We start from the raw sequence: 88,442 nt of genomic DNA, 5'->3' as shown, positions 1-88,442 counted from the left end.
CCCGCCGCGAGCACGGCGGGTGCCGCCTCGGCGGTGGTGAAGGTGATCGCGGACAGCGCCGCGATACCGAGGGCGCCGCCGAGTTGCTGGGTGGTGTTGACCAGTCCGGAGGCGAGCCCGGCGGTGCCGTCCCCGCCGAGTTCCGCGGTGGTCACGGTGACGACGCCGACCAGTGTGGTGCCGAGCCCGGCACCGGCGAGCAGAGCGGGTCCGAGCACATGGGCGAGGTAACCGCCGCCGGCCGGGAGCCGGGCGAACCACAGCAGCGCCGCGGCAATCAGGGTGAACCCGGTGATCAACGGTGCCCGGTGGCCGAACCGGTGGATGACCCGGGCGGCGAACCCCGCCACCAGCAGTACGGTCAGCGACATCGGCAGGTAGGCGAGCCCGGCCTGCAGTGGGCGATAGCCGAGAACTCGCTGCAGGTACAACGTGAGGAAGAAGAACAGGGCGAGCATGGCACCGGCGAGCAGCAGTCCGCAGGCGATACCGCCACCGACGGTGCGCAGCCGGAACACGTGCAGTGGTACCAGTGGCGCGCGGTGCCGCGATTCGATGACCAGGAAACCGGCGAGCAGAACGGCCGCACCGGCCAGGCAGCCGAGCGTGCTGCCGGAACCCCAGCCGGCCACGCGGGCCTGCGCGATGGCGAGGATCAGCAGTCCGAGCCCGCCGGTCGCGGTGATCGCCCCGAACGGATCGAGCGTCGCGCCCTTCGCCGATCGCGCGGCCGGCAGGAAGCGCGGACCGAGTACCGCGACGAGCAGGACCACCGGCACATTGAGCAGGAACACCCAGCGCCAGCTCAGCCAGGTGGTGAGTGCGCCGCCGAGGAGCATGCCCAGTGCCCCGGCCACACCGGAAAGTCCGCCCCACACACCGAAAGCGCGATGGCGTGCGGCCCCGGTGAACGTCACGGAGAGGATCGCCAGCGCCGCGGCCGACATGAACGCCGCGCCCGCGCCCTGCGCGATCCGCGCGCCCACCAGCGCACCCGGTGTCTCCGCGAACCCGCACACCAGGGAAGCGGTGCCGAAGACGGCGAGCCCGGTGAGGAATACGGCGCGGCGGGCGAACAGATCGGCGGCCCGCCCGCCGAGCAGCAACAGTCCGCCGAAGCTCACCAGGTAGGCGTTCACCACCCAGGGCAGGTTCGCCGCGGAGAACCCGAGACCGCGCTGGATCGAGGGCAGGGCGACATTGACGATCGTGTCGTCCAGCACGCACAGGAACTGCGCCGCGCACACCAGGACGAGCACCGCACGATGCGGCATCGGCACCTCTCGTCAGGAATAGGAATTCCGGTTCCGTTTTGCTCGCAGGAAGATACGGAACTATGCTTCCGCTTGTCAATCTCCGCTGATCAGGGGGCTCCGATGCCGGACGCCGAACGGCCGCTACGGGCGGATGCGCGCCGTAACCGCGAGCAGATCATGGCCACCGCCGGTGAACTGTTCGCCAGCCGGGGCAGGGCGGCCCAGATGGAGGAGATCGCCGCGCGGGCCGGGCTCGGTATGGGAACCCTGTACCGGCATTTCCCCAACAAGCAGGCGCTGCTGACCGCGATGGTGCGGGAGCGGTTCCAGGGCATGGCCGAACTCGCGCGGTCCGCCGAGGAGATCGCGGATCCGGGGGAGGCCTTCGAGGCGGTGCTGCGGGGTTACCTCGAAGCGGCCGAGGGGGATGCCGCGTTCCAGTTGGCGCTCATGGGGTCCACCGAACTGGAATGGGAGGACATCGAGGAGCAGAAAGCCGAATTCGGCGCGATCGTCACCCGCATCATCGAACGTGCGGTTTCCGAGGGCCGGATTCGCGCGGATCTCACCCTTCCGGATTTCCCGATGCTCGCCTCCGGTGTCATCTCCACGATGTATTTCCGGCCCGGCGGAAACACCGATTGGCGCCGCCATCTCGAGCTGTTGCTCGATGGCGTTCGCCGGACCGGGAATCCGGGCTAAGGCCAGATCGCCTTCACCCATTCCGGATGGTCGATGAACGGGTTTCGATTGTGCTGGTACTGATCGAAGATCACGTCGTTGCGGTGCTGTTCGAACTTGTCCGGCGGATCCTGCTCGCTCCACTGTTTGAGCACCGAAAGGCGCCCGATCGCCGGAGCGCTCCCGTTTCCGACCTTGTCGTTGGGTTCGAGATCGGGGGCGCCGTCACCGCCGTCGTACCGCACGGCCATGTAGAAGATCATGCGGGCCACGTCGCCTTTCACGGCGTCCCTCGGTTCGAATGAATCGTCGTCGGTGAAATTTCCCGGCGCGCCCTCGACCGCGTTTCCGCCCTTGTCGAAGTCCTTGTTCCCGCGCTCGCTGTTGACCTTGATGTCGGACGGGCGAAGGTGGTGGATATCGGTGCCCGGTCCGGGTGCGGTGCCGAAATCGCCGTGCGATTTCGCCCAGACGTGCTCGCGGTTCCATTCGCCGCCCGATGCGCTCACCGAACGACCGGTGTACAGCTCGATCACATCGGCCTGGTTGGCCGGATCCTGATCGGTTTTGGTGAGCGCGTCCTTGGCCTGGTCGTAGCTCAGGGTGTCCTGTTTGCTGATGATCGTGTGCAGCGCGGCCTTCAGTTCCGGGCCGGTTTTTCCCTCTGCGTCCTGGTAGTAGCCGTCCGGGGGAGCGGCGAGCGCGGGCGCGCTCAACCCCAGGATCGCGGCGGCCGACAGGCCCGCGAGGATGCGAAGACGGCGCATGGAAACCCCTCCCGAAACCGAACTTGGTTTGTCCGGTTGCACCCTCGCATCCGAACCGTCCCGTTCGGTACCGACGATCGGACGGGGCGATCAGCTGAACAGGTGCGCGCTGGCGAGTTCGAGTACCTCCGTGCGCGTGCGCTCACCGTGGTCGGCGGCGAGGAAGTGCTTGCCGACCGCGAGGGAGAAGGCGATCATGCTGCGCGCCTCGACCTCGTCCTCGTCCGAGCAGAAGGTGCGGAACTGGGAGCGGGCGTAGTCCATCCGGCGGTTGTCCACCCTGCGGAGGCGTTCGGCGACCGCCGGGTCCCGCCGGGCCCAGTCGCGCACCGCGAGATCGGTCGGCACCAGTTCCTCGGAGAAGGTGAGCATGCCCGCCCGGCGTACCTTGGCCTTCGCGTCCCCGCCCTCGGCCTCGACCTTGGCGAGCACCTCGTCGATGCTGTGCTGCTCCCAGGTGTCCAGCATCGCGTCGAGCAGCGCGCGGCGATCCTTGAAGTGCCAGTAGAAACTGCCCCGGCTGACGCCGAGTGTCTTCGCGAGCGGCTCGATCCGGACGGCGTCCGGGCCACTGCGCGCGAGCACTTCGAGGCCCGCCTTGATCCACGTGCCGGGCGGAGTCCTGCTCGGTGCCGCCATCAACCTGCTCCCGTTCCGCTCGTGCCTTCCTGGGTCGAGTATCGCCGCTCACGTCGATTGACGCGCCGGCCCCAGGGGTCCTATTCTCCCATCCATACAGAACTGTATGGATGGAGCGGCCATGAAACTCCCGCGCAGTGCGCACACCGGAATGCCGTGGCGGATCCACGAACTGACACGGGACTTCCGGCTCGAGGATGTCTGGGCGCTGCCGACCCCGGGAGCCAAGGGCGATCTCCACCTGCTCGCCGAGATGACCGCCTCGGGCGGGGATCGCGGCGCCGATTGGCCGCCGCTGATCCGCGCGCTCTGGGCGCTCCGGTGGAAACTCGGCGGTGCGCTCGGCTGGGACCGGGAACAGACCGGTCTCGGTGCCCGGGTGCCCTCGCTGCGCGAGCGGATGCCCGCGGATCTGCGGGATGCCCCGCGCTGCCCGGGATTCGCCACGTTGCCGTTCCGTTCCCTGTACCTGCTCGAGGACGAGTGGGCCGCGGAATTGGCGAATTCGACGGTGCACGCGGTCATGCACATCGGCTGGGTTCCGGACCGGACCGGCGAGGGTTACCACGCCCGGATGGCGGTGCTCGTCCGGCCGAACGGATTGCTCGGGCGGGCCTACATGGCCGCCATCGCACCGTTGCGGCACCTGCTCGTGTATCCGGCCATGATGTCCCGCATCGGGCGGGAATGGCGAAGGTTCACCAGTACACCGACAATGGAGAGGGGACGGTCATGACCGAATCCACGATCACCGGGCCGGCGCGGGACATCGAGGTACCGGAGCAGGTGCGGGCGCGCAGCGGGCTCGCCCGGTTCGACTACCAGAACGCCGTGTGCCTCGAATCCGCCGCCGCGGCCGACCGGACCGCGCTGCAGTGGATCCGCGCGATCCTCGAGGGCGCCGAGCCGGAGATGCGCGCGGGCCTGCGGAACGGATGGACCGGGCTCGGTGTCCGGCTCGGTCCGATTCCCTCCGACGAACACGTCTTCGGCTGGCGGATTGGGGAACGGAGCGCGGATGTCGTGCTGCTCGGCGCCGATACGGAGACCGGACTGCGACCCGAACTGTTCGTCCAGCGCACCGGAACCGGGGTGGTGTTCGGCTCTTTCATGCAGTTCGACACCGAGCGGGCGCGGGACGACTGGTCCGCGATGGTGGACCGGCACGCCCCGGTGATGCGCCGCCTTCTGGAATACGCCGTCGCCCGGGTGGAGACGACCTGAAGAATCGACCGGCGGACGCCCGGAAAGGAGTAGGTTGATCCGATGTGCTGGCTGCGGTGCTACATGCTCCCGGCCACCCGCTCGCGCTGGAACAGCGGCCCGAGCCGGTAGCGGCCGGAACGCAACGGGTCCTGGACGTCCGTGCCGCCGGGGTATGTCATTCGGACGTGCACATGGTCGATGGCCGGATCGGCGGGCCGTTGCCGAGAGTGCTCGGTCACGAGATCGCCGGGCGGCTGGCGGGAATCGGCGACGTCCTGGTTTATCCCGGCTGGTCCGACGGCACCTGCGAGTACTGCCTGCGCGGGCTCGAACAGTTGTGCACGGCCGTGGCGGAACCAGGCTGGGCGGTGGACGGTGGATTCGCCGAGCGGTTGCTGGTGCCGCACCCGAGGTTCCTGTTTCCGCTCGGTGGCCTCGATCCGGTGCGCGCCGCGCCGCTCGCGGACGCCGGGGTGACCGCGTATCGCGCCGTGCGCAGGCTGCTTCCCTGGCTCGTGGACCGGGCGAGCGTATTGGTGATCGGCGCGGGAGGTGTCGGGCAATTCGTGCTCCAGTATCTGAGGCTGTTCGCGAACCCCAGGATCGCCGTGCTGGAGCCGAGGGAACGGCAACGGCGTCGAGCGCTGGAATCGGGGGCGGATCAGGCCGGTGCCCCGGACGAGCCGGTACCGAAGGCGGATGTGGTGCTGGACCTTGTCGGCACCGATGCGACCTTGAGCAAGGCACTGGACCGGCTGCGCCCGACCGGCGCGCTCGCGATCCTCGGTGAGGGCGGCGGCCGGATCCGTCTCGGTTTCGACTCGATACCGCCCGAGGCGCACATCTTCTCCTCGTTGTGGGGAACCATCGAGGATCTGCGGGCGGTCCTGGACCTCGCGCAGCGCGGGGAGATCGACTGGAATGTCGAGACCGCGCCCCTGAGTGAGGTGAACGAAGCGCTCGATCGGGTCCGGAGCGGAGCCGTGGACGGTCGTATCGTGCTCGTTCCCTGAGCCGCTCAGGTTTCCCGGCCGTCCAACGGGGCGAAGGTCTCGTGGGCATCGGTATCGGTATTGCGCGCCCGCAGGTATTCCTCGACCCACGCGGCCACATCGGGAAAGCTGGACTCGGCGATGATCTCGGCGCAGGCGCGGTCGATGTCGTATTCCGTGCGGCGCAGGCTGATGTTGCCCCGGGAGAGCAGGGCCCAGTGCGCCCCGGTGCGGCCGTAGGGCATGCCGACACTGCCCGGGTTGATGATCTGGCGCCCGCAGGCATAGCGCACGAACGGCATGTGGGTGTGCCCGCACACCACCGTGTCCGGGGCGCCCTCCAGTACCTCGCGCCAGCGTGCCATGCGGGTGTCGGCGAGCACGACCTCCTCGTCGGAGCGCGGGGTTCCGTGGCAGAACAGCACCTCGCCGAACCCCTCGACCTCCAGGGTGACCGGATGGGGGAGCGCGGCGAGCATCGCGGTGTGTTCCGCGGGGAGCTGGGTGGCCGCCCATTCCCCGAGCCGGTCGGCGTTTCCCCGCACCCAGACCGCGCGATCACCCTCGGCGAGCAGGCGCTCCAGTACGGGCACCGGTTGCGGGCCCGCGGCGATGTCCCCGGTGAGCACGATCCGTTCGCAGGCGCGCACCTCGGGGTCGGCGAGCACGGCCTCGAGTGCGGGGAGCACTCCGTGGATGTCGGAGAGCACGGCGAGGTTGCGGATCGGGGCCATGGCACTCACGGTAACCCCGGAGCGCGGGCTATCCGCTGACGCTGGGCCGCCCATTCTCCACGTGGCCGGTCAGCCACACCCCGAACTCCGGATCCTCCGGGCAGCTCAGCCGTACCTCGTACCACCCGTCCTGGACCGGAACCGGGATCCGTCGGCTGGAACCAGCCGGGATCCGTGCGGTCTGCGTGCCCGCCGTGTAGCGGGTGCCGGTCATGCGCACCGTGCGGTCCGTACCGGCGCGCAGTTCGGCGAACGGGGCGGCGTTCTCGATCCGCAGCCCCGCCGCGATGCTGTCCGCGCCTCCCTTGGCGTCGAAGCGGAACCGGTTCGGGCCGAGCACGGTGATCCGGTAACGCTCGCGGGGAATGGGCAGCTCCACGGTCACGGTGCCGAGCACATCCACCGGGATCGGCTGCCCGGCCTCGCCTTCGTAGGCGAACACCAGGCAGGGCGCGGTTCGCTCGCCGGTGTTGCCGAGCTCGATCCGCAGTTTCCCCTCGACAACCTCGGCGCGCGCGGAACACTGGTAGGGCAGCGGCCGGGCGGGGCGCTTTCCTTGTTCCTGCACCGGTTGCGCCTGGTCGTCCGGTGGTTTCGGGGTCCAGCGGTCGATGGGCTCGGGTATCGGCCCGGGTTGCTCGGGACGGCGCGGCCGTGCGTTCGCGGTGAAGTCGAAGGCCGAGGTGAGGTCTCCGCAGACGGTGCGGCGCCATGCGCTGATATTGGGTTCGCGCACCCCGGTCCAGCGTTCGAGCAGGCGCAGCACGGAAGTGTGGTCGAAGACCTCGGAGTCGACGAAACCGCCGACCGTCCACGGCGACACGACGGTCATCGGCAGCCGGAATCCGAGCCCGATGGGTTTGCCGTCGTAGTAGTCCGGCCCGTTGCCCGACCGTGGCCTCGGTGGAACGGGCGGGGGCACGTGGTCGAAGTAGCCGTCGTTCTCGTCGAAGTTGAGCAGGATGGCGGTCCGGTCCCAGGTGTGCTGGTCGGCGGCGAACGCGTCGAGCACCTGGTAGATCAGGTTCGCGCTGCCCACCGGGGTGGAACTGCCCGGGTGTTCGGCGTACACCGCGGGTGCCACGATCCAGGTCACCTTGGGCAGGGTGCGCGCCCGGATGTCCGCGCGGATGCGTTCGACGAGGGTGTCGGGTTCACTGCGGTACATCGCGCGGTCGAACAGGCTCCGCTGCGGTTCGGGCAGTGCGGCGCGCGCCGCCGCGAGCTGACCGAGCAGTTTCTCCCGCTGTGCGGCGGATTTTCCGGGCAGCGATTCGTAGAATTCCTCGGTGGTGCGGTAGTTCCCGTCCACGGCGGAGAGCAGCGTGTCACCGATCTTCTTGAACGGGCGGAAGTATTCCACCGCGTTGTCGGTGAAGTTGTCCCACTCCTGGTAGATCCGCCAGCTGACCCCGGCCGCCTCGAGGCGTTCTGGATAGGTGGTCCAGGTGTAGCCGGGATGGTTCTTGTCGTACGCGTCGTTGTCCACCGCGCGCTTCCGGCTGCCCGGCTCGGTGCCCACCATCCCGCTCCACAGGTAGGTGCGGTTCGGGTTGGTGGAGCCGAAGATCGAGCAGTGGTAGGCATCGCAGACTGTGAAGGTGTCGGCGAGCTCGTACTGCATCCCGATGTCCCGGCGCTCGTAGTAGGTCATGGTGGCCGCGCCCTTGGCCGCGATCCACCCGTCGCACCAGCCCTTCGCGTGGGCCGCGGAACTGCCCGTCCAGCTGTGGTCCAGGGAATCGAGGTACTGGATGTCGGAGTCCGGACGGCCTTCCCGCTCGGCGCCCGCGCGCAGCGCGAAGGGGAGCACCCGCTTGCCCGAGGGGCCCGGCTGGGACCACACCGGTTCGCCGTCGGGCAGCTCGATCGCGGTGGCATCGCCGAATCCGCGCACCCCGCGCAGCCGCCCGAAGTAGTGGTCGAAGGCACGGTTCTCCTGCATGAACACCACGATGTGCCCGATCGCGTCGAGGCCGTCGCGACGGGGTGCCTGTGCGGCGATCGCGCGGTGTACCGAGGGCGGGAGCAGCGAGGCGGCGGCGCCGGATGCGGCGAGTCCGAGCAGGCCGCGGCGGGTGAGTTCGGTCATGAGCGGCGGTCCTTCCCGGGCATCGCAGCGAGCGCCGGCGAGTGAGCAGCGCTGGGAGGGCCGCATCGGGCCAGCACGGTCATAGCCGCCATCTCAGCACGAGCGGATGACCAGTGGGTGAAATCCGGTGGTAAGGCGAGCGGACCCGGCCATTAGCATGAGGCGGGTACCTACCCATTCCGAAGGAGTCACCGTGAGTGTCCAGCCAGCAGCCGCCGTGTCCGCACCCAGCGTGAAGGTGCCGGCGGGCACTACCGCTGGTGCCGCGGTACGGGAAGCGGAATTACCGACCAAGGGCGCCGAGGCGATCGTGGTCGTGCGCGATGCCGAGGGCACGCTGCGCGATCTGGCCTGGGCTCCCGAGCAGGACGCCGAGGTCGAGGCGGTGGCCGCGGACACCGAGGACGGGCGCAGCGTGATCCGGCACTCCTGCGCGCACGTGCTCGCCCAGGCGGTGCAGCAGCTGCGCCCGGACGCGAAGCTCGGCATCGGCCCGCCGGTCAAGGACGGCTTCTACTACGACTTCGACGTCGCCGAGCCGTTCACCCCGGAAGACCTCGAAGCGCTCGAGAAGAGCATGCGCAAGATCATCAAGGGCGCGCAGCGGTTCTCCCGGCGCCGCTACGACTCTCTGGAGGCCGCTCGCGAGGAACTGGCCGGTGAGCCGTACAAGCTCGAGCTCGTCGACCTCAAGGGCGATGTGGACACCGACGAGGTGATGGAGGTCGGTGGCGGCGAGCTGACCGCCTACGACAACCTCGATCCGCGCAGCGGGGAACGGATCTGGGGGGATCTGTGCCGCGGCCCGCATCTGCCGACCACCAAGCACATCCCGGCGTTCAAACTGACCAGGGCGGCGGCCGCGTACTGGCGGGGCAATGAGAACAACCCGCAGCTGCAGCGGATCTACGGCACCGCATGGGAATCGGCCGAGGCCCAGGACGCCTACCTGGAGCGGCTCGCCGAGGCACAGCGGCGCGACCACCGCAGGATCGGCGCCGAGCTGGACCTGTTCTCCTTCCCGGACGAGATCGGTTCCGGTCTCCCGGTGTTCCACCCCAAGGGCGGCATCATCCGCCGGGAACTGGAGAACTACTCGCGCCAGCGGCACGAGCAGGCGGGCTACGAATTCGTGAACAGCCCGCACATCAGCAAGGAGGACCTGTTCCTCACCTCGGGGCACCTGCCCTACTACGCGGACACGATGTTCCCGCCGATTCCCTTCGAGGACAGCAACTACTACCTCAAGGCGATGAACTGCCCGATGCACCACCTGATCTTCCGCTCGCGCGGGAGGTCCTACCGGGAGCTGCCGCTGCGGCTGTTCGAGTTCGGCACGGTGTACCGCTACGAGAAATCCGGCGTGGTGCACGGGCTGACCAGGGTGCGCGGGCTGACCATGGACGACTCGCACATCTACTGCACCAAGGAGCAGATGCCCGGTGAGCTGCGTTCGCTGCTGAGCTTCGTGCTGGACCTGCTCGCCGACTACGGTCTCTCCGATTTCTACCTCGAACTGTCCACACGGGACGATTCGCCGAAGTTCATCGGTGAGGACTCGCAGTGGGAGGAGGCCACCGAGGCGCTGCGTGAGGCCGCGCTCGACTCCGGGCTCGAACTGGTGCCCGATCCCGGTGGCGCCGCCTACTACGGGCCGAAGATCTCGGTGCAGGCCAAGGATGCGATCGGCCGCTCCTGGCAGATGTCCACCATCCAGGTCGACTTCAACCACCCGAAGCGGTTCGAGCTGGAGTACACCGCGGGGGACGGCACCCGGCAGCAGCCGGTGGTCCTGCACCGCGCGCTGTTCGGTTCGATCGAACGGTTCTTCGGCGTACTCACCGAGCACTACGCCGGGGCGTTCCCCGCATGGCTGGCCCCGGTGCAGGTGGTCGGCATCCCGATCGCCGACGAGCACGCCGCGCACCTGCACGAGGTCGCGGATGCGTTGCGCGCCAAGGGAATCCGGGTCGAGGTCGACGAGTCCGACGACCGCATGCAGAAGAAGATCCGCACGCACACCACGCAGAAGGTGCCCTTCCTGCTGCTCGCCGGGGGCAAGGATGTCGAGGCGGGCGCGGTCTCGTTCCGGTTCCGGGACGGCACCCAGATCAACGGAGTCCCCGTCGCCGAGGCGGTGCGGGTGATCGAGGACTGGGTGCGCCGAAGGGAGAACGACTCGCCGAGCGAGGAGAACGTGCGGGCGGCTGGTGGCCTGTGAGTTCGTTCGAGGAGCAGGACGGCGTCGGGATCCCGGACGCGCTGCAACGACTGTGGACCCCGCACCGGATGTCCTACATCGCGGGCGAGACCAAGCCGGACAGCGCCGGGGCGCCCGAATGCCCGTTCTGCCGCCTCGTCGCGCTCTCCGATGAGGACGCGCTGATCGTGGCACGCGGGGACTCGGTGTACGCGGTGCTCAACCTGTACCCGTACAACCCGGGCCACCTGCTGATCCTGCCGTACCGGCACATCGCCGACTACACCGAGCTCACCGCGGCCGAAACGGTCGAGCTCGCCGAGTTCACCCAGCACGCCATGCGGGTCGGCCGCGCGGTCTCGGCGCCGCACGGGTTCAACATCGGGATGAACCAGGGCAGCATCGCGGGCGCGGGCATCGCCGCCCACCTGCATCAGCACATCGTGCCGCGCTGGGGCGGCGATGCGAACTTCATGCCGGTCGTCGGGCACACCAAGGTGCTGCCGCAACTGCTCGGTGAGACCCGGCAACTTCTCGCCGACGCCTGGTGAGTTCGAGAGATCTCGGGCCGGTGCGGGTGGCGGCGCCCATTGCCCGGTGGGGAAAGCAACACCGGCGCCGGGCGCCTGTCACTCACTTGCGCAGCAGGGCCTCGATGTCGAGCTCGATGGTGATCTTGTCGCCGAGCACGCCGGTCGGCACGTTCGCGGCGACCTCGAAGTCCGAGCGCTTGATCTCGGTGCGCGCGGAGATCCCGATGACGGTGCTGCCCTCGGCGAGGCCGTCCCCGATGCCGCCGAACTCCGCGGCCAGGGTGACCGGCTTGGTGACGCCGCGGACGGTGAGCTCGCCGTCGATCGCGTAGTCCTCGCCGTCGGCGCGGATCCCGGTGGAGGTGAAGCTCAGCGACTCGTGCTTCTCGGCGTTCAGGAAGTCCTCGGCCTTGATGTGCGTGTCCCGGTCGGCGTTGCCGGTGTCCACGCTCGCGGTGGCGATGGTCGCGGTGACCGAGGAGTCCTCGACCCGCTCACCGGTGGTGATGCTGCCGCTGACCTCGTCGAACCGGCCGCGGACCTTGGAGACGCCCAGGTGCCGGACGGTGAAGCTGATGTTCGAGTGAGTGGCGTCGATGTCCCAGGTGCCGGTGATGTAACCGGGGATGGTCGGTGCGCTCATGCGGTGTTCCTCCATAAGTCGGATCTCGGTCGGGTTGTTTGAGCCTTCAACAAGATCCTACCCAAGACAAATTGAACGTTCAACTAGTAAGATGGGGCTATGTCCGAGGTACGCTGGCTCAGCGATGAGGAGCAGGCGGTCTGGCGGAGCTATCTGGCCGCCACCACCATGCTCCGCGAGCATATCGAACGGCGCCTGCAGCGGGATGCGCAGATGCCCCAGACCTACTACGAGGTGCTGGTCGCATTGTCCGAGGCGCCGGATATGAAGCTGCGGATGAGCGAGCTCGCGGACGCCAGCCGATCCTCGCGCAGCAAGCTCTCGCACGCGGTGAACCGGATGGAGCGCTCCGGCTGGATCAGCCGGGATGACTGCGATGTGGACCGCAGGGGCAGCTGGGCCCGGCTGACCGAGAAGGGGTTCGCGGTGATCCACGCCGCGGCCCCGGACCATGTGACGACGGTGCGTGAAGCCCTGTTCGATGTGCTGACCCCGGAGCAGGTGCGCCAACTCGGTGAGATCAGCGCGGCGATCGCGGGCAACCTGGCGGGCGAGTGCGCGAAGGTACGTGCGGAAGAGGGCACCCTTTAGCTCACACACGGTGCACGCGCCGGGCGAGATAGGCTGATCTGGTTACCACGAAGCCGGTTACCGTATGGAGTAGTTGGACGCCCCGCTCATGCTCAACGTGCTTGCCCGCGCCCCGATCGCGAAGCTGACCGATCCGGTCGCGCATTGGCTCGTTGACCGCGGTGCCACCCCGAACGTGATCACCGTGGTCGGCTCGGTGTGCTCGTGCGCGGCCGCGCTGTGGTTCTTCCCGCACGGTCAGCTGGTGCTCGGTGCCCTCGTGGTGGCCGTGTTCCTGCTGTTCGATCTGCTCGACGGGGCGATGGCGCGGGTGGCGGGGGCGACCGCCTTCGGCGCGGTGCTCGACGCCAGCTGTGACCGCCTGGTCGATGCTGTGCTGTTCGGATCACTGACCTGGTGGGCCTTCGTGATCGAGGGGGACCACTGGCTCGGGCTCGCCGCGCTCATCGGGGGCTCCTGTGCGCAGGTGATCTCCTACATCAAGGCGCGCGCCGAGGCGAACGGCCTGGAAGCCGATGGTGGCCTCGCCGAGCGCGCGGAGCGGTTCATCCTCGCCCTCGTCGGGGTGGGACTGTACGGGCTCGGGGTGCCCTATGCCGCACATGCCGGTCTCGGCCTGCTCGCCCTGCTCGCCGTGTTCACCATCGGGCAGCGGCTGACCTCGCTGTACCGCTCGGCGAGCAACTGAGGCAGCGGGCGGATGAAGGAGCGACTGGCCGCAGCGGGATACGCCACGGCATGGGCGGGCACTCCACTGCTGCCCGCGCGGATCGGGGACCGCGTCTATCGGCTCGGCGCCGATGCGGCGGTCGCGCGGCAGACCGCCGGGGTGCGGCAGCTGCGCGCGAATCTGGCACGGGTGGCCGGTCCGCGGGCCGATCTGGACGCGCTGGTGCGCGCGGGGATGCGCTCCTACGCGCGCTATTGGCGGGAGCTGTTCGGCCTTGCCGGGATGGATCATCCGCGGTTGGCGCACCTCGTCGAACTCGGCGTGCGCGGGCGCGCCAACCTCGATGCGGCGCTCGCGGGCGGCCGCGGTGTCGTGCTCGCCCTTCCGCACGCCGGAAACTGGGACATCGCCGGGCTGTGGCTGGCCAGCAGGTACGGCCGGTTCACCGCGTTCGCCCATCGGCTGCGCCCGGACTCGCTCTACCGGCGCTTCGTGCGGGCCCGCGCCGCGCTCGGCATCGACATCGCCCCCGGGCCGCGCGCCCTCTACGAACGACTGTGCGCCGGCGGGATCGTCTGCCTCATCGCGGACCGGGACCTGAACGGCGGCGGGCTCGAGGTGGACTTCTTCGGGGCCCGGTCACGGTTCCCGACCGGACCGGCGCGGCTGGCGCGGGCCACCGGTGCCGCGCTGCTGCCCGCGGGCTGCTGGTTCACCCCGTCCGGTTGGGGCGTGCGCATCCATCCGCCGCTGCCGGTCACCGACACCACGGTGGCGACCCAGACGCTGGCCGACCGGCTCGCCGGGGAGATCGCGGCGCACCCGCAGGATTGGCACATGCTCGGCAGACCGTGGCACGGTGCGTCATGAGGATCGGCATGGTGTGCCCATACTCGCTCGCGGTGCCCGGCGGGGTGCAGGCACACGTGCTCGCCCTCGCCACGGCGCTGCGCGGATTCGGTCACACGGTCGAGGTACTGGCTCCCGCCGCGGGGCAGGAGGAATCGGTCACCTCGGCCGGTCGCGCGTTCGCGGTGCCGTACAACGGTTCCATCGCGCGGCTGGCCTTCGGTCCGGGTAGCTACGCGCGGGTGCGATCGTGGCTCGCCGAGCATTCCTTCGATGTGCTGCACGTGCACGAGCCCGCGGCGCCGAGCGTGTCCATGCTCGCGCTGCTGCTGGCCGACTGCCCGGTCGTGGCGACCTTCCACGCCGGACCGCGCCGCTCGCTCGCGCTGCGCGGGGCCGCTCCGGTGCTGCGTCCGCTGCTGGAGAAGGTCACCGCGCGGATCGCCGTCTCCGAATGCGCGCGCCGGGTGCAGGCGGGCAATCTCGGGCTGGACGCGGTGGAGATCGGCAACGGGGTGGATGTGCCGCTGTTCGCCGGACAGCGCGGCGCCGACGGGGTCACGGTCGGTTTCGCCGGGCGGTTCGACGAATCGCGTAAGGGATTCCGGGTGCTGCTCACCGCGCTGCGCGAGCTCGCGGCCGAGACCGACAAGCTGCGCCTGCTCGTGGTCGGGGGCGGGGATCGGCGGGCGGCGCGCCGGTTCGCCGGGCCCGCGCTCGCCGAGCGGATCGAGTTCCTCGGCGTGGTGGACGAACCGGCCAAGGCGCGGGCACTGCGGGCCATGGATGTGTTCTGCGCGCCGCATCTCGGCGGGGAATCCTTCGGCATGGTGCTCGTGGAGGCGATGGCCGCGGGAACCCCGGTCGTGGCGAGCGAACTCGAGGCCTTCCGCGCAGTCGCCGGGGGAGCGGCGGAGTTCGTGCCACCTGGTGAACCGGAAGCGCTCGCCGCGGCGCTGCGCGGGCTGCTCGCCGATGCGCGGCGGCGTGCCGAGCTCGGTGCGGTGGGCACGGAGCGGGCCGCCGTGTTCGACTGGCCGGTGGTGGCCGCGGCCGTCGAACGGGTCTACGACACCGCGATCGCCGCCCATCCCATGCGGGCGGCGGCATGACGCTGGCCATCCTGATCGTCGGCGCGCTGCTGCTGGTGGTGCTCGGCACGGTGCTCGTGATCGGCACCGCGCACCGGCTGGACCGGCTGCACATTCGCACCGACGCCGCTCGCGCCGGGCTCTCCGCCGCACTCGGCCGCCGGGCCGCGGTCGCCAGGGTGAGCGGGCTCGGCGTGCGGACACTCGCCGACGAGGCCGAGCACGCCAGTACGGAAGGCCGCGCGGATGCCGAGGACCGGCTCACCGCGGCACTGGACGAGCTCGACCCGCGCGGACTGCCCGAGGAGGTCGCGGGGGAACTCGCGGATGCCCAGATCCGGGTGGTGTTCGCCTGCCGGGTCTACAACGACGCCGTCCGGGACACCCGCGCGCTGCGGGCCCGCCTGCTGGTGCGGGTGCTGCATCTGGCGGGCACCGCGCCGCTTCCCCGGTACTTCGTGATCACCGAGCCCGCGATCGACACCCCGCAGGCGCGGTTCGACGAGGCGGCGGCCGAGTTCAGCCCGGATCGCCGGACCGGGCGGCGCCGGACTGATCGAGGGCGTTGATCGCGCACTCCACCATGGCCCGCGCGCTCGCCCTGGCCAGTTCGGCGTCCCCGATCCGGATCGCGTCGAACACCGTCTGGTGTGATTCGTACCCGCAGGTCGGCACCGTCGTGTCGGCGTGCACCGTGCGCAGGCTCGCCTCCAGGCGCACCACGAAGTACCGGTAGAGCTCGAGCAGCAGCGGATTTCCCGCCGCCTGCACGATCGCCAGGTGGAACTCGGCATCGGCACTGGCGAATCCCTCGACGTCGGCGCGGTCGTCCTCGGCCCGGTTGCGCGCCTCGAGCAGCCCGCGCAGCCGGTCGAGGTCTGTCTCGGTGCGCCGGTTCGCCGCGAGACCGGCGGCTTGCACGTCATAGGCCAGCTGCACCTCGTAGATCTCCCGCACTTCCGCGGTGTCCAGGCTGGACAGGATCGCTTCCGGGCTCGCCGTGCTGCGCACATAGGTCCCCGAACCGCGGCGTGCCTCCAGCATGCCGAGATTGGTCAGGCCCCGGATCGCCTCGCGCAGCAAGGGCCGGGAGACATCGAGTTCCCCGGCGAGCACCAGCTCACCCGGGATGCGGGTGCCGATCGGCCAGCGCCCGCTGTCCAGCTCGGCGCGCAGCCGTTCGGTCACCTTGGTCAGCGTCGTCGTCTTGTCGATCGGATCGAGGGCCACGGTGGACAGCCTAGCGCAGTTCCGGCAGAATCGGACAGATGTCAGACAAGTTAGGATCGTGGGGCGAACTGTTCGGGCGGCGCTATCTCGGCGTGCTCGTGGTCCTCGCCGGCGGGGTCGCGCTCTACGCGACGAATGTGTACCTGACCACCAGCCTGCTGCCCTCGGCGATCGAGGAGATCGGCGGCGCCCGGTTCTACGCCTGGGCGACCACGATCTTCCTGCTGCCCTCGGTCGCCGCCGCGGTGCTCGTCTCCCGGTTGCTCGCGGCGACCACGCACCGGGGCGCGTATCTGCTCGCGATCGGGTTGTTCACGCTCGGCTGTGCGATCGCCTCGGTCGCACCGGACATGGGGGTGCTGCTGGCCGGGCGCGCCGTGCAGGGCGCGGGCGGCGGGCTGCTCGCCGGGCTGGCCTACGCGCTGCTGCGGGTGACCCTGCCGGAGCGGTTGTGGGCCAGGGGTTCCGCGCTCATCTCCACGATGTGGGCGGTGGGCACCTTCCTCGGCCCGGTGCTCGGCGGGTTGTGGGCCCAGTTCGGCCTCTGGCGCGGCGGGTTCGTCTGTCTCGGGGTGCTCTCGCTGATCGTGCTCGCGTTCACCCCGAAGGCGCTCGGGCAGGGGCGGACCGCGGCCGAGGCGGAGCGGTTCCCGGTGGCCGGGCTGCTGCTGGTGGCCGGATCCGCGCTCGTGGTGAGCGTGGCCGGACTGTTCGGCAGCCCACTGGTCAGCGCCATCGGTGTCGTTCTCGGACTGGTGCTGATCGCGGTGTTCGTCGTGGTGGACCGCCGTGGACCGGTCGGGGTGCTCCCGGGGTCCACCTTCGCGCGCGGTTCCCGGCTGCGCTGGCTCTACGCCACGATCGCGCTGCTGGCCATCGGTTCCACGACCGAGCAGTTCGTGCCGCTGTTCGGTCAGCACCTCGCGGGGCTCGGGGCGCTCGCGGCCGGTTTCCTCGGTGCCGCGCTCGCCTTCGGCTGGACCGCTGGCGAGGTGCCCAGTGCCAACGCCGCGCGGGAGACACGGGTGCGCAGGCTGATCGTGCTCGGGCCCGCGGTGCTCGCGCTCGGGCTCGCCGCCAGTGCGGTGTTCGCCCCGGGAGGTGTGCTCGTGCCGCTGGTGATCGCCCTGCTGCTCGCGGGCGCCGGGATCGGCATCGCCTGGCCGCACGTGACGAGCGTGGCGATGGGCGCGGTCGGGGAAAGCGAGGGCGGCAAGGCGGCGGCCGGGATCAACACCGTGCAGCTGCTCGCCAACGCCTTCGGTGCGGCGCTGACCGGCCTTCTGGTCAACCTCGCCGGTGCGGACATCCCGCTCGCCGCGGGCCTGATGTTCGGCGTGGTCGCGGTGATCGGGGTGCTCGGTGTGGGGACCGCGGTCGCCGGGGTCCGCCGATCCCGGGCTCCCGAACCGGAACCGGTCGCTCCCTAGGCGATCACCGTGGCGCGCGGGCCGGTCGTCATGGGCAGCGAGGCGATCCCGCGCAGCACCCTGGTCGGGCGCCTGCGTGGTTCGGCGACCGCGGCGAGACCGGGGAAGCGGGCGACCAGTTCGCGCAGTGCGATCTCGCCCTCCATCCGGGCGAGCCCCGCGCCAAGGCAGAAGTGCGCGCCACCGGAGAACGACAGATGCTCGCGCGCGTTCTCCCGGGTGATGTCGAACCGGTGCGGATCGGTGAACACCCGCGGATCCCGGTTCGCGGCGCCGAGCAGCACGCCGAGCAGCGCGCCCTTGCGCAGCGGCACCCCGCCCACTTCGGTGTCCGCCGCGGGGGTCCGCGCGGTCTGCTGCACGGGGGAGTCGTAGCGCAGGATCTCCTCCACGGCATTGCCCGCCCGTTCGGGTTCGGCCTGCAGCAGGCGCAGTTGTCCGGGGTGGCGCAGCAGTGCGAGAATGCCGTTGCCGATGAGGTTGCGCGTGGTTTCGAAGCCCGCGCCGAGCAGCAGCCCGGCCGTCGCGGTGAGGTCGCGCTCACTGAACTCCTCGTCGTGCGCGACGAGCCCGCTGACCACGTCCTCGCCCGGATCGGTCCGCCGCTTGCCGAGCAGCTCGGTGAAGTAGGCGGTCATCGCGCGCCCGACCGAGTCCACCTCGCGCAGCTGGCCGAGGGTGCGCACCCCGTCGATGGTGGAGCCGAGTACCTGGCCCCAGTACGCGAAGTCGGCGTGCCGTTCGTCGTCCACGCCGAGCAGATCGCAGATCACCCTGATCGGGACCCGGGTGGCGAAATCGCTGATCAGATCGAACCGTTCGCGGGTGGCCAGCTCGTCGAGGAATTCTCGCACGGTCGCCTCGATGCGCTCGGCCCTGCTGCGCAGAGCCCGCGGGGTGAACCAGGGCGAGACCACCCGGCGCAGCCTGGTGTGCTCGGGCGGGTTCATGGCCAGCAGCGAGTGGTCGACCGGGTGGGCGATCTCCCGCTCGTCCCAGGAGCCCGGATGGAAGACCTCCGGGGGAATAACCCGCCAGTCGCCGTCCCGCAGGATCGAGCTGCACACCGCGTGATCGGCGGTGACCGCCAAACCGACCCGGCTGGTGCACACCGGGCCCCTGGACCGGATCCGCTCGTACTCCGGATACGGATCGGACAGCGGGGGCTCGCGGAACACCCGCGCGCAGGGATCGCCGAAAAATGCCGCGGTGCGCAGGATCGTGGACTGCACGGTGAGTTGGGCGAACGGTTTGAGCTCATCTTTGCGGGGCAACGCTGACCGGTTCGGCATAGGCCGAGAATGCTCTTACATACCGGTGGTACGCAAGGTTTTCTCGCCGAGTACCGCACGCGCCCACGCGGTCACCGCACACACCGTCTCCTCCAGTGGTGCGGTCGTGGTGTCCAGCAACCGGACGGGTGGATCCATCGTGGCCGCCTCCGCGCGGAGCCAGTCGTTGAACGCGCAGGTCTCGGCGATCCGCGGTTCGTCCCACTGCCGCCACGCGGGCCGGTCCCGCAGTCGCCGGGCGAGCACGGTGTTCTCCGCGGTCAGCGCGCAGTAGTGGATCCCGGAGAACAGCGCACGCTCGGGCAGCGGTTCGAACTCCGGGGGAACTACGGTGCCGCACAACAACACCGGGCGGCCGCTCTGGTGCAGCATCGCGGCCATCCGCAGCCAGGTGCGCCGGAACCGGGGATGTCCCGGCTCGTCCTCGGCCAGTTCGGGGTGCCAGAGCACGTCCTGTTCGGCGAGCACGAGCCGCTCGGCCAGGTTCGCCACGAGCGCGGGCCCGACCGTGGACTTGCCCGCCCCGCTCGGCCCGGTCAGGGCGAGCAGTGGCAGCCTGCGGAACGCGCGCCTGCGCCAGCACCGGTCACAGCGCAGCATTCCGCTCTCCTCGGCCAGTGGCCGTTCGGCGCGCTGCCCGCAGTACGGGCAGATCAGCGGATCGAGCACCGAGGGCAGCCCTCAGTCGAACAGCTGCTCGAGGAAGCCGCGCTTGCGTCGCCCGTGGTGACCGTACGGACGCGGGGAATCGCGGTATCCACCGTGATAGGGCCGCGGCGAATCCCGGTAGCCGCCCCGGTAGGGCTGGGGCGAGTCGCGGTAACCGTGCTGGGCGTGCGGCGGCATCCCGGGCGCGGCGTGCGGTGGCTGGTACGGCGGCGGGCTCGCGTAGAAGGAGCGCTCGGCGCTGGCGATCTGCTCGAGCTCACCGCGGTCGAGGAAGATCCCGTGGCAGCCGTCGCACTGCTCGATGTGCACGCCGCTCTTGTCGAGCGTGCGCATTACGTTCTGACATTTCGGACAAATCACTGCACCAGCTTAGCGGTGCCGGCGCACACTCTGCTCGACAAGATCGAGTACCGGCCCGAGATGTTCCGCGGGCAGACCCATGGCCAGGTGCGAGACCAGCCCCTCGAGCACCAGTTCCAGGTACGAGGTCAGCACGTCCACGTCGATGTCGTCGCGCAGCTTGCCCGCGTCGCGCTGGCGGCGCAGGCGCATCCGGGTGGCCTCGGTGAGCGGCTGCGAACGCTGTGCCCACCGTTCCCGGAACTCCGGATCGGTGCGCAACCGCCTGGACACCTCGAGCCGGGTGCCGAGCCAGTCGGCCGGGGTGTCGCTCTGCGCGGAGAGCAGATCGTGCATCACCTGCACGAGGCCCTGGTCGGCGACCACATCGGCCATGCGGGCGGCGTCCTGCTCGGCGAGGGCGAGGAACAGCGATTCCTTGTCCTTGAAGTGATGGAAGATCGCGCCCCGGGACAGGCCGGTCGCCTCCTCGAGCCTGCGCACCGTGGCGCCCTCGTAGCCGAACCGCGCGAAACAACCGCGCGCGCCATCGAGGATTTGCCGCCTGCGCGCGGCGAGGTGATCCTGGCTTACCCGTGGCACCGGACCATCGTCCCAGGATCGCCCGCAGGTTCGCAAACCGTACGTACGGCTCGGCAAGTTCTGTCCCCGGGTTGGTGCGCTTGGCCCATGGAATTGTCGGACCCCCTCGGTAGCTTCCGTAGTGAGGGCCGGATCCCGCCGAGGAGGGGCACCATGATCAGTCCGGACACGCGACCGAGAGCTCTGCGCACCCGCGCCGAGGCCGAAGCATACGTGGCCTCGATCTGTTTCAAACACGGGCCGCCGCGAAGGTACGGCCTCGAACTGGAATGGACGGTGCACCACGCGGAGGATCCGGCCGCGGCACTCGATCCCGCGAGGCTGCGCGCCGCGCTCGGCGAATCCGCCCCGGCCACCCTGTCGCCGGGCGGCCCGGCGCGGCCCCTGCCCTCGGGATGTCAGGTCACCGTGGAACCGGGCGGGCAGGTCGAGCTCTCCTCGCCGGCCGAGGACTCGGTGACCGCGCTGTTCGCCGCGCTCTCCGCGGATTTCGCGGAACTCGGCCGCCGATGTACCGACGCCGGGCTGGTGCTCGGCGAATACGGCCTCGACCCCTACCGCCCGGCGCGCAGGCTGCTGCGCACCCCGCGCTATGCGGCGATGGAAGCGGCCTTCGAGCCGTTCGGCGGCGACGGAAAACGGATGATGTGTTCCACGGCGGGCGTGCAGGTCTGCGTGGACATGGGGGAACGGGACCGGGTGGAACGGCGCTGGGAGTGCGCGCACGCGATGGGCCCGGCGCTGTGCGCGCTGTTCGGCAACACCGCCCCGGGGGCCGATGCGGTGTCCGGGCGCCAGCTGGTGGTGTTCGGCAGCGATCCGGTGCGGATGCGTCCCGCCGAAGTGGGCGCGGATCCCGCGATGGCCTGGGCGCACCGGGTCCTGGAAGCCCCGGTGATGTGCGTGCGCTCGCTCGGTGACCGGTGGATCCCGCCGCGCCCGCTCAGTTTCGCCGCCTGGATCGACGGGGCGCTCGAACCGCTGCCGACCACCGATGATCTCGACTATCACCTCAGCACGATGTTCCCGCCGGTGCGCCCGCACGGATATCTGGAACTGCGCTATATCGACGCCCAGGCGGGCAGCGGCTGGCTCGCCCCAGCCCTGCTGCTGATCGCGCTACTCGGCACGGACACCTACACCGAGCGGGCGCTCGAGGCGGCCCGGCCCGCGGCGGGGATGTGGCTGGACGGGGCGCGCAGCGGGCTCGCCGATCCGGTGATCGCCGAGGCCGCCGCCGGGCTGGTCGCCATCGGCGCCGAAGCGATCGAGCACACCGATATCGAGGAAAACGTTGCGGCACAAGTGATCGAGCAGCTGCGGCAGCGGCTGAACACCTTCGTGGCCGGCTGAGACCGAGTATCCGAACCAGAACCGAGGCAGGGTAAGCCATGAACCTGAGCACCGAACAGTTCCGGGAAGACATCGCCACCCGGCTGCGCCGCGCCCGCGAGCGCAGCACCGTACTCACCGACATCGAGGACGCCGAGCTCACCACGCAGCACTCCACGCTGATGTCGCCGCTGGTCTGGGACCTCGCGCACATCGGAAACCAGGAGGAGCTGTGGCTGCTGCGCGATGTCGGCGGCCGGGAACCCGTGCGTGCGGATATCGACGAGCTCTACAACGCCTTCGAACATCCCCGCGCCGCACGGCCGAGCCTTCCGCTGCTCGGCCCGGACGAGGCGCGCGGCTACGTCCGCGAGGTGCGGGCGAAGGTGCTGGATGTGCTCGAGCACGTGCCGTTCGAGGGCAGCGATCTGCACAGCGGCGGGTTCGCCTTCGGCATGATCATCCAGCACGAACAGCAGCACGACGAGACCATGCTCGCAACCCACCAGCTGCGCTCCGGTGGACCGGTGCTGCGCGCCGAACCCGCGCCGCGGGGTTCGGCTACCCCGGGCGAGGTGCTTGTCGAAGCGGGCCCGTTCGAGATGGGGACCTCGGTGGATCCGTGGTCGCTGGACAACGAACGGCCCGCGCACCGGGTGTGGGTGGACACCTTCGCGATCGACCGGTTTCCGGTCACCTGCGGGGAATACCGGCGGTTCGTCGAGGACGGCGGATACCGGGATCCGCGGTGGTGGAGCGAACGTGGCTGGGCGCACCGGTGCGCGGAGGACCTGACCGCGCCCGCGTTCTGGTTCCGCGATTCCGGCACTTGGCTGCGCAGGCGGTTCGGCGAGGTCGAACCGGTCCCGGCGGAGGAACCCGTGGTGCACGTGTGTTTCTTCGAGGCGCAGGCCTACGCGCGGTGGGCGGGCAAGCGGCTGCCGACCGAGGCCGAATGGGAGAAGGCGGCCCGGTGGGATCCGCGTTCCGGGCGCAGCACCCGGTTCCCGTGGGGGGACGCGGAACCGGGCACCGAGCACGCCAACCTCGGCCAGCGCCACCTTTCCCCGGCCGGGATCGGCGCCTACCCGGACGGCGAATCGCACTATGGGGTCGCGCAGCTGATCGGGGACGTCTGGGAGTGGTGCGACAGCGATTTCGCGCCCTATCCGGAATTCCGAGTCATGCCCTACAAGGAGTACTCCGCCCCGTTCTTCGGCGGGGACTACAAGATGCTGCGCGGCGGCTCCTTCGGCACCGATGTGGCCGCGATGCGATCCACCTTCCGCAACTGGGATCACCCGATCCGCAGGCAGATCTTCTCCGGATTCCGGCTCGCGAGGAGCGTGGCATGACCGAGATCGAGAACCGGCTCCCCGCCGACCACTTCGACCGCGCCCTCGCCGCCGATGTGCGCGCCGGACTGTCCGCGCGGCCGAAAACCCTGCCGCCCAAATGGTTCTACGACGCCGAGGGCAGCAGGCTGTTCGAGCGGATCACCGAACTGGCCGAGTACTACCCGACCCGGGCCGAGGCCGAGATCCTGCGCACGCGTGCCGCCGAGCTCGCCGGACTGACCGGGGCGCGCACCCTGGTCGAGCTCGGTTCCGGATCGAGCGAGAAGACCAGGCTGCTGCTCGACGCGCTCGGCGAACACGGCAGCCTGCGCGAATTCGTGCCGCTGGATGTCTCCGAATCCGCGCTGCGCGAGGCCGCGGAGAAGATCGCGATCGACTATCCCGGTCTCGGCGTGCACGGGGTGGTCGGGGACTTCGCCACCGACCTCGGCGGGCTGCCCGGCGCCGCCCCGCGGATGCTGGTGTTCCTCGGCGGCACCATCGGCAACCTGGAACCGCCCGCACGCGCGGAATTCCTCGCCGGGCTGCGCTCCGTGCTCGAACCGGGGGAGTGGCTGCTACTCGGGACCGATCTGGTCAAGGACCCGGCCGTGCTGGTGCCCGCCTATGCCGATGCCGCCGGGGTGACCGCCGAGTTCAACCGCAATGTGCTGCGGGTGGTGAACCGCGAACTCGGTGCGGACTTCGAGCCGGAATCCTTCGAGCATCACGCGGTGTGGGACCCGGATCGGGAGTGGATCGAGATGCGGCTGCGCGCACGGCGCCCGATGCGGGTGCGGATCGCCGGGCTCGGCCTCGACGTGGAGTTCGCCGAGGGCGAGGAACTGCGCACCGAGGTCTCGGCGAAGTTCCGGCGGGCCGGGATCGAGGCGGAGCTCGGCGCGGCCGGATTCACTCCGGTCCGGTATTGGACGGATCGGGAGCAGCGGTTCGCGGTGACCCTGGCGCGGCGTGCCTGAGTTCGCGGTCGAAGCCGCCGAGCCCGTTCTCCAGAAGGTGGAACGCGTGTTCGGCGGCGCGCACCGCGTCCGGATAGACCTCGTCCGGGGTCTCGCCCTCGGTGATGCGCCGGACGTTCTCGCCGACCACCACCTCCTGGGCGCTCAGGATCTGGGCGGCGACCAGGAAAGCCGAGAACCGTGAGCTGCCTTCCTCCATGAGCGCCTCGGCGAGCAACCGCCGGGTTTCCATCTGCTGCGCGTAGTAGCGCACGGCCAGCTGTGGGGTGTTCCGGACCAGCTGCTGGATCCGCAGTACGACCGGATTGTCGTTGAGCCCGGTGAACGGCTGACGCTCGTCGAGTGCGGTGCGCAGATAGTCCCGCATCGCGGCGTGCACGCTGACCTCGCTTGGGCGCTCCCGCACGACCGCGGCCGGTTCGCGCTGATGGTGCTCGCCCGCGCCGAGGATCAGATCCTCCTTGATCCCGAAGTAGTTGAACACCGTCTTCTTCGACACCTCGGCCGCTTCGGCGATCTCGGCCACCGAGACGTTGTCGAAGCCGTGCTCCTCGAACAGCTCGAGAGCGGTGAGGATCAGGCGGCTTCGTGTCGCGTCCTTCTTGCGCTGGCGCAGTCCCGGCTTACCGTCCATGGCATGACTCTACCCCAGGGAGATTTATACTCTCCGAATAAATTTACACCTGGTGAAGGTTTGTGTTAGGCTCTTCGCATGAACGGTTCCCCAGCGGCGCTGTATCCCTTGCTGCGTAACGGAATGCGCCCGTACACCAGGGAAGTCGCGATGCTGGTCGGCTGCCAGCTCGTGCAGGCGCTCGCCATGCTCTATCTGCCGACGCTCACCGCGGGTCTGGTCGACAACGGGATCCTGCGCGGGGACACCGGCTATCTGCTCGGCCATGGCGGGCTCATGCTCGCGGCGACCCTGGTCCAGGTGGCCGCCACCGCGGCCGCCGTCTACCTCGGCGCGCGGGTGGCCATGCGGATCGGTGCGGACCTGCGCGCGGCGCTTTTCGCGCGGGTCCAGCGGTTCTCGGTGCGCGAGGTGCACGAGTTCGGTGCGCCCTCGCTGCTGACCAGAACCACCAACGATGTGCAGCAGGTGCAGCTGCTGGCGTTCATCCTGCTCACCCTCGCGGTCACCGCGCCGTTCATGGCGATCGGCGGGCTGGTGCTCGCGCTCGGCCAGGATGTGCCGCTCTCGGTGGTGCTGCTGGTGGCGATCCCGGTCGCGATCGGGGTGATCGGGCTGATCATCAACCGGATGATCGGACCGGCCAGGGCGATGCAGGGGCGCATCGACACCGTGAACGGGGTGCTGCGCGAGCAGATCATGGGGATCCGGGTGATCCGGGCCTTCGTGCGGGAGGACCACGAGCGGGAGCGGTTCGGGCGGGTCAGCGCGGACCTGCGCGGGGTCGCTGTCCGCCTCGGGCGCTACCAGGCCTACTTCGGGGCGAGCGCCACGCTGATCGCCACCCTTGCCTCGGTCGCGGTGCTGGCCATCGGCGGTCCGCGGGTCGCGGCGGGCGGACTGCAGGTCGGATCACTGATCGCGTTCCTCAACTACCTGGCGCAGATCCTCGGCGCGGTCCTGGCGGCGATGAGCGTGTTCATGTTCGCGCCGCGGGCGCGGGTGAGCGCGAGCCGGATCCGCGCGGTGCTCGACACCGTGCCCGCCATCGGGGAACCCGAGACACCCGCGGTGCTTTCCGGGACAGGGCGGGTGCGGGTACGCGGGGCGCGGTTCGGGTATCCGGGCGCCGAGGAGCCGGTGTTGCGCGGGGTGGATCTGCGCGCCGAACCGGGTGAGGTCACCGCGGTGGTCGGCTCGACAGGGTCGGGCAAGACCACGCTGGTGAATCTGATCGCCCGGCTGCTCGAACTCGACGAGGGCGAGGTGCTGCTGGACGGAGTGGATGTGCGCGCCCTGGACCGGGCGAGTATCGCCGCCGCGATCGGCCTGGTGCCACAGCGGGCGTACCTGTTCTCCGGGACGGTGGCGCGGAATCTGCGGTTCGGTGCTCCCGGGGCGAGCGAGGACCGGCTGTGGCATGCGCTGGAGATCGCGCAGGCGGCCGAGTTCGTGCGCGCCATGCCGGACGGGCTGGACACCGTGCTCGGGCAGGGCGGCACGACCGTCTCCGGCGGTCAGCGCCAGCGGCTGGCCATCGCCCGTGCCCTGGTGGCGAACCCGAGGATCTACCTGTTCGACGACGCGTTCTCCGCACTGGACGGCGCGACCGATGCCGCGGTGCGCGCCGCGCTCGCCGAGGAGCTGGGGGACGCGACGCAGATCGTCGTGGCGCAGCGGGTTTCCACGATCCGCTCGGCGGACCGGATCATCGTGCTGGACGCGGGTGCGGTGGAGGCGGCGGGCACACACGAGGAACTGCTCGAGACCAGCCCCACCTACACCGAGATCGTCCGTTCCCAGCTCGGTACCGAGGAGGTCATCCGTTGAGCGAGGACAAAACGCAGCCCGCGTTCCGCGCGACGGTCTGGCGGCTGCTGACCGGATTCCGCGAGGACCGCCTGCGCACCCTCGGCATACTCCTGCTGGCGCTCGGCGGGGCGGGCATGACCATGGTGACCCCGCTGCTGCTCGGCAAGGCCACGGATGTGGTGCTCGCCGGGCTGCGTGGTCCGGGTGTGGACTTCGCTGCGCTGGCCCGGTTGCTCGTGCTGGTCGGGCTGCTCGCCCTCGGCGCATGGCTGTGCCTGGTCGTGCAGGGCAGGCTGATCGCCACCGTGGTGCAGGGGCTGGCCTTCCGGCTGCGTGCGCGCACCGAGGACAAGCTGGCGCGGCTTTCCTTGCGCTACCTGGATTCGCGCTCACGCGGCGAGGTGCTGACCCGGGCCACCAACGACATCGACAACCTCGCGCAGACGATCCAGGCCATGGCCTCGCGGTTGTTCGCCGCCGTGTTGTCCTTCCTCGGTTCGCTGGTCATGATGCTGTTCGTCTCGCCGCTGCTCACCCTGCTCGTCGTGCTCACCCTGCCGCTGACCCTGTGGGCGGCCAAGGCCATCGGCGCTCGCGCCCAGCCGCAGTTCGGCAGGCAGTGGGCGGCGACGGGAAAGCTGACCGGGCACGCCGAGGAGCACTACAGCGGCCACGAACTGGTTCTCGCGTTCGGCAGGTCCGCCGAGGCGGAAGCGGAATTCGCGGAGTACAACGAGGAACTGCGGATCTCGAGCACCCGGGCGCAGTTCGTCTCCGGGCTCATCCCGCCGGTGATGACCTTCCTGGGGAACGTGAACTACGTGCTGGTGGCGGTGCTCGGCGGGCTACGGGTCGCCTCCGGGGCGATCTCGATCGGGGACATCCAGGCGTTCATCCAGTACGTCATGCAGTTCAACCAGCCGATCACGGCGATCGCCGCGACCGCGGGACAGGTCCAGTCCGCGATCGCTTCCGCCGGGCGGGTCTACGAGCTGCTCGACGCGCCGGAACAGTCGCCCGAGGCAGCCGAGCCCGCCGATCCGGACACGGTGCGCGGGCGGGTTGTCTTCGACCGGATCTCGTTCCGCTACACCGAGGACCGGCCGCTGATCGAGGACCTCTCACTGACCGTGGAACCCGGGCGGACGATCGCGATCGTCGGCCCGACCGGGGCGGGCAAGACCACACTGGTGAACCTGTTGCTGCGGTTCTACGAACTCGACGGCGGTGCGATCCGGGTGGACGGGGTGGACATCGCGGCGATGACCAGGGCGGCGCTGCGCTCCCGGATCGGGATGGTGCTGCAGGACACCTGGCTGTTCGCCGGGACCGTCGCGGACAACATCGCCTACGGCCGTCCCGATGCCACGCGTGAGCAGGTCGTGGCCGCGGCCCGGGCGGTGCACGCCGACCACCTGATCCGCACCCTGCCCGACGGGTACGACACGGTGCTCGAGGAGGACGGGCTCTCCGCAGGGGAACGGCAGCTGATCACCATCGCCAGGGCGTTTCTGGTCGAACCGGCCATCCTGGTCCTCGACGAGGCGACTAGTTCGGTGGACACGCGCACCGAAATGCTCGTGCAGCGCGCGATGAGCAGGTTGCGGAGCGGGCGGACGAGCTTCGTGATCGCCCACCGGCTGTCCACCATCCGCGATGCGGACACCATCCTGGTGCTGGAGGACGGCCGGATCGTGGAGCAGGGCGGACACGCGGAACTGCTCACCGCGGGCGGGGCCTACGCGCGCCTGCACGCCGCCCAGTTCGCCGGTTCGGCCGCCGGGTGAAATCCCCGGCGCGGGGGAGGCCTCAGCGGGCGGGCAGCACGAAGGAAAGGTAGCGCCGGGCGGTGGCGCGGATCTGCTCCTCGCTGTTCAGCGGGAGCACGGTCTCCGGGGTGAGGGTGAGCGAAACGGCGAGCCGCACGACGATCTCGGCGACCTCGTCCGGATCGATGGGCACCCGCAGCGCGGGCGGTTCGCTCGCCCGGTACTGGGCGGCGAGGAATTCGCGGATCGTGGCCAGCGCGGGACCGGCGTGCAGGGTCACCGCGGGCAGTACGAGCTCGGGTTCGGTGTGCAGCAGCCGGTGCAGCAGGGGCTGCTCGCGGATCCAGCGCAAGCCGATGACCAGCCCTTCCACCAGGCGTTCCCCGACATCGGCGATGCTCTCGGTCGCCCGGCCGATCTCGGCGAAGAAGCGCTGCGCGTCCCTGGCGATCACCGCGACGGTCAGCTTGTCCCGGCCGGCGAACTTGCGGTACACGGTGGCCCGCCCGACACCGGCGCGGCGGGCCACGTCGTCCATGCTGGTGCGCCGGATCCCGTGCTCCATATAGGACTCGGTGGCCGCGTCGAGGATCCGCACGGCAACCGGATCGTGCGTGTGCACCACCTCGTCGAGCAGTGCGTCGGCGAGCACGGTCGCGCCGCTTGTCATTTCCTCTTCGGCCACCGGGCAAGCATAAAGGCCGGTGGGACCCGTTGCTCAGGCAGCGGCAAGCCGTTCCACGCGGGTGTCCGCGGCGCGCCGCCAGTAACCGGTCGCGGCGCGCTGCCGCGGCACGTGCGGCCAGCCCTCACGGCGGAATCCGGCGCGCGCGGGCGCCATGTAGCGGGCCCGCAGTGGTACCCCGCGCCATGCGGTGCGCACCGTGTTCGTGATGAGCTCGAAGCGGCGCTGATCGGCCTTCGACCAGCTCACCCCGAGGGTTTCGCGCGCGGCCGGGTGCAGCATGCCGACCCCGAGCGTCCATGCCGGGTTGGCCACCAGCGGGGCGACGAGCTTCCACAGCGGGGCGGGCAGCCAGGGCTGGGCCATCGAACCCGGATCGCTGGCCATCTCGATGAACGCGGTGACCGCCGGGGTGCGTTCGAGCACCTGGGCGTAGTGGTGCTCGAAGTACTCGCGGTAGGCGGCGGAATCGCGGGGCACCGGGCGGGTGGAGACCCCGTAACGCCGGTAGACCGCGCAGGACTCGTGATAGGCGAGCTCGAGTTCCGGCTCGCTCATCTCGTGGTCGAAATGGCTGACCATGTGCACGACGACCTCGGAGATCGTGGCGTGTGCCCAGTAGTACACCTCGGGATCGAGCGCGTGATAGCGCCTGCCCTCGCTGTCGGTGCCCTTGAACTCGTGGTGCAGATCGCGGATCCGCGTGCCCTTGTCGGTTCCGTAGACCACCCCCGCGATCTGCGGGACCGAGCGGAACAACCGGGCCCAGGGTTCGGTGTAGAAGGCGGAGTGCTGTTCCACACCGGCCCCGAGCCCGGGGTAGGCCAACTGGACGAATCCGACCCATGGCGCGATCAGCATCGAGCGCCAGTCTCCGGAATACGTCCACACCCAGGAACTCGGGCCGAGCGTTAGGTCTTCTGGACCGCTCATGCGACACCTCCTCGCATCGTGAGACAAGAGTCGCATGACTGTCTCGCACACGCAAGTGACAAGGAGGTCAGGACGTGTCGAAGCGTTCCCTGTGGTGTGCCCTGCTCGCCGCCCTCGCGCTGCTGCCGGTGACCGCGCCCGCGGGCCGGGCCGCACCGCGCCGCATCGAATGGGGGAGCTGTCCCGCCGGCGTGCTCGCTCCCGTGCCCGCCGCGGAACGGGCCCGGCTGCGCTGTGGCAGTTTCCGGGTGCCCATCGACCACGACCGGCCGGAGCTGGGTGGCATCGATATCGCGCTGATGAAACGGCTCGCCGATCACCCACGGGACCGGATCGGCACGCTGTTCACGAATCCGGGCGGGCCGGGGAATTCCGGGTTCACCGCGACCACCGAGGCGTACAAGAAGTACCGGAAACCGGTACTGGACCGGTTCGACGTTCTCGGTTTCGATCCGCGCGGGGTCGGCAGGTCGGCGCCACTGCGGTGTTTCCGTACCGCGGAGGACAAAGAGCGGGTACTGCGCGATTTCGTCTCCTCCCCGGTCACCGGGGCGCAGATCCGGGCGGATCTCACCGCGCGCCGCGATTACGCCCGATCCTGCCGCCGCAACGCGGGACCCTTGCTGTACCACATGTCCACCAAGGACACCGTGCGCGATCTGGATCTGCTGCGCGCCGCGGTCGGGGATACGAAACTCGATTTCGTCGGCTATTCCTATGGCACGCTGATCGGGGCGAGTTATGCCGCGATGTACCCGGACCGCACCCGGGCGATCGTGCTCGACGGGAACGTGGATCCCTTGCTGCGCACCGGAAACGGCGTCGAACACGAGCGTGAGCACGGCCTCGGTTTCGAGGATGCGCTGCGCGCGGTGCTCGCCCGGTGTGCGGCGAGCGGGCCGCGCTGCGCCTTCTCCTCGGGGGATCCGGCGGCCAAGTTCGCCGAGATCCGGGATCGGCTGCGGCGGCACGATCTGCCCATGCCCGACGGCAGTGTGGAAACCCTGAGCGGATTCACCGATCGCGTGGCACAGGCGATGTGGGACCAGAAGTCGTTTCCCGGCTTGATGACCGACCTGCGGGCCATCTACTCGGCACTGAACGGCACAGCGGTGCCGCACGGCGGGAAAACCGGCCGTGCCGGGAACACGGTACCGAGGAAACCCTACACCGGGGACGATTCCTATTTCGGGGTCAACTGCAGCGACAAGCCGTTTCCGGCCACGAACGACTATGTGCCGGAGGTGGCGCGCCGCTGGGAACCCGAGCAGCCCACGTTCGCGCGGTGGCAGGCGTTCAACGACGCCGCGCAGTGCCCGGTGTGGCCCGGTGCCCGCACCGCGGACCGCTATTCGGGGCCGTGGCACAACTTCGGCGCCCATCCGGTGCTGACCTTCGGGAACTACTTCGACCCGGCGACTCCCTACGCGTTCGCCCAGCGGACGACGCGGTTACTCGGCAAGGCGCGGCTGGTGAGCGTGAACGCGTACGGGCACACGATCCTCGGCGGGCACTCCCGCTGCGCCGACCGGATCGCGAGCGATTACCTCGTACACCTCAGGGTCCCGCCCCGCGGCACGGTGTGCACTGCGGACCGGCAGCCCTTCGATCCCTAGACGGTCACGGTGTAGTGCTCCGGATCCGGTTCGCGCAGCATCCTGGTCAGGGTCTTGCGGTCGAAGGGCCACAGATCCACCGTGCCGCTGTCGTCGAGGTACCAGCTCTGGCAGCCGGTGTTCCACACGGTCGGGCCGATCGCGGTGCGGACCTGCTCGTTGAACTCCTTGGTCGCGGTCTCGGTGACCTCGGCGGTGGTCAGCTCACCCCGGCGGAACCGGCGCAGGAAGGAGACGATGTAGCGGCCGGTGTGCTCCGCGGTGTACTGCAGGTGCACGCTCCCGATCGGGGAATTGGGGCCCAGCACGGTGAAGAAGTTGGGAAAACCGGGGATCGCGGTCATCCGGTAGGCGAAGGTCCCGTTCTCCCATGCCTCGTCGATCGTGGTGCCGTCTCGTCCGGTCAACCGCATCGGGCGCATGTAGTTGTGCGCCTGGAAACCGGTGGCGAGCGCGATGACGTCGAACTCGTGCACCGTGCCGTCGGCGGTCCGGATCCCCTCGGGGACGATGCGCTCGATCTCCTCGGTGACCACGGAGACGTTTTTCCGTTGCACGGCACGGTGGAACTCGCCGGAGACCACCTGCCGTTTGCAGAACGGTTCGTAATCCGGGGTGAGCTTGGCACGCAGCCGCCGGTCCCGGATCAGGCGCAGGCTCGCGCGCGCGTAAGCCTGGGCGAGGGTGCGCGCGGGCCCCGGGGCGAGGGTGATGTCGGTGAGTACCCGGGAGGCGCGCAGGGATGCGTCGAAAATGGCCTGGTTGAGCCAAGGTGCCTGACGCAGCAGCGCGGTGAGCGCGGCCGGCTGGGGGAGCCGGGTCGGTGCCGGGATCACCCATTGGGCGGTGCGCTGGAACAGCGAGAACTGCTTCGCGATCGGCTGCAGTGCGGTGGTCAGTTGCACCCCGGTCGATCCGGTGCCGATCACCGCGACCCGTTTCCCGCGCGGATCGACCCGGTGATCCCAGCGCGCGGTGTGGAACAGCGGTCCGTCGAAGTCCGCCATGCCGGGGATGTCGGGGACCCGTGGATGGTGCAGGATCCCGGTGGCGGCCACCAGGAAATCCGCCTCGAACCGGTCCCCGCCCGCGGTCTCCACATGCCAGCGCTCGTTCTCGAACCGCGCCCCGGTCACCTCGGTGTTCAGCCGGATGTGCCCGGTCACGTCGTGTTCGCGCGCCACATCCTCGTGATAGCGCTGAATGTCCGGGCCCTTGGCGAAGAAGTGCGACCAGTCGGGTTTTCCCGCAAACGTGTACCGGTAGAGCAGCGAGGGCACATCACAGGTCAGTCCGGGGTAGGTGTTCCAGTGCCACACCCCGCCGACCCGGGATCCCTTCTCCAGCACGGTGAAGTCGTGGAATCCGGCCTTCTTCAGGGTCACCGCGATGGCGATCCCGGACATGCCGGCGCCGATGATCACGACTTTGGGTTCGCGCGCCACATGGACCTCCTCAAAGACATACCGTACTGACGGTATGTCACGTTGATGGTGGTGCACAACCGCGAGCCTGTGCCGCCTCGCGTTCCGACCGCGAAAAACCCCGGTACCCGCCGCGGCGGGTACCGGGGTTTTTCGGACGAGCGGTGCTCAGCCGGCGAGCAGGTTGCGCAGCACGTACTGCAGGATCCCGCCGTTGCGGTAGTAGTCCGCCTCACCGGGGGTGTCGATGCGCACGACCGCGTCGAACTCGGTCTTGCCGCCGTCGGCCTTGGTGGCGGTGACGTGCACCGTGGCCGGGGTGGTGCCCTCGTTCAGCGCGGTGATCCCGGCGATGTCGAAGGTCTCGGTACCGTCCAGGCCGAGCGAGGAGGCCGATTCGCCCTCCGGGAACTGCAGCGGGACCACGCCCATGCCGATCAGGTTGGAGCGGTGGATGCGCTCGAAGGACTCGGCGATCACCGCGCGCACCCCGAGCAGCGAGGTGCCCTTGGCCGCCCAGTCCCGCGAGGAACCGGAGCCGTACTCCTTGCCGCCGAGCACCACGAGCGGGGTGCCCTGCGCGGCGTAGTTCTGCGCGGCGTCGTAGATGAACGCCTGCGGTCCGCCTTCCTGGGTGAAGTCCCGGGTGTAGCCACCCTGCACATCGTCGAGCAGCAGGTTGCGCAGCCGGATGTTGGCGAAGGTGCCCCGGATCATCACCTCGTGGTTACCGCGCCGCGATCCGTAGGAGTTGAAGTCCTTGCGGTCGATGCCGTGCTCGGACAGGTAACGCCCGGCGGGGGAATCCGCCTTGATCGCACCGGCGGGGGAGATGTGGTCGGTGGTGACCGAGTCGCCGAGCAGCGCCAGCACCCGCGCCCCGGACACATCGGTCACCGGGGCCGGTTCGGCGGACATGCCCTCGAAGTACGGGGGCTTGCGCACGTAGGTGGACTTGGTGTCCCACTCGAAGACCTTGCCCTCCGGGGTCGGCAGCGAGCGCCACCGCTCGTCCCCGGCGAACACGTCGGCGTAGTCCTTGGCGAACATCTCCTGGTTGATCGCCGAGTCCACGCATCGCTGGATCTCGGCCGGGCTCGGCCAGATGTCGGCGAGGAAGACCGGCTTGCCCTGCTCATCGGTGCCGAGCGGGTCGGAGTCGAAGTCGAAGTCCATCGTCCCGGCGAGCGCGTACGCGATGACCAGCGGCGGCGAGGCCAGGTAGTTCATCTTCACGTCCGGGTTGATGCGGCCCTCGAAGTTCCGGTTCCCGGAGAGCACCGAGACGACCGAGAGATCCTTCTCGTTGACCGCGGCGGAGATCTCCTCCGGAAGCGGGCCCGAGTTGCCGATGCAGGTGGTGCAGCCGTAGCCGACCAGGTGGTAGCCCAGCTTCTCCAGGTACGGCCAGAGCCCGGCCTTCTCGTAGTAGTCGGTGACGACCTGGGAACCCGGCGCCATGGAGGTCTTGACCCAGGGCTTGACGGACAGCCCCTTCTCCACGGCATTGCGGGCCAGCAGCGCGGCACCGAGCATCACCGAGGGGTTGGAGGTGTTGGTGCAGGAGGTGATCGAGGCGATCACCACCGCGCCGTGGTCGAGCACGAAGTCCCCGCGCTCCTCGCTGTGCACGGTGATCGGGTTCGAGGGCCGGGATCCGCTCGGGTCCGCGGCGCTCGGCAGTACCGGCGCGTCGGCCGCGGTGTCGTGGCTGACCGCGGGCGCGTCACTGGCCGGGAAGGACTCGCGCCCGGATTCGTCGACGGCACCGTTGGCCGCGACGTAGTCCGGCAGCGTGCCACGGAAGGACTGCTTGGCCGCGGTGACCTCGATGCGGTCCTGCGGGCGCTTCGGCCCGGCGATGGAGGGCACCACGGTGGACAGGTCGAGCTCGAGGTATTCGGAGTACTCCGCCTCGTGTCCCGCGTCGTGCCAGAGGCCCTGCTCCTTGGCGTAGGCCTCGACCAGCGCGAGCTGTTCCTCGCTGCGGCCGGTCAGCTTCAGGTAGCGGACGGTCTCCTCGTCGATCGGGAAGATCGCCGCGGTGGAGCCGAATTCCGGGCTCATGTTGCCGATGGTGGCGCGGTTGGCCAGCGGGACCGAGGCAACGCCGTCGCCGTAGAACTCCACGAACTTGCCGACCACGCCCTGCTTGCGCAGCATCTGGGTGATGGTCAGCACCACGTCGGTCGCGGTGGAACCGGCCGGGATCTCGCCGGTGAGCTTGAAGCCGACGACCTTCGGGATGAGCATCGAGACCGGCTGGCCGAGCATGGCCGCCTCCGCCTCGATCCCGCCGACGCCCCAGCCGAGCACGCCGAGACCGTTGACCATGGTGGTGTGCGAGTCGGTGCCGACCAGGGTGTCCGGGTAGGCCTGGCCGTTGCGGGCCATCACGGTGCGCGCCAGGTACTCGATGTTGACCTGGTGCACGATCCCGGTGCCCGGGGGGACGACCTTGAACTCGTCGAAGGCGCCCTGGCCCCAGCGCAGGAACTGGTAACGCTCGCGGTTGCGTTCGTACTCGAACTCCACGTTGCGCTCGAAGGCGTCCGCGCGGCCGAACACGTCGATGATCACCGAGTGGTCGATCACCAGTTCGGCGGGGGCGAGCGGGTTGATCTTGTCCGGGTCACCGCCGAGGTCGCGTACCGCCTCGCGCATGGTGGCCAGGTCCACGACGCAGGGAACGCCGGTGAAGTCCTGCATGACCACCCTGGCGGGGGTGAACTGGATCTCCGTGGACGGTTCGGCCTTGGGGTCCCAGCTGCCGAGTGCGCGGATGTGCTCCGCGGTGATGTTCTTGCCGTCCTCGGTGCGCAACAGGTTCTCGGTGAGGATCTTGAGGCTGTACGGCAGCTTCTCGGCCCCTTCGACGGCCGAGAGGCGGAAGATCTCGTAGTCCTTGCCGCCCGCGGTCAGCGTGCCGCGTGCGCCGAAGCTGTCCTTGCTTGCGGGTGTTGTCACATCCAACTCCATGTCCTGTGGCGAGCGCAGATCGTATTCGGGAACGGTGCCCAAGTCTGGCGCACGCGAATCGCATGCGCAGGCCCGGGGCTGTCGTGCCCCTAACAGTACGCTTGTCCTGTATTGGACTCAAGCCGGGGTGCGGACCTCGTCGAGTTCGGCGAGCCGGTACAGGCGCAGCCGGGTTTCCTCATCGGCCGGGGTGTAGGTGATCAGCCGCGGTCCACCGCGGTCGGTGAGCCACATATTGGTGTAGTCGATGCGCAGCCTGCCCACCTGCGGATTGATGACTTCCTTGGACAGGTTGGTGTTGCCCAGTACCTCATTGGATTCCCACAGCTTGGTGAACTCCGGGGAGGCGGCCTTCAACCGGGCGACGAGTTCCTTCCAGCCCGGTTCGCCGACATGATTGGCCATCGCGGAGCGGAACCGGCCGACGGATTTGCGCGAGGCGGCTTCCCAGTCGGGAACGCCCGCGCGGTAGGCGGGGGAGGTGAACATCAGCCACACCGAATTGCGGTCCTCGAGGGGCAGCTCCGAGATCGGGGTGAGCAACCGGTCATAGGCGCGGTTGAACGCCAGGATGTCGGCGCGCGGATTGAGTACGAAGGCCGGATAGGGCTGCAACTGGTCGAGGATCGTCTGGGTGGCCGCCGGCAGGTTCTGGCAGTTCTTCTCGGTCGCGCCGAACTGGGCGTTGGCCAGGGTGAGCAGGTGGCCGCGCTCGTGCGGGTCCAGCCGCAGGGTGTTCGCGATGGCGTCCAGCACCTGTGCCGAGACGTTGATGTCCCGCCCCTGTTCGAGCCAGGTGTACCAGGTCACGCCCACCCCGGCGAGCATCGCGACCTCCTCGCGGCGCAGTCCCGGGGTGCGGCGCCTGCCCGAGGTGGGCAGCTCCACCTGCTCCGGGGTGATGCGCTCGCGGCGGCTGCGCAGGAAGGCCCCCAGTTCCTTGCGGCGGTGCTCGTCCTTGGTGCCCATGAACACCATGCTGCCCTATTGTCCGATGCTGGTGCCAGGTAGTGCCAGTAACAGGATAACTGGGCTCCTGGTACCAGTTTCCGAACTCCCGCAGAGTGGTTCTATGACCGTGTTGATCCGATCGGGCTTTCGTTGCGCTCCTCGCTCGCCAGGGCTCGCTGCGATGCTCACGAAAGGCCCGCTCTCATGACCGTCACAAGCGAACCCCGGATCGGGACGCGCAGGGCGCCGGCGACACCGGGAACCCTGCCGCTGCTCGGCCTGCTGACCGTGCTCGGTGGCCAGTTCCTCGCCATCGTCGACGTGTTCATCGTCAACGTGGCGCTGCCCTCGATGGGTGCCGAACTGCACATGAGCCGGTCCTCCGAAGAACTGATCGTGGCCGGATACGGCCTCTCCTACGCACTGTTCCTCGTCCTCGGCGGCCGTCTCGGGGACAACATCGGCCGCAAACGGCTGTTCCTGATCGGCATGGCCGCCTTCACGCTGACCTCGCTGGCCTGCGGGCTCGCCCCGACGCCCGCGGTGCTCGTCGCCGCGCGGGTGGCCCAGGGCGCCTCGGCCGCGATGATGGTTCCCCAGGTGCTCGGCACGATCACCGCGGCGACCACGGGTGCGGCGCGCGCCAAGGCGATCGGCGCGTTCGGGGCCACCGGAGGGATCGCCTCGGTGGTCGGTCAGCTCGCCGGCGGGGTACTGGTCGCCGCGGACATCGCGGGTTCCGGATGGCGGCCGATCTTCCTGGTGAACGTGCCGATCGGGATCCTCGCGCTGATCGGTGCGGCGCGCTGGATGCCCGGTACCCGCTCCGAGATCCGGTCCAGGCTGGATCTGCGCGGCACCATGCTGCTCGGGTTGACCGTGCTGTTGCTGATGGTGCCGCTGCTCGAAGGGCAGTCGCTCGGCTGGCCGCTGTGGATCTTCGCGCCGCTGCTCGCGGTCCCGTTCGCGGCGCTGGCGTTCTTCCGCACGCAGCAGCGGATCGAGCACTCCGGTGGTGCGCCGCTGCTGGCCCCCTCGCTGCTCCGGATGCCATCGCTGCGCAGGGGACTCCTGGTCAGCGTGCCGTTCTTCCTCGGCTGGGGCGGGTTCACCTTCGGCTACGTGTTCGCGCTCCAGCAGGGCCTCGGGTTCAGTGCACTGGAGTGCGGGCTGGCCCTGGTCCCGCTCGGGCTGGCCTTCCTGACGGCCTCGTTGTCCGCGCCTCGGCTGGTGAACCGGTTCGGCGGGCGGGTCATGCGGATCGGCATCCTGGTGCAGCTGGCCGGACTGATCGGGATCGGCATCACCGTGTTCCTCGCCTGGCCGGACGTGGGGATCGCGGCGGTGGCGCCGTGGATCGCCGCGATCGGTGGGGGAAACGGACTGGTCATGGGCCCGCTGTTCCGGGTGGTGCTCGCCGATGTGCCCACCGAGCGGGCGGGTACCGGCGGCGGCACGATGACCACGGTGCAACAGATCTCGCTCGCGATCGGGGTGGCCGGGCTCGGCACCGTACTCAACGCCTTCGGCACGAGTGGCATGCACGCCGGGTTCAGCACCCTCGTCGTCGTGGTCGCGGTACTGTCCCTGATCTTCGCGATCGGCTCCCGGGTGCTCCCCGAACCGCGCTGACATCCGGTGCCCCGCCGAGCGGCCCCATCGGGAACCACTCACGGTGGGGCCGCTCGCACGATCGTGGCCCGGTGCGCCGAAGTTGATCTACACTCGGCAACCTTGATCGGTTCAGGTTGCTTCTGTTGAGGTAATTGTGACGTTTGATAAGCATGTTTTTCCTGAGTTACCTGGTCAAACCGGGGGTCAGGTGGCACAGTTGCCTAGCGTGATGCGTGGTGCACTTGGGAGAACTGGGCCACTCAGCCTGGTCGGGAGGTGAAGGACGTGGCGGATCGAGCCACGACGAGGGGGTCGGCGCTGCGTCGCACGGGGGTGCTGGGCGCGTTGACGCTCGCCGCGGTGATGACGTTCAGTGGCGTCGTCGCGGCCGTGCCGCCACCGCCGCCGAACCCGAGCGACAACGAGATCGACTCCGGCCGCGCGGATGTGAACAAGCGTGCCGGTGAGGTCGGTTCCATCACCAATCAGCTCTCCCAGGCGGAGGCACAGCTCAATCAGCTGCAGAGCCAGGTCGAGCTCAAGATGGAGCAGGCCAAGAAGGCGATGGTGGACATGCAGTCCGCCCAGCAGGCCGCGAGTAAGGCCGAGCAGTCGGCACAGGCGGCACGCGGTCAGGTCGACGCCGCGGACGCGCAGGTGCAGAAAGCGCGGGCCGATCTGGACGCGTTCGCCGCGGGCAGCTATGAACAGGGCAGCACGGTCGGTTCGATGTCGGCCTATCTCGGTTCCAAGAACCCGCAGGAATTCCTCGAGCGCGCCTCCCTGCTCAACGCGGTGAGCGGGGCGAAGCTGAACGCGCTCGAGACGATGCAGCGGGCGCGCACCGAGAAGGCGAACAAGGAGTCCACGGCACGGGCAGCGCTCGCCGAGGCCCAGCGCAAGCAGGCGAGCGCGGAACAGGCCAAGAGCACCGCGGACAGCGCCAAGCAGGCCGCGATCACCGCGCAGCAGGGCCAGCAGCAGCAGACGCAGTCGATCACCCAGCGCAAGCAGGAGCTGGAGCAACAGCTCAACGATGCGCAGGCGAAGGTCGGCGGGCTCACCGACGCGCGCAAGAAGTACAACGAATGGCTCGCGGCCAAGCAGGCCGAACAGGAGCAGGCCGCGCAGCAGGCAGCGGCCGAAGCGGCCGCCTCGTCCTCCTCGGGCGGGGGCGGCGGTAGCAGCAGTGGCAGCGGTGGCGGGCATGTCTCGCACGCGACCGGCGGCTCGGCATCGGCGGTGATCGCCAGGGCCAAATCGGCGCTCGGGATCCGGTACTCCTGGGGCGGCGGTAACGCCAGCGGCCCGACCATCGGGATCCACGACGGCGGGGTCGCCGACTCCTACGGCGACTACATGCACTCCGGCTTCGACTGCTCGGGCCTGATGACCTACGCCTTCGCGGCGGCCGGGATCTCGCTCGCCTCGTACTCCGGTTACCAGTACACCGCGGGAACCCATGTGCCGCTTTCCCAGAAGCAGCCCGGCGACATGCTGTTCTGGGGCCGTTCGGGCATCCATCACGTGGCGCTCTACATCGGCAACGGGCAGATGATCGAGGCACCGCAGTCGGGCATGCGCGTGCGCATCACCTCGGTGCGCTACGGCGATATCATGCCGTATGCCACCCGGGTGCTCTGACTCGTACGCGGCGATCGTGCTCGCCGGCGGGGCGGCACGCAGGCTCAGCGGGGTGGACAAGCCGATGCTCCGGGTCGGTGCGCACAGCCTGCTCGAACAGGTGCTCGCCGCGCTGGACGGGGCGGATCAGCGCGTGGTCGTCGGCCCGCGCCGCCCCGAGGTGACCGGGGCGAGCTGGACGAGGGAACAGCCCCCGGGATCGGGTCCGGTCGCCGCGCTCGCCGCGGGTCTCGCGGCCCTGACCGCGCCGGTTCCCCGGAGACTGGTGCTGTGCGCGGCGGATCTGCCCGCGTTCACTGCCTCGACCGTGCGGCGGTTGCTGGCCGCGCTCGATACGGAACCGGGATCCGCCGGGGTCGTGTTGCGGGACGGGGAAGGCCGGGCGCAATGGCTCGCCGGGGCCTGGCGCACCGCGGAACTGCGCGCCGCGATACCGGACGATCCCGCGGATGCCTCGCTGCGCTCCACCATCGGGAAGCTCCCGGTCGCCACGCTTACCGCGCAGGGGGACGAAGCGCGGGATGTGGACACCGCGGAGCAGCTCAGCGCCGCGCGAGCAGCGCGGTCCCGAGCGCACCGAGCACGGTGATCCCGGCTGCCACGATCAGGGCGATGTTCATCCCGCTGGTGAACGCCGTGTGCGCGACATCGGCGGTCACCCCATGGGGCACCATGCCCTGTGCGATGTCGTCCACGCCGGTGGTGCCCGACGGTACGGAACCCGCGACGGTGGAGGAGAGCACCGTGCCGAGCAGCGCGATCCCGAGCAGCCCGCCGAACTGACTGCCCGCCTGCTGTACGGCCGATGCGATGCCGGTGAGCCGTTCCCCGGCGGCCGCGAGCAGGGCGTTGGTCGCGGGCACCACGCACAGCCCGGTGCCGATCCCGACACCCAACGCGGGCAGTACGAGTTCCCAGTAACCGGCCGGCTGTCCGGCACCGGCCACGCCGAAGATGCCGCAGCCGACGAACAGCAGTCCGGCGGTCATCGGCCAGCGCGGGCCGAATCGTTCGCCGAGCGCCCCGCCGATCAGCGCGGAGAACACCACCGTGGCCGTCGGGCCGAGAATCCACAACCCGGCGACGATCGGGGAAAGGCCGAGCACGTTCTGCAGGTAGAGGGTGAGCATGAACAGCAGCCCGAAGATGCCGAACGAGCTCAGCGCGATCACCGCGCTCGTGACGAGCACCGTGCGATGGGTGAGCAGGGTGCGCAGCGAGCTGAGCACCTTGGCATCGCGGGCGTGCGATTCCTGGACCGCGAACAGCGCACTGACCGCGGCGATGATCCCGATCGGCAGGTTGATCAGGAAGATGGCGGGCCAATCGAGATATTCCACGATCACCCCGGCCAGCACCGGGCCGAGCCCGATCGCGAGCGCGTTCACCCCGCTCCACACGCCGAGCGCGAGCGGGAGACGTTTCGCGTCGAAGGCGGTGCGCAGCAGGGCGAGCGCGGCGGGCTGCAGCAGGGCGCCGGCGAGCCCCTGGATCGCCCGGAACACGATCAGCGCGGTCACGCTTCCGGAAAGGGCGATGCCGACCGAGCTGAGCCCGAAGCCGAGCACGCCGATCATGAACGTGGTCCGCCGCCCGATCCGGTCGGCGACCCGTCCGGCCGGGAGCAGCCCGATCGCGAGGGCGATGAGATAGGCGTTCGCGATGAACTCCAGTTCGGGCAGCGTCGCGTGCACATCCCGGGCGACATAGGGTGCCGCGATCGTGACGGCGGTGCCGTCGAGACCCACCATGATCGCACCGACCACGGTGGCGGCGAGCGCGAGCCATGGGCGTTGCCCTACCCGGGGCGCGTATACCTCGGTAGTGTTCACCTGACTCCTCGTGACCGAACCCTCATGACTGGGCGTTATCCTACGGCCCCCGATCGCGTGATGCTCTCGAGAGAGGAAGATTGCCATGGAAGCGATGCGTGCGTTCCGTGATCATGCTCTCGATTCGGGCGTCCGGATCGAGGACGAGTACGGGGACGAACGAGTGCGGCTGTGCTCCTTCGACTCGGCCGCGCTCGGGCGCCGTGCCGAGTGTCTGCTCGTCTTCCCGAAGAACTGGCACGCGGGTTACCCCACGCCGGTGCTCTATCTGCTGCACGGCAGTGATGACGATCCACGTTGCTGGGTGGACAAGACGAACCTGCTCGAGCTGGCCGAGGACACCGATGCGATCCTGGTCGCCCCGGAGGCGGGTGTGGTCGGTTACTACACCGATTGGTCACACCCGGACAGTCGCGGGAGCAGACCGGAATGGGAGCGTTTTCATCTCGAAGAAGTTCCGCGGCGGCTGCTCGGTGGATGCGCGCTCGCACCGGAGTGGTCGGTCGCCGGAATTTCGATGGGCGGATACGGGGCGCTGGCCTATGCCGCGAATCACCCTTCGCTTTTCACCACCGCGGTCTCGCTGAGTGGTTTACCACATATTACGAAACGTTTTGTCTCCGCGTTCGTTTGTTTCACGCTTCGCCGACAGGGGGAGCCTGGTTACGCGCCGTTCGGAAATCCACGGGACAACTCCTCCGCATGGGTGAGTAGGGATCCTTTCCGGCAAGCCGAGCGGTTTCGCGGGACGGCGTTGTATCTTGCCTGGGGCGATGGTCGGAAGGCCAATGGTGACGCAGTGTTCCCGGGAAGTGGACTTGTCGAGCGGCTGGTCTCCTCCTCGAACAGAAGCTTCACACGGCGCCTCGATAAGCTGGGGATTTCCTATACGGCAAGCATCGGGACCGGTACCCATGACTGGCCGTACTGGCAGCGTGAGCTGGGCAAGGCCTGGCCCTTCCTGCGGGACAGACTGTCGGTGAGCTAGCGAAAACAGGTTCATAAGACCCTCGCCGGGCGTGGTGGCCCAGTGCAAAACTCGGTTCACGTTCGTGTGGCGGACCAGTCGATCGGGTGATACTGTCTTGCTCACTCTGCGGGGTGACTGGAGAGTAGGTCCACCTCGCCGGTCGGTGCGTCCCGGCGTGCCGTTCCGCGGAAAGTTGTTTTCCCGAGGAATGAAAAACTGAGGCCACCCCGACACGTCATGAAAAATCCGGTAGTTGAGATCAAGAGACAATAACAACGAGTTCGCTTCCATTCTGGACACTTGGGCAGTTGACCGCGGCGCCGATTCTTACGGCGGCTGCGGAGACCTGATGAAGTCGGTGGTGAAGAAATGTCGGTCAGTAGTGGTGTAGCCGCGACGGCGGAGCCCGCCAAGGGGCGATTGACTCAGGCGGCGCGCCCGATCACCGAGGATCTGGTGCAGCGGGCCGAATCTGATCGGCTCGCCTCGACCTTCGTGGACTACACGAACGACCGCCAGGGGGAACGGCACACGCTCACCTGGCGTCAGCTCGTTGCCCGTGTGCGGGATGTGGCCGCTGCGGTCACCGAACAGACCGCGCCCGGGGACCGGGTCGCGGTGCTCGCTCCGCAGAATCACGACTATGTCACCGGATTTCTCGGAGCGCTGCTCGCCGGCCGGATCGCGGTGCCGCTGTTCGCGCCCGAACTCGGTGCGCACGCGGACCGCCTGGTGGGCGCACTGGCGAACTGCGCGCCGAAACTGTGGCTGACTTCCTCGTCGAGCCTGGACGCGGTCGAGGAACTCGCCACGACGGAAGGGGTACCCGCTCCGGGGCACATCCTCGCCGTGGACGGCATCTCCGAGGGATCCGGGAAGGACTTCAAGGCCCCGGAGATCGGCCTGGACGAACCCGCCTATCTGCAGTACACATCCGGTTCCACCCGGACCCCGGCGGGTGCGGTGATCACCCATCGCGCGGTGGCGACCAACTGCGCGCAGGGCGCGGCCGGTTTCCCCGCGGACGAGACGAGTACCTGCGTCGGCTGGCTGCCGTTGTTCCATGACATGGGGCTCGTGCTGCAGATCTGTTTCCCGGTGCACCTCGGCGCGCACGCGGTGTTCACCACGCCGTTCGCGTTCATTCTCAAACCCGTGCGGTGGCTCGAACTGCTGGCCGAATTCCCGAACGCGGTCACCGGCGGGCCCAATTTCGCCTTCGACATGCTGGTGAAGAAGACCACCGAGGAGGACCGGGCGCGGCTCGACCTCTCCCGGGTGCATTCGATGCGCAACGGGGCGGAGCCGATCCGTGCGGGCACGATCGACCGGTTCGCCGAGGCCTTCGGCCCGTGCGGGCTCGACCGGTCGGCACACCGGCCCTCCTACGGGCTCGCCGAGGCGACCGTCTACGTCACGACCACCGGATCGGAAGGTCCGGTGGTGCGCGGCTTCGACCGGGCAGCGCTCGCCGACAACCGCGCTGTGGAGTCCACCGCCGAGGACGCCCTCCCGCTGGTCGCCGCGGGGACACCGGCCGGTCAGCTGGTGCGCATCGTGGACCGGGGGACCGGCGAGGTGGTTCCGGACGGGACCGTCGGCGAGATCTGGGTCTACGGGGCCAATGTCGCCTCGGCGTACTGGGATTCCCCGGAGGCCACGGAGACGACCTTCCGCGGGGTGCTGCACGAGGAGGGGCTTCCGGAGGGGCCGTGGCTGCGCACCGGGGACCTCGGGATGTTCCACGCGGACCTGCTGTTCATCACCGGGCGGATGAAGGACCTCATCATCATCGACGGCAAGAACCACTACCCGCAGGACATCGAGGCGACCGCGGAGCAGGCACACGAGGTGATCCGGCGCCAGCACCTCGCCGCGTTCAGCGTGGACGACGGGGAGACCGAGGGTGCGGTGGTGCTGATCGAGGCGCGGCCGGGGACCGATCTCGCCGCGGTGGACCAGAAGGAGTTCAGCCGTTCGGTCAAGCGCGCCGTTTCCCAGGTGCACGACGTGAAACTGCGCGATGTGCGGCTGATTCCCACCGGCGGGATCATCCGCACATCCAGCGGGAAGATCGCCCGCGCGGCGAACCGCGAGCAGTATCTCGACATGATTCGAACCGAAAAATAGCGGACGGGCGGGGACATGACCGAAGCGGAACTGCGCGACTGGCTCATCGAACAACTCGCCGAGGTCTGTTTCCTCGATCCGGAGGAGATCGACATGCACCGGCCGATGGCCGAGCACGGACTCTCCTCACGGGACGCGGTCAGTGTCGCGGGGGAACTCGAGCAACTGCTCGGCGCCGAACTTCCCGCCACCCTGCTGTGGGATCACCCGACCGTCGCCGGGCTCGCCGCGGCGCTCACCGGTGCGCCGGGTACCGGACGGGAAACCGCCGAGGTTCCGGAAACCGTTGCCGGGCAACCGGATGACGCGATCGCGGTGATCGGGATCGGCTGCCGCTTCCCCGGTGCGGTGGACGGTCCGGAGGCCTTCTGGGAACTGCTGCGTTCGGGCACCGACGCGGTTTCCACCGTGCCGCGCGGGCGCTGGGCCGACGAGTCCGCGGCGAGCACTGCGGGCGGTTACCTGACCGGGATCGACGAGTTCGACGCCGAGTACTTCGCGATCAGTCCCGCCGAGGCGCGCCGGATGGATCCCCAGCAGCGGATGCTGCTCGAGGTGGCGCGGGAGGCACTGGGGCACGCGGCGGTGTCCCCGGATTCCCTGCGGGGCACCGAAACCGGGGTGTACATCGGAATCAGCGGCAATGAGTACGCGCACCGCGGGCTCGCCGATCCGCGCTCGGCCGATGCCTGGTGCGCCACGGGTGGTTCGCTCGCGGTCGCGGCGAACCGGCTCTCCTACGCCTTCGATCTGCGCGGTCCGAGCATGGCGGTGGACACAGCCTGTTCCTCCTCGCTCGTCGCGGTGCACAACGCGATCCGTGGGCTGCGTGCCGGGGACTGCCGGTACGCGCTCGCCGGTGGCGCGAACCTGCTGCTCGGCCCCGCGGTCACGGCCAGCTTCGACAAACTCGGGGTGAGCTCGCCGAGCGGGCGCTGCCGCCCGTTCTCCGCGGACGCCGACGGTATCGTGCGCGCCGAGGGGGCCGGGGTGCTCGTACTCAAGCGGCTCGCCGATGCGCGTGCGGACGGCGACCGGGTGCTCGCCGTGCTCGCCGGTTCCGCGGTGAACTCCGATGGCCGCACCAACGGACTCACCGCGCCGAACGTCGAGGCACAGCAAGCGGTGCTGCGCGCGGCCTACGCCGATGCCGGGGTCGATCCGGCCCGGGTGGACTTCGTGGAGGCGCACGGGACGGGAACGCTGCTCGGCGATCCGATCGAGGCCCGCGCGCTCGGTGCGGTGCTCGGCGGTGGAGACCGCGAACCGCTCCGGATCGGCTCGGTGAAGGGAAATCTGGGGCATCTCGAGGCCGCTGCCGGGATCGCCGGGGTGATCAAGACCGTGCTCGCACTGGGACACGGCGAACTCCCCGCCTCGCTGAACTACTCGGCGCCGAACCCGCATATCGACTTCGCCGGTCTCGGGCTCGCCGTGGCCGCCGAACCGTTCCCGCTGCGGCGCGCGGAACCCGCGGTCGCCGGTGTCTCCGGTTTCGGATTCGGCGGCACGAACGCGCACATCGTGGTGCGGCAGGCGGAACCGGTTCCGGAACAGGAGCGGCACACCGGCCCGTACCGGGTGCTGCTCGGTGAGGCGGATTCCGGTCGGCTGGCCGAATACGCGGGCGCACTCGCCGACTGGCTCGGTTCCGGGGACCCCGGCGATCTGGCCCACAGCTGTGCGCGGCGGTTCTCCGGCCCGGTGCGCCGGGCCGTGGTCGCCGAGGACGCCGCGGGTCTGACCGAGGGGCTGCGGGCCCTGGCCGCCGGGCGGGAACCGGCGTCCTCGGCCGCGGTCCTCGAGGGCCGCCGCGCCCGGGCGACCGGTCCGGTGTGGGTGTTCTCCGGTCAGGGCTCCCAGTGGGCGGGCATGGGCACCGAGCTGCTGGCCACCGAGCCCGCGTTCGCCGCCGCGATCGACGAACTGGAACCCTTGGTGGCCGCGGAATGCGGCTTCTCGGTCCGCGAACTGATCACCACGGACCAGGAGCCGGTGAGCATGGCACGCGTGCAACCGGTGCTGTTCGCGATGCAGCTCGGCCTCGCCGCGCTGTGGCGCTCGTACGGGCAGACCCCCGCCGCGGTGCTCGGGCACTCGATGGGCGAGGTGGCCGCGGCCGTGGTGTGCGGGGCACTCGAACTTCCCGATGCGGTCAAGGTCATCGCCGCGCGCTCGCGGATCCTGGACTCGGTCACCGAATTCGGCACCATGGCGAGTATCGCGCTGCCCCAGGCCTCGGTCGAGGAACTGCTGGGCGCCGAACCCGAGGCCGGGATCGCCGCGATCAACTCCCGCTCGAGCACGGTGATCTCCGGGGCGACCGAGGCCGTGCACCGGGTTGTCGCGAAGGCGGAATCCCTTGGGGTGTCGGCGAAACTGGTCAAGGTGACCGCTCCGGCGCATTCCCCGGTGCTGGATCCCTTCGTCGGTGAGCTGAGCGCCGGGCTTGCCGGGATCACGGTCGCCGAGCCGGACATCCCGTGCTATCACACGGTCGGTACCGATCCGCGGGCCGCGCGGAGCTTCGACGCGGGCTACTGGGGGCAGAACCTGCGCGAACCGGTGCGGTTCGCCGCGGCGGTCGAGGCGGCCGCGGCCGATGGATTCGACGTGTTCGTGGAGATCTCCCCGCATCCGGTGCTCGCCGGGGCGACCGCGGATGTGCTCGCCGATGCGGGCAATCGCGGTGCGACGGTGCTCGACAGCCTGCGCAGGGACGAGCCGGCGTGCCTGCGGTTCCACACCGAACTGGCCGCCGCGCAGCTGGCCGGGTTCGGCGCGGCCACCCAGTCCGGGCGGATCGTGGACCTGCCGCTTCCGCCGTGGCGGCGGCGCTCGCACTGGGTGCGCGAACCCGACGCGGGCGGCGGTCACCGGCTGCTGGGCACCCACGTCCGGATGCCGGACGGGAAAACCCATGTGTGGCAACGGGAACGGCTGCCCGAAGCCGAACAGCTGCCCTGGCTGGGTACCCACCTCGGCGCGGCCGAATACGTGGAGATGGCCCGCGCGGCCGCGGCACCGCTGTTCGGTGACCGCCCGGTGGCGATCGAGGAACTGCGGCTGCTGCGCGGGCTGCCGCTCGGCGAACAGGCGCGGGTGTGCAGCCTCGCGGAACAGACCGGGAACTCGGCGGTCCTCACGATCACCTCGCGGGTCGGCGGGGCGCCCGCGCGCACCCACGCGCGGCTCGTGCTCCGGCCCGCGGATAGCGAACCGTCCACGGTGGAGGGGCCGGAGCGGCAGCTCGAGCTCGAGGAGCGCGCCAGCGGCTGGCTGTGCGCACCGGATGTGCTCAGCGAAGTGCTCGGCGCGGCGACCGAGGTGGCCTCGGTGCGGCTGTACGGAGACCCCGCCGCGGCGGTGCGGCTGCGCGGGGACGGGACGGACGGCGTGCTGCTCGACGAGGCGGGTTCGGTGCTGTGCGAGCTGCGCGGGGTGCGAAGTGGAGAGCAGGATCTCCCGCTCGCCCTCGCGGACAAGCTCTACCGCCTCGAATGGGAGCGGCGACCGCTCGAACAGCGCCTCCTCGAGGAAGTGCCCGCCGCGGGAACGGTCGCCGTGCTCGACGGTGACCCGGCGCTGCACGAGGCGCTGCGGCAGGCGGGATACACCGTCACCGAGACCGTGGATCCCTTGCCGGACAAAGTGATTCTCTGTGCCCCGCGCGGGATGGAGGTCACCGGAGGGCACGTGTGGTACGAGCGGCTCTACGAGCTGGTGCGCACCCTGGTGACCGCGGGCGCCGCGCACACCGGGCTGGTGCTGCTGACCACCCGGGCCGCCGCGGTGCGCGACGGGGACCCGGTCGATCCGGTGGCCGCCGCGGTGCGCGCGAGCGTGCGGTTGCTCGCCTACGAGCACCCGGAACTGCGCGCGAGCTGGGTGGACATCGAGGACACCGGGGACTGCGCCACGGTAGCCGCGGAACTGGCCGCGGACACGGGCGAGGACGAGGTCGCCTGGCGGTCCGGGAACCGTTATGTGGCGCGGCTTTCCCGCGCCGAGCTGGCGGTGGAGCCGGAGCGGGGGAGCGTGGTCCGTTCCGACGGCGCCTATGTGGTCACCGGTGGCCTCGGCGGGATCGGGCTCGTGCTGGCCGGCTGGCTCGCCGAGGCGGGCGCCGCGCGGATCGTCCTCAATGGACGCTCGGAGCCGAAACCCGAGGCCCGCCAAGTGATCGAGGAACTGGCGGCCAAGGGCACCGAGATCCGGGTGGAGACCGGGGACATCGCCGAGGAAGGGGTCGCCGAACGCCTGGTGGCCGCCGCGGTCGAAGGCTCGGTTCCGCTGCGCGGGGTCCTGCACGGCGCCGCGGTGATCGACGACCGGGTGGCGCTGCGTGCCGATGCGGAACTGCTTGCCAGGGTCTGGCTGCCGAAGGTGGCCGGGGCGTGGCGGCTGCACCTGGCGAGCAGGGCACACGAACTGGACTTCTGGGCCGGGTTCTCCTCGATGATGGGCGTGCTCAGCTTCCCCGGGCACGCCGCCTACTCACCCGCGAACGCCTGCCTGGACGCGATCGTGGCGCACCGCAGGGCGCTCGGGCTGCCCGGGACCACGGTGAACTGGGGCGTGTGGGCCAAGGCGGGAGCGGTCCGGGACGGATCGGTGCTCGGCGATATCGGCACCACCGATCCGGTCGAGAACATCGAAGCCCTCGAAGCCGCGCTGGCCGCCGATGTCACCGCGATCGGGGTGAATCGCCCGCTCGAGGAACATCTCGACAAGCTGCCCGACTACGTGGCCGAGCGGCCCTTCCTGGAACGGCTCGCCGGTCGGCGGACCGGCGAGGGCGACTGGCCGGGTGTGTCGGCGCTGCGTTCGCTCGAACCGGAACGGGCACGGGAACTGCTCGCCGCGCGCCTGCTCGACCGGGTGGCCGACATCCTCGGAGTGCCGGGCGAGGCGCTCGACACCCGGGCCCCGCTGCCGAGTATCGGGGTGGATTCCCTTGTCGCGGTGCGGATCCGGAACAGCGTGCAGCACGACACCGGTGCGCTGCTGCCGCCCTCGCTGCTGCTGCGCGGGGCCAGCATCGAGCAGGTGCGGGACTGGCTGGGCGCGACGGTGTTCGGCGAGGCCGCGGACACGCCCGGCGAGGTGCCGCTGCTGGTGCCACCGCGGGACGCGGCCGAGCGGCTGCTCGAGACGGTCGGCACCGAGGTGCTCGGCACCGAGATCGGCATGACCCAGCGCTGGACCGAGATCGCCGATGAGGCCGCGATGGAGGAGATCGCCGAGCGACTGACCAGGCGAAGCGATCACGTGGTCACCGTGGCCGCGCTGCGCGAGGCGGAGACCGTGGAGCGCGCCGCCGGGCTGGTGCGGGAACCGGAGACCCCGGACCAGCCGGTGCGGGTGCTGCGTGCGGGAACCGGATCCGGTCAGCCGCTTTTCCTGTTCCATCCCGGAGGCGGGGACACGCTCGTGTACCGGCAGCTGGTCGACCAGCTCGATCCGGATCTCGCGGTATACGGCTTCGACCGGCTGGACGGAAACCCGGACATCACCGACCGGGTCACGGTGTATCTGCCGCTGCTGCGTGAGATCCAGCCGCACGGGCCCTACCGGCTCGCCGGCTGGTCCTTCGGCGGCGCGCTGGCCTACGCGGTCGCTGCCCAGCTGGCGGCCGAGGGGGAGCGGGTCGAACTGGTCGCGATGATCGACACGCTGCTTCCGCTCCCGCTGCCGGATGGGCTCGACGAGGTGGGCATGCTCGAGCTGCGGTTCGCCAGATTCCGCGATGTGCTGCGGGCGAACTACGGGATGGAGATCGACATCCCGCACGAGCAGATCGCCCGGCTCGGCGAGGACGAGCAGGTGGACGCGATCATCGAGCACATCGAATCGCACGGGTTCATCAATGCCGAGGTCGCGCCCGCGATCATCCGGCACCAGCGGACCTCGTACGAGGATGTGCAAGCACTGCAACGGTTCCGCCCGCAGCACCTGTCCGCCCCCGTAGTGCTCTACAGCGCCACCGACCGGCAGGAGGACGGGATCCGCGACCCCATTTTCGACCGGCACGATCTGCCGAAGGGGTGGGACGAGGTGCTCGGCGAGGAATTGGAGATCGTGCCCACACCGGGGCATCACCTTTCCGTGCTCGATCCGCCGAATGTCAACAAGGTGGCCGAGCATCTGCGCGAACTCCTCGCCGGTCAGTCTTCTGGGAAAACCGCGGCGGAACGGAAGCCCTCCGGAATCGGGCGCTGAATTCGGCGATTCCGCCACTGTGCGCGGGGCCACCGTGGTCCGCCGCATTACCGGATTGCGCTGCGAAATAGCGGCGAGTTCACTGGTTCGCCCCGCGCTTGCTGGCTGTGAGATGCCCGTTAGGATACGAAACGTATCGAATACGAGCCGTATCGGAAATGGGGAACTCAGTGATCGAGCTGGCCAGCTCCCGCGAGGGGCACGGACGATGAACGAGTCGATTCCGGTGTTGATCGCGGATGCCCTGAGCCTCGGAACCAAGCGGGGCTGGGTGTTCAACGGCGTGGATCTCGTCGTGCCGACCGGATCGCTGACCGCGGTGGCCGGACCCTCGGGCAGCGGACGGACCATGCTGTTGCTGGCGCTCGCTGGACGCGCGAAGCCGAGCTCGGGAACGCTGCGGGTGCTCGACGAGCGGGGCAACGCGGAACTCCGGCGGTCCGCGGTCCGCGAGGCGGTCGCGGTCGCGCGGGTGACCGGCGCCGCCGAGCTGGAGCCGGACCTGCGGGTGATCGACCATCGCTCCGAGGCGGGGATGCTCGCCGGGAAACCCATCGACTACGAGTGGGCGGCCGGGGTGCTCGGGCTCAGCGTGGACGGGGCCGCCTTCGTCGGCGAACTCCCCGCCGATGACGCGACGCTGCTCGCCGTGGCACTCGCCGCCGCGGCCAAGCCGTCCGCGCTCGTCGTGGACGATGTGGACGCGCAGGTGACCCAGGCCCAGCAGGCGCGGATCTGGGCGGCACTCGCCGAACTCAGCGGATACGGCGTATCGGTCATCGCGAGCACACACTCAGCGGACATCGCGCGCCGCTACGGCGCGGCCGTCTGCGAACTCGGCGCAACCGAGGAGGGAATCAATGCGGGCGTTTAAGCTGGCATGGCAGGAGATCCGGCGGTTCCGCAAACCGCTGCAGCGGGCCGCGCTCGTGTTCATCGTGCTCGTCCCGCTGCTCTACGGCGGCCTCTATCTGTGGGCGAACTGGGACCCCTACGGCAAGCTCAACCAGATCCCGGTCGCCGTGGTGAACGAGGACAAGCCGGTGGACGTGCAGGGCCAGCACGTGGACGCGGGCAAGATCTTCACCGACGAGCTGCGCAACGACCGGATCTTCGACTGGCACTTCGTCTCGCGGGCCGAGGCCGACAACGGCGTGCACGACGGCAGCTACTACTTCAAGATCTCGGTACCGGAGGACTTCTCCCGCAAACTGGCCAGTGGGGCGAACGGCACCCCGCAGCGGGCGGGAATGCTGATCACGCTGGACGACGCGAACGGCTACATCGTCGGGAAGATGGCCCAGACGGTGCAGTCCGAGCTGCAGACCAAGATCAGCGCGGCCGCGGTCTCGGCGTATTTCCAGTCCGTGTTCGGGAACATGCAGCGGCTGCACGACGGCATCACCGACGCCTCGAAGGGCGCCGACCAGTTGCGCGACGGGCTCGGCAGCGCGCAAAAGGGCAGCGGGGACCTCGTCACCGGGCTGGACAAACTCAAGGCGGGGGCGGACAAACTGGCCCCGGGAGCCCAGCAGGTCGCCGACGGGGTCGGCACGATCAACGACCGGGTCGGCCCGGTGGCCAACCGGATCGCGGACTCGATCCCCGCGATCACCGGTACCGCGTCGACGGCGGCGAACGACGCGGCCACCCTCGCGGGCAAGGCCTCCGATGTGTCCAACCGGTTCTCCGGGAAACTGGACACCATCCAGGGGCGGATCACCCAGGTCGGGCAGAACCATCCCGAGGTGCAGTCCGATCCCGCCTATCAGCGGCTCGCCGAGATCGCCGGTGACCTCACATCCTCGGTGAACCAGGTCAACGCGACCGCGGGCACCGTGAAGAACCGCACCGCCTCGGTGGCCCAGGGCGCCTCCGCGGTCGCCGCGGACGCCCCGCAGCTGCAGGCACAGGTCAGTGGCGCGGCGGGCAAGCTGCAGCAGCTCTCCAACGGTGCCAAGGACGTGGCCAAGGGCGCGAGCGACCTGGACAACGGGATCGGCCAGGCCACTCCGGGCGCGAAGAGCCTCAATCAGGGGATCGGCACCCTGCACGGCGGGGCGGACAAACTGTCCAAGGGGCTCAAGGACGCGAAGGATCAGCTTCCGGTGCTGTCCTCGCAGCAGCAGCGGGACAACGCCGCCACGCTCGCCTCCCCGGTGGACGTGGCCACCGAGAACCTGCACCCGGCGGACAACTATGGCCGTGGGCTGACGCCGTTCTTCTTCTCCATCGCGCTCGTGGTCTTCGGTATCACCGCGTTCCTCGTGCTGCGCCCGATCTCCAAGCGCGCGCTGGCCAGCAAGGCGAACAGCTTCGTGGTCGCGTTCTCCGGTTATCTCCCCGCGGCCACCTGTTGTGTGCTCGCCGCCGTGCTCCTGGATGTGGTCGTCAGCCTCGGTCTCGGCCTGGATGCGCGATATCCGTGGGCCCTGCTCGGGATCATGGTGCTCGCCGCGGCCGCGTTCACCGCGATCGCACACCTGTGCCGGGTGGCGCTCGGCGGAGTGGGCAGCGCGGTGATCCTGATCCTGCTGTTGCTGCAGCTGACCACCTGCGCGGGCACCTATCCGGCGGAGACCCTGCCCGGGTTCTTCAGAGCGCTGCATCCGGTGCTGCCGATGAGCTATCTCGTCGAGGGACTGCGGGTGACCATCACCGGTGGGGACAACGCGCACCTGGTGCGCTCGGTGCTCGTGCTCGCCGGCTACCTGATCGCCGCGCTGGCCCTGAGCACCTTCCTCGCCAAGCGAAAACGCGAATGGAGCATCGCCAAGCTCAAGCCCGATCTGAGCATCTAGGCGAGCGAGAACCGAACAGTGAGCGCCCGTGCGACCGGAGCACGGGCGCTCACTGCTGTCTGCTGCCGGTTATTCGGTGGCCCGGTTATTCGGTGGCCAGCCGGACGCCGAAACCGATGAGCACGCAGCCGGTCACCGCGTCCAGCCAGCGGCGCACCCTGGCGCGGGTCAGCCAGCCGCGCATCCAGCGCAGCGCGGTGACCACCAGCAGCAGCCACACTAGGCCGAGCACCGCGTGCGAATAGGCGAGCAGCAGCGCGTCGAAGCCGGTCGTGCCGTTGCCGAGGAACTGCGGCAGCACCGAGAGGTAGAGGGTGAGCACCTTGGGATTGGTGATGTTGGACAGGAAACCCTGGCGGTAGGCCGTCCAGACCCGGGCGGTGGTACCGGTCTCGGCCGCGGGGGCGGTGTAGTTCCCGGCGATCGCGCTGCGCAGCGCCTGCACGCCGAGGAAGGCGAGATAGGCGATACCCGCCCAGCGCAGCGCGAGGAACACCGGCTCGCTGGCCACGATCAGTGCCCCGAGCCCGAGTGCCGCCGCGCTGCCCTGGATGAGATTGCTCGTGGTGATCCCGGCGCTCGCCGCTAGGCCCGCCCGCCGGCCACCGTGTAGCGAATGCTTCAGGATCAACGCGAAATCCGGCCCCGGCACGATGATCACCAGTACCGCGAGCGCGGCGAATGCCCCGTAGTTCTGCCATGTCACGCGCGCGATCCTAGTCCGGGTGATGCCGCCGGGCTGGCGGGAATCGGACCTCGCGGCAGCGCCCGAGGGCTCGCACGAGCAGGTCCTCGACCCCGGCGAGGCGCTCCTCGATGGATCGTACGCGCGCGCCGGTGTCGCCGAGGTCGTGCTTGACGCTCGGGACATCGCGCTTGAGCTCGCGAAGCTGGGTGTTCTGCTCCCGTTGGTTCTCGCCGAGCGCATTCACCGCGGTGAGGACCGCACGGTAGTCGGCACGCTCTGCCTCGAGCGCGGCGAGGCGAGCCTCCGACTCGGCGAGGGTTGCCGTCATGGGGCGTTCAGACCTGTCCCGGCTGACAGGCCTGTCCCTCTCGATTCCCTTCTCACCCAAAACCAGCATGCGCGCTTGATTTTATCTTGGCGCGCTGGCAGGCTCCCCGGAGAGCGGATGAGCTGAGGAACGGAGCGGCGATGCGCATCGAGGCGCTTCTCACCGACCTCGGGGCCGAGAGCGCCGAGGTGGATGCCATGGTCACCGGCCTTGATGCGGAGGGCTGGGCCATGCCGACCCCGGCGCCGGGCTGGACGATCAAGCATCAGATCGTGCACCTGGCCTGGACCGATGAGGTCGCGCGGTTCACCGCGACCGACCCTGCCGGGTTCACCGACTGGCTGCGGACGGTGACCGGGGACCTGGTCGACGAGGCGGCCGAACAGCGCGCCAAGGCCCCGTACACCGAGGCGCTCAGTGGCTGGCGGGCCGGGCGGGAGGCGCTGCACACCGCGCTCGCCGAACACGATCCGGACCGGAAACTGCCCTGGTTCGGCCCGCCGATGCGGGTCACCTCGATGGTCACCGCGCGGTTGATGGAGACCTGGGCGCACGGTCAGGACATCGCGGACACCCTGGGGATCGAGCGGGTGCCGACCGCGCGGCTGCGGCACGTCGCGCACATCGGGGTGCGGGCCCGCGACTATGCCTACCTCGTGCACGGGTTGACCGCGCCGGAGGAGCAGTTCCGCGTCGAACTGACCGCCCCGGACGGCGAGCGCTGGACCTGGGGGCCCGAGGACGCCGCCCAGCGGGTCACCGGCGACGCGCTCGGTTTCTGCCTGCTCGCCGCGCAACGCAGGCACCGGGACGACGTGGATGTGCGCGCCCAGGGAGCGGATGCGGCGCGCTGGCTGGAGATCGTCCAGGCCTTCGCGGGACCCGCGGGCCAGGGGCGTGCGGCGGGGCAGTTCGCATGACCCCGCAGCCACGCATGACCGAGGTGCTGCGGATCGGGAACGTGTCCGGCTTCTACGGTGACCGGTTCGACGCGGTCGCCGAGATGCTCGGCGGTGGCGAGATCGACGTGCTCACCGGGGACTACCTCGCCGAGCTGACCATGCTCATCCTCGGCCGGGACCGGATGGCGAACGAGAATCTGGGCTATGCCAAGACATTCCTGCGCCAGATGCGGGAAAGCCTCGGCCCGGCGCTCGCCCGCGGGGTGCGGATCGTGGTGAACGCGGGCGGGCTGAACCCGGCCGGTCTGGCCGCGGCGCTGCGTGAGCTCGCCGCCGAGCTCGGGCTGGAAGCGCGGATCGCGCACGTGGAGGGCGACGATCTGCGCCCGCGCGCCGCGGAGTTCGGCTTCGGTGAGCCGCTGACCGCGAACGCCTACCTCGGTTGCTGGGGGATCGTGGCCTGCCTCGAGGCGGGCGCCGATGTGGTCGTCACCGGCCGGGTCACCGACGCCGCGCTGGTGATGGGCCCGGCGGCGGCGCATTTCGGCTGGGGTACGACCGACTACGACCGGCTCGCGGGCGCGCTCGCCGCCGGACACGTGATCGAGTGCGGTACCCAGGCGACCGGGGGGAACTTCTCCTTCTTCACCGAGCTCGGCGACCTGCGCAGGCCCGGTTTCCCGATCGCGGAACTGCGGGCGGACGGGTCCAGCGTGCTGACCAAGCATCCGGGAACCGGGGGCGCGGTCACCACGGAAACCGTGACCGCGCAACTGTTGTACGAGATCGCCGAACCCGCCTACCGCAATCCGGATGTGACCGCGCGCTTCGACACGGTGCGGCTGCGCGAGCTCGCCCAGGACCGGGTGGAGCTTTCCGGAACGCGGGGCGAGGCACCGCCGAGGACCGTCAAGGTCTGCCTGAACACGCTCGACGGATTCCGCAACGCGATGACCTTCGTGCTGTGCGGGCTGGACATCGAAGCGAAGGCGGAACTGGTCGAACGGCAGCTGCGCGCCGAATTCCCGGATGACGAACTGATCTTCGACCTCGCCCGCACCGACCGGGCGGACGCGGAGACCGAGCAGCTCGCCTCCGCGCTGTACACCGCGACCATCCGCACTCCGGACCCGAAACGCGCCGACCGGTTCTCCAGGGCGGCCGTGGAGCTCGCGCTCGCCTCCTATCCCGGCTTCACCATGACCAGCCCGCCGGGGAAGGGTTCGCCGGTCGGGGTGTACACGCCCGGCTATGTGGACCGCGCGGCGATCCAGCAGTACGCCGTGCTGCCCGACGGTACCCGCGAACCGATCCCGCACCCCGTTGACGATCCCGGGGAAACCGTTGCGGGACAACCGGAAGCGGTGACCGAGCCGGTCGGCGGAGCGACGATCAGCGCCCCGCTCGGCCGGGTGCTCGGTGCCCGCTCCGGAGACAAGGGCGGGGACGCGAACCTCGGGGTGTGGGCGCGCGACGAACTCGGTTACCGCTGGATCTCCGGACACCTGACCGTCGCGCGGTTGCGGGAACTGCTCCCGGAGACCGCGGATCTGGAGATCGAGCGGTTCGAACTGCCCAATCTGCGCGCGCTGAACTTCGTGATCCACGGCCTGCTCGGCAAGGGGGTCGCCGCCTCGACCCGGTTCGATCCGCAGGCCAAATCGCTCGGCGAATGGTTCCGTTCGCGAGTCGCCGACATCCCGGAGGTTTTGCTGTGAACCCCTTCGAGACCGAGGAACGCACCCGGCTGCGGGAAACGGTGCGCACCTTCGCGCAGCGGGAAATCCTGCCGTACCAAGCGGAATGGGAGCGCGCGGGAGAACTGCCGCGGGCGCTGCACCGCGCCGCCGGCGAGGCGGGACTGCTCGGCGCGGCGTTCCCGGAGTCCGCGGGCGGCGGAGGCGGGGACGTCATCGACGGGCTCGTCGTCGCGGAGGAACTGGGCTATTCCGGAGCGGCGGGCGGGGTGCTCGCCTCGCTGTTCACCTGCGGGATCGCGCTGCCGCACATCATCAGCGCGGGGGATCCCGGGCAGCTGCGCGAGTGGTCGGCGCCCACCCTGGCGGGGGAGAAGATCGGCTCGCTGGCGATCACCGAACCGGACGGCGGCTCGGATGTGGCCGGGATCCGCACCACGGCCCGGCGCGAGGGCGAGCACTACATCGTCAACGGCGCCAAGACCTACATCACGTCCGGGACGCGCGCGGACTTCGTCACCACCGCAGTGCGCACCGGAAGTGAAGGGGCGCAGGGGATTTCGCTGCTGGTCGTGGAGAAGGGTACGCCGGGGTTCACGGTCAGCCGGAAACTCGCCAAGATGGGCTGGCATTCCTCGGACACCGCCGAGCTGTCCTATGTGGACGTACGGGTTCCCGCGGCCAATCTGGTCGGGGAACAGGACACCGGTTTCGCCCGGATCGCCGAGCACTTCGTCAGCGAACGGCTCAGCCTCGCGGTACAGGCCTATGCCGCGGCGCAACGGTGCCTCGACCTCACCGTGGAATGGGCCCGGCAGCGGGAAACCTTCGGCAAGCCGCTGATCAAACGCCAGACCGTGCGCCAGACGCTGACCGAGATGGCCCGGCGCACCGATGTCGCGCGCAGCTACACCAGGGATGTGGCGGCCCGGCACCTGGCCGGGGAGAACATGCTCGCCAAGGTCTGCTTCGCGAAGAACACCGCGGTGGAGGCGGGCGAGTGGGTGGCCAACCAGGCGGTGCAGCTGCACGGCGGGATGGGGTACATGGCCGAGTCCGAAGTGGAGCGTCAGTACCGGGACATGCGGATCCTCGGTATCGGCGGCGGCACCACCGAGATCATGACCGGGCTCGCGGCGAAACTGCTCGGCTACTAGAGGGGCGGCGGAAATGACCGTACTGAAATCGGGCGTGGACACCGAATCGGCGGAGTTCCTGGCGAATGCCGATGCGATGCGGGACAAGCTCGCCGAACTCGACACCGAGCACGCCAAGGCGCTCGCCGGGGGCGGGGAGAAATACCTCGAACGGCACCGCAAGCGCGGCAAACTCCTGGCCCGCGAACGGATCGAGCTGCTGCTCGACCGGGACGCGCCGTTCCTCGAGCTGTCCCCGCTCGCGGCCTGGGGCACCGACTACGCCGTCGGTGCGAGCGTGGTCACCGGGATCGGGCTCGTCTCCGGGGTGGAATGCCTGATCGTGGCCAACGATCCGACCGTGAAGGGCGGCGCCTCGAACCCGCACTCGCTGCGCAAAAGCCTGCGCGCGGCCGAGATCGCCAAACGCAACCGGCTGCCGCTGATCAACCTCGTGGAGTCCGGCGGGGCGGATCTGCCGACCCAGAAGGACATCTTCATCCCCGGCGGGGCCACCTTCCGCAATCTCACCCAGCTCTCCGCCGAGGGCATTCCGACGATCTCGCTGGTGTTCGGCAACTCCACCGCGGGCGGCGCTTATCTGCCGGGGATGTCGGACTACGTGGTGATGATCGCCGAACGCTCCAAGGTGTTCCTCGGCGGCCCGCCGCTGGTGAAGATGGCCACCGGGGAGGAGTCCGACGACGAATCCCTCGGCGGCGCGGAGATGCACGCGCGCACCAGCGGCCTCGCCGACTACCTGGCCACCGACGAACAGGACGCGATCCGCATCGGGCGGGACATCGTGTCCCGGTTGAACTGGCGCAAACGCGGCCCGGAGCCGGTCGCCTCGGTCCCGCCGCGGTTCGCCGAGGAGGAACTGCTCGGGATCGTGCCCCCGGATCTCAAGGTTCCCTTCGATCCCCGGGATGTGCTGGCCCGCCTCGTCGACGGCTCGGAGTTCGACGAGTTCAAGCCGCTGTACGGGACGAGCCTGGTCACCGGCTGGGCGCGGCTGCACGGCTATCCGATCGGGGTGCTCGCCAACTCCCGCGGGGTGCTGTTCAGCGAGGAATCGCAGAAGGCCACCCAGTTCATCCAGCTGGCCAACCAGTCGGACACCCCCTTGCTGTTCCTGCACAACACCACCGGCTACATGGTCGGCAAGGAGTACGAGCAGGGCGGGATCATCAAGCACGGTGCGATGATGATCAACGCGGTGTCCAACTCGAAGGTCCCGCATCTGTCCGTGCTGATGGGGTCCTCGTACGGCGCCGGGCACTACGGGATGTGCGGGCGCGCCTATGATCCGCGGTTCCTGTTCGCCTGGCCGAGCGCGAAATCCGCGGTGATGGGGCCCGCGCAGCTGGCCGGGGTGCTCTCCATCGTGGCGCGCGCGGCCGCGCAGGCGCGCGGGGCGGAGTACCGTGAGGAGGACGACGCCGCGATGCGCGCCGCGGTCGAGGCGCAGATCGAGGCGGAATCGCTGCCGATCTTCCTTTCCGGAATGCTCTACGACGACGGGGTGATCGACCCCCGGGACACCCGCACGGTGCTGGGGTTGTGTCTCTCCGCCATCCACAACGCGCCCGTGGCGGGTGCCCGTTTCGACGGCGCCGGGTTCGGCGTCTTCCGGATGTGATGACCATGCTGGGAAAGGTTCTTGTCGCCAACCGCGGGGAGATCGCCCGCCGGGTGTTCGCCAGCTGCGCCAAACTCGGCATCGGCACCGTCGCCGTCTATTCCGATGCCGACGCCGAGGCACCGCACGCCACCGAGGCGGACGTCGCCGTGCGGCTGCCCGGATCCTCGGCCGCGCAGACCTATCTGCGCGCGGACCTGTTGCTGGAGGCGGCCCGCGCGGCCGGGGCGGACGCGGTCCATCCCGGATACGGTTTCCTTTCGGAGAACGCGGAATTCGCGGCCGCGGTCGCCGACGCCGGGCTGTGCTGGATCGGGCCGGACGCCGAGGCGATCGCCGCGATGGGCTCGAAGGTCGAAGCCAAGCGGATCATGGCCGAGGCCGGGGTGCCGGTACTGACCGAGCTCGATCCGGAACAGGCCACCGAGACGGATTTCCCCTTGCTGGTCAAGGCTTCCGCCGGAGGCGGCGGGCGCGGAATGCGCGTGGTGCGGGATCGGGCGGGCCTCGCCGAGGCGATCGCGCTGGCCCGGACCGAGGCCGAATCCGCCTTCGGGGACGGCACCGTGTTCTGCGAGCCGTACCTGGAGAACGGGCGGCACATCGAGGTCCAGGTGCTCGCGGACGGCCACGGCACGGTGCTCGCGCTCGGCGAACGGGAATGCTCCATCCAGCGCAGGCACCAGAAAGTACTCGAGGAAGCGCCCTCCCCGCTGGTGGAGCGGACCGAGGGAATGCGCGAACGACTGTGCGCCGCGGCCCGCGCGGCCGCCGAGGCGATCGGCTACGTGGGCGCGGGCACCGTGGAATTTCTCGCCGACGACCAGGGCCGGTTCTACTTCCTGGAGATGAACACCCGGCTGCAGGTCGAGCACCCGGTCACCGAATGCGTCACCGGTCTCGATCTGGTCGACTGGCAGCTGCGGATCGCCGAGGGCGCGCGGCTGGGCCCCGAACCGCCGCCGATCCGCGGGCACGCCATCGAGGTCCGGCTCTACGCCGAGGACCCGGCCGCGGACTACGCGCCGCAGTCGGGCACCCTGCACGCCTTCACGATCCCCGGGGTGGACAGCGAGTTCGCGGTTCCGCCCAATCAGGGTCTGCGGCTGGACGCCGGGGTACGCGCGGGGTCGGTCGTCGGGGTGCACTACGACCCGATGCTCGCGAAGCTGATCTGCCGGGCGCCGAATCGCACCGAGGCCGCGCGCAGGCTGGCGAACGCCTGCGCGCGGGCGAGTATCCACGGCCTGCGCACCAACCGCGATCAGTTGGTCCGGGTACTCCGCGATCCGGATTTCCTCGCCGGGGAGACCGACACCGCGTTCCTGGGCACACACGAGGTCAACGCCCCGCTGGCCACGCCCGAGACCGTGCGTCACGCGGCTCTGGCCGCCGCGCTCGCCGAGGCCGCGGCGCAGCGCTCGGCCGACCTGGTGCTCGGCGCGCTGCCGAGCGGCTGGCGCAATGTGCCCTCGGTTCCGCAACACCGCGTCTACCGGTACGGCGACACCGAATACGAGGTCGGCTATCAGCTGACCCGGTCCGGCCTGCGCGCCGAAGGGTACGATCAGGTGCGGCTCTGCTCGGCAAGCGAAACCGAAGTGGTGCTGGAGATCTCCGGGCTGCGCACCGTGTTCCGGATCGGCCGATTCCCCGGACAGCACAGCGGTGAACAGGATGATCCCGGACTGCTCGGGGTGGATTCCGCACTCGGCTCGGTCTCGCTCACCCCGGTGCCGCGGTTCACCGAGCCCGGCACCGATCTGCTGCCCGGTTCGCTGCTGGCCGAGACGCCGGGAACCGTGGTGCGCCTCGCGGTGTCCACTTCGGACAAAGTGAAGGCGGGTGATCCCTTGCTGTGGCTCGAGGCGATGAAGATGCAGCACCAGATCCGCGCCCCGCACGACGGGACCGTCGCCGAGCTGCGGGTCAGCGAAGGGGATCAGGTCGACGTGGGAATGACGCTCGCCGTAGTCGTGCCGGAAGGAGAATCGGAATGAATGCCACCGCGAATTTCCAGGAATCGGAGGAACGCCTCGCGCTGCGCAAGGCGGTCGCCGATTTCGTGAAGGGCTACGGCCCGGAGTACTACCTGGAGAAGGCACGGGCCAACCAGAACACCGAGGAACTGTGGTCTGCCGCGGGAAAGCTCGGCTATCTCGGAGTGAACGTCGCCGAGGAATACGGTGGGGGAGGCGGCGGCATCGGTGATCTGGCCGCGGTGCTCGAGGAACTCGCCGCCGGTGGCTGCCCGCAGCTGATGATGGTGGTCTCCCCGGCCATCTGCGCCACGATCATCGGCCGGTTCGGCACCGATGAGCAGAAGAGCGAATGGCTTCCCGGATTCGCCGACGGCACCTTCTCGATGGCGTTCGGGATCACCGAGCCCGACGCCGGATCGAATTCCCACAAACTGCGCACGATCGCCAAGAAGGACGGCGACGATTATCTGCTCACCGGCCAGAAGGTGTTCATCTCCTGTGTGGACGCCGCCGATGCGGTACTGATCGTGGGGCGGATGTCGGACGAGGCGACCGGGAAACTGCGGCCCGCCCTGTTCGCGGTACCGACCGACGCGCCCGGATTCACCGCCACCCGCATCGAGATGGACATGGTGATGGCGGACAGTCAGTTCCAGTTGTTCCTCGACGAGGTGCGGCTGCCCAAGAAGGCACTGATCGGGGAGGGGAGTGCCGCGCTCGCCGCCCTGTTCGCCGGGCTCAACCCGGAGCGGATCATGGCCGCCTCGCTGGCCATCGGCTCCGCGCGGCTCGCGCTGGACAAGGCCGTGGAGTACGCGAACAACCGCAAGGTCTGGGATGTGCCGATCGGGGCGCACCAGGCGCTGGCGCACCCGCTCGCGGAGCGCAAGATCGAGATGGAACTCGCCAAGCTGATGACCCAGAAGGCCGCCGCGCTCTACGACGCGGGCGACGACATGGGTGCGGGCGAGGCGGCGAACATGGCCAAGTACGCCGCCGCCGAGATGAACGTGAAAACCGTGGAATCCGCCGTGCAGACCCTCGGCGGGAACGGACTGACCGTCGAGTACGGGCTCGGGGCGATGCTCGCGAGTTCCCGGCTGGCCAGGATCGCGCCGATCAGCAGGGAGATGGTGCTCAACTTCGTCTCCGAACACACCCTCGGGCTGCCGAAGTCGTACTGATCATGACGGCCCCGCAACAGGAACGGAGCAAGGCGACCCGGCTGCGGTTGCTCGAGGCCGCCGTGGACTGCCTTGCCGAGAAAGGCTGGAGCGGGACCACGGTGGCCATCGTGGCCCGCGCCGCCGGGGTGTCGCGGGGCGCGGCGCAGCATCACTTCCCGACCCGGGAGGATCTCATCGCCGGGGCGCTGGAGTTCGCCACCGAGACCCAGCTCATCGAGAACAGGGCGCGGGCGGCCACGCTGCCCGAGCACGGGCTCACCCGGGTCGAGGCCGTGGTGAACATGCTCGTGGACATCTACGTCGGCCCCTATTTCCGGGCCGCGCTGCAGGTCTGGGTCGCCGCCTCCGCCGATCCCTCGCTGCACGCCAGGGTGCAGCCGCTCGAGGCCCGGCTCGGGCGCGCCATCCACCACGTCGCGGTCGAGCTGCTGCGCGCCGATGAGCGCAAGCCGGGAGTGCGCGAGACCATCCAGGGCACCCTCGACATGGCCCGCGGGTTCGGGCTGGCCACGGTGCTCGGCGACGACAGTGCCCGGCGGCGGCCGATCGTGCGGCAATGGGCCAGGGTGCTGGCCGGAGTACTCGGCGAGCAGTGATCCGGACGAACCTCTTGACGCGCCGGGCGCACGCCCTATACTCAACTTATCGGTTGATAAACCGGAAGGTTGAAAATCAATGCAGGACGATCTGAGTGCGGTGTTCGCGGCACTCGCCGACCCGACCAGAAGGGCGATCCTCGCCCGGCTACGGGATGGCGAGGCGACGGTGAACGAGCTCGCCGAGCCGTTCGCCATGAGCACCCAGGCGATCTCCAAACACCTCAAGATCCTGGAGAACGCGGGCCTGATCACCCGTGGCCGGACCGGACAGGCCCGGCCACGCAGGCTCGCGGCCGGACCGCTGCGCGAGGTCGCGCTGTGGGCCGGGGAGTACCGCCGGTTCTGGGGCGAACGCTACGACGCCCTCGACGACCTCCTGCGCGAGCTGAAAGAAGAAGGCCATGGATGACAAGCTGGTCGTGAGCACCCCATCGGACACGGAGATCCTGCTGGTCCGCGAATTCGACGCCCCGCCCGCGCTGGTGTTCGCCGCGCACAGCAAGGCGGAATACCTCGAACGGTGGTGGGGAAGGGGTAACCCGCTCGATGTGGAAATCGACTTCCGGGTCGGCGGGAAATACCGGTTCGTGGAGCACGCGGACGGCGAGGAGCACCCCTTCCGGGGTGAGTTCCTGGAGATCGTGCCGGACGAGAAGATCGTGCAGACTTTCGAGTACGAGCCGATGGCTCATCTCGGCTCGCCGTGTGTGAACACGCTCGAACTCATCGGCTCCGGCGGCCGGACCACGCTGCGGACCACCGCGAAGTTCGAGACCACCGAGCAACGGGACGGGATGCTGCGGTCCGGCATGGAGGACGGGGCGGGACAGTCGCACCGGGCCCTGGACACGCTGCTCGCGGAGCTCCAGAACGCATGAGTGCACTTATGCGCATATCTGAATGGCTCAGTTAGGGTGGTGGCGTGCAGCCACCACCCCTGACCTTCGCCGGGGCGCTGAGCTCCTGGCAGTTCGACCCGGTGCCGATCGCGCTGATCCTGCTGCTCGGCGGTTGGTACCTGCTGCGGGTGCGCCGCTACCGGCGCGGCGGAGCACGCTGGCCCGGCTCGCGCACCCTGTGGTTTTTCCTCGGACTGCTGGTCTACGCGCTCGTCACGCTCTCCGCGATCGCCGTGTACGACCGGGTGCTGTTCTCCGCGCGGGCACTGCAGATCGTGGGCCTGCTGATGATCGTCCCGCAGCTGTTCGCGCACGGACTGCCGCTGACCCTCGCCCGGGACACCGCGAGCCCGGCGGGGCGGCGGATCGGGAGCACGGTGCTGCACCACCGCCTGACCGAGCTGATCACCCATCCGATCGTCGGGCTGCTCGTGCTGCTCGGCCTGCCGATCGCGCTGTACGCGACCGGGTGGTACGCGGCGAGCCTCACCGACAGCGTGATCGCCGAGCTCACCCGGTTTGCCTTGCTCGCCGGTGGATTCCACTACTTCTGGACCCGGCTGCAGCGCGATCCGGTGCCCAAACCGTACGCGCAGTACATCACCACCTGGTTGACCTTCGCCGACATCATCCTGGACGCGATCGTGCCGCTGGCCATGATCACCATGCCCGGCCTGGTCGCGGAGGAGTACTACACCGCGCTCGGCCGGGACTGGGGCATCAGCCTGCGGATGGACCAGGTCACCGGGGCCGGGCTGTTGTGGTTTCTCGGCGACCTCGCCGGGCTGCCGTTCCTGCTGCTTTCGCTGCAACAGCTGCGCCGCAGGGACCGCGCGGACACCGAGGCGATCGACGCCGAACTGGACGCGCTCGAACCCGAACAGCGCGTCGCCGAAGGGCGGGTGCGCCCGTGGTGGGAGGAGGACGAGTCAGTGGCCGAACACTTCGGCTGGCGCCGCTAGTCCAGGGTGATCAGGGAGCGGGCTCCGGTTCCTTCGCGCATCCGGTCGAAGGCCGCTTCCACGTCCTCGAGCCCGATCCGGTGGGAGACGAGCGGTTCCAGGTCGAGCCGCCCGGCCCGGATCTGTTCCACGAGCAGCGGGATGTCGCGGTCCGGATCGCCGGAGCCGTACACCGAGACCGCCATGGTGCGCGCGAAGTGGTAGATCTCCAGTGCGCTGACGCTGAACGGATCGTCCGCGCGGCCGGCCCCGACCACGGTGACCGTACCGCCCCGGCGCAGCGCTCCCCACGCGGAGCGGATCGTGGCCGCGCGCCCGACGCATTCGAAGGCGTGATCGGCGCCCCGGCCACCGGTCATGGCCCGCACCTCGCGGCCGTATTTGCCGGAGCCGTCCAGGAAGTGTGTCGCGCCCATCCGCATGGCCAGGTCCCGCTTGGCCTCGCCGATGTCCACCGCGATGATCGGCGCCGCGCCCGCGATCCGCGCGCCCGCGATGGTGGACAGCCCGATCCCGCCGAGCCCGACGACCACCACCGACTGGCCCGGGCGCACCTGCGCGGTGTTGCGCACCGCCCCGGTCCCGGTGAGCACCGCACAGCCGAGCAGCGCCGCGACATCCAGGGGAACCTCCTCGGCGAGCGGGACGACCGCCTCCTCGGTGAGCACCACTTCCTCGGCCATGCCCCCGATGCCGAGGGTGCTGGTGACCGCGGTGCCGTCGCGCAGGGTGGCGCGGGACGGCGTGCTGGAGACGCCCTCGTTGCGCACGCACAGCCACGGCTCGGCGTTCACGCAGAACCAGCAGCTCCGGCAGGGTGGTGCCCAGTTCAGCACCACTCGGTCCCCGGAACGCACCCGGGAGACCTCGGAACCGGTCTCGAGCACGGTCCCCGCGGCCTCGTGCCCGAGCACGAGCGGGTATTCGGGTTTGAAGGTGCCGTTGAGCATCGACAGGTCCGAATGGCACACCCCGGCCGCGGCGATGCGCACCCGCACTTCCCGCGGTCCGGTCTCCGGGACCACGATCTCCTCGGTGTGCACCGGCTGGTCCAGACCGGTCGCGATGACTGCTCGTACCACGCGTGCTCCTGTTCGCCGCCCTCGCGATTGGCTTGATGATGATACAGCGCGATTAGTCTTGATCATGACACAGCGAAGGGAGTTCCGGCGTGCTCGAGAAGGACATGTTGGACGGGATTTGCGTTGTGGCGCTTGAACAAGCCGTCGCCGCCCCGTTCGCGAGCAGGCAACTGGCCGACCTCGGCGCGCGGGTGATCAAGGTGGAGCGCCCGGACACCGGGGATTTCGCGCGCGCCTACGACACCACCGTGCACGGGCAGTCCAGCCATTTCGTGTGGCTCAACGGGGGCAAGGAATCGATCTGCCTCGACCTCAAGGACGCGGGGGAGCGCGCGGTACTCGACGCGCTGCTCGACCGGGCCGATGTGTTCCTGGCCAATCTCGCCCCCGGAGCCCTGGACCGGCTCGGCCTCGGTGCGCAGACCCTGCGGGAGCGGTACCCGCGGCTGGTCGGGTGCACCATCTCCGGCTACGGGCAGGACGGGCCCTATCGCGCGAAGAAGGCCTACGACCTGCTCGTCCAGTGCGAGGCCGGGCTGCTCTCGATCACCGGAAGCGAGGACTCGCCCGCGAAGGCCGGGATCGCGGTCGCCGATATCGCCGCCGGGATGTACGCCTATTCCGGGGGGCTCGCCGCCCTGTTCCGCAGGGAGCGCACCGGACGGGGCGAGGTCTTCGAGGTCGCCATGCTCGACGCGCTCGCCGAGTGGATGGGGTTCCCGCACCTGTTCGCCGGATACGGGGGCAGCCCGCCGCCGCGCAACGGCGCCCGGCACGCCTCGATCTCCCCGTACGGGCCCTACCGGGTCGGCGACGGCGGCACCGTGTTCATCGGGGTGCAGAACCAGCGCGAATGGCGGCTGCTCTGCGAGCGAGTGCTCGGTGATCCGGGACTGGCCGAGGATCCGCGGTTCGCCGCCAACACCGACCGGGTGCGCGCCGATGCCGAACTGACCGAGGTGCTCGAGGCCGCGCTCGCCGGACTGGACACCGGGCGGGTGGTCGCCCTGCTCGACGAGGTGGGCATCGCGAACGCCCTGATGCGCGATCTCGCCTCGTTCGCCGCGCATCCCCAGCTGTCCGCTCGCTCGCGCTGGGCGAGCCTGTCCACCCCGCACGGCGCGGTGGACATCGTCCGTCCGCCGGGGACCGGACCGGATTGGCAGCCGGGCGCGGTGCCGGAGCTGGACGCGCACGGTGCCGCGATCCGCGCGGAGCTCGGGCTATCCCGCTGAAAGAGCCGGTAGGTCGAAGACGAGCTCGGGGCGCGGCCAGTCGATCCTGGGCGGGCGCGGCGGGACCGTGCCGATCTGCCGGGCGCCCATCCGCCGGTAGAACGCCGCGGCGGGCGGATGGGAGACGACCCGTACCGCGGTCATGCCGCGCTGTGCGGCCCGGTCGAGCAGGTGGGTCACCAGGCGGGCACCGATCCCGAGGCCCTGCGCGGAGTCGGTGACGAACAACAGGTCGAGTTCCGGTGGCTCCGGGATCAGGCTGGAGAAGCCGAGGATCTCCTGCCCGGACAAGGCGAGGTGGGTGGGGTTCCGGGCGAGGTATTCCGGCGTAAGCTGGTAGCCCTCCAGTATCGCGGCGTACCCGCCTCGATAGGCCGAGGATGCGTGCATCAGCGCGGTCAGCGGCTCGGCATGGTCCGGTTCCGCGGCGACGATGCTGATCGGAGTCACGATGAGCATCGTAGGTGGGCCGGGGCACCGGATCCGTCAAGCGTTAGGGTGACCGCGCACAGCAGCGGATCCGGATGAGGGAGGGCACGTGCGCAGGCGCAGGCTCGTGGTTCTCGCCGCGTCGGCGGGCGTGCTCGCGGTCGTGGCGACGGGATGCAATGACCGGGCGAACCGGGATCTGAACGAGTATTCCACCGCGGAACCGGCGGCTCCTGGCCCGGTGAAGGCGAGCGCGCCGAGTTCGACCCCGGTCAGTCCGGTGAACGAGGTTCGCACGGACGTCACCCTGCGCCCGGCCGATGTGCGCGAGGAAGGTGTGCGCCAGGCGGCAGCCGATCCGGCTCCGCGACTGCCCGACTGCCTCGCCAGGGACGCCGGACGCGCCGAACCGGTGGCGGCGTGGAGTTACCCGACCGGTTCGAAGATCTACCAGTACGTGTTCACCGGCCGGCTCGCCGCGCACGACTGCGGAGGTGGGCTCGCCGTCTCCGCCCAGTCCGGCCTCGACCGGCAGCAGAGCTGGTGCACCGCGAAGGACTGCGGATTCGCCGGAGCACGGGCCGGAACCCTGAGCGTGGTGCTCGTGGAGGCGAAGCAGCGGTCCAAGGCCGCCGAGGCCGTGCAGCGGCTCGCCCCGGCTGTCACGGCGCGGCTTTCCGCAGGCTGAGCCACCGCTCGAGGGCCGCGCGGCCGTCGGTGACGAACGGGGTGGCCGGATCCTCGAGCATCGCGCGCAGTTCCGGGAGGGTGCGCCAGCCGCCGTCCCGGACCTCCTCGGGCTGCCAGGTGAACGGCCCGTCGGTGCGCGCCTCGAAACAGTGACAGTGGCAGCGCGTCGGTTCGAACCGGAAACTGAACAGCGGCTCCAGGGACACCCCGCGCACCCCGAGCTCCTCGGCGAGTTCCCGGCGCGCGCCCTCGGCAACGGATTCGCCCGCCGCGAGCACCCCGCCCGCCCAGCAGTCGAAGAGGCCGGGGAACACGTCCTTGGTGAAGGTGCGCTGGTGTACGTAGATCCGGGTGCCGTCGACCGAGCGCGGGAGCACGAAGGTCGCCGCGTGCCAGAGTCTGCGCGCCCGCATCACCGAACGCGGGGCGGAACCGTCCGGGAGCCCGTCCTCGGTGAACAGCGCCACCTGTTCGTCAGCCATACCCGCAAGGTTCTCAGATTCGCCTGCGCAGCACGGGCCGTTTCGGGGTACGCCGCGCGACCTCGGTGAACCCGGAACCGAGCAGCAGGCTGACCCACCCGTGGTAGGCGTGGTCCGGGTGCACCGGTCCCAGCGTGTCGTCGACCGGGTAGGCCTCGACGCAGGAGCCGCCCTGTTCTCGGGCGTACTCGAGCGCGCCGCGCACCAGTTCCCGGGCCACTCCGGTGCCGCGCGCTTCGCGTGGCACGAACAGACAGGTCAGTGCCCAGACCGGGGTGTCGTCCACGGGCTTGGCCACCGGGGAGCGGTCCAGCCGGGGAAACTGTTCGCGCGGGGCGATGGAAACCCAGCCGACCGCGGTCCGGTCCCGGTAGGCGAGCAGTCCGGGAGCGGCGCCCTGCTCGGCGAGCGAGCACAACGCCGCCCGGTTGCCCCGGTCCCCGTTGTCCCGCAGCTCGCGGGAACTCAGCCGGAAGAACATGCACCAGCAGCCGCGTACCGCACCGGGCCGGTCGAGCAGGAACTCCACATCCGGCCATGTGGCGGCGTCGGCGGGACGGATCGTGATCGCGGTGTCCGTGGTCATCCCGGTTGCCTCCCCAGTAGGCGATGTGGTGGATGGTAACCGTCGCCGAACGCCGTAGGGTGGTGGCATGCGGCGGATCATCGGCACAGAGGTGGAATACGGCATCGCGGTCCCCGGCGACTCGAATGCCAATCCGGTCCTGACGTCGACGCAGGTGGTGCTCGCCTACGCGGCGGCTGCGGACATCCCGAGGGCACGGCGGGCCCGCTGGGACTACGAGGTGGAGTCACCGCTGCGCGATGCGCGCGGATTCGATCTCGGCGCGCCCGGCTCCTCCGGTCAGGACCAGGACAACGACGACCTCGGTGCGGCCAACGTGATCCTCACCAACGGCGCCCGGCTCTACGTCGACCACGCGCACCCGGAGTACTCCGCGCCCGAGGTCACCAATGCCCGCGACGCGGTCATCTGGGACAAGGCGGGCGAGCGGATCATGGAGGAGGCCGCGATCAAGGCGGCCACCGTTCCCGGGCAGCCACAGCTGCAGCTGTACAAGAACAACGTGGACGGCAAGGGGGCCAGTTACGGAACGCACGAGAACTACCTGTGCGGCCGGAAAACCCCGTTCACCGCGATCATCGCCGGGCTGACCCCGTTCTTCGTCTCCCGCCAGGTGGTCACCGGATCGGGCCGGGTCGGCATCGGGGTCGCCGGGGACGGTGAGGGTTTCCAGCTGTCCCAGCGCGCCGACTACATCGAGGTCGAGGTCGGCCTGGAGACCACGCTCAAGCGCGGCATCATCAACACCCGCGACGAGCCGCACGCCGATGCGGACAAGTACCGCAGGCTGCACGTGATCATCGGCGACGCGAACCTCGCCGAGTACTCCACCTACCTCAAGGTCGGCACCACCGCGATCGTGCTCGACCTGATCGAGAGCGGGGTCCGCTTCGACCATCTGCGGCTGGCCGACCCGGTCCGCGCGGTGCGCACGATCAGCCACGACCCGAGCCTCAAGGCCACCGTGGAACTGGCGAACGGGCGCAAGTTCACCGGCCTCGACCTGCAGAACGCCTACTACGAGCTGGCCGAGGAGCACCTGGACCGCTCCGACCACGCCTCGGCCGAGGTGCTGCGGGTGTGGGGCGAGGTGCTGGAGGACCTGGCCAAGGACCCGATGGAGTGCGCGGACCGGCTGGACTGGCCCGCGAAGCTGCGCCTGCTGGAGGGCTACCGCGCCCGGGACGGGCTCGGCTGGGCCTCCGGGCGGCTGCAGATGGTGGACCTGCAGTACTCCGACGTGCGCCTGGGCAAGGGCTTGTACAACCGGCTGGTCACCAGGGGTTCGATGAAGCGCATCGTCAGCGAGCAGGAGGTGCTCGACGCGGTCACCTCGCCGCCCGAGGACACCCGCGCCTATTTCCGCGGCCGCTGCCTCGAGCGCTACGCGAACTCGATCGCCGCCGCATCGTGGGATTCGGTGATCTTCGATATCGGAAGGGAATCTTTGGTGCGCATCCCGACCCTGGAGCCGCTGCGTGGGACGAAATCGCACGTCGGAGGCCTGATCGAGGGTTCGGAGACCGCCGAGGACCTGCTGAAGGCACTGACCGACAACTGAAGACGACGGTTCGAGGGTGTAGGTCCTTGTCGGTCCCCCTCGGTACTGTCTTGGTAGTAACTCGGAACGACCGGGAGGGCGCGATGGCGCAGGAACAGACGACCCGCCAGGGCGGCGGCGACGGTGACGACGAGGTCGAAGGCGGCGGTGCGGCCGGTCAGGAGCGGCGTGAGCAGCTCGGCGACGACACGGACGCGATCCTGGACGAAATCGACGACGTACTCGAGGAGAACGCCGAGGACTTCGTGCGCGCGTACGTGCAAAAGGGCGGCGAGTAGGGCCCGCGAGCGCGGGAGTTTCGGCAAGATCACCGGTAAGCACCAGTCATAAGGGAGCACATGCAGAGCAGTTCGCGGCCGCAGGCGCCGACCGGTCCGCTGTCCGCGGCGTACATGAGCACGGCTACCTCCTCGTTCAGCGAGTTCCTCGCCACGCAGGCACCGGACCTGTTGCCCGGTGCGCGCGGCCTGGCGGAGATGTCCTCGGGGCTCGGCAAGCAGGAGGTCACGCACGGCACCACGATCGTCGCGCTCAAGTTCAACGGCGGGGTGCTGCTCGCCGGGGACCGCAGGGCGACCTCGGGCAACCTGATCGCCCAGCGGGACATCGACAAGGTGTTCGTGACCGACGCGTACTCGGCGGTCGCCATCGCCGGTGTCGCGGGCCTCGGTCTGGACATCGTCCGGCTCTACACGGTCGAGCTCGAGCACTACGAGAAGATCGAGGGCGTCGCACTGTCCCTGGACGGCAAGACGAACAAGCTGGCGACCATGGTCCGGAGCAATCTGGAGATGGCCATGCAGGGGCTCGCGGCCGTGCCCCTGTTCGTCGGCTTCGACACCGAGGCGGCCGATCCGGCCCGCGGCGGGCGGATCGTGTCCTTCGAGGCGATCGGCAGCCGCTACGAGGAACACGGCGGCTACCACGCGATCGGCTCCGGTTCGCTGTTCGCGAAGTCGGCGCTGAAGAAGCTCTACGACGCGGACGCGGATGCCGAGACCGCGGTGCGGCACGCCGTCGAAGCGCTCTACGACGCGGCCGACGACGACTCGGCGACCGGGGGACCGGACCCGGTGCGCGGGATCTACCCCACCATCGCGACCGTGACCGCCGAGGACGGCGCCGTGAAGCTGCCCGAGGAACAGGTCCAGGCGGTCGCCGAAGCGGTCGTCGCCGACCGGCGCGAGCGCGGCGAGTGAGGGCGGGGCGCGTGCCGGAATCTGGAATCTGGGGCGATCGACCACACGACCCGGTCACCGAAGGGGGTAGTAACTCATGAGCGAGCTTGCGAGCGAATCAAGGACACAGCAGTCTTGGCGAATGACCAAGCCGAGCGTTAGCGAGGTGCGGTCATGAGTATGCCGCTGTACGCCTCGCCGGAACAGTTGATGCGGGAGCGCTCCGAGCTCGCGCGCAAGGGAATCGGGCGCGGGCGCAGCGTCGTGGTGCTCTCCTACGCGGGCGGAGTGCTGTTCGTCGCGGAGAACCCCTCGACCACCCTGCACAAGGTCTCGGAGATCTACGACCGCATCGGGTTCGCCGCGGCAGGCCGCTATTCCGAGTACGAGGCGCTGCGCCGGGGCGGGATCAAACAGGTCGACATGTGGGGATTCGCCTACGACCGCAGGGATGTGTCCGCGCGCCAGCTCACCAACGTGTACGCGCAGACCCTCGCGGCGATCTTCACCGAGCAGCTCAAGCCCTACGAGGTCGAGCTGTGCATCGCCCAGGTCGGCACCGAGTACGGCGGTGACGAGCTCTACCGGGTCACCTACGACGGATCGGTCGTGGACGAACCGCGGTTCCTGGTCATGGGCGGCCAGACGGAACCGATCTCGGCGAAGCTGGGCGAGACCTACGCGGAGAACATGGATCTGGCGCACGCCGTGGATGTGGCCGTGCGCGGTCTCGGCGCTGCCGCGAGCGGCAACGGCGGGACGAGTGCGACCGGTAACGGTGGACCCAGCACGGCGAAGCCGAGCGGAACCGGGCTTCCCGAGCTGGACAAGCTGGAGGTCGCGGTGCTCGACCGGCAGCGGAGCAGGCGCACCTTCCGCCGGATCACCGGCGCGGCGCTGACCGGGCTGCTGCCTTCCGCGGACACGAGTGACGCCGAGGAGAAACCGGAGAGCGAGGGCGGCGGCGAGGCATGACCCTCGCCAGCCATTTCGTCGAACGGTTCCTCCGGCTTCCCGCACCGCACACCCGTGAGGTGAACGTGCACCGGGATCAGCGCATCCCGATGCCGGACGGCGTGGTGCTGCTCGCCGATCACTGGACGCCCGCGCACGCCCCGGGGGAGCTGCCGACCGTGCTGGTCCGCTGCCCCTATGGGCGCAGCGGTCCGATGATCGACAACGGCATCGGGCGGGTGTTCGCCGAGCGTGGCTTCCAGGTGCTCGTGGTCAGCACCCGGGGCACCTTCGGTTCCGGTGGAGAGTTCGCACCGCAGGTCAACGAGCGCGAGGACGGGCTCGCGGTGCTGGACTGGCTGGAGCGGCAGCCCTGGTACGACGGCCGGGTCGTGCTGTTCGGGCCGAGCTACCTCGGGTTCACCCAGTGGGCGATCGCCGCGGACGCCCCGCAGGTCAAGGCGATGGTGCCGCAGGTGACCTCGGCGCGGCTGACCATCGGGTTCACCCGGCCCTACTCGCTGGACGGGCTGTTCCGCTGGTCGGTGCAGACCGCGACCCAGGAGCAGTCCTTCGCGTTGCTGCGCAGCCGGTTGCGCGAGCGCGCGGTGGTCCGGGCGATGAACACCGCCCCGCTCGGCGAGGCGGACCTGCGGGTGCTCGGCCGCCGGTGGCCGTTCTTCGCCGAGACCCTCGCGCACGGTCCGGACGATCCGCACTGGGCGAGGGGAGACCTCGGTGCCACGGTCGAGGAGGTCCGCATCCCGGCGAGTTTCGTGGCGGGCTGGTACGACCTGTTCGCCGGGGACCAGCTCGAGGAGTACCGGCGGCTGGTCGGGGCGGGCACCCCGGCACGGCTGACCGTCGGGCCGTGGGTGCACGGCGCCATGGGCGGGATGCGCGCCGCGCTGCGGGAAGGCCTGGACTGGGCGGGTGCGCACGCCAGGGGAGAGCAACCGGCCCAGCGCGCCTCCGTCCGGTTGTTCGTGCTGGGGCAGAACCGCTGGCGCGACTTCGAATCCTGGCCACCGCCCGGGTACTCGCCGACGTCCTACTACCTGCACGGCGACGGGAGCCTCGGCACCGAGCACCCGGCCGACGGCGAGCCGAGCAGGTACCGCTACGACCCGGCGGATCCGACCCCTTCGGTGGGCGGTCCGCTGCTCACCGCCCGCAAGGGCGCCTTCGACCAGCGCAAACTCGAGGCACGCCCGGATGTGCTCACCTTCTCGACCGCGCCGCTGACCGCGGATCTCGAGGTGATCGGCGAGGTCACCGCGAAGGTGTGGCTGCGGTCGAGCAGGCCGGACACCGATGTGTTCGTGCGGCTCTGCGATGTGGACCGGCGCGGGCGCTCGACCAATATCTGCGACGCCCTGGTCAACGTCCGCCCGGACGGCATCACGCCGGTCGAGCTGCGGCTGAGCCCGACCGCGTACCGATTCCGCACCGGGCACCGGGTCCGGGTGCAGGTCTCCAGTGGCGCGCACCCGAGGTTCGCCCGCAATCCCGGCTCCGGCGAACCGCTCGCCACGGCGCTGAGTCTGCATCCGGCCGACCAGGAGCTGTTCCATGACCGAGAGCACCCTTCCACAGTCACCCTGCCGCAGGCCTGAGCTCGCGGCCAGGGGAGCGCTGGCCACCCTGTTCGTCGTGGACGGCGTGGTGTTCGCCAGCTGGACGAGCAGGCTGCCCCAGGTGCAGGAGTCCGTCGGCGCGGGAAACGGCGGTCTCGGGGTGGCCCTGATCGGCACCGCGATCGGCGCGTTCACCGCCATGCCGCTGATCGGCTGGTGGTGCCGCAAACACGCACCCGCCCCGGTCGCCCTGCTTGCCGGCTTCGCGCTCTGTGGGGCCGTGATGCTGCCGGGGCTCGCCGGATCACCGCTGGTCCTGCTCGCCCTGCTGCTGGCCTTCGGCGCCGCCTACGGTGCGGTCGACGTCTCGATGAACGCCTCGGCGGTGCAGCTCGCCGAGCACCGGCGCAGGCCCATCCTGCCCGCGCTGCACGCCGGGTTCAGCGCGGGCAACGTCGCCGGTGCCGGAATGGGGGCGCTGTTGTCCGCGCTCGGGGTGTCCGTGGAGGCGCACCTGCTGGGGGTGGGCGCGCTCGGTGCCCTGGTGCTCGCGGCCTGCGCGCCGGGGCTGTGGCGGCCGGGTTCCCCGGAACCGCACGCCGCGGGGCACCGGCACCTCGGCGGGGTGCTGTGGCTGGTGCTCGCGGCCGCCGCGCTCACCTTCGCCGCCGCGTTCGGTGAGGGCACCATCGCCAACTGGTCCGGCATCCACCTGCGCGAACAGGCCGGGGCCGCGGCGGGAGTGCTGCCGCTCGGGTACGCGGTGTTCGCGCTCGCCCAGGTCATCGGCCGCAGCGCGGGTACGCCGCTGGCGGCCCGCTTCGGTGCCCGCCCCCTCGTGGTGGCCGGGATCCTGCTCGGTGTCGCGGGCCAGCTCGTGGTGCTCGTGCCGAACACCGCGGTGATGCTCGCCGGGTACTTCCTCACCGGGATCGGGCTGTCCTCGCTGTTCCCGCTCGGCATCGCCCGCGCGGGTGCGCTCGGCGGCAGTGCGGGAGTCGCGGTGGCCTCCACCCTCGGCTACGGGGGTGTGCTGCTCGGCCCGCCCATCGTCGGGCTGCTGGCCGGGCAGAGCTCGCTCGCCCTCGCACTGGTGCTTCCGGTGCTGCTGCTGGCGGGTTGCCTGGCGATGACGGCCACCCTGCGGGAGAACTGATCACACCCTGGGCTGGCGCAGGGAACGCACTCCCGAGGTGGTGACCATGGCGAGCACGCAGCCGAGCACCACCAGGGTCATCACCCACAGCGTCGGCCCCAGCCCGATCGCGTGCACCACCGGAGGGGCGGCGATCTGGGCGACCGGGATGGCGATCACCGAACCCAGGATGTCGTAGGAGACCACCCTGGCCAGCTTGTCCTCCGGGATGTGCTGCTGCAGGGAGGTGTCCCAGGCGACCGCGAACACGTCCAGGCCCAGTCCGGCGGCGAACGCGGCGAGCATCAGCGGCACCGTGGACGGCCACACCGCGAGCATCAGCGGCATCAGCGCGATGCTGGCCATGCAGGCGCAGCCGAGCAGCAGCAGCCGCGGCACCCGGATCCGCATCGCCAGCAGTGCACCGAACAGCAGTCCGACCCCCTGCGCGCCGACGATGAAGCCCCAGTCCCTGCGGCCGAAACTGGTGTCGGCGATGTACGGGCCGAGCACTTCCATATAGGCGCCGAAACACGCGTTGAGCACCAGGAAGGTCAGGACCACGATCCACACCCAGTCCCGGGAGCGCACCTCGGTCCAGCCGTCCCGCAGCTGGCGGGTCAGGGATTCGGAGCGTTCGGCGGTGGTGTGCGGCCCCACCCGCACCAGCGCGAAGCACAGTCCGGCGATCGCGAAGCTCAGCGCGTCGATGGCCAGGCCCTGACCGGGGCCGATCGCCGCGACCAGGATCCCGCCGACCGAGACGCCGAGGATGTTGGCCGCGTTCATGCCCAGCCGGATGACCGAGTTCGCCCGCTGCCGCGCACCCTCGGGCACCGTCTGCGGGAGCAGCGCGGCGGAGGCGGGCAGCGCGACCGCGGCGGCGAGCCCGTTCACCGCGGAGAGCACCACCAGCAGGGGCACCGAGGCGATCCCGGTGAGCACCACGGTGGCGACCGCGGCCTGGCTCACCGCGGCAAGGCCGGTGGAGGAGACGAGCAGCAGGCGGCGCGGCATCCGGTCCGCGAGCACCCCGCCGAAGAGCACGAAGACCACGTTCGCCACGGTGCGGGCACCCACGACGAGGCCGAGATAGGTCAGCGAACCGGTCAGATCCAGCACCGCGAAGGCCAGCGCCACGGTGGCGACCGAGTTGCCGAGCATGTCGATGAGCCGACCGGCTGCGAGCGCGCGGAATGCGGGGATGCGCAGCGGAGAGAGCTCCTCACGGTGCGCGGTGGTCGTCATGAAGGCACGGTACGTGATCGGTTCACGGGGCTTGACAGCGCATCGATGTCGATTCGATCCCCGCGGACCCGCGCGCGCGGCGGGTGATTGCCCGTAGGCTGAAAGCATGCAGCGGCGGATCTTCGGCATCGAGACAGAATTCGGCGTCACCTGTACCTTCCACGGGCAGCGCAGGCTCAGCCCGGACGAGGTGGCGCGGTACCTGTTCCGGCGGGTCGTTTCCTGGGGCCGTTCGTCGAACGTGTTCCTGCGCAACGGTTCACGGCTCTACCTCGACGTCGGCTCGCACCCGGAGTACGCCACGGCGGAGTGCGACGACCTCGTCGGGCTGGTCACCCACGACAAGTCGGGGGAGCGGCTGCTCGAGGACCTGCTCGTGGACGCCGAACGCCGGCTCGCTGACGAGGGCATCGGCGGGGACATCTTCCTGTTCAAGAACAACACCGACTCCGCGGGCAACTCCTACGGCTGCCACGAGAACTATCTGGTGGCCCGCGCCGGTGAGTTCTCCAGGATCGCGGACGTGCTGCTGCCGTTCCTGGTCACCCGCCAGCTGGTGTGCGGGGCGGGCAAGGTGCTGCAGACCCCGCGCGGGGCGGTGTACTGCCTCTCCCAGCGCGCCGAGCACATCTGGGAGGGCGTGTCCAGCGCGACCACCCGCTCCCGGCCGATCATCAACACCCGCGACGAGCCGCACGCGGACGCCGAGCGCTACCGGCGGCTGCACGTGATCGTCGGCGACTCGAACATGTCCGAGGTCACCACCCTGCTCAAGGTCGGAAGCGCGCACCTGGTGCTGGAGATGATCGAGGCCGGGGTGCAGTTCCGCGACTTCTCCCTGGACAACCCGATCCGCGCGATCCGGGAGATCAGCCACGACCTGACCGGGCGGCGGCTGATCCGGCTCGCGGGCGGGCGCGAGGCCAGCGCGCTGGACATTCAGCGCGAGTACTACGCGCGCGCGGTCGAGTACGTGGCGGGCCGGGAACCCGACCCGGTGATGGACCGGATCGTGGAGCTGTGGGGCCGCACGCTGGACGCGGTGGAGGCCCAGGACCTGTCCAAGATCGACCGGGAGGTCGACTGGGCCATCAAGCGCCGGCTGCTCGAGCGCTACCAGAGCAAGCACGGCATGGAGCTGTCGAATCCGCGTATCGCCCAGCTCGATCTGGCCTACCACGACATCCGGCGCGGGCGCGGCCTGTTCGACCTGCTGCAGCGCAAGGGCGCGGTGGACCGGGTGACCGACGACGGGGACATCGAGGCCGCCAAGGACACCCCGCCGCAGACCACGCGGGCCAAGCTGCGCGGGGACTTCATCGCCGCGGCACAGTCCGCGGGCCGGGACTTCACCGTGGACTGGGTGCACCTCAAGCTCAACGACCAGGCCCAGCGCACCGTGCTGTGCAAGGACCCGTTCCGCGCGGTGGACGAGCGCGTCGAACGACTCATCGCTTCGTTGTAGCTGGTATGAGTACACCCATGGACTCGAACGAGCCCGATGACGGGCACCGTGGCGGGCAGGGTGCCGGGCAGGGTGGTGGACGTCGCCGTCCGATGATCATCGCGGTCATCGTGGTGGTGGCCCTCGCGGTCGGCGGCATCGTCACGGCGAGCCAGTTGCTTTCCACCGATGCCGAGCCACGAGCGGCTGCGGACGCGAGCGCACCGCCCGCGGAGACGGGGAAGCCCTCGGCGAACACGCCGCCGACGAAGGCCGGACTGCCGCAGGCGATCGGCCGCAAGGTCGCCGTTCCCCCGGACGACACGGATTCCGGCAGCGCGTTCGAGGACTGGGTCAAGCAGATCTCCGGGTGGCTCGACATCCCGGAGCGGGCGATGACCTCCTATGCCAAGGCCACGGTCACGCTGAACAAGCAGCAGCCCGCCTGCCACATGTCCTGGGTGACGCTGGCCGGTGTCGGCAAGCAGACCACCGACCACGGCCGCGCGGGCGGTGGGATCGGCGCCGACGGCACGACCGCCGAGCCGATCGGCAACGTGGAACTGCGCGATTTCTTCGACAAGGTCGTGTCGAAACCCGCGGCGCGCGGGCCCATGCAGCTGACCAGCGCCCAGTGGAAGCGGTACGGCGGCAGCGCGAACGGCACCGGCAAGGGGGACCCGGAGAGCTTCGACGACGCGGTGCTCGCCGCGGGCAGGACACTGTGCGCCGACGGAGCCGATCTCGCCGACGGCGGGGCGTGGTGGCGGGCGGTCTCGCGGATCGATGACGCACCGCTGTTCCTGCACCGGGTGCTGGCCACCGCGACGGTGTACGGCACCGTCTCCCAGGATCCGAATCCGCCGAAACCCCAGCCGCTGCACGCGGTCGAGTTCGCCATCTCCAAGATCGGGCTGCCCTACGTCTGGGGCGGTAACGGCAAGGGCGGCGGAGACCACGGCGGTTTCGACTGCTCCGGGCTGACCACCGAGGCCTACGCCGCGCAGGGCATCCAGTTGCGCCGGATGGCCGACTGGCAGTTCCGGGACACCCCGCCGGTGCCGAAGGGCCAGGATCCGCGGCTCGGTGATCTGGTGTTCTTCGGCAATCCGGCGGGCAAGATCCACCACGTCGGGATCTACATCGGCAACCACCAGATGATCGACGCGCCCACCTTCGGGCAGGCCGTGCAGGTGCATCCGTACACCAAGCCCGGGGACGACTTCGCCGGAGCGGGCCGCGTGGTCGGCTGAAAACGGTTGGCACCGGTGCTGTTCGGGCCGGTAATCTGTGGCCGACCGTGACATCGCCGGGGAGGTGAGACCCATGACCGCTGGATCGACGTGGGTGCTCCCTCGACGCGTCACGGCCGGCGACTGACCACGGGGTCGCCGGGAGCGCCCGGAAACAGGGCACTCCCGAAAGGCGATACCTATGGAAACTTCCCGATTCTCCGCGCTCCCGATGTTCGACGTGATCATCGCCGGGTGCGGGCCGACCGGCGCGCTGCTGGCCGCCGAACTGCGACGGCACGAGGTGCGGGTACTCGTTCTGGAGCGGGAGACCGAACCCGTGTCCTTCGCCCGCCTCGTCGGCCTGCACATCCGCAGCCTCGAGTTGCTGGCGATGCGCGGACTGCTGGAACGCGTGCGCGAACACGGAAGGCAGCGCCCGGCAGGCGGATTCTTCGCCGCCATCCCCAAACCCGCGCCCGAAAGCCTGGATTCGGCGCACGCCTACCTGCTGGGTATCCCGCAGCCGGTACTGGTGCGACTGCTCGAGGAACACGCGGTCGAACTGGGCGCGCGGATCCGGCACGGGTGCGCGGTGGCCGATCTCGCGCAGGACGAAGACGGGGTGACCGTCGAACTGCCCGACGGGGAACGGCTGCGCGCGCGTTATCTCGTCGGTTGCGACGGCGGGCGCAGCACGGTGCGCAGGCGGCTCGGGATCGGTTTCCCCGGCGAGCCCGCGCGCAACCACACGCTGATGGGCGAGATGGAAGTGACCGTGCCGCAGGAGGAAATCGCCGCCACGGTCGCCGCGGTCCACGGAACCCAGCGGCGGTTCTGGTTGCGGCCCTCGGGGGAGAACCGTTACAGCGTCGTGGTTCCCGACGCCGCGGGCGGTGATCGTACGGAACCGCCTGCCCTCGAGGATTTCCGGCGGCGGCTGCGCGCCATCGCCGGAACCGATTTCGGTGTGCACTCCCCGCGCTGGTTGTCCCGCTTCGGGGACGCCACCCGGCTGGCCGAGCGCTACCGGGCCGGGCGGGTCCTGCTGGCCGGCGACGCCGCGCACATTCACCCACCGACCGGCGGGCAGGGCCTCAATCTGGGCGTGCAGGACGCGGTCAACCTCGGCTGGAAACTGGCCGCGCAAATCCGTGGCTGGGCACCGGAAACACTGCTGGACACATACGAAACCGAACGCCGCCCGGTCGCCGAGGCCGTGCTGGACAACACCCGCGCCCAGATGGAACTGCTGGTCGAGGAGCCGGGCCCGCGGGCCGTGCGCAGGCTGCTCACCGAACTGATGGACTTCGAGCAGGTGAACCGCCATCTGATCGAGAAGATCACCGCGCTCGACATCCGCTACGACTGCGGCGACGGACCCGAGCTGCTCGGCCGCCGCCTGCGCGATGTCGAACTGAGCCGGGGCCGGCTCTACGATCGGCTGCATCGCGGCCGCGGCCTGCTGCTGGACCGCACTGCAGGGCTGACCACCGGCGGCTGGGCGGACCGGGTCGACTATCTCGCGGATCCCGCCGTGGCACTGGAAGTTCCGTGCCTGTTGCTGCGCCCGGATGGTCACGTCGCCTGGATCGGCGCGGAGCAAGGCGATCTGGACGAGCACCTGTCCCGCTGGTTCGGCGAACCCGCCGAACCGTGCTCAGCCTCGCGCGAGCCCGTGCTCGGGTCCGAGGACCGAGAGCAGCCGTAGTTTCTCGTGGCTCTCGCTGCCCGGGACAGCGGTGTAGACGAGCAGCATGTGCGACTGATCGGGATCCAGGAGGGTTTGGCAGGTGACCTCCAGCGCGCCGACCTCGGGGTGCACATAGCGTTTGACGCCGTCATAGTGCACGCCGATCTCGTGCTCGTTCCAGAAGCCGCGGAATTCCTCGTTCCGCGCGAGCAGCAGGTCCCGGAGCTGGGCGGCCCGGGACTCGGGGCCGCGAAGGGTGACCAGCTTGCGCAGTCCCGAGACGAACACGCGGGAGTGCAGCACGTGGTCCTCGGGGTGGTACCGGGCGCGGACCGCGGGATCGGTGAACCACCGGTAGCCGATGCTGCGAGCCGGCCCGGTGTATCCGCCCGTGTCCCCGGTGAGCGCGATGCCGAGCGGCGTCTGGCGCAGCGTCTCGCCGAGCTCGGTGACGATCTCGGCGGGAGTGTCGGTGAGCCGGTCGAAGATGCGCAGCAGGCCGGGGCCGACGTGTTCGCTGAGCGTGCCGCGCGCGGGCGGGTTGTGCCCGGCGAGGCGGAACAGGTGATCGCGTTCGTCGAGGGAAAGGTGCAGTCCCTGCGCGAGCGAGGCGATCATCTGCTCGGACGGGTGCGGTCCGCGTTCCCGTTCGAGCCGGCTGTAGTAGTCGGCGGAGATGTGGCACAGCGCCGCGACCTCCTCCCGACGCAGTCCGGTGGTGCGGCGCCGTTGCCCGCGCGGCAGGCCGACATCCTCGGGCTGCAGCGACTCGCGGCGGCGGCGCAGGAATTCGGCGAGTCCCGCTCGATCGAGCACGGCTTTCCCTCCTCGTTCCGGTGCTGCCCAGTGTGCCTGACGATTCCGCGGTTTGCCTGGGATCGACAGGCCGTGGCTGCGCCCGTGGATCCGGCGCAGCCTGAAGGCACACCGTCCAGCGAACCCAGGAGCAGCACATGGCGCCCAGCCGACCGGACATCACCCTCGGAGACCTTTCCGGGAAACTCGCCGTGGTCACCGGCGCCAGCGACGGCGTCGGACTCGGCCTGACCGAGCGGCTGGCCGCCGCCGGTGCCGAGGTCGTCCTGCCCGTCCGCAACGCGGCCAAGGGGGAGGCGGCGGTGGCCAGGATCAGGCAGCGCCATCCGGAAGCGGCGCTGTCCCTGCGCGAGCTCGACCTGTCCTCGCTGGACTCGGTCACCGCGCTGGGCGCCACGTTGCGCGGCGAGAACCGTCCGATCCATATCCTGGTCAACAACGCCGGGGTGATGACCCCGCCGCAACGGCGCAGCACCGCCGAAGGGTTCGAGCTGCAGTTCGGCAGCAACCACCTGGGCCACTTCGCCCTCGTCGCCGGGCTGCTTCCGTTGCTGCGCGCCGGACGGGCGCGGGTGACCTCGCAGATCAGCGTCGCCGCGAACCAGCACGCCATCAACTGGGACGACCTGAACTGGGAGCGGTCCTACCACGGTCAGCGCGCCTACAGTCAGTCGAAGATCGCGTTCGGCCTGTTCGGTCTCGAACTGGATCGGCGAAGCCGGGCCGGAGGCTGGGGGATCACCAGCAACCTCGCCCATCCGGGTGTCGCGGCCACCAATCTGCTCGCCGCGCGCCCCGAACTCGGCCGCGCGCGGCCCACTCCGCTCGCCCGGGTCATCCATGCGCTGTCCCGTCGCGGCATCCTGTTCGGGACGGCCGAGACCGCGCTTCTGCCCGCGCTGCTGGCGGCCACCACACCCGAGACAGGCGCCCGGCTCTACGGTCCCAGCGGGCCGCTGCACTACTCCGGCGCACCAGCCGAACAGGCCCTGTACTCCCGGCTGCGCGGCACCGAGGACGCCGAACGGATGTGGCGGATCTCCGAGGAACTCACCGGCGCCGCCTTCCCGCGATGAAGGATCAGCGCACCGGTTCCCCGTCCCGGAAGAGGCCGCCGGTGGGGCCGTCCGCGCCGAGGGTGGCCGCCCAGACGATGCCCCGTGCGCTCTCCGCGGCCGGGCGGTCGTTGTCGTCGTCGCCCCGTTCGGGATGGGTGGCGGTATCGCCCGGATCGACGGCGTTGACCAGGATCGGGGTGTCCGCGAAGGCCTTGGCGAGCACCGTGGTCAGCACGTCGAGCAGGTACTTGCCCATCGAGTGGGCGGGGGAGCGCAGGCTCGCGCCGAGATCGAGCCCGGTGGCGATCTGCTGGGCGGAAAGGCTGGAGACGTTCACGATCCGGGCCGCGGGCGCGGCTCTCAACAGCGGCAGCATCGACTGGACCAGCGCCCACGGGCCGAGCGCGTCGACCTCGATCGCGGAGCGCACGGCGTCCATATCGGCCTCGAGCGCGGACAGGGTCCGGAAATCCGGCACATCGCTGGCGTTGTTGATCAACACGTCCAGCCGCCCGAAGGTCCCGGTGAGGTATTCGGCTGCCGCGTCCATGCTCGCCCGCTCGGTCAGGTCCAGGCGCAGTGCGGTTGCCGGGTAGCCGTCCTGGCGCAACCGCTCGGCCAGCGATTCGGCGCGGGCGAGTTCACGCGCGGTGAGGACGACGTGGTGGCCGAGCTCGGTGAGTTGGCGGGCCACCGCGTAGCCGAGCCCGGCCGGGCGGCTGGTCCCGGTGATCAGTGCGGTTTTCGCGGTCATGGCCGGTTCGCTGCTCGGCTCGGCTGGTTCCCGGTCAGCGCACGTTCGAGAGCGGCCCGCCCCGCGGGTTCCCAGCTCGGTTTGCCGCCGGGAAGCCCGTGCCTGCCGTTGCGGCCGATGCGGATCAGGAGCAGGGCGCGCAGCACGGCCCAGCCACGGGCCCGCACGCGGGTGGCCTCGCCGGTGTCCGGGTACGCGTCGAAGAACCGCTCCGCCGTGCCCGCGGGCAGCAGAACCCAGGCGGCCGCCAGATCGACGGCGGGATCGCCCGCGCCCACATCGCCGAAGTCGATCACTCCGGCCAGCGTCCTGTCCCGCACGATCACGTTCGCCGGATGCAGATCGTTGTGCAGCCAGACCGGTGCGGCGACGGCCTTCGCCCAGACTGCGCGGGCCGCTTCGCTTTCCGGCTCCCCGGCGATCACCTCCAGGGCATCGTCGAATCCGTCCTGCAGCCCGGCCATCGGCCCGCTGCGCGTGGGATTCACCGGCGCCTCGGCAGGCGCTTCGCGGTGCAGTGCAGCCAGGAACTCCGCCAGGGTTTCCGCCGCACCGGGGCAGGTGATCGGCGTCCGGTCCGCGGGTTCGCCATCGACCCAGCGGGTGATCGTCCAGGTGTGCTCGAACAGGTCCGAGGGTTCACCGACGCGCACCGGGACCGGCGTCGGCAGCGGCAGGCGTTCCGCGAGCCCTGGCAGCCACCGCTGCTCGATGCGCAGCAGGTACGGGGCGCGTTCGGTGCGCGGCAGCCGCACGGCCAGTTCCGGGCCGAGACGCCACTGCTGGTTGCCCCAGCCACCGGGCACCTCGCGGAGTTCGAGCCCGGCGAGATCCGGATGCTGTTCGGCCACCAGCGCCCGCACCAGATCGCGCTCGAAGCCGAACTCCGCCATGGCAAGGCCTCCCGTCACCGGTGTCCACCCGGCAAGCTAGCAGCATCCGGCCTACTGGTCCGCGGCGAACGCGGCGACGAGGCTGTGCGGGGCATCCGGGCCGAACATGAACTCGTAGAGCTGAACTCCCTCAGCGGCTTCCGCGGCGCCGCGCGGGAACATCGCCCGTTCGAACTCACCGAGCGCGGTGTCGAGCTCGCCCGGGTGCGCGGCGGCGATGGCCTCGCCGAGTTCGGCACCGTCCTGCATGGCCAGGTTGGCGCCCTCACCGTTCGGCGGCGCGAGATGGGCGGCGTCGCCGATCAGGGTCACGCCGGGCACGCGGTCCCAGGAATGCCCGGCCGGCAGGGTGTGCAGCGGCCGCAGGATCGGTCCTTCCTCGGCCTCGGTGATCAGGGCGGTGAGCTCGGGTGCCCAGCCGTCGAACTCTTGCGCGAGGCGCGCGGCGGCCGCTCCGGGGTCGGCGGACTCGATTCCGGTGAACCAGTCCCGCGGTTTGCTCAGCGCCACATAACTGTGCAGGGTTCCGCCGGTTTCCCGGTGCGCCTGGATTCCCTTCCCCGGCGCGAGCGACCAGAGTGAACCACCGCCGACCGCCTTGGCGCTCGCCGGATGCCGGGTGTCGCTCTCGAACAGGTAGGTCTCGATGAAGGACATGCCGATGTACTCGGGTGTCGCGGGGGAGAGCAGTGGGCGGACCCGGGACCAGGCTCCGTCCGCGCCGACCAGCAGGCCGGTGACCACGGTGCCGCCCTCGGCGAAGCTCACCTCGTGCCGGCCCGCGCCGAGGGAACGCACGCCCGCCACCTTGTGGCCCCACCGCACGGTGCCCTCCGGGAGCGAGTCGAGCAGCATCCGGCGCAGCGCGCCGCGCGGTACCTCGGGGCGATCTCCGGTGCCGTCGTCGGGGATGTCGAGCAGCACCGTGCCGTCCCGGTCGAGCACCCGGTACTGCTGATGGCCCTCGAGGACGAGCTCGCGGAACTGCTCGGTCAGCCCGGCCGCGTGCAGTGCGGGTGCTCCGTTGTGTTCGTGAATGTCGAGCAGCCCGCCCTGTGCGCGGGCGGTCGGGGAGGACTCGGCCTCGTAGACCGTGACCGGGATTCCGTGTACGTGCAGGACGCGGGCGAGGGTGAGCCCGCCGAGTCCGGCTCCGATGATCGTGACGGGGGTGTGCATGACGGACTCCTTCGGTTCTGGAACATCGTTCCACTCAAGTCTGGAACGATGTTCCAGAGAAGTCAAGCGGACCCGGAACCGGTGCGAATATGAGTTTCGGAACACGGCGGAGTTCGCCTAGTCTCGGGCGGCAGGCCGAACGGGAGGATCCGGACATGCGGTACTCGATCAACATTCCGAACTTCGGGGACTTCGCCGACGTCCGCGCGGTGACCCGGGTGGCGGTGGCGGCCGAGGACGCGGGCTGGGACGCGGTGTTCGTCTGGGATCACGTGCTGTTCGACAAACGCCTCGGCTACCCGGTCGCGGATCCCTGGCTGCTGCTGGGCGCGATAGCGCAGGCCACGAACCGCGTCCGGCTCGGCGCCATGGTCACCCCCGTCGCGCGGCGCCGCCCGCAGCAGCTCGCCAGGCAAGTGTCCACTCTGGACAACATGAGCGAGGGACGCGTGGTCTTCGGCGCGGGGCTCGGGGCGCCGGTCGAGGACGAGTACGGCAGTTTCGGCGAACCGACGGATCCGGTGCTGCTCGCCGAACGGCTGGACGAGGGACTCGGGCTACTCGGCCGGTACTGGACGGGCGAGCCGGTCGATCATGAAGGAAAGCATTACACCGCACGGGATGTCGCGCTGTTGCCGCCGCCGGTGCAACGGCCTCGGGTGCCGGTGTGGATCGCCGGGAACTGGCCCCGCCGCGGCCCGATGCGCCGCGCGCTGCGCTGGGACGGGGTGGTCCCGTTCTTCCCCGGTGCCGACCACGGCACCGCCCCGGCGCCGGAACAGGTTCGCGAACTCGCCGCGTTCGCCGCGGATCGGACCGCTTCCGGGCCGTTCGACATCGTCGTCGGTGGGGTCTCCCCTGCGGATCCGGGGGCCGCGGCCGAACTGGTCGGGCCACTCGCCGAGGCGGGTGCGAACTGGTGGGACGAACGGCGCCCCATCGACGCGGACATCATCCGGCTGGACCCGGTACTGCGGCGGGTGCAGGCCGGTCCGCCGCGGTTCTAGCTGTTGCGGGACATG

Annotated in this window: 78 protein-coding genes; 49 read left to right on the top strand and 29 right to left on the bottom strand. The window is 69.9% G+C overall.

Annotated elements, in window-relative coordinates; translation table 11 throughout:
- Positions 1-1,274 (bottom strand): MFS transporter (locus AD72_RS18495; protein ID WP_031467786.1); only part of this gene is annotated, 1,274 nt, incomplete at its 3' end.
- 102 nt (positions 1,275-1,376) lie between these two features.
- Between AD72_RS18495 and AD72_RS18490 the strand changes: the two genes are divergently transcribed.
- Positions 1,377-1,958, top strand: a complete 582-nt coding sequence (locus tag AD72_RS18490) for a TetR/AcrR family transcriptional regulator (RefSeq protein ID WP_031467785.1) — start codon at positions 1,377-1,379, stop codon at positions 1,956-1,958.
- On the opposite strand, the gene AD72_RS18485 is transcribed toward AD72_RS18490, so the two are convergent.
- Both AD72_RS18485 and AD72_RS18480 read right to left on the bottom strand, forming a co-directional pair.
- On the bottom strand, positions 1,955-2,704 hold the full coding sequence (locus tag AD72_RS18485) for an endonuclease I family protein (RefSeq protein ID WP_031467784.1): 750 nt from the start codon (positions 2,702-2,704) through the stop codon (positions 1,955-1,957). The two genes, AD72_RS18490 and AD72_RS18485, sit on opposite strands and share 4 nt — an antisense overlap.
- Before the next feature lie 90 nt (positions 2,705-2,794).
- Positions 2,795-3,343, bottom strand: coding sequence for a TetR/AcrR family transcriptional regulator (locus AD72_RS18480; protein WP_031467783.1), 549 nt, complete (start codon positions 3,341-3,343; stop codon positions 2,795-2,797).
- A 121-nt stretch (positions 3,344-3,464) separates the two neighbouring features.
- On the opposite strand from AD72_RS18480, the gene AD72_RS18475 reads away from it, so the two are divergent.
- The 3 genes from AD72_RS18475 (at position 3,465) to AD72_RS18465 (ending at position 5,562) form a co-directional block, all read left to right on the top strand.
- Positions 3,465-4,079, top strand: coding sequence for a DUF2867 domain-containing protein (locus AD72_RS18475; protein ID WP_031467782.1), 615 nt, complete (start codon positions 3,465-3,467; stop codon positions 4,077-4,079).
- Positions 4,076-4,567: a hypothetical protein gene (locus AD72_RS18470; protein ID WP_051898757.1), complete on the top strand. Its 492-nt coding sequence runs from the start codon at positions 4,076-4,078 to the stop codon at positions 4,565-4,567. The genes AD72_RS18475 and AD72_RS18470 overlap by 4 nt, the downstream gene beginning before the upstream one ends.
- Positions 4,568-4,740: 173 nt before the next feature.
- On the top strand, positions 4,741-5,562 hold the full coding sequence (locus tag AD72_RS18465) for a zinc-binding dehydrogenase (RefSeq protein ID WP_082469016.1): 822 nt from the start codon (positions 4,741-4,743) through the stop codon (positions 5,560-5,562).
- Between the two features lie 5 nt (positions 5,563-5,567).
- Here AD72_RS18465 and AD72_RS18460 read toward each other — a convergent pair whose 3' ends face one another.
- Together AD72_RS18460 and AD72_RS18455 are read right to left on the bottom strand one after the other, a co-directional pair.
- Complete coding sequence (locus AD72_RS18460) at positions 5,568-6,275, bottom strand: metallophosphoesterase family protein (RefSeq protein WP_031467779.1); 708 nt, start codon at positions 6,273-6,275, stop codon at positions 5,568-5,570.
- Between the two features lie 28 nt (positions 6,276-6,303).
- Complete coding sequence (locus AD72_RS18455; RefSeq protein ID WP_031467778.1) at positions 6,304-8,367, bottom strand: phosphocholine-specific phospholipase C; 2,064 nt, start codon at positions 8,365-8,367, stop codon at positions 6,304-6,306.
- Between the two features lie 193 nt (positions 8,368-8,560).
- Between AD72_RS18455 and thrS the strand changes: the two genes are divergently transcribed.
- Both thrS and AD72_RS18445 read left to right on the top strand, forming a co-directional pair.
- Positions 8,561-10,588: a threonine--tRNA ligase gene (gene thrS / locus AD72_RS18450; protein WP_037346346.1), complete on the top strand. Its 2,028-nt coding sequence runs from the start codon at positions 8,561-8,563 to the stop codon at positions 10,586-10,588.
- Positions 10,585-11,118 carry an HIT family protein gene (locus AD72_RS18445; RefSeq protein WP_031467776.1) on the top strand — a complete coding sequence of 178 codons (534 nt, stop codon included), beginning with the start codon at positions 10,585-10,587 and terminating at the stop codon, positions 11,116-11,118. Before thrS ends, AD72_RS18445 begins: the two co-directional genes overlap by 4 nt.
- A gap of 82 nt (positions 11,119-11,200) precedes the next feature.
- On the opposite strand, the gene AD72_RS18440 is transcribed toward AD72_RS18445, so the two are convergent.
- Complete coding sequence (locus AD72_RS18440) at positions 11,201-11,743, bottom strand: YceI family protein (protein ID WP_031467775.1); 543 nt, start codon at positions 11,741-11,743, stop codon at positions 11,201-11,203.
- A 99-nt stretch (positions 11,744-11,842) separates the two neighbouring features.
- Here AD72_RS18440 and AD72_RS18435 point away from each other — a divergent pair, with 99 nt between their 5' ends.
- The 5 genes from AD72_RS18435 (at position 11,843) to AD72_RS18415 (ending at position 15,513) form a co-directional block, all read left to right on the top strand.
- Positions 11,843-12,334, top strand: coding sequence for a MarR family winged helix-turn-helix transcriptional regulator (locus tag AD72_RS18435; protein ID WP_031467774.1), 492 nt, complete (start codon positions 11,843-11,845; stop codon positions 12,332-12,334).
- An 88-nt stretch (positions 12,335-12,422) separates the two neighbouring features.
- The gene (gene pgsA, locus AD72_RS18430) at positions 12,423-13,022 is read left to right on the top strand and encodes a phosphatidylinositol phosphate synthase (protein ID WP_031467773.1); all 600 of its coding nucleotides are present in this window, start codon (positions 12,423-12,425) and stop codon (positions 13,020-13,022) included.
- Between the two features lie 12 nt (positions 13,023-13,034).
- The gene (locus AD72_RS18425) at positions 13,035-13,874 is read left to right on the top strand and encodes a phosphatidylinositol mannoside acyltransferase (RefSeq protein WP_031467772.1); all 840 of its coding nucleotides are present in this window, start codon (positions 13,035-13,037) and stop codon (positions 13,872-13,874) included.
- On the top strand, positions 13,871-14,965 hold the full coding sequence (locus tag AD72_RS18420) for a glycosyltransferase family 4 protein (RefSeq protein WP_031467771.1): 1,095 nt from the start codon (positions 13,871-13,873) through the stop codon (positions 14,963-14,965). The genes AD72_RS18425 and AD72_RS18420 overlap by 4 nt, the downstream gene beginning before the upstream one ends.
- Positions 14,962-15,513, top strand: coding sequence for a hypothetical protein (locus AD72_RS18415; RefSeq protein WP_063890769.1), 552 nt, complete (start codon positions 14,962-14,964; stop codon positions 15,511-15,513). The genes AD72_RS18420 and AD72_RS18415 overlap by 4 nt, the downstream gene beginning before the upstream one ends.
- Here AD72_RS18415 and AD72_RS18410 read toward each other — a convergent pair.
- Positions 15,464-16,174, bottom strand: coding sequence for a FadR/GntR family transcriptional regulator (locus tag AD72_RS18410; protein WP_051898755.1), 711 nt, complete (start codon positions 16,172-16,174; stop codon positions 15,464-15,466). The two genes, AD72_RS18415 and AD72_RS18410, sit on opposite strands and share 50 nt — an antisense overlap.
- Before the next feature lie 38 nt (positions 16,175-16,212).
- Between AD72_RS18410 and AD72_RS18405 the strand changes: the two genes are divergently transcribed.
- Positions 16,213-17,604: an MFS transporter gene (locus AD72_RS18405; RefSeq protein ID WP_031467768.1), complete on the top strand. Its 1,392-nt coding sequence runs from the start codon at positions 16,213-16,215 to the stop codon at positions 17,602-17,604.
- Here the strand turns inward: AD72_RS18405 and AD72_RS18400 are convergent.
- The 4 genes from AD72_RS18400 to AD72_RS18385 are packed head-to-tail and all read right to left on the bottom strand — an operon-like array spanning position 17,601 to position 20,507.
- A complete protein-coding gene (locus AD72_RS18400; RefSeq protein ID WP_031467767.1) occupies positions 17,601-18,896 on the bottom strand; it encodes a cytochrome P450 in 1,296 nt (431 codons plus the stop codon). The two genes, AD72_RS18405 and AD72_RS18400, sit on opposite strands and share 4 nt — an antisense overlap.
- Positions 18,897-18,911: 15 nt before the next feature.
- A complete protein-coding gene (locus AD72_RS18395; protein WP_031467766.1) occupies positions 18,912-19,565 on the bottom strand; it encodes an AAA family ATPase in 654 nt (217 codons plus the stop codon).
- 12 nt (positions 19,566-19,577) lie between these two features.
- Positions 19,578-19,925 carry a TFIIB-type zinc ribbon-containing protein gene (locus tag AD72_RS18390; RefSeq protein ID WP_082469015.1) on the bottom strand — a complete coding sequence of 116 codons (348 nt, stop codon included), beginning with the start codon at positions 19,923-19,925 and terminating at the stop codon, positions 19,578-19,580.
- 9 nt (positions 19,926-19,934) lie between these two features.
- Complete coding sequence (locus tag AD72_RS18385; RefSeq protein ID WP_020495011.1) at positions 19,935-20,507, bottom strand: TetR/AcrR family transcriptional regulator; 573 nt, start codon at positions 20,505-20,507, stop codon at positions 19,935-19,937.
- A 153-nt stretch (positions 20,508-20,660) separates the two neighbouring features.
- On the opposite strand from AD72_RS18385, the gene AD72_RS18380 reads away from it, so the two are divergent.
- Genes AD72_RS18380 through egtD form a run of 3 tightly spaced genes read left to right on the top strand, consistent with a single transcriptional unit; the run spans position 20,661 to position 24,156 of the window.
- A complete protein-coding gene (locus AD72_RS18380) occupies positions 20,661-21,860 on the top strand; it encodes a glutamate-cysteine ligase family protein (protein ID WP_031467764.1) in 1,200 nt (399 codons plus the stop codon).
- A gap of 38 nt (positions 21,861-21,898) precedes the next feature.
- Positions 21,899-23,194, top strand: coding sequence for an ergothioneine biosynthesis protein EgtB (gene egtB, locus AD72_RS18375; RefSeq protein ID WP_031467763.1), 1,296 nt, complete (start codon positions 21,899-21,901; stop codon positions 23,192-23,194).
- Positions 23,191-24,156 carry an L-histidine N(alpha)-methyltransferase gene (egtD, locus tag AD72_RS18370; RefSeq protein ID WP_051898753.1) on the top strand — a complete coding sequence of 322 codons (966 nt, stop codon included), beginning with the start codon at positions 23,191-23,193 and terminating at the stop codon, positions 24,154-24,156. Before egtB ends, egtD begins: the two co-directional genes overlap by 4 nt.
- Here egtD and AD72_RS18365 read toward each other — a convergent pair.
- Positions 24,089-24,790 carry a TetR/AcrR family transcriptional regulator gene (locus AD72_RS18365; RefSeq protein WP_063890768.1) on the bottom strand — a complete coding sequence of 234 codons (702 nt, stop codon included), beginning with the start codon at positions 24,788-24,790 and terminating at the stop codon, positions 24,089-24,091. The two genes, egtD and AD72_RS18365, sit on opposite strands and share 68 nt — an antisense overlap.
- Positions 24,791-24,868: 78 nt before the next feature.
- Between AD72_RS18365 and AD72_RS18360 the strand changes: the two genes are divergently transcribed.
- Positions 24,869-26,620, top strand: a complete 1,752-nt coding sequence (locus AD72_RS18360; protein ID WP_031467760.1) for an ABC transporter ATP-binding protein — start codon at positions 24,869-24,871, stop codon at positions 26,618-26,620.
- A complete protein-coding gene (locus AD72_RS18355) occupies positions 26,617-28,389 on the top strand; it encodes an ABC transporter ATP-binding protein (protein WP_031467759.1) in 1,773 nt (590 codons plus the stop codon). The genes AD72_RS18360 and AD72_RS18355 overlap by 4 nt, the downstream gene beginning before the upstream one ends.
- Positions 28,390-28,411: 22 nt before the next feature.
- On the opposite strand, the gene AD72_RS18350 is transcribed toward AD72_RS18355, so the two are convergent.
- Together AD72_RS18350 and AD72_RS18345 are read right to left on the bottom strand one after the other, a co-directional pair.
- Complete coding sequence (locus tag AD72_RS18350; RefSeq protein ID WP_156365251.1) at positions 28,412-29,056, bottom strand: TetR/AcrR family transcriptional regulator; 645 nt, start codon at positions 29,054-29,056, stop codon at positions 28,412-28,414.
- A gap of 33 nt (positions 29,057-29,089) precedes the next feature.
- Positions 29,090-29,989 (bottom strand): oxygenase MpaB family protein, encoded by a 900-nt coding sequence (locus tag AD72_RS18345; protein ID WP_197285007.1) that lies wholly within the window; start codon positions 29,987-29,989, stop codon positions 29,090-29,092.
- A gap of 74 nt (positions 29,990-30,063) precedes the next feature.
- Between AD72_RS18345 and AD72_RS18340 the strand changes: the two genes are divergently transcribed.
- Positions 30,064-31,605 carry an alpha/beta hydrolase gene (locus tag AD72_RS18340; RefSeq protein WP_031467757.1) on the top strand — a complete coding sequence of 514 codons (1,542 nt, stop codon included), beginning with the start codon at positions 30,064-30,066 and terminating at the stop codon, positions 31,603-31,605.
- On the opposite strand, the gene AD72_RS18335 is transcribed toward AD72_RS18340, so the two are convergent.
- The 3 genes from AD72_RS18335 to AD72_RS18325 form a co-directional block, all read right to left on the bottom strand.
- Positions 31,602-33,050, bottom strand: coding sequence for a flavin-containing monooxygenase (locus tag AD72_RS18335; RefSeq protein WP_031467756.1), 1,449 nt, complete (start codon positions 33,048-33,050; stop codon positions 31,602-31,604). The genes AD72_RS18340 and AD72_RS18335 overlap by 4 nt on opposite strands.
- A gap of 147 nt (positions 33,051-33,197) precedes the next feature.
- On the bottom strand, positions 33,198-35,996 hold the full coding sequence (acnA, locus tag AD72_RS18330) for an aconitate hydratase AcnA (protein ID WP_037346364.1): 2,799 nt from the start codon (positions 35,994-35,996) through the stop codon (positions 33,198-33,200).
- A gap of 129 nt (positions 35,997-36,125) precedes the next feature.
- Positions 36,126-36,986: a helix-turn-helix transcriptional regulator gene (locus AD72_RS18325; protein WP_031467754.1), complete on the bottom strand. Its 861-nt coding sequence runs from the start codon at positions 36,984-36,986 to the stop codon at positions 36,126-36,128.
- Between the two features lie 177 nt (positions 36,987-37,163).
- On the opposite strand from AD72_RS18325, the gene AD72_RS18320 reads away from it, so the two are divergent.
- The 3 genes from AD72_RS18320 (at position 37,164) to mobA (ending at position 40,806) form a co-directional block, all read left to right on the top strand.
- Positions 37,164-38,591 carry an MFS transporter gene (locus AD72_RS18320; protein WP_031467753.1) on the top strand — a complete coding sequence of 476 codons (1,428 nt, stop codon included), beginning with the start codon at positions 37,164-37,166 and terminating at the stop codon, positions 38,589-38,591.
- A gap of 267 nt (positions 38,592-38,858) precedes the next feature.
- Complete coding sequence (locus tag AD72_RS18315; protein ID WP_343123732.1) at positions 38,859-40,217, top strand: NlpC/P60 family protein; 1,359 nt, start codon at positions 38,859-38,861, stop codon at positions 40,215-40,217.
- Positions 40,198-40,806: a molybdenum cofactor guanylyltransferase gene (gene mobA, locus AD72_RS18310; RefSeq protein ID WP_051898751.1), complete on the top strand. Its 609-nt coding sequence runs from the start codon at positions 40,198-40,200 to the stop codon at positions 40,804-40,806. Before AD72_RS18315 ends, mobA begins: the two co-directional genes overlap by 20 nt.
- Here the strand turns inward: mobA and AD72_RS18305 are convergent.
- A complete protein-coding gene (locus AD72_RS18305; RefSeq protein WP_031467750.1) occupies positions 40,760-42,049 on the bottom strand; it encodes an MFS transporter in 1,290 nt (429 codons plus the stop codon). The two genes, mobA and AD72_RS18305, sit on opposite strands and share 47 nt — an antisense overlap.
- 85 nt (positions 42,050-42,134) lie before the next feature.
- On the opposite strand from AD72_RS18305, the gene AD72_RS18300 reads away from it, so the two are divergent.
- From AD72_RS18300 to AD72_RS18280, 5 genes are all read left to right on the top strand, one after another.
- Entirely contained in the window at positions 42,135-43,037 is a 903-nt protein-coding gene (locus tag AD72_RS18300; RefSeq protein WP_031467749.1) for an alpha/beta hydrolase-fold protein, read from the top strand.
- A gap of 351 nt (positions 43,038-43,388) precedes the next feature.
- Positions 43,389-45,149 carry a fatty acyl-AMP ligase gene (locus tag AD72_RS18295; protein ID WP_031467748.1) on the top strand — a complete coding sequence of 587 codons (1,761 nt, stop codon included), beginning with the start codon at positions 43,389-43,391 and terminating at the stop codon, positions 45,147-45,149.
- A gap of 15 nt (positions 45,150-45,164) precedes the next feature.
- Positions 45,165-51,371: a type I polyketide synthase gene (locus AD72_RS18290; protein WP_051898749.1), complete on the top strand. Its 6,207-nt coding sequence runs from the start codon at positions 45,165-45,167 to the stop codon at positions 51,369-51,371.
- Positions 51,372-51,579: 208 nt separating this feature from the next.
- On the top strand, positions 51,580-52,245 hold the full coding sequence (locus tag AD72_RS18285) for an ATP-binding cassette domain-containing protein (RefSeq protein ID WP_051898748.1): 666 nt from the start codon (positions 51,580-51,582) through the stop codon (positions 52,243-52,245).
- Positions 52,232-54,172: a YhgE/Pip family protein gene (locus AD72_RS18280; protein ID WP_031467745.1), complete on the top strand. Its 1,941-nt coding sequence runs from the start codon at positions 52,232-52,234 to the stop codon at positions 54,170-54,172. The genes AD72_RS18285 and AD72_RS18280 overlap by 14 nt, the downstream gene beginning before the upstream one ends.
- 85 nt (positions 54,173-54,257) lie before the next feature.
- Here AD72_RS18280 and AD72_RS18275 read toward each other — a convergent pair whose 3' ends face one another.
- Entirely contained in the window at positions 54,258-54,878 is a 621-nt protein-coding gene (locus AD72_RS18275) for a LysE family translocator (protein ID WP_031467744.1), read from the bottom strand.
- Between the two features lie 10 nt (positions 54,879-54,888).
- Positions 54,889-55,188 (bottom strand): hypothetical protein, encoded by a 300-nt coding sequence (locus tag AD72_RS18270; RefSeq protein WP_051898747.1) that lies wholly within the window; start codon positions 55,186-55,188, stop codon positions 54,889-54,891.
- Positions 55,189-55,328: 140 nt separating this feature from the next.
- Here AD72_RS18270 and AD72_RS18265 point away from each other — a divergent pair, with 140 nt between their 5' ends.
- The 10 genes from AD72_RS18265 (at position 55,329) to AD72_RS18220 (ending at position 66,194) form a co-directional block, all read left to right on the top strand.
- Positions 55,329-56,108, top strand: coding sequence for a TIGR03084 family metal-binding protein (locus AD72_RS18265; RefSeq protein WP_031467742.1), 780 nt, complete (start codon positions 55,329-55,331; stop codon positions 56,106-56,108).
- A gap of 14 nt (positions 56,109-56,122) precedes the next feature.
- Positions 56,123-57,808, top strand: a complete 1,686-nt coding sequence (locus AD72_RS18260; protein WP_037346340.1) for an acyclic terpene utilization AtuA family protein — start codon at positions 56,123-56,125, stop codon at positions 57,806-57,808.
- Positions 57,763-58,944, top strand: a complete 1,182-nt coding sequence (locus AD72_RS18255) for an acyl-CoA dehydrogenase family protein (protein ID WP_082469011.1) — start codon at positions 57,763-57,765, stop codon at positions 58,942-58,944. The genes AD72_RS18260 and AD72_RS18255 overlap by 46 nt, the downstream gene beginning before the upstream one ends.
- A 13-nt stretch (positions 58,945-58,957) precedes the next feature.
- Complete coding sequence (locus AD72_RS18250) at positions 58,958-60,565, top strand: acyl-CoA carboxylase subunit beta (protein ID WP_031467739.1); 1,608 nt, start codon at positions 58,958-58,960, stop codon at positions 60,563-60,565.
- Positions 60,566-60,570: 5 nt separating this feature from the next.
- Entirely contained in the window at positions 60,571-62,565 is a 1,995-nt protein-coding gene (locus AD72_RS18245) for an acetyl/propionyl/methylcrotonyl-CoA carboxylase subunit alpha (protein ID WP_031467738.1), read from the top strand.
- Positions 62,562-63,731, top strand: a complete 1,170-nt coding sequence (locus AD72_RS18240; protein WP_031467737.1) for an acyl-CoA dehydrogenase family protein — start codon at positions 62,562-62,564, stop codon at positions 63,729-63,731. The genes AD72_RS18245 and AD72_RS18240 overlap by 4 nt, the downstream gene beginning before the upstream one ends.
- Before the next feature lie 2 nt (positions 63,732-63,733).
- Positions 63,734-64,330 carry a TetR/AcrR family transcriptional regulator gene (locus AD72_RS18235; protein ID WP_031467736.1) on the top strand — a complete coding sequence of 199 codons (597 nt, stop codon included), beginning with the start codon at positions 63,734-63,736 and terminating at the stop codon, positions 64,328-64,330.
- Positions 64,331-64,409: 79 nt separating this feature from the next.
- The gene (locus AD72_RS18230) at positions 64,410-64,742 is read left to right on the top strand and encodes an ArsR/SmtB family transcription factor (protein WP_031467735.1); all 333 of its coding nucleotides are present in this window, start codon (positions 64,410-64,412) and stop codon (positions 64,740-64,742) included.
- The gene (locus AD72_RS18225; protein ID WP_031467734.1) at positions 64,735-65,211 is read left to right on the top strand and encodes an SRPBCC family protein; all 477 of its coding nucleotides are present in this window, start codon (positions 64,735-64,737) and stop codon (positions 65,209-65,211) included. Before AD72_RS18230 ends, AD72_RS18225 begins: the two co-directional genes overlap by 8 nt.
- A gap of 44 nt (positions 65,212-65,255) precedes the next feature.
- Positions 65,256-66,194 (top strand): cytochrome c oxidase assembly protein, encoded by a 939-nt coding sequence (locus AD72_RS18220; protein WP_037346337.1) that lies wholly within the window; start codon positions 65,256-65,258, stop codon positions 66,192-66,194.
- Here the strand turns inward: AD72_RS18220 and AD72_RS18215 are convergent.
- On the bottom strand, positions 66,191-67,276 hold the full coding sequence (locus AD72_RS18215) for an alcohol dehydrogenase catalytic domain-containing protein (RefSeq protein WP_031467732.1): 1,086 nt from the start codon (positions 67,274-67,276) through the stop codon (positions 66,191-66,193). The genes AD72_RS18220 and AD72_RS18215 overlap by 4 nt on opposite strands.
- Before the next feature lie 104 nt (positions 67,277-67,380).
- Between AD72_RS18215 and AD72_RS18210 the strand changes: the two genes are divergently transcribed.
- Complete coding sequence (locus tag AD72_RS18210; RefSeq protein WP_031467731.1) at positions 67,381-68,511, top strand: CaiB/BaiF CoA transferase family protein; 1,131 nt, start codon at positions 67,381-67,383, stop codon at positions 68,509-68,511.
- On the opposite strand, the gene AD72_RS18205 is transcribed toward AD72_RS18210, so the two are convergent.
- Positions 68,500-68,970 carry a GNAT family N-acetyltransferase gene (locus AD72_RS18205; protein WP_051898746.1) on the bottom strand — a complete coding sequence of 157 codons (471 nt, stop codon included), beginning with the start codon at positions 68,968-68,970 and terminating at the stop codon, positions 68,500-68,502. The two genes, AD72_RS18210 and AD72_RS18205, sit on opposite strands and share 12 nt — an antisense overlap.
- Positions 68,971-69,049: 79 nt before the next feature.
- On the opposite strand from AD72_RS18205, the gene AD72_RS18200 reads away from it, so the two are divergent.
- Positions 69,050-69,628, top strand: a complete 579-nt coding sequence (locus AD72_RS18200; protein ID WP_031467729.1) for a hypothetical protein — start codon at positions 69,050-69,052, stop codon at positions 69,626-69,628.
- On the opposite strand, the gene AD72_RS18195 is transcribed toward AD72_RS18200, so the two are convergent.
- The gene (locus AD72_RS18195) at positions 69,603-70,112 is read right to left on the bottom strand and encodes an NUDIX hydrolase (protein ID WP_031467728.1); all 510 of its coding nucleotides are present in this window, start codon (positions 70,110-70,112) and stop codon (positions 69,603-69,605) included. The genes AD72_RS18200 and AD72_RS18195 overlap by 26 nt on opposite strands.
- Positions 70,113-70,125: 13 nt before the next feature.
- A complete protein-coding gene (locus AD72_RS18190) occupies positions 70,126-70,698 on the bottom strand; it encodes a GNAT family N-acetyltransferase (protein ID WP_031467727.1) in 573 nt (190 codons plus the stop codon).
- A 67-nt stretch (positions 70,699-70,765) separates the two neighbouring features.
- On the opposite strand from AD72_RS18190, the gene dop reads away from it, so the two are divergent.
- The 6 genes from dop (at position 70,766) to AD72_RS18160 (ending at position 77,124) form a co-directional block, all read left to right on the top strand.
- Positions 70,766-72,259 (top strand): depupylase/deamidase Dop, encoded by a 1,494-nt coding sequence (gene dop, locus AD72_RS18185; protein WP_031467726.1) that lies wholly within the window; start codon positions 70,766-70,768, stop codon positions 72,257-72,259.
- Positions 72,260-72,342: 83 nt separating this feature from the next.
- On the top strand, positions 72,343-72,537 hold the full coding sequence (locus AD72_RS18180; protein WP_031467725.1) for a ubiquitin-like protein Pup: 195 nt from the start codon (positions 72,343-72,345) through the stop codon (positions 72,535-72,537).
- 60 nt (positions 72,538-72,597) lie between these two features.
- Positions 72,598-73,458, top strand: a complete 861-nt coding sequence (gene prcB / locus AD72_RS18175) for a proteasome subunit beta (RefSeq protein ID WP_031467724.1) — start codon at positions 72,598-72,600, stop codon at positions 73,456-73,458.
- Positions 73,459-73,611: 153 nt separating this feature from the next.
- A complete protein-coding gene (gene prcA, locus AD72_RS18170; protein ID WP_031467723.1) occupies positions 73,612-74,412 on the top strand; it encodes a proteasome subunit alpha in 801 nt (266 codons plus the stop codon).
- Complete coding sequence (locus AD72_RS18165; RefSeq protein WP_031467722.1) at positions 74,409-76,007, top strand: CocE/NonD family hydrolase; 1,599 nt, start codon at positions 74,409-74,411, stop codon at positions 76,005-76,007. The genes prcA and AD72_RS18165 overlap by 4 nt, the downstream gene beginning before the upstream one ends.
- A complete protein-coding gene (locus AD72_RS18160; RefSeq protein WP_051898745.1) occupies positions 75,964-77,124 on the top strand; it encodes an MFS transporter in 1,161 nt (386 codons plus the stop codon). Before AD72_RS18165 ends, AD72_RS18160 begins: the two co-directional genes overlap by 44 nt.
- On the opposite strand, the gene AD72_RS18155 is transcribed toward AD72_RS18160, so the two are convergent.
- Positions 77,125-78,351 carry an MFS transporter gene (locus AD72_RS18155; protein ID WP_031467720.1) on the bottom strand — a complete coding sequence of 409 codons (1,227 nt, stop codon included), beginning with the start codon at positions 78,349-78,351 and terminating at the stop codon, positions 77,125-77,127.
- Between the two features lie 106 nt (positions 78,352-78,457).
- Here AD72_RS18155 and pafA point away from each other — a divergent pair, with 106 nt between their 5' ends.
- From pafA to AD72_RS18140, 3 genes are all read left to right on the top strand, one after another.
- The gene (gene pafA, locus AD72_RS18150) at positions 78,458-79,816 is read left to right on the top strand and encodes a Pup--protein ligase (protein ID WP_020494967.1); all 1,359 of its coding nucleotides are present in this window, start codon (positions 78,458-78,460) and stop codon (positions 79,814-79,816) included.
- Positions 79,817-79,833: 17 nt separating this feature from the next.
- Positions 79,834-81,048, top strand: a complete 1,215-nt coding sequence (locus tag AD72_RS18145) for a C40 family peptidase (protein ID WP_031467719.1) — start codon at positions 79,834-79,836, stop codon at positions 81,046-81,048.
- A 211-nt stretch (positions 81,049-81,259) separates the two neighbouring features.
- The gene (locus AD72_RS18140; protein WP_051898758.1) at positions 81,260-82,738 is read left to right on the top strand and encodes an FAD-dependent monooxygenase; all 1,479 of its coding nucleotides are present in this window, start codon (positions 81,260-81,262) and stop codon (positions 82,736-82,738) included.
- On the opposite strand, the gene AD72_RS18135 is transcribed toward AD72_RS18140, so the two are convergent.
- A complete protein-coding gene (locus AD72_RS18135; RefSeq protein ID WP_031467717.1) occupies positions 82,688-83,536 on the bottom strand; it encodes a helix-turn-helix transcriptional regulator in 849 nt (282 codons plus the stop codon). The genes AD72_RS18140 and AD72_RS18135 overlap by 51 nt on opposite strands.
- 137 nt (positions 83,537-83,673) lie before the next feature.
- Here AD72_RS18135 and AD72_RS18130 point away from each other — a divergent pair, with 137 nt between their 5' ends.
- Positions 83,674-84,612 (top strand): SDR family oxidoreductase, encoded by a 939-nt coding sequence (locus tag AD72_RS18130; protein ID WP_031467716.1) that lies wholly within the window; start codon positions 83,674-83,676, stop codon positions 84,610-84,612.
- A 4-nt stretch (positions 84,613-84,616) separates the two neighbouring features.
- On the opposite strand, the gene AD72_RS18125 is transcribed toward AD72_RS18130, so the two are convergent.
- The 3 genes from AD72_RS18125 to AD72_RS18115 are packed head-to-tail and all read right to left on the bottom strand — an operon-like array spanning position 84,617 to position 87,420.
- Positions 84,617-85,348 carry an SDR family NAD(P)-dependent oxidoreductase gene (locus tag AD72_RS18125; protein WP_031467715.1) on the bottom strand — a complete coding sequence of 244 codons (732 nt, stop codon included), beginning with the start codon at positions 85,346-85,348 and terminating at the stop codon, positions 84,617-84,619.
- Positions 85,345-86,241, bottom strand: coding sequence for an aminoglycoside phosphotransferase family protein (locus AD72_RS18120; RefSeq protein ID WP_031467714.1), 897 nt, complete (start codon positions 86,239-86,241; stop codon positions 85,345-85,347). The genes AD72_RS18125 and AD72_RS18120 overlap by 4 nt, the downstream gene beginning before the upstream one ends.
- 51 nt (positions 86,242-86,292) lie before the next feature.
- A complete protein-coding gene (locus tag AD72_RS18115; protein WP_031467713.1) occupies positions 86,293-87,420 on the bottom strand; it encodes an FAD-dependent oxidoreductase in 1,128 nt (375 codons plus the stop codon).
- 155 nt (positions 87,421-87,575) lie between these two features.
- Here AD72_RS18115 and AD72_RS18110 point away from each other — a divergent pair, with 155 nt between their 5' ends.
- The gene (locus tag AD72_RS18110; RefSeq protein ID WP_031467712.1) at positions 87,576-88,427 is read left to right on the top strand and encodes an LLM class flavin-dependent oxidoreductase; all 852 of its coding nucleotides are present in this window, start codon (positions 87,576-87,578) and stop codon (positions 88,425-88,427) included.
- The last annotated feature ends 15 nt before the right edge of the window (positions 88,428-88,442 follow it).

This window comes from Sciscionella sediminilitoris (genome assembly GCF_000737195.2).
GTDB lineage: Bacteria > Actinomycetota > Actinomycetes > Mycobacteriales > Pseudonocardiaceae > Sciscionella > Sciscionella sediminilitoris.
This window is presented reverse-complemented; position numbering and strand designations above follow the sequence as displayed.

Coding starts and splice junctions, on each gene's coding strand:
- AD72_RS18290 (WP_051898749.1), top strand. CDS start 45,165: ATGACCGAAGCGGAACTGCGCGACTGGCTCATCGAACAACTCGCCGAG.
- AD72_RS18470 (WP_051898757.1), top strand. CDS start 4,076: ATGACCGAATCCACGATCACCGGGCCGGCGCGGGACATCGAGGTACCG.
- AD72_RS18440 (WP_031467775.1), bottom strand. CDS start 11,743: ATGAGCGCACCGACCATCCCCGGTTACATCACCGGCACCTGGGACATC.
- AD72_RS18405 (WP_031467768.1), top strand. CDS start 16,213: ATGTCAGACAAGTTAGGATCGTGGGGCGAACTGTTCGGGCGGCGCTAT.
- AD72_RS18300 (WP_031467749.1), top strand. CDS start 42,135: ATGGAAGCGATGCGTGCGTTCCGTGATCATGCTCTCGATTCGGGCGTC.
- AD72_RS18465 (WP_082469016.1), top strand. CDS start 4,741: ATGGTCGATGGCCGGATCGGCGGGCCGTTGCCGAGAGTGCTCGGTCAC.
- AD72_RS18490 (WP_031467785.1), top strand. CDS start 1,377: ATGCCGGACGCCGAACGGCCGCTACGGGCGGATGCGCGCCGTAACCGC.
- pafA (WP_020494967.1), top strand. CDS start 78,458: ATGCAGCGGCGGATCTTCGGCATCGAGACAGAATTCGGCGTCACCTGT.
- AD72_RS18295 (WP_031467748.1), top strand. CDS start 43,389: ATGTCGGTCAGTAGTGGTGTAGCCGCGACGGCGGAGCCCGCCAAGGGG.
- AD72_RS18400 (WP_031467767.1), bottom strand. CDS start 18,896: ATGCCGAACCGGTCAGCGTTGCCCCGCAAAGATGAGCTCAAACCGTTC.
- AD72_RS18250 (WP_031467739.1), top strand. CDS start 58,958: ATGACCGTACTGAAATCGGGCGTGGACACCGAATCGGCGGAGTTCCTG.
- AD72_RS18360 (WP_031467760.1), top strand. CDS start 24,869: ATGAACGGTTCCCCAGCGGCGCTGTATCCCTTGCTGCGTAACGGAATG.
- AD72_RS18160 (WP_051898745.1), top strand. CDS start 75,964: ATGACCGAGAGCACCCTTCCACAGTCACCCTGCCGCAGGCCTGAGCTC.
- prcB (WP_031467724.1), top strand. CDS start 72,598: ATGCAGAGCAGTTCGCGGCCGCAGGCGCCGACCGGTCCGCTGTCCGCG.
- AD72_RS18420 (WP_031467771.1), top strand. CDS start 13,871: ATGAGGATCGGCATGGTGTGCCCATACTCGCTCGCGGTGCCCGGCGGG.
- AD72_RS18270 (WP_051898747.1), bottom strand. CDS start 55,188: ATGACGGCAACCCTCGCCGAGTCGGAGGCTCGCCTCGCCGCGCTCGAG.
- AD72_RS18245 (WP_031467738.1), top strand. CDS start 60,571: ATGCTGGGAAAGGTTCTTGTCGCCAACCGCGGGGAGATCGCCCGCCGG.
- egtD (WP_051898753.1), top strand. CDS start 23,191: ATGACCGAGATCGAGAACCGGCTCCCCGCCGACCACTTCGACCGCGCC.
- dop (WP_031467726.1), top strand. CDS start 70,766: ATGCGGCGGATCATCGGCACAGAGGTGGAATACGGCATCGCGGTCCCC.
- AD72_RS18380 (WP_031467764.1), top strand. CDS start 20,661: ATGATCAGTCCGGACACGCGACCGAGAGCTCTGCGCACCCGCGCCGAG.
- AD72_RS18475 (WP_031467782.1), top strand. CDS start 3,465: ATGAAACTCCCGCGCAGTGCGCACACCGGAATGCCGTGGCGGATCCAC.
- AD72_RS18115 (WP_031467713.1), bottom strand. CDS start 87,420: ATGCACACCCCCGTCACGATCATCGGAGCCGGACTCGGCGGGCTCACC.
- AD72_RS18485 (WP_031467784.1), bottom strand. CDS start 2,704: ATGCGCCGTCTTCGCATCCTCGCGGGCCTGTCGGCCGCCGCGATCCTG.
- AD72_RS18225 (WP_031467734.1), top strand. CDS start 64,735: ATGGATGACAAGCTGGTCGTGAGCACCCCATCGGACACGGAGATCCTG.
- AD72_RS18110 (WP_031467712.1), top strand. CDS start 87,576: ATGCGGTACTCGATCAACATTCCGAACTTCGGGGACTTCGCCGACGTC.
- AD72_RS18280 (WP_031467745.1), top strand. CDS start 52,232: ATGCGGGCGTTTAAGCTGGCATGGCAGGAGATCCGGCGGTTCCGCAAA.
- mobA (WP_051898751.1), top strand. CDS start 40,198: ATGCCACCCGGGTGCTCTGACTCGTACGCGGCGATCGTGCTCGCCGGC.
- AD72_RS18325 (WP_031467754.1), bottom strand. CDS start 36,986: ATGGTGTTCATGGGCACCAAGGACGAGCACCGCCGCAAGGAACTGGGG.
- AD72_RS18425 (WP_031467772.1), top strand. CDS start 13,035: ATGAAGGAGCGACTGGCCGCAGCGGGATACGCCACGGCATGGGCGGGC.
- AD72_RS18320 (WP_031467753.1), top strand. CDS start 37,164: ATGACCGTCACAAGCGAACCCCGGATCGGGACGCGCAGGGCGCCGGCG.
- AD72_RS18155 (WP_031467720.1), bottom strand. CDS start 78,351: ATGACGACCACCGCGCACCGTGAGGAGCTCTCTCCGCTGCGCATCCCC.
- AD72_RS18460 (WP_031467779.1), bottom strand. CDS start 6,275: ATGGCCCCGATCCGCAACCTCGCCGTGCTCTCCGACATCCACGGAGTG.
- AD72_RS18235 (WP_031467736.1), top strand. CDS start 63,734: ATGACGGCCCCGCAACAGGAACGGAGCAAGGCGACCCGGCTGCGGTTG.
- AD72_RS18265 (WP_031467742.1), top strand. CDS start 55,329: ATGCGCATCGAGGCGCTTCTCACCGACCTCGGGGCCGAGAGCGCCGAG.
- AD72_RS18120 (WP_031467714.1), bottom strand. CDS start 86,241: ATGGCGGAGTTCGGCTTCGAGCGCGATCTGGTGCGGGCGCTGGTGGCC.
- prcA (WP_031467723.1), top strand. CDS start 73,612: ATGAGTATGCCGCTGTACGCCTCGCCGGAACAGTTGATGCGGGAGCGC.
- AD72_RS18455 (WP_031467778.1), bottom strand. CDS start 8,367: ATGACCGAACTCACCCGCCGCGGCCTGCTCGGACTCGCCGCATCCGGC.
- AD72_RS18435 (WP_031467774.1), top strand. CDS start 11,843: ATGTCCGAGGTACGCTGGCTCAGCGATGAGGAGCAGGCGGTCTGGCGG.
- pgsA (WP_031467773.1), top strand. CDS start 12,423: ATGCTCAACGTGCTTGCCCGCGCCCCGATCGCGAAGCTGACCGATCCG.
- AD72_RS18230 (WP_031467735.1), top strand. CDS start 64,410: ATGCAGGACGATCTGAGTGCGGTGTTCGCGGCACTCGCCGACCCGACC.
- AD72_RS18365 (WP_063890768.1), bottom strand. CDS start 24,790: ATGGACGGTAAGCCGGGACTGCGCCAGCGCAAGAAGGACGCGACACGA.
- egtB (WP_031467763.1), top strand. CDS start 21,899: ATGAACCTGAGCACCGAACAGTTCCGGGAAGACATCGCCACCCGGCTG.
- AD72_RS18345 (WP_197285007.1), bottom strand. CDS start 29,989: ATGAGCGGTCCAGAAGACCTAACGCTCGGCCCGAGTTCCTGGGTGTGG.
- AD72_RS18140 (WP_051898758.1), top strand. CDS start 81,260: ATGTTCGACGTGATCATCGCCGGGTGCGGGCCGACCGGCGCGCTGCTG.
- AD72_RS18255 (WP_082469011.1), top strand. CDS start 57,763: ATGGTTCCGTTCGCGAGTCGCCGACATCCCGGAGGTTTTGCTGTGAAC.
- AD72_RS18130 (WP_031467716.1), top strand. CDS start 83,674: ATGGCGCCCAGCCGACCGGACATCACCCTCGGAGACCTTTCCGGGAAA.
- AD72_RS18125 (WP_031467715.1), bottom strand. CDS start 85,348: ATGACCGCGAAAACCGCACTGATCACCGGGACCAGCCGCCCGGCCGGG.
- AD72_RS18205 (WP_051898746.1), bottom strand. CDS start 68,970: ATGCTCATCGTGACTCCGATCAGCATCGTCGCCGCGGAACCGGACCAT.
- AD72_RS18180 (WP_031467725.1), top strand. CDS start 72,343: ATGGCGCAGGAACAGACGACCCGCCAGGGCGGCGGCGACGGTGACGAC.
- AD72_RS18145 (WP_031467719.1), top strand. CDS start 79,834: ATGGACTCGAACGAGCCCGATGACGGGCACCGTGGCGGGCAGGGTGCC.
- AD72_RS18240 (WP_031467737.1), top strand. CDS start 62,562: ATGAATGCCACCGCGAATTTCCAGGAATCGGAGGAACGCCTCGCGCTG.
- AD72_RS18260 (WP_037346340.1), top strand. CDS start 56,123: ATGACCGAGGTGCTGCGGATCGGGAACGTGTCCGGCTTCTACGGTGAC.
- AD72_RS18190 (WP_031467727.1), bottom strand. CDS start 70,698: ATGACCACGGACACCGCGATCACGATCCGTCCCGCCGACGCCGCCACA.
- AD72_RS18210 (WP_031467731.1), top strand. CDS start 67,381: ATGTTGGACGGGATTTGCGTTGTGGCGCTTGAACAAGCCGTCGCCGCC.
- AD72_RS18480 (WP_031467783.1), bottom strand. CDS start 3,343: ATGGCGGCACCGAGCAGGACTCCGCCCGGCACGTGGATCAAGGCGGGC.
- AD72_RS18165 (WP_031467722.1), top strand. CDS start 74,409: ATGACCCTCGCCAGCCATTTCGTCGAACGGTTCCTCCGGCTTCCCGCA.
- AD72_RS18195 (WP_031467728.1), bottom strand. CDS start 70,112: ATGGCTGACGAACAGGTGGCGCTGTTCACCGAGGACGGGCTCCCGGAC.
- AD72_RS18285 (WP_051898748.1), top strand. CDS start 51,580: ATGAACGAGTCGATTCCGGTGTTGATCGCGGATGCCCTGAGCCTCGGA.
- AD72_RS18415 (WP_063890769.1), top strand. CDS start 14,962: ATGACGCTGGCCATCCTGATCGTCGGCGCGCTGCTGCTGGTGGTGCTC.